This is a genomic window from Paenibacillus terricola (assembly GCF_014779765.1).
GTDB lineage: Bacteria > Bacillota > Bacilli > Paenibacillales > Paenibacillaceae > Paenibacillus_T > Paenibacillus_T terricola.
Genome location: NZ_JACXZA010000003.1, coordinates 403700 through 519042 on the forward strand (window position 1 = coordinate 403700; position 115343 = coordinate 519042).

Sequence of the window (115343 nt, forward strand, 5' to 3'; positions counted from 1 at the left end):
CAAAGATGCGCGCGATTGCGATCTTCTGAAACTCGCCGCCTGATAGAACGACCCCTTCATCGTCAAATTCCTTCGTAAGCATCGTATCGATGCCATGCGGCAGCGCGGCTACTTTATCGTACACTCTGCTCTTCTTGAGCGCTTCGATCACAAGCTGACGATCCACGTCGCTCTCCAATTCACGCATCAACACATTCTCGGCGATCGTCATCGAGAAGATCCGAAAATCCTGAAACACCGTTCCAAACATTGCGCGATAGGACATCAGGTCAAGCTCTTTGATATTGCGACCGTTCAGCGTAATCTCTCCCTCGGTCGGATCGTACAATCGCATCATGAGCTTGATCAACGTCGATTTGCCGGCTCCATTATGACCGACCAGCGCAATCTTCTCATTCTTGTTGAGCTCGATCGTAATATCGCTTAACGTTGCCGATTCCGCTCCATCATAGGTGAATTGCAATTGTCGAAGTGCCAGCTGCTGCAATCGTGGCGGGCTGATCAGGTTTGGTTCAGCATGCTCCGGAATTTCAGACTCATAATGTAGAAAAGATTTCAGATTGTCGATAAAAATGCCGTTCTTGTTAATCTCCACTACGCTATCGGACATTCGGATAAGCGACCATGCTCCGCTGACCATGGCGGTGCCAAGGACGACGAAAGAGCTGATCGAGATCGACTCCTTAACGATAGCCAGATATGCGCCATACAGCAGAACGCCTTGAAAAATGAGTGTAAAGGTTAGGAATATTTTGAAGAAAGAGATGACGCCCGCTCGAACGCGATACTTGTGAATCGTGGATATAACGCCGTCGTATCCCTCTTGATAGGTGCTCCTCAGAACAGAAAAAATCCGAGACAGACGAATCTCCTTGGCATAGTTAGAAAGGTAGATGACTCGGTTTACGTAATCCATTTTTCTCTGGTGGGGCACGGATTCTTCGTTCTGTTTGAATTGCAGACGATTAAGCTTTTTGCCGAAATAGAAATTGCCTACAATCGGGAGCAGCGCGAATAAGACAACCCATGGATCGATGGCATACATGACGGAGAAAATGCTGATCGTTGCGAGGGAGGAGAATATAATTCTCGAGATGCTGTCAAGAACGGCGCTCGTTCGCCGATCGGCCTCTTGAATGGCCTTCGTATATTTGTTATAAAACTCATGATCTTCGAAACATTTCAATTCCACGGTCGAAGCCTTGCGGAATAGAATGAGATACAGCTTCTCATAGATCGTAAGATCGCTGATCGGCTTGAAGCGCTGCACATACCAATGGTCCAGCATGCTTAGAACGAGCAGAATGGCCAGCGTGATTAAAATGAAATAAACGATTTGCTGAAAATCTCTTTCGACCGATATCGATTCGATAATGTACTTCATGAAGTAAACCGCGAAGAACACATTCGAAAACTGCCTGCAAGCTTGCACAGTGAAATCGATGATTACCCGCTGTGGATGGATGCGCCATGCTAGTTGAAGCACGAATAAATTGTTCGCGATATTCACTTTCGCATGATGCATTGCAAGACTAATCTTCCCCAATGTAGTTCCTTCCCCCTCTAGTCTCTAATGTAACTGTGTACAGTAACTTAAATTAGTTGCACCAGTATGTCACACTGTACTACATAACAAAATGGAAAAACAACCCTTCAAATCCTATATTTATTACCCGTCGAATCGTGCCATTTGCATATAAATAAGGTGCCGTCTGGACTGACAGCACCTTAAACGATTGATATTGTTGCTTCTTATTCTAACGAAGCCCCATGCCTGATAGCTGGCAACCTGTCCCGATCACGTAAGAGATCCTTGTTACAGCAAGGAATAACGTTGTCCAGCTTCCATCTCGATAGACCGAATGTCGTTGTCAGCCCCTTGTACGCGACAGATTCCGTTATGCGCAGCTTCGATCACGGCATGCTTCAGCTTGCCATCCTCCCACTCCATATCAACGGTGTACCCTCCGCGGGCACGCAGTCCACGAACATAGCCGGAGCGCCACGCTTCGGGAAGCGCCGGAAGCAGATGAATGATTCCGCCATGGCTTTGAAGCAGCGCTTCCGCAATTCCCGCGGTGCCGCCGAAGTTCCCATCGATCTGGAACGGAGGATGATTATCGAACAGGTTAGGCAAGGTCGAGTGAGCGAGCAGAGCCAGCACATTCTCATGAACTTTGGCGCTATCCTGCAGACGAGCCCAGAAGTTGATGATCCAAGCTCGGCTCCAGCCCGTATGTCCGCCGCCATTAGCTAACCTGCGCTCCAACGTTATTCTCGCGGCAGCGGCGAGCTCTGGCGTTCCCTCTACGCTGAATTGCTCGCCTGGATATAAGCCGAACAGGTGGGAAATATGCCGATGGCCCGGCTCCAGCTCCTCATAGTCTTCCATCCATTCTTGAATCTGTCCATATTGGCCGATAGCCGGCTCCGGAATTCGATTCAATGCTTCATTCAGCTCTAACTGGAATTGCTCATCCATACCCAGCAGGTCTGCGCTCTCGATGCAAGCGGAGAACAGAGCGTGAATAATCTGGAAATCCATGGAGGCGCCTACGCACAATACGCCAGACTCTCCGTTAGGAAGCCTGTACGTGTTCTCCGGCGACACGGAAGGACAAGTGACAAGCTGTCCATTAGGCGCCTCAATCATATAATCCAATAAGAAGGTTGCAGCCTCTCGCATGGTCGGATATGCCTTCTCGAGAAACGCTTTATCGCCGCTGTAAGCATAATGCTCCCATAGATGCAGACACAGCCACGCAGCGCCCATCGGCCAGAACGAGGCCGGCATATACAGATCCTGTGGAGCCGTATCCGCCCAAATATCGGTGTTGTGATGGGCCGTGAATCCCCGGCAGCCATACATGACCTGAGCCGTAACGCGTCCTGGCTCTCGCATGCGCTCAATCAGATCGAACAACGGAAGATGGCATTCGGCTAGATTACAATTCTCGGCCAACCAATAATTCATCTCCGCATTAATATTGATTGTATATTTGCTATCCCATGGCGGGAGGAAACTATCGTTCCATATCCCTTGAAGGTTCGCAGGCAGCGAGCCCGGTCTGCTGCAAGCAATAAGCAGATAACGGCCGTAATGGAAGTAGAGCGATACGAGTCCAGGATCGTCTTCTCCCTGCTGGACACGCTTCAGCCGTTCATCCGTAGGCTGTTCGTCCACCTTGCTCTGCGAGCCGCTTGCTAGATTCAACTCCACCCGATCGAATAGCGTACGGTAATCCGCCACGTGTCGTTCCAGCAGCTCTGCGTAGCTTCTCTGCGCAGCCGCATCCAACTGCTGTTTGCATAATTCCTCGGGATCATCCGAGCGGAACGTCGTTCCTGCCGCAATCAATAGCGTTACCTGGTCAGCCTTGTCCACGATCAGATGCTCGCCGATCGTCTTACAGCTGCCTCCCTCTGCAACGGCTTTCAATATGCCACGGAATTGTCCGCCGCCTTCGCCGCCGCAGACGCCGCGCATGACCAATCCATCCTGTTCCCAACCTTCGATACGCTCCACATAGCGATAATTTCCCCGGTTGAAACGCGCTTTGAACGAGAGGCTGCCAGACCGATCAGCAGTCAAACGAACGACAAGCACTTGGTCCGTATAACTGGACAAATACTCGCGCGTATAGCGAACATCGCCGCTTACATAATGAACCTTGACGACTCCGCGCTCTAGGTCAAGCTCACGGACATATTGCTGAACTTCTTGGCCTTGGTTACTGAAGTATAGGTCCAGATCGCCAAGCGGCAAATAGTGACGCTGCGCCTCTGGCAATCCTTGCAATGCCATTGCCGTTAACTCTTGCGCCTCCGCAAGCTTGCCTGCCATTAGTAATTCACGAATCCGAGGAAGATTCGGCAAGGCATCCGGGTTATTCCGATCCCGCGGCCCACCATACCATACGGAGTCTTCATTCAATTGAATTTTCTCGTGCCCGATTCTTCCGAATACCATACCGCCTAGACGTCCGTTGCCAATCGGAAGCGCCTCGTTCCAATTCGCCGCATGCTGCTTATACCACAGCTTATTTCGTTTATTATCTGCTGATGTATGCGTCATTCACTTCACATCTCCATTCATGAAAAGTAGGTGTGCGGATATTCTCTATTCTCTTCTTAGAAAGAAGTGGGGTTACCGATAACTTGCTTCACATGATGTTGCATTTAATTTCCTTGAACATAGGCGAGGCGCAATTTCAAAAAAGCTTTCACCTCATAGCATTGAAGAAATTGTATCGGTTAAACAAGGAGAAAACCACCCTTTATATTATTGATATATCTCAAATATATTATATATCGCTCGCTGCTAGTCTTACGGGGGAAAAGTATAATCTTGGCTAGTCGGTTCAATAGCCTGACTTTCGCCGATTGACACCTGTTAACCGATTGTTATTCTTCCAATCTATTGAATTTTTATGGAGATATCTTTATCATTGGTACATCTTGAAATATGTACGACAACAATAATTAATAGAAATAGGTGACCAAATGGACATCATTGCTGCCAACCACCTGACGAAGTCCTACCGTCAATATCGCCGTTTCCCCGGCCTGATCGGTTCCGTCAGAAGTTTGTTTACGAGGCAGTTCACGGAAGAAACGGCCGTGAACGATATCTCATTCACGATCGGCGAAGGCGAAGCCGTCGGCTATCTCGGCCCGAACGGAGCTGGCAAGTCTACCATGATCAAAATGATGACCGGCATTCTCGTTCCGACCGCTGGCGACATCCGAGTGCTCGGAGCCGTTCCGCACGAAGCTCGCAAAACGAACGCACGCCAGATCGGCGTTGTCTTCGGCCAGCGAAGCCAACTGTGGTGGGATTTGCCAGTGACGGATTCCTTTGATCTTCACAAGACCATCTATCAGATTCCTGAAACGAAATTCAAGCAAAATCTTCAAATGTGCATGGAGCTGTTATCCATCCATGAGTTCGTCGAGAAGCCCGTCCGCCAGCTCAGTCTTGGCCAACGCATGCGGGTGGAGATCGCCATGGCGCTGCTGCATGAACCTCGAATTTTATTTCTGGACGAGCCAACAATCGGTCTTGATGTCATGGCGAAGGATCAGATTCGTCACTTCTTGCGAATGGTGAATCGCGAGCGCAAGGTTACGATCCTGCTGACGACTCACGACATGAAGGATATCGAGGAGATATGCCCACGGATGATTGTCGTGAACAAAGGAACGCTCGTCTACGACGGCTCCGTGGAGGAGCTTCGGGCAAGGCTTGGGAACGAACGGCGCGTCGTCATCGATTTCCGCGAAGATCCAGGGCCGCTCGATATGCCAGGCATCACGCTGCTCCAGGAGGAGGGTCTTCGGAAGACTTATCTCGTTTCACGGAGCGAATCCACCGTATTCGAGCTTGTGAGCCGTATTGCTGCCCGGTACCCGGTCGAGGACGCATCGATCGAGAGCGCGGACATCGAGTCGGTCATCCGCCGCTTATATCGCCAATTGGCCGATGAGGAATCGATCGGCCGACAAATCGGGTAAAGGCGGTGAACGGATGACACCTTATATCATGTTCATGACCAAGTCGTTCACGAGCCAATTAGCCTATCGCTCCGATGTATGGCTGCGGCTGCTCGGGAATTATTTTGCCATCCTGATTCAAGTCGAGATCTGGCGATCGGTTATTGGGAAGGGCGAATCCTTCGGCGTTACGATCGACCAGATGATTACTTACAGCATCATCAACACGCTGCTCGTCGCGCTTCTCTTGCACGGCGTCAGCGGCAAGGTTGACGGCAGTCTCAAATCCGGCAGTATTGCCGTTGAGCTTATTAAACCGCTCTCTTATCCGCTGTACCTATTATCCGATGCGCTTGGCCAAACGCTTTATAAATTTGTTTTCACTGTCATTCCGTCGTTACTGATTGCTTGGCTGCTATTCGGTATGCTTCCGCCCGCTTCGACGGTTTCTCTGATCGGATTTGTCGCGGCGCTGCTTATTGCTATGCTAATCTCCTTCCTTCTGGGTTATCTCGTATCGCTGCTTGCCTTCTGGTTCATGAGCCACTTCGCGCTTAGCTGGACGCTCGGCGGATTGATTACCATATTCAGCGGTTCGTTCCTGCCGATCTGGTTCTATGCCCCTGGATGGGAATTCGCTGCCAGGATGCTGCCGTTCCAATATCTCGGCTATGTTCCTGCAGCCATTTATTTGGGCAATATGTCGCAAGTTATGTTGTGGCAGACGCTCCTAATAGGGCTAGCCTGGATCATCGCACTGCTGACGATTGTACAGTGGCTGTGGTCGAGAGCGGTTCGTCGGCTCATCGTGCAAGGCGGATAAAAAGATAGTCGGAAAGGCGGACCTCTAGCATGACATTTCAATTGTTCGGACAATTAGTCAGGTTGTTAATGAAGGAGAAGATGCAGTACAGGGGAGACTTTCTTCTCTCCGCCGTAGCTCAGATCATCTCTTATGCAGGCGATTATATCGTTATTTATTTATTCATCAAACGCTTCGACACGCTAGCAGGCTGGAATTGGCCGGAGATCGCCTTGCTCTACAGCATCGGACTGTTCACGTATGCATTGGGTGCCTCCTTCTCCTTCGTCCAGATGAGCCAGCTCGAAGGGCAAGTGAGACAAGGCACCTTCGATACGCTGCTCATTAAGCCTGTCAATCCGTATCTCTATCTCGTTAGCAGAGGCTTCAATCTCGCTTACATTGCGCATATTACGATCTCAGGCTCTGTACTGGTTTGGGCGATGCTTCAATTGAATCTGCATTGGACTTGGATCCAATACATCTACTTGCTTATTGCGATCATCAGCGGCTCGATGATCCATGCGGGTATCATGACAATGATCGGGGCGATGTCGTTCATCTGGGTGAGGAGCAGCTACCTGTTCTCGCTTTTCTTCCAGCTCAAGAACTTCATTTCCTACCCGTTGCCTGTATTCGGCACCGTCGTTCAGCTTCTATTAACGGTGGTTGTCCCTTTGGGATTCGTCAACTTCTATCCTGCAGCCTACTTGCTCGACAACGATACAGCTCTGATGCCTGCTTGGGCCATGTGGCTTGTACCGCTTGCCGGTCCTATTGTCTATGGGCTAGGATATCGTTTCTGGATGTTCGGTGCGAATAAGTACCAGGGGGCCGGAGGATAATATTGTACAGAAAGGCCATCCCCAGTTAAGGATGGCCTTCTGTTATGATGTCCTTTTCTTAAGCTCTTCTACGACTGGGATGACAGGCGTACTAATTTCCGTCGGAAGATAGCAAACGTCGAAGATCAATAATTTGTTCCATTTGTTTCCTGTAATCCATTGTAATCTCCTCAAGATTTTATTTTTATGAGATGCAAGTAACCGTTCTTTACAAAGCAAATGGATCAAGACAAAATAAATGTTGAACGATTTGAAGCACCTTTTTTTTGCAGCCTACTTACAGAATCCATTATTTATTTTATCCGTTATTGTTTGGATTGGTTTTAGGCCTTCTTCACCCGAATTACTTACAGCAAACAATAAAAATTTGGTATCTATATTACGCATTACGAATGAACTTATACCTGCGACATAACCCGAATGTTGATGTATTGTAGGATATAGCCTGTTCACTTCCCAACCATATCCATATCCGATGTCTGAAGTTATTGGTTCATAACATTTAAACATTAGAATCTTATATTTCTCGGATATTAGATTATCACTGTATAATGCTAGATCCCACTTCCGATATTCCTTGGCAGTTGTATAGAAGCTACTGCCTGCGCCTTCATACGTCCTAAACTGCATCAGCTTACTTTTTTCGCCGAGCTCATACCCATATGCACGATTATTAAACTCACTATATTTAATAAAATCAGCCCCGGAGTTTAATAAACCCAAAGGCTCGCATATTTGTTTTGATATATACTCTGAATAAGTATAGCCTGAGCCTACTTCGATCAGGTGCCCCAGAATGGAGTATCCCACATTACTATACTCAGGTATATGGGACTTGCTTTCATTAACATCAACCGTCTTCAAAGCTTCAATTAAGTCAGTGTCATTAGAATCTACATGAATGTCATATGGAAAGTTTACAGGTAATCCACTTGAATGTACTAACAATTGATGAATCGTAATATTCTTGAACAAAGTTTGCGATGGGATGTACTTATAAATTGGATCATTAAGGTCTAATACTCCACCTTCTATTAACCGTAAAATACATAAGGCAGTAAATTGTTTTGCTAATGAGCCTATTCTATAGATAATATCAGTTGAATTCGGCAAAAAAGTCGATTGATCAGCTAGTCCAAATCCCCTTTCATATATTATCTCTTGACCTTTCGCAATTAAGATCGACCCGCAAAACGACTCATTTTCAAGTATCTTGTTGATTATCTCAGGCATCTATTGGACTCCTTACAATTAATTTATGGTTATCTGATACTATTAGGTTTAATCCACTCCTCAGGACGATACCCCCAGTTTACTTGTTCACACACTTTTTCCCATCTTTTCTCCATATCCTGATCATATAGAAATGGAAGGTACCCCATTTTTAAATAGATCTTGATTGCAGTTAAACGATGGTCATTGGTGACTACTCGGATTGATGCATATCCTCCATTGATTAATCGAATGGTCGCTGCTCTCGATGCAATATAACCTAATCCCTGTCCCCTATGTTCTGGTTGTGTGATGACAAAACCAATATCACCGCCAAACGGAAAATAGTGATGCGAGCAATTAGGATTATGTAAAGCTGCCGCTGTGGAAACAATCGATCCATCCCTTGTATCCTCTAGAATGAAAAGTCCGTTAGGAAGAACTCGATCATAGAAATCTTTAAAATGCTCTTCATTTAATCGCCAGCCCTCTGACTCGAGTAATTTCAAGTAAGCATCCTTGTCAGAATCAATATAGTTTCTTAATCGATATCTCTTCGGAACTTCCAGTTCCTCCACTGATCGATTCGGAGTATCTGGAAAAAGTAAAATGAGCGCCTTGTTACTTTGGTTCATCTCGGCCTCCAAATGCTGAGGTTTCAGCTTTTCCATCATTCTCACAAGAGCTTCTGCAACTGAACTCTCTTAATTGTTATCGGATGCTGAATAGTTATCTCATCGATTTCCCTATTGCTCATTACTCTCATTAGCTCCATGAAAATTCTTGCAATCAATACGCTATCCCCTAATGCATGATGTCGCTTTATATCGTAGTCATCTATGTTTAATGTCTTTATCAAAAAGTTTGTTGAGATAATCTCGGATATCTCTGGGAAAAGATATGCAAATAAAACTTTGGTGTCCATGATCTTATTGGAAATAATTCTCAAATGATTTCTGCTGCATTCATTCATCAGCAACGGCCAATCAAATTCATATCCGGCTTGCGTGACTAACACTGCTCCTTCGCTAAAGTTACTGAATTCAGTAAACGCTTCCGTAAATTCTGGCGCCTCATTAACATCCTCATTGGATATTCCAGTCAATCCTTCAATTGCTTTAGGTATTAGTTTGGATGGTTTCACCAATGTCTCATATGTCTTTTCAATTTCACCCGAACGTCCATTAAGTAACACCGCACCAATTTGTATAACGTCATCTTCTTCCTCATTAGGACCTGTCGCCTCTAGATCAAAGACACAATACGTTTGGGCACGAATGTTCTCAAGCATGAATTCGGATATGATATATTCCGTCTCTGAAACCATATCGATCTTCATTGCTATACCATCCCTTATAAATCAGCTGTGTTTTATGAACTGGTCCTAAGTCTCATCTAGTAGCTTCCAAAAAATCTGATGAAGTTGAGGTGTACCCTATATCGGTTTCATAAATTCTTAAAAATACGAATCTTAACCATCCACCTTCAGGGTTAGTGCTATCCACTGTATCGGAAAATTCGTTCGAATTGGTACAGTCTCTTAACATTATTACTCGGTAATTGTTATGACGAGCACCTATGCAGGTATGAAATAAACAAGATTTAAGATGGAATCCTACAGCCATTATTGTATTTATGTTCCACGTTTTTAAATAATAATCAAGCATAGTTCCATTGAACCCGTCTTTATGCGATTTTGGAATTATAGCTTCACCTTCTATCGGTTGTATTAATCTATTAAAAGTGGGGATCAAGGGTTTCCAGCTGTTCTCAAGATGGTCTAGTCCGTGAATTCGAGTCGTAACATCATTGGGCCCACCAATTCCAAAGATAGCATTGTATAAATAAACTACTTTCATGCCTGTCTTCCTTGCAGCTCTAAGAGAAGTATGTATCTGTTTCTCTACAATTTTGTTGTCTGCTCCAGACTCATCACAATCGACTAAAAGAAATGCCGTTGTTTCAGGGTCAATTTGAACATGCAGGTCTGGTTCAGAATTATATTTTCGTACAGGTAGTTGAATGATATCGAATTCACTCCTTTGGATTTCGTTAAGATAATAATTTTCATTAACCGCTTCTTATAGAAGTTTAATAATCTCTCAACAGAAGGTATATTCAAAGAAACGATCTGTTTCGTTCAGCAACCTAACCCCCTCTCAACATAAATAATGCCTCTCGCCGAGTGCTTTCATCTGACGTCCCATTGCCTGCAGGTCAAATCGGACTTGCAATGGGGTTTCACCAATCCAAGCACCAACATGAATATGGGGGTGTCTGGAGTATCCATTGTTGCCGGCCTTGGCGACAACTTGACCAACAGTAATCCTATCGCCTTCTGTAACATGGATATCCATCACATGAGCATAGGTAACCAATACACCATCTTCTCTGGCAAATACAATGGAGCTCGCTCTTCCTGGTATCAATGTCCCGGGCGTATTCGTTATTGGATTTATATATACAGATTTCACAACGCCGTCGAATGGGGCAAGTACATCCGCTCCCCAAGTATACCAATCCTCATTGCGTGTACCTTCGCCGTCGTACATACGCATCCATCCATCTTTGAATCTAGTAATCATGCAATCTCTGCCTAGTGCATCACCAATGTGCGTGTACTGTTCTTCAGGGTGCTCAATCGACTGAAAGATATGATGAAACACAGGATGTATAACTACCTCCGATATATTCATAGCCTCCATCCTTCCTTCATTGCAACAATTGCAATCGATATAGATTCGTTTCATGAACTCGTGAGAATCGTTCCCTTATATTCGCTTTGTCCTCCCCCGTGTAATGCGCGAACACATGGACGGGATATAACTGAGGAATTCGGGACTCAATGGAGCCCTTTAGCTCCTTGCCCCCATCCATATAGACTTGGAGATAGGACTCAACCCACGTAAAGCCCATTCTCAGATACCAGTCCTTCACCCATGGATCGTCGCGCGTCCAAGCCTCAAGATGCTGAGTGCCTAACTTTTGGGCCCTATCAATCGCTTCTACCAACAAAGAATGACCTATTCCTCTCCGTCGATAATCGGGATGTACAGCGATATGCCAGATCATTCCGCCGACTTGCGAGCGATTCGAGCATACACTTCCTGGCGTTGTTTCAAATTCGATATCGATTAACCCCACAATCTCTTCGCCGTCCAGCGCGACCAATTCGATTGAAGGATTGGAATAGCGCTCCTTGTTTTTCAACACATGATCGTAATAAGCCGTATCAAGGAATGCAAGAACTCTGCATCGCAGCCAGCCTGTTTCGTCTTTTTTCTCATACGGTCGAATGTGCATCATCAGACTCCTGACACCCGTAACGCTTCATGCTTTATGCAGGCATGTACGCCTTTGATGCCATTTACGATTTGCGTAATTCTTAGATCAATGACAGCGCTTCCCAGAGCCATTGCATCAACCCGATGAATACCGTATTGCTCCCCAAGCAGATCCAGCATGCCGTCCAGCGCCTGAACGGCAGCCTCATTCAAATCTTCATGAAAGCCAAACGTTATCCACTCGAGCGGCGTTCTCGCCCGGGGCATCGGTATAGACATCTGATCATGGATATAAAAGGTTAAATCCACCAATTCCATCGGACATTCGATCGCCTGACAGCTAACCTCCCCGTCTCCCTGCAAAGCATGACCATCGCCTACGGAGAAGAGCGCTCCTTCAACAGGGATTGGCAGGTATAAAGAGCTGCCTTCGGTCAACTCTTTGCAATCGATGTTTCCCCCGCAGATTCGAGGAGGGAATGTCGAGTGAATGCCAGGCTCATCCGGCGGCATTCCCAATACACCCATAAAAGGTTTCAAATCAACCGAGAACATTCGATCTCCGATTGTCGTTTGCCCGATCATTTCCTGAACATCCAGTTTCCAATCTAATGTGATTTCATTGTATTGCGTTAAATTTAGTTTCTGGTTTTGCCAATTAGGCCATTGACCGGCAGATGTAAATCCGCAGGCTTCCGGAACCAGATTGTTGATTTGAACTTCAAGCGTCATTCCGGGCTTAGCGCCGTGGATATAGATCGGACCGCACAAAGCATGACCCATATCTGTTTCGCGATTTCGTTCCGGGAACTTCATTCTTTTCTTATTGGTTTGACAATAATATCCCCAGCCTCCGTCGAGGGTTTGGAATTGCACGGAATCGCCGGAGTTGATCGTTAAAGCAGGTTCTATCTCTCTTGAAAATGAGCCATGCAGCGTGCTTCTTTCTGCTCTGAGCTTATAGATTTCCATCGGTCCTCCTAAATGACCTGGCTTGAATGCGCATTGTCATCTCTATACTTGTTTCCTGATGCTGCACACCTATATTTAAGACCTTATCACATCAGATACTTACAAATATACCCATGAATATATAGTAAAAATAAATAGATTTAAGCCCTGTAAACCAACAGGAGCCTGAGGCAGGAATATGCCCCAAGCTCACGCTAAATCATTCTCTATCCGCTCAACAGCTTCTTGTATAATCGTAAGACGGGCTGATTCAAATACGACATCTCTTCCCGCAGCAATCTCATACCGTGTTTCATATAGAATCGGTAGGCACGCTCAAATTGGATCTATGAGACATGCTAGTCGGCTTGCCAATGGTTTGCATCATGGCTCCGATCACGCGAAGAAGCACCTCCGCTTGGAAGCCGATTCGGTATCCACCTCTGCCATTCTCGAGGAAGCCGGAATCTATGAGTGCTTGAACGACCTCTTCATTACCATCATCCAATGCATGGGTACGATTTCGGAGGTTATCAACTGCTGCTCTGCCAGAGAAGAAGAAAGGATGCTGTGACATTACAGCCGTCAATGCGCGATCCCAGCCTTCCGGGAACAGGTCGAACGGCATAGTGTCATCTTGAAAACATGCTTGTGTTTCCTTCAGCACATCAATGGATAGGGTGCAGAATAGCTTGCCACTCCACCATAACGTGATTCCTTCGGGTCCGGCATGGACGAAACGTTTTTCATCGGACGTTGGCTCTCCCTCCAACACTGCCTTGGTATGCACCCGTGAAATATCATCGAACATATTAAACAAACGAAAAGCCATGTCAATACTCTCGCTAGGCTCTAGCTTACGTATTCCCGCTTCCAATGACGGGATATAACGGCTGACGCTCTCCTCCGCGTCGGCTCCGAGCAAGTAGTCCGTCGTGCAATCGAGTGCCCGGGCAAGATCCACGAGCAGTGTCGTATCCGGCAGCGAGTCGCCATTTTCCCACTTGGATACCGCTTGACCCGATACGCCTAATTGCTGACCGAGCTGCTCCTGTGTCCATCTTCTACGATGCCGAAGCTCGGCGATTCGCTGACCTAATTCCTTATCCATCCTTCGTCACTCCATTCCTGTATTCATCATAATTGAGCCGGAACCGAGGTTGCCACCAGCTTCGTTGCTCCCGAGTAGATTATATCCACCGATAGGAATTGAAGGTATGGAGGCGTAATTGAGCTGTCCAACTGTCGGTTGTTTTTTTCTATTTCCAGTTGAATCGCGCATCTATTGAATGCACTAGTTGTACCACTGCGACTGCATCGCCCACAGCTGCGCATACTCGCCATTCTTCGCAACAAGCTCATCGTGCGAACCCTGCTCGACAATCCGCCCATCCTGCATAAGCAGGATCCGATCGCAAAAGCGGGCGAGCCCTAGCCGATGCGACACGATGAAAGCCGTCTTGTTCTGCGAAGTCGCTAGAAATTGGCGGAGCACATCCGATTCCGCCTTCGGATCCAGCGCCGAGGTCGGCTCGTCCAGCATGGCGATTGCCGCTTCGCGCATATAGGACCGAGCGATGGCAAGCTTCTGCCACTGACCGCCGGACAGCTCCGTTCCCCCGCTGAACTGCTTGGTCAGCAGCGTATCGTAACCTTGAGGAAGGCCGGCAATGATCTCGTCCGCGCCGCTTCGTACTGCAGCATCTTGAATCAAGCCGCCATGCTGTAATTCCATCACATTGCCAAAGCCAATATTGTCCCGGACCGTAAATGCATAGCGATTGAAATCTTGAAATACGACGGCCATTCGGCGGCGAAGCTCAGCCATATCTATTAGCTGCAAATCTGTATCCCCGAAACGGATTACCCCTTCTGTCGGCTGGTACAGGCCTGCCAGCAGTTTCACCAGCGTCGTCTTGCCCGAGCCATTCTCCCCGATGAGTGCGATCCGTTCACCATCGCAGAACGTACAACATACATCCTGCAGTGCATCGCGGTCAGTCTGCGGGTATCGAAAGGAAACATGCTCCAGCACGAACGAGGCTTGCTCGGACGGTTGTTTCGCAGTGGTGGCGGGCTCTTCCTCCGGACCGAGAAGCATATAGTCGAAGAAATCGCCGATTCGCAGCAGGCTGCCGGATACTCTGCTGAAGCTATCGAATACACTGCGAATGCCTGCGCTTACCCCGCCTAACGCAACGAACATGGCGGCGAATCGCCCCTCGTTCAGCGAGCCGTTCAATACCGCAGCTACGCACCATGCGATGCCGCATGAAACGCCGACTACGCCTAAAGAGTAGAGCAATACATGCTTGACGTTATTGCGAACGGACAACCGAAACTTCGCATCCTCCACCTGCCAGAATAGCCCCTGCCACCGACTGTGCAGCCAATCCGCCAAACCGAAGGTACGCACCTCCTTCGCCGCCTCGCGAGATCGCATGATGCCGGCATAATAGTTGCGCAGCCGAACGTCTGGAATCTGTTCCTTCTCCAGCTGGAACAGCTTTTGCACCTCCAGCCACTTCATAATCGGTGACGGCAGCGCCGTAATCGCAATCGCGAAGAAAAGCCACGGATTCCACCAGAGTACAACCGCCGAGATCGTGAACATGTTGAAAGCCGATCGAACCATGTGAAACAGGTCATAGGAAATATTGAGCATGAATCCCGGCTCCGTTACCGAACGGGCCCTGCCCAGCAGATCATGAAAATCGCTTCGTTCGAACACCTCCAACCGAAGCCGACTCGCTTTGTCCTGCAAATCCTGCAGGAGCGATTCCTCAAGTTCAAGGCGAACCTTCTCTTCTTGCAATGAGAATAAAGGCCATAAGGAATTATTGATTGCCGCCAGCCCCAAAGTGACGGCTAGCCAGAAGAACAAAGCGGATAGCGGATCGGTCTGCTGATAAACTCCGATGGCAAGATTCGCGATACGGCTGACCAGTATGACGTTCATGCCAGTGAGCAGCGAGCCAAGCAATTGAATGACGAATAGTCCTGCTACTCTCCGCATATCGATCCGAAGCATCCAGACGATATATTGCATCAGCAGCCTGTACGACGATTGCTTTCCATTTAATCTCTGTACCATTGTGCCTGCTCCTCCCACATGCGCGAATAGATGCCGCCAGCCGTCAGCAGCTGTTCATGCGAGCCTTCTTCTGCGATGACGCCATCGCTGAGCACAAGTATACGGTCCGCAATGCGTGCCGATCCAAGGCGATGACTCACGATAAATACCGAACGGTCTCGCATAATCGTCATAAAACGGGCATACAGCTCAGCTTCAATCTTCGGATCCATTGCAGCTGTAGGCTCGTCCAGAATGAGAAGCTGCGACCTGCGCATTAATGCCCGGCTTAATGCAATGCGCTGCCATTGACCGCCGGATAGACCGACGCCGCCATCCATTACATGTCCGATCGGCTGCTTCCAGCCCTGCTCCATTCGGCTACGCACCTCATCGGCGCCCCCGATCGCAGCCGCCGCCTCGATCGCGGATAAATCCGCGCCGCCATCATTACCCAAGCTCGCAGGTTGTCCGATTCCGACGCTCTCAGCAAGCGTAAGCTCAAAATTATAATAGTCCTGGAACGCGGCGGTTACATTGTCGCGAAGAGTATTCCGAGTGATATCCGCATAGGGAATCCCATCCGCCGTTATCGTTCCGCCATCTGGCTCATAGAGACCCATTAATAGCTTGACCAGCGTGCTCTTGCCAGCGCCATTAACTCCGACAAGCGCGATATGCTCCCCTGGGCGAATATGAAGCGACACCTCCTTCAGAATCGGATCTCGTTCCGGATAGCGGAAGGACACTCGATCAAGCTTGATGCCTGATCTCATTGGAAGAGGGAAGGCCCGCTTAAGGTTGCGCTTGTGGCTATCGTCATTCATCTGGACAGACGTGCCTGACTGAAGAAACTCTCGTACGAAACCGGCCTCGCCGGCTCCTTGCAGCGCCTCACGAATCCCATACAAAACGCTGTGATAGGCTTCGAAATAGCTATAGGAGGCTTGGAAGACCGCTACGAATAGACCGACGGTCATGCTGCGATCCGCTAATTGATAGGCTGATGCGAACAGGATGACCGCCATTGCTGCCAGGTTGATCCAATCGCTCGGAATTTGCAGGAAAGTAATAGTCCTTCGAACAGCAAGCGAAGCCGTGCGAACATGATGGCGACGCTCGCGCCAGCGACGCTGAAATTCTGTACGCAAGTCAAGCAGCCGCAGCTCCTTCTGCTCCTTGCGGCCCGTCAGCAATCCGCTGACATAGTCCGCTTTGCGCTGCTCCTCCGTCTGAGCGTACGTAACATCCATCCACAGCTTCTCCGACTTGCCTGCCAAGAATAGAGTAGGAATCTGTATAACGATCAACAGCGGAGGGAGCCATGGCGATATGGAAGTGAAAAACAAACTGATCGTAATCAGCTGCACCAGATGCTGCGTCGCCCAGAGAAGATAATGCAGAATCCTGCTGATTTTATTCCCAGGATCATCCGACCGATTAAGCAAATTGGAAGTTTCGCTATCCTCCATCTTAAGCAGCGGCATCTCCGCCGCAAGCTTTAATCGCTCCGTATCCAGAACGTAATTCAACGATTGATTCATTCGAAGCCTGATCGGCTCGCGAACATGATACATCACATCAAAGGTCAATAGGGAGAAAAACAGCATCGCACAAAGCCATGGGATAAGCTTATGCAGCTCGGCAGTTCCCTGACCAACTGCTGCAATTGTGCCGTTGATCAGGTGCTGCGTAATGTACACAAGAGCAGCAGGCGCGCAACCTTCCACGATCGAGATGATCAATAAAGTTACCGCAAGTCCCGGCTTTACCCGAAGGATCTGCCTCATCGCCCATCTGATATGCTTCAGCATCTGTCGCAGATTTAGCAGCATGCTCATGAATTCCATATATCTGCTTGAAATCAAACGGATATCACCTCGTACAGGAAATAGAAATATCAGAGAGTGTAACCTATCCAATAACTGCCAACAACCTGTCAACGCGTATATTAAAACCCCCTCGGTAAGTTGTGTATAACCTTAGCCGCTACCTACCTCTAGTGGATGCTCATTTCGTTTTCTTGCATCGTACGTTATCGCCACAAATAGAAAAAACAACTCGAGAGGAGTTGTTTTCGTCATTTATATGCATTTATGCAATACACTTTATCGCTGTTGATCAAGGCGCAGAACAAAAGGCAAGGATGGGCTGTCTTTAAGCCCACTCCTTGCCTTGCGTCATCGTAATGATAGTCAGTGACTACTCCCTACTCCTTCACGCTTCCGAGCTGCATGCCATGCACGAAATACTTCTGCAGGAACGGATACACGACGAGAATCGGCAAGGATGCAACGATCGTGATGGACGCCCGAATCGACATCGGAGTGACCATGTTGTGAACGGCGCCAGGATTGCTGCTGTTTGCGACGGATGGGTTACTGTTCGAGAGCGATGCAGACGACAGAAGCTTCATAAGCTCGTACTGCAGCGTACTCAAGCTTTGCTTGGAAGATGCGTAGATGAACGTATCGAACCAAGAATTCCACTGCCCAACGGCGACGAACAGCGCCACGGTAGCGAGAACCGGCTGACAGAGCGGCAGAATGATCGAGAAGAATGTCCGGAAATCTCCCGCGCCGTCCACTCTTGCCGATTCGATCAGCCCTTCCGGCAGCGTCTGCATATAGGTTCGAATGACAATCATATTGAAAGCGCTGATCAAACCCGGAATGACATAAACCCAGAAGCTATTCAGAAGATGGAGATCCTTCATCAGGAAATAGCTTGGGATGAGTCCTGCATTGAAATACATCGTCAATACGACGAGGATCGTAACCGGCTTGCGGAATACATACTCCCTGCGGCTGACCGCATAAGACAACATGGAAGTCAGAAATAAGCTGAGCACGGTAGCGATAAGCGTTCTCGCCACCGATACCCAGAAGGCGTGATAGAGCGTTCCGCCCGCGAATACCGCCTTGTAATTCTGAGACGTCCATATGCGAGGCCATAGATAGATGCCTCCGCGAACCGTATCGTTGCCGGCGTTAAACGATACGGCCAGCGTATTCAGAAAAGGATACAGCGTAACGACCGCAAGCGCGATCATGAAGACGGCGTTGAACGTGTTGAAGACAACCGGTTCCAGCCGAAGCGTTCTCGTTCTCATCGGTTTGTCCTCCTCAAATCAATCGATCTTCGCCAAAGCGTTTGGCTATCGTGTTGGCAGCGAATATCAGCGTAATGCTGACAACTGTCTTAAAGATGCCGGCGGCGGTTGCGAGCGAGTAGTTGCCAATCTGCAGGCCGTATTTCAGTACGAAAATGTCAATCGTCTGCGACCAGTCAACGACGACGCCGTTGCCGAGCAGGTACTGCATTTCAAAGCCGCCAGCGTCCATAACCCAACCGAGGTTCATGATCAGCAAAATAATGACGATCGACTTGATTCCCGGTAAGGTGATGTGAAGCATCTTCTTATATCGGTTCGCCCCGTCGATCTCAGCCGCTTCGTAGAGCGAAGGATCAATGGACGTGATAGCCGCCAAGTAAATAATTGCATTCCAGCCCACTTCCTTCCATACGTGGGAAACGCCTACGATTCCCCAGAAGTAGTGCGGTTTACTGAGCCACATGATCGGCTCGTGAATGAACCCAAGCTTCATGAGAACTACGTTAACAATACCGCCGTCTACAGACAGCGCATTCGCAACGATGCCTGTTACGATAATCATCGAAAGAAAGTGCGGAAGGTAGGAGATGGTCTGTATCGAACGTTTGTACAGCTTGTTCTTGATTTCATTAAGCAGTATGGCAAATACGATCGCGGTGACAAAGCCGAGCACCAAATTGATGAGGCTCATACCGATGGTGTTGCGTAACACCAATAGAAACGTATCGTCTTTAAACAAGAATTTGAAATGCTTGAAGCCAACCCATTCCTGCTGGGAGAAAGGTGTCCCGGGCCGCCATTTCTGAAACGCCATCGTCCAACCCCAGATAGGGTAGTAAGCAAATAACACAACATATAACAGTATAGGCAGCGACATCAGCATCAGCTGCTTCTGGCCGCGCATCCGTTTGAATAGGGACGATCTTGGTGCGGCAGTCATCGCAGCCGTCTTGGATGGTATGGCTTTCGGGGCGCTCGCCATCGTTCTCTCCTCCTGTCTCTCTTCCGGCAAGGACATATAACGTCAGTTACGGAAAGCATCGGCCGTTCGTCGATGCTTTCCGCAACGTATCGTTTCCTTCGTTATTTGCTAGTCCAGTTCTGGATACGCCACTGGATTTGTTCATTGATCCGATCTTCGTACGCCTTCACGTTGATCTTGCTGTAAGCATTTTTGTATTCATCCCATGCGGAATCGAATTTGTCCGCTCCGGACATGATCGCCTTCGGCAAATACTTCAGCGTAGCTTCCGTCATTTGCTTACTAGCGACCGATGCGTCAGAGCCGTCGACCAAGTCGATCTGCCATGCCGGATAATAAATCGGGTTCTCCGGTGCCGGGGTGAAGAATTCCGTCCAAGTCTTGTGATGGTAAGCGTCGAGTATCTCTCTATCTTCAGGCTTAAGATTAGCGTAGAATTCCTCCGGCTGGCTGCCAGCGTCCGTCGCGTTGCCGTCGCTGTATGTGCCCTCCATCTTCGGTAAGTAACCCAAGAGTGCCTCTGCTTTGTTGGCAAGCTTCCAGGTCGTATCTTCTTGTTGTTTGCGCTGTTCAGGCGTGCGGGAGAACTTGCCGCTCGCATCCTTCTGGTAGTCGACGCCTTCTTCGCCCCATTGCAATGTCTTCTGCCAGTCTTCGGTCATGATGTCGTTGAGGAACTTGATGATGCGCTCTGGATCCTTCGCGTCCTTACTGATGCCGAAGCCGTTGTTCAGGTTGATGACGCCGCGATCGTAGTAGTGATCCGTGACGCCATCGTAAGTCAGCGGGAAGCCTACGTACGTATCACCGATCTTGTTCTGCGTAATCAGCTCATTCTCACCTTGCTGGAAGTTCCAGTGTTGGTCGAACATGCCGAGTACGCGGCCCGTAGCGATCTTCGCCAAATATTGGTCATAGTTCTGTACGAAGGCCTCTTTGTCCATTAAGCCTTGGTTATAGATTTCGTTGAGCTTCTTATAATAAGTCTTGGACATGTCCTCAGTCGCGAATACCTTGGCAACTCCATTATCCACCACGACGCCGCCGTCGTTAGCGTGACCGCTCAGGTGCTCCGGCGCGTTGGTCAGCGGGAACGTGCGCCAATCATACGCGAGAGACGTGAAGCCGATCGTTGGCTGGCCATCATCCGTCTTCGGATGCTTCGCTTCATAGTCGCTGATGATCTTGAAATAATCTTCCAACGTCTTCGGCGTCGGGTAGCCAGCTTCCTTGAGCACTTTCTTCTGAATCCAGAAGGCTGGGCCTTGATAAACGTTGCTATGTGTCTCTCCCGTGTAGGCGCCATAGTTCGGGAGCCAATAAATATGACCGTCGCTGGAATCCTTCATCCGGTTCCAATACGCAGCGTAATGTTCTTTCAGGTTAGGAGCATACTTCTCGATCAGATCTTCCAACGGAATGACCGCTTTCGCCGTTACAAGCTTCGGATCAGCGGTAATGAGGTCCGGATATTCTCCGCCTGCGATCATAACGCCCAGCTTCTGCTGCAGGTCGCCGACCAGGAACTCCATATTCAGCGTAACGCCAAGATCGTCCTTGATCTTCTTGTAAATCCGATTATCTGCCGTCGGCGCTTGATTCGGCGAACCGATGAATGCCGAAATCGTAATCGGTTTCGAATCGTCGGTTGCAGGAGCAGTTGACGTATCGCTGTTGTTTGAAGAACTGGATGCCTCATTCGTCGTAGTGTCCTTGCTGCCGGAAGAATTGTTATCGCTGCTGCCGCCGCCGCTGCAGCCAGCGAGCGCGAGACTAAGAGCAAGTCCGAGCGATAAAGAACCCCACAGTTTTTTTCTGGTGACAACCCCCATGTATTACTCCTCCTCATAAAATCATTTCGCATTTCTTTCTCCATTATGAGGCGATGTATGCGCTTGCAACATATTCAGAATTAAGCTCTATCCCCCCTAAATTTATGGTGGGTTCAGCAAAAGACAACACGAAATTTCATTGACGGAATTGGACCCTGTAATCAGAAGGCTTCATGCCCAGCCGCTTCTCGAACTGCTTCAGAAAATGCTGATAGCTGCAGTAGCCAAGCACCTCGGCAATTGCGCTTGAGGCGTCGTTCGACTCCTTAAGCAGCTTCTTCGCCTCTTCAATGCGAAGATCATGAACGAATTCGAGAATGCCTTTGCCATATTTGCGCGTGAAAGATTGGCCCAAATAAACAGGATTGATATAGAACCGTTCCGAGATCTCCTTGATCGTGAATGTCGCCTTGAAATGTTGACGTACAAAATCGAACACTTTCGCCAGCGTGCCGACGGCCTGTTTGCCATGCAGTTCGGAAACAGTAGACTGGCATTTCAAGCAGAAAGCGATTAAGGCTGCGGTTGACTCCTGCAAGTTTCCGTTAAGCTCTCCGTGCGCCAATAGACTTGATTGTTTGAGCAGGGAATCGGAGTCGCCGCCCAGCGTTTTGCAAACCGAAGCACATCGCATGACAACTTGCGTTACAAAGATGTTAATCAGCTCCGGAAGCGTCATTCGCTCTTCGAAATTGCGGAATGCTTCCCGAATAGCATAAATAAGGTCGTCCGAGCTGTCGTTCTCCATAGCATCAACAATGGCGTCCACCATCATGAGCACCCCAAGATCGAAGGTCAGTGTTTTCCCTCTAATATCCTCATAATGAACAATTGCAGCGTCGCCGAAAAAGAGAAATCGTTCAGCTTCAACTGCGCTGCCGTAGCACTTGGACAAATCGATCGATCGATCAACGGTACAGCCTACCGCCATTTCAATTCGACCGGAGACTGCCGCCTGCATAGCCGAGAACAGACGCATTGCGAACGATCGGACCACCCTGTCGTCAGGAGTATCCATACCAAAAACGAGACCAAATGAACCTCGAAAACTATCTATCAAATAACAATAGCTTGTCTTCTCGGCCACCTGCATCGCTGCTTCGCGGGCGCCTCCTGCGCTCTCTGCATCCGTTCCTACGTGCACATATGTCCAGTAGGCGGGTTGAATGTTCAAGCGCGCCAGCGTCCGCGCCGCGGCCTGCTTCTCATCCTCCTCATCGCCGAAGAGCAGTGCCGAGAACGATTGCCTGACATTATAACGGTCTGCACTTTCCCGAATGAGTTCACGCCGTTCTCGTTCGCGCAGCTCATTGTGCACCCGTGCCAGCACCTCATCAATCTCAAGTCCGATTATCGGCTTTGTCATAAATTCCTTTACACCTAAACGCATCGCCCGCCTTGCATAATCGAAATCGTCATACCCGCTAGTAATTACAAATAAGGTGGAGTGGTTCCCTAAACGGCGCGTCTCCTCAATCAGTTCGAACCCATCTAATACCGGCATGCGGATATCGGTGACGACCAAGTCAGGCGAAGAATGGCGAATGTGTTCGATCGCTTCTTCGCCATTAAGGCACATCACATCGATCTGGAACCCTCTGCTCTCCCAATCGACTAGCAGCTCAAGCCCTTCGAGAGCGAACGGCTCGTCGTCGGCCAACAGCACTTTGTACATGTTTTTACGCCTCCTTCTTCCATTCTTCCGCCGTCAGTTTCGTAAGCGGAATATGGAAGCCCGCCTCCGTCCCGTTGTCCGGATCGCTGTTAAGTTGAAACCTAACAAGCCCGTCATAGAATAACTCCAATCGACGATACACATTGCGAATGCCAATATGGCCGTCCATTCCCGTATCGGATCGCACATTCTCCATCAACTGCTGCAGTTTACGTCGTTCCATGCCAACGCCGTTATCGACGACGCTTACTACCAAGTCTCTCTCATTCAGCCTTGCCGTCACAACGATCGTACGATCGTCCTTCCTGGACTGCAGTCCGTGTTTGCATGCATTCTCTACAAGCGGTTGAATGCTCATTCTCGGAATGCGCATCGAAAGCGCCTGCGGATCGATGTCAAAGGAATAATTGAACAGATGACCGAAGCGGAATTTCTCGATCTGCAAATACATGGTTGTCAATTCCAGCTCATCCCGAAGAGGGACGAGATCGTCTACCCGACTAAGCAGCTGCCGCATGAGCAGCGACAAGTTCTTTATGATTTCCGTCACGTCGGTATACCCCTTCTTCGTGCAGACGACTAGCAGCGCATTCAACGTATTAAACAGAAAATGGGGATTTACCTGGCTCTGCAGCATGGAGAGCTCCGTGCGCACCCGCTCCAGCTCCAGACTCTTCTGCCGAATCTCCAATTTGTAAACGTCGTTAATGAGCGAGGTAATCTTAGAGATCATGACGTTGAACGTGCGAATCAAACCGCCAATCTCGTCCCTTCCCTCCTTGATGTCGATCAAATCGAACCGCTCGTTCCGAACCTTCTCCATATGTCTGGAAAGCTTCTTCACTCGATAGTGGTAGGAGAGCAGAATGATGAATATGAGCAGAGAAGGAACCATCGTGCTGATAATGGCGAGCCATATAATAGAGTTATGGGCATCATCCAGCAATTCATCGATACGTCTGGTATCCGCGATGCCGACAAGCTTCCATCCTTTCACGTAACTGTAATCCCCGATCGAACGTTCCATCGCGTATCCGGACTGTGAGAATGTGGAAGATAGCAGAGGATTCTGAGCGATCGGCCCATTCGGAACTTCGATTCCGGCGCTTGCGGCAACAACTTGATTCTGGTCGTCAACAAGTTGAAGCTGAAGGCTGTCCAATTCCCGGTTAAGAATGCTGTCCATCTTGTCGATGTTCAAATCCACTTTCAAGTATTTGGCATATTTCGAATAAGCGGCATAACCATTCATTTTGCTCACCACACTAATGCGTTTGCCTGGATAAAGACCGCCAGACTCGTTATAAGCAACTACCAAGATGTTCCCGTTCGATTGATTTAACGGATCGAGCCAAGGTAGATTATTCGAAGTTTTGTTGTATACATGATAGTTCGCGCCGCTTTGAATGGAAGCATTGTCGGTAAAAATGCTGACTTCTACAATGTTCGGGGACATGTAGCGCGTCAATCGATCTCTCAGCAAGTCATTGTACTCGCCATAATAATCAAGCGGCGACGCATATTGGTGATCTAACGCTACGTAAAGGGAATCGTCGCCTGCGAGCGAACGACTTAGCGCAACGCCCTCTTCCAGCATGCCGATCAACTCTCCGGACGCTCGCTCGATCGACTTACGCACATTATCTTCCTCCCGGATCCGAATATCGTCGGAGTTCCGCTGATAGAAGAAGATGTTGATCGTCAGAATCGGAAGAAGTACGCAGAGCAGATAAATTAGAAGAAACTTGTATTTGAGGGGAATATCATTAACGATATGGAGTGCCGTTGGTCGGATTCGCAATTGTGATCACCCTTGCCGCTTGTTTTTGAAAGAGGATGGCAGCTCACCTGTAACAGCTTTAAATTTCTGCGTAAAATATTCGGTATCGTGGTAACCCAGAGTTAAAGCGATATCGGACACCAGCATATCGGTCCGACGAAGCAGCTTGCGCGCTTCTTCGATTCTAAGATGATGGATGTAGTCGTTAAAGCTATACTCGGTCTCCCGCTTGAACTGCTGTCCAAAATAGGCCGGGGTTAGATGGAAGCGGTCCGCCAGCTCTTGAAGCCGAATTTTCTCGCGGAAGTGCTGCTTTAGGTAATCAACCGCCTTCATGATGGCGCTCTCTTTCGTTCGGTCCGGCAATTCCCTCGCGGTCAATCGTTCGGCCGCAAGCATGCACAGTCGCTTCAGAGAGTCTCCAGTCCATGGAACGTTGCCGGCATTATCGACCCCGCTTAACATATGACGGAGCTCGGCCGTCTCCTCTGGACTAGCTCCCGATTCTATGAATCGGCGAAGCAGTTCGCCATGAATATGACGAATGGTCGTCTTTATCCAGTACTTCTCGGCACCCATTCTATCGAACTGATGAAGGAATTCATTCACGGTGCGGTCGATCTTAGCCTGATCGTTCGTTTCGATTGACTGAAGAAGCGCTCCTACGTATGTCATCATCTCATCCATCCGCCATTCACCAGCAGCCTTAGGTTCGTGGTACACATGTATGCCCGCCTGGTGCCTTAATGATTCGCGGTTTCGAATCTCCATCGTCTGTCGATACAAATCTCGAACGCCGGCAAGTTCCCAAGCGCTTCCGCTGCAATAGATCGCCAGCTTGTGAAGCGACCATCCGCAACCGGCGGCTGCATCTTTCAACCGAGCTTCGAGCAGTTTCCCGTCCAGTCCGTCTTCATCGCATACAAGCAAGCCAAATCGGCCCGACACTTCCTCGAATGACCATGCCTGCCCTCCGCCATTGCAGCAGGCTTCGGCGAACTCAGCTAACTGATCCCGAAGCTGGATGCCTCCAACTTCGAACCCATCAATCTCACCAGGATCAGCGAGCGATTCGACCATAACCAAGCGGTAGCAAGCTCTTTCGCTCGTACCGAGTAATCTTGCGGCCGTATCAACTGCAGATGGTCCCTTGTCATGGAATAGACCGACAATGGCAGCCGCAACGGCAGCGGACTGATTCTTGACGTCGGACGCTTCCACTAGTCGCCGTTCCTCCAGAGGACCCGCAAGCTCGAGAAGCATGTTATGAATTTCATCTGTAACGAGAGGCTTCAACAAGTAATGATCCACCTCATAGCGAAGAGCCTGCTGCGCATAACCGAATTCAGAATAACCGCTGACGATTACGGTTTTGGCGTTGTGCTTCAGTTCCTCCTTCATTATGCGAATCAGCTGCAGTCCGTCGATAACTGGCATCCGGATGTCGGTCACGACCAGATCCGGATCACAAGTTCGAATCAATTCGAGCGCATCCTCGCCATTGGCTGATGTGCCGCATAATTGGTATCCGCAGGCTTCCCAATCCACCATCGTCATCCAGCCTTCCAGCATTAACGGCTCGTCATCCACAACCAGGACCTTATACATAAACGTTCACCTCCTCGACTTATCCATTCATTACGATTCTATTCTTAGTTGCTCTCGATAATCGAAAGGGCTCATTCCCTCAAGCGATTTGAATATCCGACTGAAATAGGATTGATCTGAATAACCGACTTCTTTACAAATTTGATAGATTTTCAACTTGGTCTCTTTTAAGAGCCGCTTAGCGTGTTCCATCCGAATACGAGTAAGGTGCTGGGTAAACGATATTCCCGTTTTCGATGTGAACAACGCGCTTAAGTAATTAGGGGTAATACCAAGGGACTCTGCCAGTACGCCAAGAGAGAAGTCCTCGTTCGCATATTCCGTCTCGAGCCGATTCATCGCGAGCCGGATCATCCGATTCACGAACTCAATCGTTCTGCTTCCAGAAGCCGTATCCATTGAATCAGCCGAGAATGCTTTCAGGCTCTGCTCGTACATGGAACCGACTTCACGCACATCCGAGGCTATACCCCCAAACCCTACACAGAGATTCGGGTCCACATTGTTCTGCAGCGACTTCTCCGCTTCCAGCATTTTCTGTTCGACGGGCGGGACCGATACTTGGTTGGAGAACACGACGGCTGTCATCAATAAGTCATCGATGATGACGACCGAGCCCAGGGGGGACAGAACCTCCTCCAACAACGACCTTGCGAACGCCCGATCTTTGTTATCCCAATAAGGAGTGTCACGCCTTGAGAGCGAACAAAGGCTGATCCAACGATAGGATGGGAGCAACGCTTCATACGTATTCGCTGCGTCCGCACCAAGCGTCCCATAGAACAGATCCTGTACTCGCTTTTCCATCATCGTTTGTTCTCTCATCTGAACCGCTCCAAGCATTGTCCTCCTCTCCGCATCATTAAACGTTCTATTCACAAACCCGTTCTCATCGTTAATCAGCATCTCGCTTAGAGCGACGATCAAGCTGAGGGAATTGGCTTGGATTCTGATTCGATGTTGCGACGAAGAGTGCCCCGACGGACGGGACGCTTCTTCTATGAATAAGTCAAGCAGCGGTCTGAGCCTCATCGTCAAGTCGGAACTGCTAGGTTGCAATAGGTCCGTCAAATGATAAAACGGCTCTATCATGAAATGATCGTCAATATTCAAGTGAAGGCAGAAGAAAGTCATGCCGTCTTCCCCTTCTGCTCTGCTGCTATGTGTCCATCCCGGCGGAATAAGCAGCAAGTCTCCCGGACCTTGCGCATATTCCTTGTCTCCAATCCGCATCACTTGGCTGCCTTCCAATACCAAGTTAAGCTCCAATAACGGATGCTCATGTTCCTTATAAGACCAGCCTTGTCGAACCTTGCGCCAATGGATGCCATAGATCTGGCAAGAGAAATGGAGGTTGGACATTGCATGCAGTTCGACGCAGAGGTCGCCTTCGGGATCAAAAGATGCTGCCATATTCATTCTCCTAGTAATGAAGATTTCAGTTAACTTGCACGCGATATGCAAATCGTATTCTTAATGAGAAATACTCCTTCCGTTTCTCATGGCAGAGGTATTATCGGAAAGGAGTATTCGGGTTATTCCAATATAAAAGAAGCTAAACTGGCATTGCCAATGCCCGTAAACGTAAAATACAAGGCATGTATGCCGTCCGGAATGGCGATATCGGCATCATATTCTTTCCATACATTCGTAAAATCAACCTCGATCTTGCCGAGGGTCGGTCCGTTCCAAGACGTCTTGACGTCGAATGTACCACGGCAATATCCGCGCACTTTGATTTTAACTTTCCGAACGTCATTGCAATCGAAGTATTTGAATCCTGCCGTCGCGGAGTCCCGCATGTTGGCGATGTATCCGATCTCCATATCTCCGTCTTTGCCGTCTTGCGTAATCTTAGGGAATCGACCATCCATCCATGCACCGAATGTGCCCGAATACTTGTCTTCCTCATCGCAGAATAGATTGCATGCAATATGCGCCGGATATTCGCCGCGTCCGACAAGCGCTCCTCCGTTCGCGCCGCATGAGGTCATCTCGACTTGCGGTATCGTTCCATCTTCCCGGAATGAAATCGGCTCGATGCAGCCCTGTCGGCTGAAACTCGTCCCATTGGTATGTCTGTGATAGAAAATGTACCATTTTCCGCTAATCTCAACGATGCCGCCATGGTTGTTGCCGCCATAATACATCGGCTTGTTCGCCGGTTTGTACGTATCGATGTGAAGATCGTTATTGCTTACGATGACGCCCTGGTAGACAAATCCTTGCGTCGGATGCTGGCTAGTTGCGTAGCACAGTTCATGCATGACGACCGAGGAATAAATAAGATAGTACGTATCGCCTTTTTTCCTAATGGAAGGCGCCTCGAAAAACTCATGTCCTTCATAACCGCTGCCCTTGCTGTAAGGCTGGCTCGGCATAACGAATACCGGTTCTTCCACTATCGTTAGCATATCGGGTCCGATCACCGTAGCCATGGCGCCTTTTCTAGACTTGTCGCCGATGGCACAGAAGCCGGTGTAGAGGTACGTTCTTTCGCCTTCCGTAAGGACCCCAGGATCGAATTGCGGTTGATCTCCCTCTCTCTCGCCGAGTCGCGTTCCGTCGGCATATCGGACATAGCCGTAGAATTCGTACTTGCCTGCTGGCGTATCGCAGACGGCTACCGACACAATGGAAACTTTATCAAGAACATAGTATAGATAGTATCGTCCATCCGGACCAACTGTCACGTCAGGCGCATATAGACACATGCTGCCGTCAGGATTAAGCGGATCGTCAGTTATATTATAGATGACGCCTTCATATTGCCAATCAGCCAAATCATCGACTGGCGCCGACCAGCATACATAATCGTTCAAGCAAAAGACATGCCCGTTAAACCGATCATGAGAGCCATAAACATAAACTCTATCATTAAATACATGCGGTTCCCCGTCCGGGATGTATTCCCATGAAGGAAGATAAGGATTCAACGCTTGTTTGTCCATCTTGTATATTACAACTCCTTGACGACTTGGTATGCGTTCAATTGTTCTTAAAGATGCGATAGAATTATCATACCGCCGCCATTCCATGAAAGAAAATAAGAGGGATCTATTATTTCTTGAACATAACTACACTTGGTTTATATTCCCTTCGAGTTCTCTATTATTCTCCATTATAGAGAAACCGTCCCCTAGTTTGCCTGGGGACGGTTCAACAGACCACTGCATTGTTATTGAACTTCGATCAATGTAACATTATCAAGGAATACGTCCGACAACTCGGAGCCGGATTGATCATACTTTCCGACGTTAAAGTCGATTCTCGCATTATCCTCCGATGCACTGCTCATCGTAAATGTAAATGTGAAATGCTGCTTATCCGTGTTTAACTGAACATCGCTGCCGAAGTAGCCGTTATACCAAGGATCCGCATCCAGCTTCTTGCCGATGCCGACATTGAGCTTCCGCTCGCCTTCCGCTCTCGCATCGAACGATAGTCGATAGGTCTTCCCTTGCTCCAGCTTTAAGCCATCCTGACTGATCTGGGGATTCCAATTCTGACTTCCCGTCGTATCGATCTGGATTGCCAATTCGCCGCCGCGTTGTGCAACGCTTCCTGTCGAGTAGCCATTCCCTTGATCGCCCCAATAGGCTGTCCAGTGATCGGCATTCGAATCGAACTGGCCATTCTGAATGAGACTACCTACTAAACGGATGTTATCCAGGTAAATGTCGCCGCCCTCATTGTATACCACTCCTGCCACCGTCAGTTGTCCCAAATCGAACTCCAGCTTCGCATTCGTATCCGAAGCGTGATTCATGACGAACGTATACGTATAAGTCTGTGGCGCGCTCGTCAACGAGAACTGCGGATTCGCGCCGTTCAAATAATCGGTAAAGGCATAATTGTTATTCGGGTCGATATTCCCTACACCGATTTGTATCGGTCGATCCACCGTCGATCTAGCCTGGAAGGAAAGCGTATAAGCTACTCCTTGCTGCAAGGCCAGCCCTTCCTGATACACCTGCTGATCCCACGCATTGGGCTCAAGTGCCGGAAGATGGACTTTCATGCTGCCCTGTTCCGCAGAGATCGACAGCTTATCGGATTGGTACGTTGTCCAATTGCTGACATCGTGATCGAATGTTCCGTTCTGAACCACGTTCTGCAATCGCCCGGCCTGTCCCTGACCTTCGAATATCATATAGTCCACGTTCACATGAGGAGCATAAAGCTGCAGCGTCTGAATGCCGGCATTCAATTCGACCTCCTGCTTCATGATTGTGAATGCTCCCCAGTCTCCCGTATTCGGCACGACTAGTTCATACTTATGTTCCGCAGCCGCTTCAGTAATCTCGCCGACCGGCAGGTTGCCTGTATATACGCTTCCCGGCTTCGTCAACAGCGTCAAGGAACCTCCGCCCTCGTAGCCCGAGGCGACGAAATAGGATACGTTATATTTGCCAGGCTGCTTCACATCCACGATGTATTGCATCCAATCGCCCGGGTCAATCCAGCCTACGCTTTTGCCGTCTTCCCCTTTTTGCACGCCGGACATATCCGAGTAGTTCTCCGCTTCGACTCGCGTAACGCCTTGAATCGCGACAGGCGGAGCCATTTCTTTCAGCACGACATTATCCATTGCCAAATGGCCCTGCAAGCCTCCAAGCTCGAACTCGAGCTTGCCATATGGTTCCGTTGCATCGTTCATTGTGAAGATAGCCGAATAGCTGCGCATATCCTTCCCAAGGGTAAACGATTGCTTACCATATACCGATGGCTCTTTCATGCTCATAAGTTTCGCTGTGATTGTGCTGTCAGCATCCGACATGGCATCGAATGACAACACGTACAATTTGTCCTGCGTAAGCTTCATGCGATCTTGGCTAAGCAGCAAGGAGTCCGCTTGCCCAGACGTCTCCGAGTGAATATGCAGAAGGCGATCCTCGATGCTGCTTCCTACAGCATATTGAACATCCTTCGCCCTCGAGCCTTCAATCGTCCAGAACCCTAAACGATCTTTGCCTTGATCGAATGTGCCGTTGTATACGTAGTTACCGCTTGGCAGAACGTCTCGCGCTTCGTTAGGATCGGCTTCCGCCGTCCGAATCAGGCGAACATTGTCCAGCCATACAGGAAGCACGCCGGCCTTGCCCATATTAAACTCTAAACGTCCGTTCGGATCGGTCTCGGTTTTCATCGTGAACGTATACGTGTACGTTTTCTTCTGATCCGAGAGCTGCACGGTCTGATCCGACAGATAGCGGCTGTAATTCCGGTCCGGTCCCGAGATGTCGACCACCATCGCGCGAGCATCCTCCGACCATGCATCGAAGCTTAATTGATAGGTCGAGCCTTTCACGATAGGCAGGTTCGCTTGGACCAGCTGGATGGCATAGGTTTCATTGCCTTCCTTATCGATGCTTGTTTTCAATGCGCCCTGATCGAGGACGGTAGTCCCGCTGCCGCCGAACAGATCCGCAGGCGGCGCGAAAGGCTGGAATACCCATCCATCCTGCAGGCCGGCGTCAAATCCGCCATTCGTTACATAATTGCCATCAGCGCCGGGCTCCCTGATAATCGCGGAGCCGCTGCCGTCGGCAGGGTCGACAGGGTTACGATATTGCCCGCCTTCAAGCTCATACACGCGAACGTAGTCGACCAGCATCTTCTGAGAGAAGACCGTTGTATCATCCGGATTGCCCGGCCAGCCTCCGCCTACAGCAAGGTTAAGCTGCATGAAGAAATCGCGGTCGAATGGCGCGGGATACGTGTAGTTCCCGCCCTCTTGAACATTTTTGGTAAACCAGTCGTTCATTTTGGAATACAGAATGCCATCCACGTAGTATCGGAACTCGCCGGGCTCCCATTCTACCGTGAAGGTATGGAACTTGTCTGCAAAGCTTTCAGCGCCAGGCAGCGTGTAAGTGCCCTGCGAGCTTCCGTGCGGCACCCCATAATGAAGCGTGCCATAGATTTTGTTAGGCTGATGGCCCAGAAGCTCCATAATATCGATCTCGCCGCTTGCCGGCCATCCCGAATAAAGGTTCTCGTCGGATGGCATCATCCAGATCGCCGGCCATATGCCTTGACCCGAAGGCATCTTGGCGCGAATCTCAAACTTGCCGTAGGTCCAATCGCCCTTGTCTTGTGTCGTAAGCTTCGCCGACGTATAGGCATTGCCTCCGTAATTCTCTTTGCGAGCTTCGATTACAAGCTGGCCGTCTTCCAATCTCGCATTGTCTGTACGGTTCGTATAGTTCTGCAGCTCATTGTTGCCATATCCGCCGCCGCCTTGAACAAAGTTCCATTTCGATTGGTCGATTTTGTCGCCATCGAATTCGTCGTTCCACACCATTTTCCAGGCTTCCGAATGAATTTGCGAAGCGGTCAAGACGATTTCCTTGAACCGAACGATTTTCTTGTTACGGTCCACTTCATACACGCCGAGGTATTTGTTCGTTTCAGCGTCAACGCCGGAGAGGTCGCTATTAGGCTCATAAGGGTAAGCAACGGTTCTCCCCTCAACTAATGCTGCTCCCGCAGCCGGCGCGGAGATCGGCTCGTTCGAAATCCTGACTGCCAGCTGATTCCCGGCCGCAACAGCAGCGTTCACTTTCGTAGTGCCATGGATGGAGCCTTCTGCGGCAAGAGGCAGCCATGAGGATTCCCCACCGGTGTTGCTGCCGCTTCCCGCATTCGGGTTCGAGCCTTGCCCTCCCGATGGCTGCGTAGGCGTACTGTTCGCTTCTTCTATTTTGCCGTTGTTCCAGCTATAAACCTTCTTGCTATCGATCGTTATTCCATTGATAACGGCACCTTGATTGAGAACGGTAATTCTCTCAATAACGCCGCCACCTTGGATCGATAGATCCGTCACGCCATTTTCCACGATAATCTGCTGAATCGATGCGCCATCTGCTAATACGATGTCCGCAGATTGTGCGAGCGTAAGCGTTCCAATCTGTCCGGCAACCTCAATTCTCGCCCGTTTGGCGGATTGAAGCTTCAGCTCCTTGACAGTTGAATCGCTATCGATGACGACTCGGATCGATCCTCCCGGACGGTTTATCGTAACCGCTCCGAGATCGGATTCCGAGAGGTGAATGCTGTTTGATCCTCCGCCATTGACGAATGTGCGGCCTTTCACCGTGCTCTTCTCGACGCTTGCCTCTCCGTCTCCGATCCCCGGAGCAAGATACAATTGCCCTGTAACGTTCTTATTGCGTATAACGACGCCTGAAGCATTCACAATCGCGTTGGAAAGCTGCTCCTGAGTATCATACACGCCTGCTTTGTTATAAAGCTGGCCTGCCAGCCTGTCCAACCACTGAACGGCTTCAGCCCTGGTCAAGCTTCTCTCCGGGTGAAACTTTCCGTCCGGATAACCCGCGACATAGCCGGATTCTACAAGCATTGTGACAAACGGCTGTGCATAACCCGGAATGTTCGCCTGATCTTTGAAAGCTTGAAGAACGTCTGTTTTCAACCCAGTGTCTTGATATTGAAACGCCTTGCCCAGAATGACCGCTGCGTCGGCGCGCGTCAACGCATTGTTCGGCTTAAACGTCCCATCCGGGTAACCTGTAATATAACCAGCGGTGCTCGCCGCCGCTATCGATTCCGCATACCAAGCTTCGCCGGACACATCGCGATAATCGGCTGGTTTTCCTTCAGCACGGAACAAACGGTTTAACATGACCGTTATGCCTGCTCTGGTCATCGTTTCATTCGGACGAAACTCGCCGTCCGCATAGCCGGTAATTACACCAAAGCTCGTCCATTTATCAATGACCGATTGTGCCCAATGCCCCTTGGTATCCTTTAATGCCTCTTTGTCGATGCTCGAAACGGAATCGGCATATGAAATCGCGGATCCGTTGGCCATCAGCGTAGTGAATATCAAGCAGACGATGAATAGTTTTTTCATTGCAAACCCATTCTCCTTTTCTCTGTATTGACTAGATTATAGGAATAGGCTGTAAGTTCCGATATAACTACTCCTTAGCTTTTATACGAATTCGTTAACCATTTGCGGTTCATCTCGCAATGTGCATACCTTACCCGCCCCGCGCATGCTACAATGGGAAAGGGGGATTGTCATGAGAAAACATCGAGTCAAAATCATCGTCACTCTTATGTCTGCCGCACTACTTTCACTTGCATTTTCTCTGTTCCATCCAAACTTACTGGGTAATAGTAACGATCCGCAGAGCGATCCGCACGGATCTGAAATCACGACTGTCTTCAGCCTGAGCCCTTCCCTTCAATTCAAGAACGGAGAAAGCATTGAAGACAATGTGCATCTTCGATGGGTGAGGGATCATCTCGGGATTCATATTCGATATTTATGGACAGCTCCTGAAAGCACGTTCACGACTAAACTCAAGCTTCACCTTCTGAATGGAAGGGAAATGCCCGATATTGTCCCTGTTCGAACCGAGATCGTACATGATTTAATCGATTCCGGACAATTCATGGCTGTCGACGATTTATTCGACCAGTACGCCTCTCCAGTATGGAAATCCGCCATGCAAGAGGATCCTTCCGTCTGGTACCCCTACATCCGCAATGGAAAACGCTATGCGATCCCGATTCTTGATTATAATTACAATTCCGATACGATCATGTGGATCAGGGAGGATTGGCTTCGGAATTTAGGACTGGCTATACCTAGAACGCTGCCCGAAATTGAAAGCGTTCTCGACGCATTCACGAATCGGGACCCTGATCAGAACGGCATCAACGACACGTATGGACTGGCTGCCAGTCTGCAGAATTCGTTCAATACATGGATGTCGGATATCAGTTGGGTATTCGGCATGTACGGCATACTTCCTGGCCAGTGGAATGCGACGGAGGGCGACTTCCTTTCTTATGGCTCCGTTCAAGCAAAGGCCAAACAAGGGCTGGAGACGATTCGAAAGTGGAAATCCGCCGGATACATCGCCGATGAAGCGATGTGGCAGGACGAGGAAATGGCGGCTAACTTATTCTCGCAAGGCAAAGCGGGTATTATCGTAGGCCCGCACTGGATGAGCTACTGGCCGCTGGACAGTCTGAAGGCAAACAATCCTGAGGCACGAATAATTGCTATCCCGCTGCCGACCGGCCCAGCGCCCGTCTCTTATTACAGGGCCAATCCGCCTAGCAACGGCGCAATACTGATCAATAAGAACATGGCTAATCCTAAGCTGTTATTTACCTATATGAATTTTCTCTTCGATCATCAAGGCACTGGCGATGGGAATTACGCATATGGGCTTGCAGAAGGGTATGATTATACGGTCGTCAGTGGGAAACCGACGACCGACCGGAGCCTCATTCCCGGTGGATACGTCCATGTATCGGCGTATACGCTCACTTACGACGGTGCCAGAATCCCTTCCGGCTGGGATGCAATGGTCGGCGCAGAAGAGAAGCAAGCGCTGCTCTCTCAATTATCTCGTCGGATGCCCACCGCGTTCAGAGGCCCCCCGACGGCAACCATGAAGGAGAAATGGGAGCAGCTTCTGCAGATGGAGCATGAGACCTATCTTCAGATTGTGTACGGGAAGAAAGATCTTTCATTCTTCGACGAATTCGTTAAACGTTGGTTGGCGAACGGGGGAAGTCAGATTGAGAAGGAAGTTAATGCGTGGTATGCCTCAACGGTTTCAACAGGTAAATAATTTATTACAATAGTTAAATGTTTGCTCTGTTAGCGCTTAGGTTTGTCCCCTAGGATAAATATATACTTATCTTTAGGAGTGGATTAGATGATAGGAAGAAAGTCGCTAACTTGCTTGAGCCTGCTCATGCTGCTTGTTACAGGGTGCTCAGAGAAGGAGTCAGCTTCGAAATCGGCTGCGAACGCCTCCGCAGAAACCTGGGTGCAGCCTTTCAAAGTGGATAATGCTGAACGATGGGAGAAGTCCACCGGGTACTCCAACGGGAATCCATTTGACTGCACATGGTCCGCGGATCATATTCGTTTCCAGCAAGACAGCATGCAGCTGAAGCTAACCGCAGAGGACTCGGGCCAGAAGTTATGCTCGGAATATAAAACGCTCGATACTTACCACTATGGCAAATATGAGGTTCGGATGAAGGCTGCCAAGTCTATAGGCATCGTATCCTCCTTCTTCACTTACACCGGCCCATCCTTCGGCACGGCTTGGGATGAGATCGATATCGAGTTTCTTGGCAAAGATACCAACAAGGTTCAGCTCAACTATTATACAGATGGCGTAGGCGGTCATGAGAAGCTTGTAGACCTTGGGTTCGATGCCTCCGAGGACTTCCACGATTATGCATTCGAATGGCGGGCGGACTCGATCAAATGGTATATCGACGGTCAGCTTGTTCATACGGCGACGGACAATTTGCCCGTTACGCCAGGCAAAATCATGATGAATCTATGGAACGGCACAGGCGTCGACGAATGGCTTGGTCACTATGACGGAGAGTCTCCAATTACCGCAGAGTATCAATGGATGAAATTCACTCCATTCGAAGATGAATCTTCAGCTGCAGCCCAATCATAAGCAAAGGCCGTTTGCGATTGTTATCGCAAACGGCCTTTTTCCGATTCCCGATTATTCAATTGTATTAGCCGCCATTACATCTTGGAGCCAATAAGCGCTTAGTTTCGGTAAACGCTCCTGCGTCTCATAATTGACGTAGACGATGCCGAACCGCTTGGAGTAACCGAAGGACCATTCATAGTTGTCCATGAACGACCAGCAGAAATAACCTGCGGCGTCTCCACCGTTCTCGATAAATTTGCCAACAGCATTAAGATGAAGACGGAAATACTCGACACGCTCATCATCATGGACAGTGCCGCTTATCACTTCATTGTCAGCATAAGCAGCGCCGTTCTCGGTGATGTATATAGGCAGATCCGTGTACTCTGCTTTCAACCGAGTCAACAGAATATACAAACCTTCGGGATATACTTCCCAGTCCATATCGGTATGACTTCCTGTTCCTCTCACGGACTCGCCGCCAAGGAATAAGTCATCCGGGTTATTCCGTACGATGTTGCGCGTGTAATAATTGATGCCGAGGAAATCGCAAGGGATGCTAATAAGCGCCAAGTCGCCCTCATGGATAAAATCAAAGGATACATTCTGTTTCTCGAACACTTCCATCATGTCTTCCGGATATTGACCTTTGAAGACGGGATCGAGAAACCATCGATTCGTAAACCCATCCGCCCTTCCGGCAGCCATACGGTCTTCCTCCGAACCGGTCGCTGGATGCTGATACGTCAAATTCAACGTGATGCCGATCTGGTGCTTATACCCCATCTCACGGTACAGACGGACCGCCTCGCCATGAGACAGCAGGATATGATGCGCCGCGGCTGTTGCTTCGTTCCAATCCGTATGTCCAGGGGCATGCACGCCCAGTCCATAGCTAAGGAAGGATGCGCACCACGGCTCATTGTGCGTGATCCACATCGGAACGTCTTCTCCGAAGTGCTCGAATAACACCGAAGCGAATTCCTTGAAATACTCAACCGTTTGCCGGTTCGTCCATCCGCCTTCTTCATGAATCCACAGCGGCAGATCCCAATGATAAATCGTAACCGCAGGCATGATCTCATACTTCTTAAGCTCTTTGAGCAGGTTAGCGTAGAACTCGATCCCCTTAGGGTTCAATTTCCCCTTCTCGGGGAAAATTCGCGGCCACGCGATGGAGAAACGGTACGCTTTAAAACCTAATTCCGCGATCAGCTTAATATCGTCCTTGTAGCGGTGATAATGGTCGCATGCCACGTCTCCGTTGTGCGCTTCATACACTTTGCCAGGAATAGCTGCGAACTGATCCCAAATGCAAGGCGTTCTGCCATCCTCCGAGCCTGCTCCTTCGATTTGGTAAGCGGCAGTAGCCGTTCCCCATAGGAATGAAGCTGGGAATTTCGTTTTATTCATAAAAGTCCAACCTCTTTCGCATCTCTCTCTTATCTATCTATGCCGGTTTAGCCTTTGACCGCGCCGGCCGTCATCCCGCGGATGAAATATTTCTGCGTTAAGAAGAACGTTACGATGATCGGAACCGTAACGACCGTCGCTGCCGACATGAGCAGATCGTACCGGTTATTGTATTGACCGACAAACAAGCGAATGCCGACCGGGATGGTTTGCACATCCGGCGTTGTCGTCAGTACCCAAGCAAACAATAGCTCGTCCCAAGCGGTTAAGAAGATATAGACGCATGTCGCGATAATGCCTGGCATGGATAAAGGAAGAATGACTTTAACGAATGCTTGGAACCTCGTGCAGCCGTCGATCATTGCCGATTCCTCCAAATCCCGAGGGATAGCTACAAAGAAGCTGCGCATGATCCATATGCTCATAGGCGTATAGAATGCCGTATAAACCAGCACCATTCCCCAATACGTGTCGATCATAGGAATTCCGATCGTTTCCTTGATCGAGAGGAACATCAAATAGATCGGCAGAAGGAACATGATGCCCGGAATCATCTGCGTTGCAATAACCCCCATGCCGAACGTTCCGGAACCTGGGAATTTAAAGCGGGCAAGCGCATATCCCGCCATAACGGCGAATGCGCAGGCCAGAACCATCGTTAACGAACAAATGATCAAGCTGTTCAGGAAGAAATCGGAGAAATTGATATTGTCCCACATATCAATATAATTCACCCAGTGCGGCTTCGGAATAGTGAAGCCCGTGATGCCATCGAGAATCTCGCCGTTGGTATGCAGCGAGATCTTCACCATCCAATAGATTGGAAATACCATGATGGCAACAATGAACCAGGTAATTATATTTAACACATAATAACTTGCTTTTTTCTTCATTCTGGCGCCCATTCGGTAACTCATTCTGCTCTCAACTCCGATCTAAAGATGCGGTACCAAATACCGACGATGACAAGCATGCCGATCATTAGCAAGAATGAGGCAGCCGCACCAGCGCCGAACGACCAGTAACCGAATGTCTGCCGTTGGAGTGCTGTCATCAGCAGGTCGCCCCATTGGCCCGGATATCCGGCACCATTGCCAAACATCATGGCAACGATGTTATACGAATATACGTTGCTAATGAGCTGGAACAGGAGTTGAACAGCGATAATCGGCTTCAGAAGCGGCAAAGTAATGCTCCAGAATTGTCTGACCTTGCCTGCTCCATCGATTCTGGAGGCCTCGTACAGATCTTCAGGAATCGTCTGTAAACCGGAGAGAAACACGATCATAATGAAAGGCCAGCTTCTCCATACCGATGGGATAATGATAGCCCAGATCGTATTAGGACCGATTAACCAATAAGGCTTCTCGTCCATCAAATGCAGAACATCAACCAAAATGTGATTGATGATGCCTTCCTTTTGCCACATAAAGCCCCAAAGAATGCCGACTACATAAGAAGGCACAACCCAAGGAAGCAGCATGGCCGCCCTTGCAAACCCTCGACCGGGGAATTCCCTGTTCAAGAGAATCGCAACGAACAATCCAATCATCATAACTGCAGCTGTAACAACAACGGTATATATTGCCGTATTACGCAGGGCATATCCTAGACCTTGCCTTACCGGATTGTTTTCATTAAATAGAAGATCGGAATAGTTCTTCAGCCCAACGAATGGCGCCTTGAGATATTCGCCTAACGTAAACTGATTCAATTTCAGCAGCGACATCCATATCCCTTGTACAACAGGGATCATATGGACCATCATCATAAACAACAGTGTAGGTAAAATTAATCCGTATGCAAAGCGATGCTCCTTAAAGCTCGCTTTGAGCCGTGTTCCAAAGGTTCGCTTGTGGGGAGTGTTCGTTGATACCGTTCTTGTTTCCAAAGTCATACCCTTCCCTCTAAGAGCAAATTGCTTTCTTCTTCGATTCTATTGCATGCAAGCATTCGGTAATGAAGTATGCTATCGGGCGCGACGCCCGATAGCATACTTGTAGAAAGATTCTATTGATTCAGAATGGCGTTAACTTCCTTAGCGGCAGCATCCAATTGCGCTTGAACGGATGCCTCATTGTACGTACCGCTGACACCGGCTACAACGTCCCAGATATTGCCGAAATATTTGACAAGAGCAGACTCCGTTGGACCCCATTGCGGAATCGAAGGGTACGACTTGCCGTATTTCGTTGCCTCGATGAAGGCAGCAAAGTTAGGATCGGAGCCCAGAGAGTCAATAACCGACTTCTTGCCTGGCAGGTTGCCTGTAATCTTGGAGTAATTCAATTGCGCCTCGTCGGAGGACAAGAACTTAATGACATCCCACGTCTCGTCTTTATGCTTGGAGCCTTTGAAGACGGTCAAGTTGCTGCCGCCAATGAATGTCGATTGTCCTGCAGGGCCTGCCGGAAGCGGAGATACCGCAAAGTTTTTCGCAGCTTCCTTATCGCCCATGCCGCCTTGATCAGCAGGCGTCATCAGGTTTTTCACCATATAAGCGCCCGATACGATAATAGCGGATTTGCCTTCGCTGAAGTCCGACTCGACTTGAGCGGAGTTTTTCTCGAGGGACGTTTTATCGACAAGACCATCATGCGCCAATCCCGTGTAGTACATAACGCCTTTCAAGCCTTCTGGGCTATTAAACGCCGCTGCGGTGTTATCTGCGTTATATACTTCTCCGCCCGCTGCCCAAATCCAAGGGAAAATGTTATGCGCTACATTCCAGTCATTTTTGCCGGACAGACCGAATGCAGACATTTTCTTGCCGTTGATTTCGACGCCGTTCAATTTCTTCAGGCCTTCTTTGAAGCTGTCCCAATCTTTGAACATCGTTGCCGGATCTACGCCCGCCTTAGCGAATGCATCCGTGCGATAGAACATTGCTCTTGCATCTACGAACCAAGGTACGCCGTACACTTCCGGTTTGCCGGCGATCTTCGTCGTATTCCAGCTCGCTGGCAAGTAACCCGCTTCTCCGCCGACTTCTTCAACTTTGGACGTCAGATCTTCGATACCGTTCATTGCAGCGATTGCAGGTACCCACGTCGTTCCTAACTGAAGAAGGTCAGGGCCTTCTCCGCTTGTTGCCGCTGTCGTAATTTTGGTCCATGCCGAACCCCAGTCCAACACCGTAACCTTGATTTTGACGTTAGGGTTCTGATCCAGATAAGGCTTAACCAATTCCATAAAGTCTTTATCCGGCTTAGGGCTGTTCGGCATAATCCATGCCGTCAAAGTAACATCCTCTTTCTTGTCCCCGCTCGTTGCATTATCGGTCGACTTCTCCGTACCCGCCTCTTGAGACTGGTCAGTCTTACCGGATTCCTTATTGGAACTTCCGCATGCTGCCAGGAACACACTCATGAACACCATCATGGAAAGAAGTACTAAAGACAATCTCTTTTTACTCACCTTTGCTCCCCCGATCTTGATTATAAATTTCATCCATTCACAGAAATGTTCCGTAACCGGTTACGAAATAAAAAAGCACACGGCATAACCTGCAGCATTATGCGTATGTTTTTGATATGCTCACCGAATTATGGAATATGTCTTGCGATGTACTTTTATTGTAATCAGTAATCGGTAAGGCCTAAATAACTCAATTTCAACTTTTCTACGATTTTCATAACACTTTCCTATCATATTTCGTAATCGGTTACGAAAATTCATTCAGATCATGTACACTTTGGCGCATGACGAGATCAGGCGGGATAAACAGAATTGGAGGAACCGCGCTCTCATTATCGATAAGCTCCAGCAGAGCCTGCGCGGCAGCTCTCCCCATTTCCATGCGATTTTGTTTAATAGTCGTAATACCCGGTTTGATATAAGACAGCGCCGAGATATCATCATATCCAACAATCGAAATGTCCTTGCCGATGGTGAATCCGTTCTCTTCCAATACATGCTTTGCCCCGATGGCCATGGAATCGCTGGCGCATACAATCGCAGTCGGCATATTGCCGGAAGCGATCAGCTTAGTCACAGCGTCATATCCTCCGGATTCGCTAAAATCAGCCTGCGTAATCCAATTCGGATTGATCGTACAACCCAAAGAACGCATAGCTTGTTGGAATCCCTTGAATCGGTCCTGCCCCGGCTTACTGTTGAAGATGTCTGCGATAAACGCAATCTGCCTATGACCCTTCGCATGCAAATGTTGGACTGCTAGGGTCGAACCGGCCACATTATCAGAAGTAACATAGCCAGCCCGCGGCCCATATAAATCAAGATCGATCGAGATGCAAGGAATCCCGCATTCAACGAGACGATCCAACTGTTTGTCATCTCTAGCAATGCCAAACAGCAATATCCCGTCTACATCTCTTTGTCTTGCGCGCAGCTCATATTGATTTTCGATTTGTACTTCTTTGCTATTGTTCGTGAAAATAAGCAGATCGTAGCCTTCGTCGCCAACGATACGCTGGAAGCTGGAGAGCACATCCTGCAGGAAAGGATGAACAAGTCCTGAATGCAGATGATCATAGATGAACACGCCGATCATTTTGGACTTCTTCATGGCAAGTCCCCTTGCCGTTGCGTTCGGACGATAGCCAAGCTCATCCATAATAGCCAGAATCGCGGCGCGCGTCTTCCTGCTTACATCCGGACGTCCGTTAATAACCCGAGAAACCGTTGCTGAAGAGACCCCTGCTCGCAATGCGATATCATATATTGTAATCATCGTGCTCACTTTCGCCTCACCCTTTAATTTGATCTCGATACTCCTGCGGCGACATTCCGAATTCCTCTCGAAACACTTTGCTGAAATAAGCAGCATTCTTAAACCCGAGATTCTCGGAAATCTCATAGATGCGAATCGATTCTTCCTTAAGCAAATGCGCCGCTTTCTCCATGCGCTGCGCATGAATATAATCGCTTATGCTCTGGCCGGTCTCCGCTTTATAGAGACGGGATAAATATACGGGATGCAGAAACACGGCATCCGCAATCGTCTGCAGAGAAATGGTTCCGATGTTGCGGGCTATAAAATCTTTGACTTTCCCGATCAGCTTATCCTTGGAGCTTCTCTGTTCGACAATGGCATCCATCTTAAATTTATCCAGAACATGATACGCCCACTCCGATAAATGAGCAACGGAGCGTACCGTACGATCAACTAGATGCATGCCTCCCAGCAATTCGCTAAGCAGCCGATTATGCTTGTGTGCATAATGATAGAACGCACCTGTAATGACCATGTAGGCTTCCTGGACATGCTCCTCGGACAGATTCGTTTGCTGCTTTAGGTTATTCAACACTTGCTCCAGCTTCAAGGAGAACGCCTCCCACTGATGACTGTCTAACAAATGATGAAAGGTCGGCGTTTCATATAGAAGCGTTACAGGCTGCATTTCAAGCTCTACATCTGGAATATCGCCTGGTATGAAGCATCCCGTCTCGTTGCCTAGACGGCTTCTTACCTGGTTAACCAGATGCGTATAGAGGGCGTACACATCATTCGGGAATTCCCCGCTCTTGCTGACGAGAACAGACACCACCCGTTTCAGATACAGACCGATATTGCGCTGCAGCTGGAGCGCCAGCGTTTCGAATCGCTTCGCTTCCTCGCCCATCGCTTCTCCGGCGGTGGATTTCCTGCCGCGCGCTGCTATAACGAGATAATTGTTCGTGTCTCTGCAAGACCAGAGGTCGAAGGAAGCCGCGAATATCTCCTGGGCAATGTTCATGATGGCGTACTCGAGCAGGTAGATATCTCGGTCGTTGTATTCCGCGAAGCTTTCCTCCAGACGAATCAGCATCATGTGCATCGAATCTCCGATCTGGAACGGCACTTCATACAACGAGAGCAAGTAGTCCAATGAATCCTTCGGTTGCCGCTGGACAAGAAGCTCGTTCAACAGCTTGTCCTTTAGTACAGGGAGGCTTTCCTTTAACGTATTCACGACCTTGTCATGGGAAATAACATCCTGCCAATCCTGTTTGACTTGCTCCGCTAGTCTTCCTATCACTTGGATGATCTCTTCGTCGCTGGCCGGTTTAAGCAGATAATCGAACACTTTATAAGTCATCGCTTGCTTAGCGTATTGAAACTCAGCGTGTCCGGACAGCAGCACCGACTTCACATGCTTGTGATGCTTGTGAACCTGTTCGATCAATTCGATGCCGGACATACCGGGCATATAGATGTCAGCCAACATAATATCAATGGAGTGCGTCGACAGCAGCCGAAGCGCTTCATTGGCGGAATAGGCCCGATAGACCGTTTCAATATCGATTTGTTCCCAATCTATAGTAAAAGCTAAGGTATCAACAACAGACGATTCATCATCTACAATCAGCAAGCTTAACATGGTTGGTATCACTCCTCTAGTTGTGTAATGCAGACAATCGTAACCCGAAGTCCGCCTAATTCGGATTGTTCAAATTCCAATCCCGAGCCTTCTTTGAATATGTTCTTAACCCGTTGATGCGTATTCCAAGTTCCGCATCCCGATTCATCTGTCAGCGGCAGGTTCATCTTCGCGCACAGCTTCTCCAATCGGACATCGTCCAATCCAACTCCGCCATCCTCGATTCGAAGGACAAACCCCTCGGGAATATAATGGCCCGATATCCGAATAATGCCGCCCTCCTCCTTGGGAGCGAGTCCATGAATAATTGCATTCTCTACGAGAGGCTGGAGCAACAGTCGTGGTATTAGAAGCGAAAGCAGCCCCTCTTCCATCTGAATCTCATATTGAAACCGCTTGGCACGCATGGATTGAATGGTCAAGTAATTTCGAACCAGCTGCAGCTCTTCCGCCAATGTTGCCATCGGATTCTCCAGCCTTGTCGTATAACGATAATATTCGCCCAGGTTAAGCGCCATAGCGACCACTTCTTCCTCGGCGCCCATCTTCGCCATATTCTTAATGTAGAACAAACAGTTATACAGAAAATGCGGATTGATCTGCGACTGCAATTGCTTAAGTTCCGCTTCCTTCGTCCGCAGCTTCTCCTCATACACCGTCTCGATCAGTACTTGGATTCGTTCGGCCATGCCGTTAAACCCCGTGAACACGTCTTCGAATTCATCCTTACGGTTCGCGTTCAATCGCGAGGAATAGTTGCCGATCCGAATATCTCGTATACTTTGAACAAGCTGATTCATCGGAAATTGCACTTGCCGGTATGCAAACAACGCAATCATAATGCCAAGGAACAACAGCGTCACAGTGCCGAGGACAAAGAAATTGCGACTTTCCTGGATCGGCATGACGACCTCTGATAATGGGATATAATCGATCAGATACCAGTCCAAGCTCTCCGTTCGTACAGCGCTTACAAGGATAGGCTGTTTATCGATCTCCGTAATATGGCTGCCTAGCGCTGGCATCCGCTCTGTGCGCAGCAGGTTATAGTACGACGGGTCATCCCCGTTAGCCCCAATGAACCCGATGGAAGGGTGGTACAAGAACGTGGTACGTTTCGAGTCTTGCTCGTAATTGTCCAGCATATTTCGAATATAAGTATCGGCGAATTCGGCTTCGATCAAATATTGCCCTTCTAATCGGACCGTATAGAAATATCCCGAGCTTTGCCCTTCCAGCTTCTTATATCTCCATATGCTTTTCCCTTGCTTCTCCTTGGCCAGCTCTCCGATAGAATCGTCGTAACGAACATCCGCTCTTGTGGAAATGACTTCTTCTCTAGCTCTTGAATAAATGGATATATCGATCGGCCAATTCGTGGAAGCGCTTTGCAGCTTGATCTTTTGAAGGACATTCAATCTCAGCTTATTGGCATCGAATAAATCCTCCATGATCGACGAATTGATATACTGTTTTATCGTCGGGTCCTCTTCCAATTCCAACACATTGACTGCCAATTGATCGACTTGGTTTTCTACCTGCGACATGAAGAAACGCAATTGATTATAATAGGAGGTTTGTATATCCTGTTCAATGACTTGAACGCTCACCCGATGAGAATTTCCATTAAGCGTGATGATGATGACTTGAAACACGACAAGCAGCACGACTAGCTTAATGAACAGGGTAATTTTCAACTTCCATTTGAATATTGTAATCTGCACAAGCTTCACCCTTAGCTTCGTTATACTGCTATCATACTCAATGAACTATGAAATAAAAATAAGCAGACCAAGAATATAGCACCATAACGTAATGGAATTCGAAAGATGTCAATAAATTCGTATAAAAGTTAATTTCGAGTTATCGATCATCCCCCTGTTCACCCTTATCCTTACTTTAAAGCTTGTTCAATCTGGGAGGGTGTTAGCATGCAAGCGAAAGAGTATCACAGGAGAAACCGTCCTGAAGGCAACCGTTTTCGAATAAAATCTATCCATATGAAATTAACCGTCTCCTTGTTGGTGACGGTTGTCCTTATTGTAGGTATTTTATCCACTATAAACTTCTACACCTACAGATCCGCTTATGAAGAGAAGGTTGCCGAATCGTCTTCGCAGACGATAACCATCGCGAGTCGATACGTTGAACAATTGTTAGATGGATATCTAACGATTGCGAATGATCTTCAGCATAATCAAGACCTATTGAATTTATTGTCTCATTATAATGCCGCCCAGCAGGACTCCATGGAGGAGAATATAGCGAATTCAAAGATCATTGAGGTCATGCAAGGATACACCCAGATGGATCCGAATATCCTATCGATCAGCATGCTACCGGCTCAAGAGCATCCCATCATAACGACCTTGCATCAGAATACGCTTAACCCAATATTCATTAACCCGTCTACCGAGAAACGCAATGAGATTTCCGAACTTGAATGGTATAAGAAAATCGCGGAGAAGGACGGACAGCCTGTATGGCTTCCTACGCGACAAGAGCCTTTGATAAGCCTCTATCAAGAGGAGCCGATCTATGCACTAGGCAAACAACTGAATAGCCCTATCAGCAAGAAGCCGCTTGGCACGCTTATTATCGAGCTCTCCTCCAACAATCTATCCAAATCGATTGAAGGCATTGAGATTGGTCCATCAGGTCAAACTGCCATTATCGATAAGAACGGAACGGTCATATACGCGATGATGACTGAGCAGATTGGTACAACGGATACAAATCTCCTGCCTCCTGCTGCTAGTGTCGGCAGCTCGGACCTGACAGAAGGCTCTTTCTCCAATACACGAGAAGGCATGAAGCAATTAAACGTGTTCTCCTTCCTGTCCGGACCTGAGTGGTTTATTATCGGATCTGCACCTACCTCCCAATTGCTGAAGGAGGTTAGCGAGATGCAGCAGTTATCGATCATCGCAGCGCTTGTCCTTGGCGCTATTGGATGCATTCTGATTGGCCTGTTCATACGCAGAAGCATTGGCTTGCCTCTCGCACAGATCGGACGATTAATGACCGAAGGCGAGCGAGGCAATCTCATGGTGCGCTCCAATATGCAAAGGATGGATGAAATCGGAGATCTTGGACGAAGCTTCGACCGAATGATGGAGCATATCAGCTTCCTTGTTCAGCAAACACATACATCGTCGGATGCCCTCCTCCAAACCGCGCAGAGACTTATTGATTCTTCGATAAGAACCTCCAATTCCGCTGACGAAATCGCTCTTACCATGAATGAAATGGCTGTTGGAGCCGATAGACTTGCCGAAGACGCCGAGTATGGACACCAACTGACGATCCAGAATGAAGAACGATTGAGGGCAGTGATCGCTTATAACGAGCAGATGGAATCAACCGCCTCTATCTTGCAGAACGTTAATCGACAAGGTCAAGATTATATGATGATGCTCTATGACCAAACAAGCGATGTCGAGAACGTAACGAAGCAATTAATCCTCGACGTTAATCAATTAAAGAGCGGTGCGGGCAGCATTGTTAAAGTACTGAGGATTCTTGGCGAAATGACGAAGCAAACGAATCTGCTTGCCCTCAATGCTTCCATTGAAGCTAATCGAGCAGGCTCGGCAGGCAAAGGATTCATGGTCATTGCGGAGGAGATTCGAAAGCTGTCCCTTCAGTCCAAGCATTCGCTTGAAGATGTAGAGAGCGTCATTGCATCCATTCAAACGGACACCGAGCATACCGTAGGTTCTCTTAACGGCTTATATCCGTTATTCCAGAAGCAGCTGCATGCGATCGACCATTCCAAAGAAGTTTTTAGTCGACTGCACACCGAAATCGCGACTTTCGTCATTCAATTGAACGATGTTCGACAGTCTGTGTCGCAGCTAACCGTTTCGCAAAGCGATTTATTCAGCGCGATGACATCTGTAAGCGCAGTGTCCGAACAAACCTCCGCCTCATCGAAGCAAGTGGCTTCATTGAGCATACAGCAATCGCAGGTGAGCAATGATTTGAATCTGTTGTCCTCGCAGTTGAATGGTTTGGCTCTTGAACTAAGAGAGTCATTGAATCGCTTTACTTTTAAATCCGAATAGAAAACAAAGACCGAGCCTGCAGAATCAATCTCGATTCTGCAGGCTCGGTCTTTGTTATTTGAAGCTTCGTTCGTTCGATTAGTTGCTCGTATATTTCACCCAGTCATAATACGCATACAGCGGATTGTTCCCGTTGTAGCTTCCGAGCCATGCATCTACCCCGGTTCCGTTCCACAAATTCATCATGATTTTGCCTGGCGTCTGCGGGATATTGGATGTAGCGGTATGCTTCAATACACCGTCCACGTACCATTTGATGTAGCCGGACTGCCAGTCGAATGCATACGTGTGATACCCTTGCGAAGCGTCGAAGCCGAGATTTACAATTTTCTCATGTCCTCCGACACCGTTGGTGTAGTAGTTAAATTGAACCTTCGTCGTATCTTTGCCGAGGAACTCGATGTCGATTTCATCCCACTGCGTTCCGTCGCTTGGGCCTGTGTACGTAAAGAAGGAAGAGACGATGCCCGTATTCTTGGCTGGCTTCATATTAACCTCATACTTGCCGAAACCATACTTATTCGTGGACCGATACTCCGCACAATCAAACTTATTGTAGGATGGGCTTGTGATTTTCAATTCCAGTTGGCCTGAGCTTGTAAAATTCACGTTATTCGCTCTCCAAGTGCAGTTAAACATATTTCCGTTGGAATACCCGTCTGCCTTCTGCCATGTCGCTGAATTGAACCAACTCATCGGCTCATTGAATACCCAAGCTGCTGACGCTGATGAAACAAGAACGATTGCCAATAACAATGATGCGATTGCCGAAATCCCGACTTTTTTACGTAACATAACACCATACCTCCTAATAGTAATTGAAATAGATTACAAGGTTATGCTACCAACTTATAGAAATGAAAGCGATACCAATAATTCAACTTCGATACCAATCAATTATCCTCTTTCTCTGCAAGGCATTGCGGAACGAATGGAATTGGCGTTTATGTTACAACACCTAGAGGTTATACTTGGACAAGACGTTAGAAAGGAATGATTCATGATGAAAACGAGCAAACATTCAGCCGAACACTACATATGGGGCGATAATTGTGACGGATGGCGTTTGGTGAAAAATCCGAATTTGAGCGTGATCCATGAACAAATGCCTCCTCGCACATCGGAAGTAAGACATTACCACGAGAAAGCTCAACAATTCTTCTTCATCCTGTCCGGAACGGCAACGATGGAGTTGAATGGCGAAGCGATTGTCCTAAACGCTCAGGAAGGTGTCGAAATCCCGCCGCTCGTCCCGCATCAGATGTTCAACAACTCCGATGAACCGGTTGAATTTCTTGTCATCTCGCAGCCAGCCAGCACGGGCGATCGAATCGTTGTGGAATAGCATGCATAAGAAAGGGCATCCCAACAATCAAGTTGGGATGCCCTTCATTATGCCTATCAGTATTCCCGCTTGTTCCCCTTCTTCACATACTCCCAGTCGACCTCAACATTCTTGCGTACTCGCTGCAAGAGCTGATGCAGTGTCTCCGCTTCCGCTTCGGATAATCCAGCCAACGCAACCGCGTTCGAATGATCGCCTTCTCGCTTCAGGATAGGGTAAGCTTGCGCACCTTTATCCGTTGTATAGAGCCTTTTAATCTTCTTATTTATTTCATCGTCTCTTTTTTCAATAAACCCTTGCATTTCGAGCTTCTGAATTGCGCGGGCCGCTGTTGTTCGGTCTACCTTTATCATTTCGGCAAGCTTCTCCTGAATAATGCCCGGGTTCTCATAGATGCGTACCAAATATAAATACTGGCCTTTCGTCAGATCGATTTCCTTGAACTCGATATTGCTTATGGAATCCAATGCCCTTGCGATCATGCCAACCTCACGAAGGATTTCCCTCATATTCCCACCTGCCAGCGATATATATTTTTGTTGCACTTGCAACATTTTACCCTATACTAAATGTAGTGCTGTTACTCATTATGACGGTTTTCACGAAGAAATAAAGCCTGGAAGGATTGAAAGCATATGAACTCAACAAGAATTACTTCACCGGAAGCGCTTGAAGCTGCATTCGCAATAAGAAAGAACGTATTCGTCGAGGAACAAGGGGTCCCGCTTGCTGATGAATATGATCAATACGATACGCTGCAGGGACCATGTGAACATGTTCTCGCTTATTACGATGGGAAGCCTGTCGGAACAGGGAGAATGCGTACCGTCGAAGGGATCGGCAAATTAGAGCGAATTTGTTTACTGGAGCCTTATCGTAAGTTTGGTATAGGGAAGAAGATTATCGCATCATTAGAGGAAATTGCAGTCGCGCGAGGACTTCAGAGGGTCAAATTGCACGGACAAACGCAGGCCCAAGGTTTCTACGAGAAGCTTGGCTATCAGGCTGCGTCAGAAATATTTATAGAGGATGGGATCCCTCATGTCTTGATGACGAAGGACCTCGCTGATACAAAATAATGCAGACGCACCGCGCATCAACCTTCGTCCTCTTCATCTGCGGCATTCTCATTCTAACCTTTGGCATTGCACTAACGATACAAGCCGATCTTGGCGTGTCGCCTTTCGATGCTCTGTTAGTCGGCCTATCCTCAAGTGTCGGACTTACGGTCGGAAGTTGGGAAGTGCTCATTGCCATCATCCTGATCGGCTGTAACGCTTGTCTAGCTGGACGGCGGCCAGAAGTACTAGGGCTGGCAACTGCCTTCATTACAGGCATCGGGATCGATGTATGGCTATTCTTATTGAATCATCTGGTCGAGCCTGAATTGATAGTTAATAAATTCATTTGTTTCGGCCTAGGCATGCTCATTATCGGCGCCGGTACATCCATCTACTTGCACGCGAACTTCGCCCCGATTCCTATCGATCGACTTACACTCGTTCTGCGCAAGAAAACAAGGCTTAATTTAGTCGTTGCACGAACCATCATTTATCTCGTATTCTTAATCGCCGCACTACTAGCTAGTGGACCAATCGGAATCGGGACCGTTCTCACCGTTTGTCTTGGGGGCATAATCCTGAACTACTGGATGCCGCTTACGCAGAAGGTGATGCGCACTGACAACATGACACAGAGCAGCTGAAATAATCAGCTGCTCTGCATTTTAACTAACCCAACACTTTATATTCGAAGCTGGAGAACGATGCCGCCCCGCCGATCTCTTTTGTCGAGAACAGGAACAAGCCGATGCGGCAGCCCATGAAATGGTCGAGCTTGTACAGCATTTTATGATTAATGCCCAACTGCTTCCATTCCTCGCCATCCCCATAGTAGAACGTGCAGACATCATTGTTGTTTACAAAATCACCGTGCGCCTTCAGCGTCACCTTATCTCCGCTAACCGGTATGCGAGCATACTCCGTTCCCGGAACGCTGTCCACCAGATTGCCGAAGATCGTTCGGTCTTCGCTGTCTCTCGCCAGCATGACCAGATACGTCTGACCCGCTTCCTTCGTCAGCGCGATCAAGCCATACATGCTGATCAGGAAGCAAATTCCGGCATAGTCGCCATCCTTCAGCTCGCTGCCGTCGAGCGTTACCATTGCTTCGCACGCAGGACCCATGGAGCGCTGCGTCAACGTGTTAACCGCATACGTCAGATTCGGGCTGAGCTGGCCCGATTGAATGCGGTATGACCCGTCCGCCACCGACCAGAGCGAATGATTCGGAATATGATTCCACTGCCAGAAATCCTTCAAACGAACTTTGCCTTCAGCATCCGGCTCATAGCAGAAATCGTCGCTGCCAACTAGCGGCTTATACTCATAGCCTGGACGCGTGCTCGGAATGTCGAGCGATCTCGGCGCTTCCTTCGCAAAGACTGGCCAATCGTTCTCGAACTGGAGCGGAACGAGCACTGGAATACGGCCAACCGCGCCGTGATCCTGGAACAACATCGCATACCAATCGCCATCCGGCGTATCGACGATGCCGCCTTGCGCGACGCCTGCATTGAAGTAACCCATATCATCGTTGAACACTTCGCCGCCTGTCCACTCTCCGTCCAGCGAATCCGCAACATAGCAGGCTTGCGTACGGCGACCGTTAGTCGCTGGTGTGATATGAATAAAGAAGGCGTAGTATTTGCCGTTGATTTTGTACAAATGCGCACCTTCATAACCGAGGTAATACTTGTCCTTCTCCCGCACAATAATGCGGTTCAGGCCATCCTTCTTAGGACCTGATAGGTCTGCCTTCAACTCCGTCAGATGGATATCCGCGTTGCCGTAGATCAGATACACGCGATCGTCGTCGTCGAACAGAAGCGAGCAGTCGTGGTAGAAGCCCTCAATATACTGTCTCTTCCACGGACCTTCAATGTCAGTTGCAGTGTACAGGTACGTCTTATGTGTATCGTTCGCAACGAAGATGACGTAGAACTGCCCCTTATGATAGCGAATCGACGCCGCCCACATGCCTTGGCTGTAGATCGACTTGCCGTTCTCGAGACGCTGGCCCGGCGTATCTTCGAGCACATCATACATGTGAGTCGCAACTTCCCAATTCATAAGATCATATGAGCGCAGAATGACGCCGCCCGGCATCATGTGCATCGTCGTGCTAACCATATAATACGTGTCGTCCACCCGGATCACATCAAGATCGGGATAGTCGGCCCAAATAATCGGATTTGGATGCATAGCAAGTTCTCTCCTTTATGACTTCCATGAAAGTTATATTTCTGCTTGTCACGCGATCAATCGCATCATGCACGTGTTACTTCACAACGACTTCAATCGTGACCGCCGTCAGCGCCGGATTCAAGTCTTTGTCTTCCGTCAGATCAAGCACAGGATATCCGTCTATGTCAAAATGGACGCGGCGCAGTCCCGAGCAGCGCGGCGCTTCAACGCCTGGTCTGCCGTGGTACACGTTCCATAGAACGCCGTCTTCATCCGTCACATAGGAATTATGTCCGGTTCCGAACTCTCCCGGAACGCTTCTCGACGTGAGGAGAGGGTAGTTGCCTTTCGTCCAGCTCCTCGGGTCCAGAAGATCTACATTCGTATCGACTGTCAGCAGCCCGACACAATAAGTCGCATCTACGGCCGCACTAGAAAACGTCAAGAAAAGCTTGTTATCCCGAATAATCGCGAACGGTCCCTCGTCAACAAATGTATGATTATTGGCCCAGCCGTAATCCGGCTTCGACAAAAGTACCGGATCACTAATAAGGCGCCATGGCTCCTTCGGATCAAGCTTCGCAATATAGATCCACGCCCCAATATCGACAGGCAGGAACTGACGCTCGGACCAAGCTGCATAACACTCGCCATTCAACTGAATGACGGTCATATCAAGCGAGATCACCTTGCCTGCCTCGCACAAGTATGAGCCGTCTTGCTTCACGACGCGCATCGGCTCGGACCAATCCGCAGCAACAGTTGGGTTGCCACCCTCGCGCAGCTTCATGACGTGACTCTCTTCATAGAAGAACTCACCTGTCGTTGCCGCATGGAAAATGTATAGGCTGCCTTCGATCGTATGAAGCTCCGGCGCCCACAGAAGTCCTTTGATAGGATTATATGTCTTCGTATCAAGAATAAGCGACTCCTCGGCATGCACGAGACCCGAGATCGAATCCGACACCCTAATGTACAGCGTCTGGTTATGATCCGCATCATTCGTAGCGATGAAGTAGTACTTCCCGTTCCACTTCGCAATGTTAGGATCGGCACGGTGCTCCATCGTTGGGAACGAGTAACGGTCTTGGTGAACGGTCCCCGAAACACGGTATGTACCTGGTACGTTCCAATTCACCTCGGCCGCCTGCCACTTTATTGACTTAGCTGCTGTTGTGCCGTCACTGTACACAGCCGTTGCACGAATAGCATTCAGCTCTTCTGCCGATGCTGCCGTTACTTGCTCCGGCACCTTCATCGCTACATTCGTAGGAACCGTCAGCCGGCATACCAGACGTTGCCCGATCTCTGCCGAGACGCTGATTGCATTGCGCGGAACGATTCCTTCAATGCTCGCAGACACGGAATCGTGTGCAAGCGCTTCCGCTTGTTCCGGAGCCGATGCGCCTGACAGGCTGAACAGATCCGCTAACACATTACGGTAGCTGTTGCCGTTCTCGTCCGTCCAGTGAATGATATACGTACCACTTGTCGCATCGTACAAGCACGCAACATCCTTAACATAGGTATCGCCCTTCAGGTCAATCAGACCAACCTCGTTATATTGCAGCAGATCGGCGGACGTAAACAATAGAACGGAGCCTTTGCTTTGCTCGTCCGGCTGTCCATCATGTTCAGTGCGTATAGCAACAACGCCGAATTTACCATCCGCTAATTGGAATAGGTAAGGACTCTTCAAGCTCTTCGCATTCATCGTACCGTTCTCGTTGTCTGTCGCCTTCGCGAATAAGACGCCGCTGTTATGATTCAGCGCTTCGTAGCGCTCTCCGTCTGCACTGTAAGCAAGATGCATGCTGTACGCGAGCTTGTTCGCGTAGATGATGTCTTCTTGAGGTTCACGTGTATAGCATAGAACATAGTTACGATCGTTTTTCATTTCTGTTATCATAGGGAATAGATCACCTTTTTTTTGATATTTTCTAATACAAATACAAGATGACTTCGCGGATTATCGTATATTTTACATAGAAATTATAGACTAGCGGCATCCGCCTCACAATGATCTATGATGATAGAAAATTGATCTATTCTATGATTGGGGAATGACATATGACCACCATCTATTATGTCGGCTATGGGTCCGATCACTCCGAAGATTTTGTATACGATATACCGGAAGGCCATGATTTCTGGCTGCTCATTACGACGCAAACCCCTGCCGTATTCTGGGTGGAGGGAGAGATTCGGGAGTATCCCGCCAATCACGCCGTCTTATATCCGCCCCATCAGAAAATCTATTACCGCGCCTGCACCGATACGTATGTGAACGATTGGATACGGTTCGATTCCTCCGAGTCCTATGTGACGGAGACGACACTGCCGCTCGGCGTTCCGATTCCGCTGACGGATCCTGAATACTGCCATGAGCTGTTTCATCTGTTGGCGGCCGAGAATTATTTCAACTACGATTATCGAGAACTGTCGATCGATTATTTGCTGCGCGTTTTATTCAACAAACTGCATGAAGCCTACCAGTCGAAGGAGCGAACGCCGCATTATCAAGTGCTGCTTGACCTTCGGAAGTCGATCTATCACAATCCCGGCGCGGAATGGTCGGTTGCCGCAATGGCAGAGCATGTTCATCTCAGTACAGGCTATCTGCAGGCCTTGTACAAATCGACCTTCGGTATTTCTTGCATGGATGATGTCATCCAGAGCCGGATCCGATTGGCCAAGGAGAAGCTTATCTACGGACCGCTCCGTATTGCCGATATTGCTGCACAGTGCGGGTACAAGAATGTTGAGCATTTCACCCGGCAATTCCGACAGATCGCAGGGTGTACGCCGCGGGACTTCCGTAAGAAGGGTGCATCTCATTGATAATAGAAACAGCGGCAGCCTTGGACCACAATAGTCCTAGACTGCCGCTGTTTTATTGAAGTAACGTTCCCCTTAGTGCAATCATCTATTTGGAACGACAGAGAGTTTATGTTTTGTAATATAATGCATTATATTAACCCCAGCATCCTGTAACCATTTTAATGATTTTTCATCATATCCATCCCATTGTTCATCCCAAACAAAATTAAAGTATTTATCTACGTCTACATACATCATGTCTCTTAAATAACCAACAAAGTTAGTATTAACTGTATCAGCAGTAAATTTTAAAGGGTCATCTTTTATTATCTGATCAATATCACCAATCTTTTTAAATCCAAAATCTAATAGTTCGTCAAAGATGTCTCCTTCTGCACCGTTGAAAGTAGCTTCTACTCTTCCAATTGTGATTAATCGAACAAGCTTTATTGATAAATAAGTTTTTAGAGACTCCTCGTCAATATTTTGGTCTAATATCTCAATATCGTTTGACATATCTCCACCTTTACACCTGCCGTTAATTCAATCGTAAAACCATTACACTCATTTCAACACAAATTGTAAGCATCCTGCCCGATAGCTTAATGAAAAAAGCAGTCGATCGTATAGACCAGCTGCCTTCGTGCTTCAATTTAAGCTATCGTTTCCCGTTAGCTTAGTCATATAATGGGCAAGTTATTGTAACGGTTTCCCATCTGGTTTCAAGAATCCACGCATTAGCTTATTGGATAGTGCCAAGGCTTCTTCACGCGTAGATGCAGGGGCAGATAACATCATTCCATTCTCAGAGTTCCATACGGTTTGAGGATCTCCATCTTTAGAATCGGGCTGTTGATCAGACGTTTTAAGAAGTAACGTGACTTGACTGAAGTCTTTGTTTGCGAATATGGAATGTGACTGATATATGTCGGAACCAATAGTAACTCCGCGTTTGTCATAAATAAAATAAGGGTACGATATCAAACCCCAGCCGTTATTGACGAAATGAATTTCCACCGTACGTTGATCCTGAGGCACTGGAATTTGTTCACCTACAATCTGAATCAACCCCTTAAATACACGCTCTCCTTTTAAGCTTGTATGCACCTTGCCATTAATAACAACAGTTGCAGGTTCAACCCCTAATTTCGCCCCTTCAGAACCTAATTGATACTTAACGCCTGCCAGCTCTAAATCAATGGTACGGGGGTACTTTACATAAATGATCCAAGCTACACCAATGATGATCACAATCAAGCTGAACGATACGATCCATCTTTTACAACCAGCCCCAAAAAACCTTTCAAAAAAATCGCGCTTAGGTTGAGCCTCCATTTTTACCATCCAATTTCCTTTAAATCCGTCATAATCAATCCTGTTTATTATGACGTATCTTATAGACTAAAGTTGCGCTAAACTGCCCGTTAGTTGAAAAAACGGCAGCTGATCGTTGGCCGGCTGCCGTCATGTCTGGATTGAGCTATAGTTACCTGTTAGTTGAAAAATTGATTGATTCCCGTCATCCCCGAGTCATTGGCGTAAGCTGAATATTCTTCAATTAACTGCACCCACACTTTATCGTTAACGACGAGGTCCCAATTGACATTTTCGTCACCGTTATGCGTTGATCCGGGCACTATATTCTTGGCAATCACAGACCATTGTTTGCTAATCTCATAGATGCCTTTTATTTTGTCGAATTGCTCCTCATTAAGCGTGATTGTTGACTTCGCTGGTGTGCAATCCCCGAGAACTCCATTTCCGATCAACTGCCTAGACAGAAAAAAATGAATATCCTGAGCTGTGTTTGCTGTTATATTGTTCGTTTGTATGTAATTCACCTTTTTTAAAGATTGTGATGTCTGAAGTAATTCCTGATATTCCGTGCCGATCGATTTAAAATCGTAACATAGAGTGGTCGCTTGACCAGGTAACATTTCTTTCTCGCCACTTTCCATGACTTTATGAAGGGTCTCATCGCTAATCAAAACGGCAGTCAATAAATTTGATAATGATTGAGCAATTTTTGCTGAAATGTAACGCTCATATCTTTGGTTTTCTCTTTGGTTTTCCTTAAACTGAGAATATGTGAAAATCGTTAAAACAACCAACAATACCATGCATATTGAGACAGCAATAAGAAGCCGTTTAATTAACATTCTCTCCCCCACATACCGACTCTGGACTTAAAAATTCAATACGCTTCACAGCATTGTTTCGAACTCATTCCGCTAATCTGCCCGTTCGTTGAACAGCCTGCTAGATTGACAGGCTGCGTTATTCACGTATCGTTTCCCGATAGCTTAATGTTTAAGGGGGCGTTGTCCTTAAGAAATTAATCATAAAATCAAACATTTTGAGAGTCATATCAGGTGATACACCTGGCGAATTTATAATCTGACTTCTAATATTGAGTAAGTTTCCTTCTATCGACTCTGCCTTAAATATTCCCGCAAAGTTGGGTACTATGGAGTTAAGTGCCTGGAAATATTTAATCTGAGGTTCTACAAGCTTGAGGTGTTTTTCGAATCCACTTCTACTTCTTGTTTTATCCGACTCTTTCCGTTTTCTAAGTTCTGATTCATCGTTCCATAAGACGATGTAGCAATGTGGAAAGGATATTTCATTTAAAAAAATCTTTTCACGGAAAAACTCTGCTTCATATTCAAACAATTTTTCGTCAAACCCATAAACCCAATCATACCAAAGCTTAAATACATCCCCATCCAGTAATATAAATTCATGTTCCTTGCTCTTCTCCAACGCGATTTGCCATCTTTTTATTTGACATTCAAGGAACCATTTCACAAGTTCAATACCATTTAAATTTGTTTGTCCGAAAAGGACCTGGGTTTCTTCTACAACATATGCATCATATATCTCAGCGAATGCCTTACAAGTTGTAGACTTGCCGACTGCACTGGTGCCTTCTAGGCAGATGATGGTCATATAAAAATCACCTCTATTGCAATATTATAGGTGGATATTACCACAATCCGATTATACCTCATATCTATTTTAACTACGCAATCCTGCCCGTTAGCTTAACAAATAAAAGGAGCAGTTGCCGCGGCGGCAGACTGCTCCTAGATAATTACTTTATTGATTTCTATGCATTATTAGCTGGAGCTCGAACTTCCCAATCCTACGATTATCTAATTCTACGATTACAAATCCTACAAGAAACCTTCTTCGCTACAGCACTTCCTCCAACTGTCGCCGGCTGTGCGCATCGAGCGCCTGCCAATCCGGAATCTCGCATCGCTTGCCATGCATATCGGTCAGGATGACGCGGCCTCCGCCGGGATATTGAAGATGCTCATGCAGGTTCCTCATGGCCATGCGGGTAGGACCGAGATGGGTTTGCAGCTCCCACAGCCACAGGTCGGATTTGAATTTGACGCTGTCCACGCGCGTCACTCGCGGAAGGAAATAACGGAATTGCAGCTCCTTCGTCAGCTCCTCCGCGCTTTCCTCGTTCAGCTCGTGAATCTCTTTCACGATGCCAAGCTCCTCATCCTTTGCGTTCCTTATCGAGATATAGGAATCGGTATATCGAAACGGAAACGCTCGATAGATGATCAGCTCATCATAGGGCTGGCCATCGACAACGCCCTGCAGCACACCGCCGTTGCCGCGGCTGAAGTAAACATCATCCGGCGACAGCATTCGAATATCATACTTATCCGCCATTAGCCTTCAACCCCCTTAATCTGCGACAGCTCCCGCTGTGCATCGACCAGCTTGCGATACACGCCTGCCTCCTTGGACAGCAGCTCCTCATGCGTGCCGACTTCGACGATTTTGCCGCGATCGAGCACAACGAGCCGATCGGCATTGCGAAGCGTAGACAAGCGATGGGCAATCGCGAATGTCGTCCGCCCTTGCACGAGGCGCGAGATGGCCTCTTGAATCTGACGCTCGGTCTCCGTATCGACGGAAGCCGTCGCTTCGTCGAGAATGAGAATGCGCGGGTCGTGGATAATCGCACGCGCGATCGCGACACGCTGCTTCTCGCCGCCGGACAGCTTATGTCCCCGCTCGCCGACGCGCGTATCGTAGCCATCCGGCAGCCGGACAATGAAGTCGTGCGCGTTGGCGATCTTCGCTGCACGCATAATTTCCTCTGGTGTAGCATCGGACTTGGAGTAAGCGATATTATCCGCGATCGTTCCATCGAACAGGAACGTCTCCTGCAGCACGACGCCGACCTGTCTGCGCAGATCGGATTGGCTAATATCGCGAATCGATACGCCATCGATGCGTACCGTTCCTTCGTCTGAATCGTAGAATCGGCAGATCAGGTTGATGAACGTTGATTTGCCTGCCCCTGAATGACCGACGAGACCGATCATTTCGCCCGCCTTCACCTGCAAATTGACATCCTTCAGAACCGGATGATGTTTCTCATAGCCATACGTTACATGTTCGAAGCTCACATCACCCTTAATGACGCCAAGCGGAACGGGATCATGCGTATCCGGAACTTCTGAAGGCGTATCCATAATTTCGAACACCCGATGCGCGGAAGCCATCGCACTGTTCGCCCAACTGATCATTTGACTGATCCATTGAAGCGGGCCGAACAACATGCCGAGGTAGGCAATCAGCGCCATCAGCTCGCCAAGCTGCATCCGGTCATGAAGCACATTACGGCCGCCGTAATACCAGATCAGGAGCGTCCCTATACCGGCGACAAAGCCGAAGATGGGAAAGACGAACTGCCATAGCCCCTCCATTCGGATATTGTTCCGAACAACGACACCGTTAGCCTCCTCGTAACGTGTCGTTTCCTCGCGTTCTCTGCCGAAAGCCTTGACGACGCGAATGCCTTGCAACGCGTCACCGACAAGCGTGTTCAAACGAAACGTCGAGCGCCATTGCTGATACCAGCGGCGCTCGATCTTCGGCCAGATCGTCATCGAGACGATGACCATGACCGGCACAGGCAGCAGGGCGAACAACGACAGCTTCCAATCCAAGCTAAAGATAATAATAAAGATTGCAACAATGCGCAGCACTTCGCCGCTCAGGTAGGTGACGCCGTCTGTCATGAACTGGCGCATCGCTTCGGCATCGCCGTTAACCCGTCCAATGAATTGCGACGTCTGCCTCCGGTCGAAGTAAGAGAGCGACAGTCGCATGAGCGATTTGTAGATATCTTTGCGCAGATCCCCCATTAACTTCGAACCGACCCATACGCCAATGAGACCGCGAATGGTTTGCATCGCGGATTGCAGCAGCATTGTGACGCCGAGACCAAGAATAAGCAGCAGCAGGGTCGAGCCCATGTCCTTCGTCTGCAGAACATCATCAATGATGACTTTCGTCAGATAAGGCGGGGCCAATTCAACGACGGACGTCATGATGAGAAGCAGCGCCGCGAAGCCCATTTGCATTTTGTACGGCTTCGCATAACGGAGCATACGCGCGGCCAGCTTGCTGCTCTGCATACAGAATGGGCACACCTTGGTGCCGTCCAGGAGCGGATTGCCGCACGACGGACAAGTGCGCGGGATGTCGCGCTCCGATACAACCGGCAATTCCTCTTGCTTCGCAAGGGCACTGATCAACTTGGCTGCGAACGAGAACGTCGAAGTTTGCGCAGCCGTATAACGAGCCACGACTACCGGTCCATCCTGCGTGTCGGCTACCAACATGCCTCCGCCGATCGCTCCTGCCGCCCTTGCATCTTTCACTTTGACAATCGGAAGCCGTACATTAGGCGCCTCCTCTTGTCCCCAGACTGCGACCTCCTGAGCGGTTACGGTCAACCATTGCTCGCCGAAACTTCCGTCTGACAGCAAATCGGTTCTCACGCTGAACAACACTTCATCCTTATCTTTGTTTCGGAGGTTCTGTGGTAATTGATCTTGGTTCACGACTCGCCTAATCCTCCTTACATCAGGACCTTTGAGCACGACATAGGGACTTTGCGCCCCGCGCAAAGTCCCTACGCTCTCAAAGTCACTCTGATTAGTTCTAGTAACCTGCCTGTGGGATTGTTTGACAGTTAACAACGAGTGTAACGCTCAATACCTTCACCAACAACCTGTTTAAATATTGTTTCTATCTATTATTTCTTCGAGCCCCTTCTAATCGTTGAGATATGGAACGGATAACGCATGAACGTCTCATGCCTCTCCAACTGCTCCATGATCGCGCCCCGATCTTCTACATAATGCTCAAGCCTGCTGACAGGCGATTGCTTCAAGTTCGCCATGAACATGAGACTTCCGCCAGGCTTCAGCAGTCGTAGACAAGCATCCAGACACTGCTCGAACTGTCCCGCTTCTTGGATGGTAGAGCCAATTAACGTTACAAGATCATAGGCGCCTTGAGGCAGCTCTGGATCGAAAACGCTCCGGTTCACAACCTCCGACGGATTCGGGTGTCCCTCTCGCTTCTGCCTATAGGCAAACAGCTCGCAGATGCCGGCATCGATATCAACGCTCGTCAGCCGTCCTTTCCCTTTCAACCAATAGCCAATATAATCATCCCAATCGCCGGTGCCGATTCCAACATTGCATACCTGCATCCCCTCCGTAACCGCGAACTCGTTCCTTACATACACGCGGGTCATGCACTCTGCATACAGATTGTCGGGCGACGCATTCCATTCACCTGCTTCAGGTCCCTTAAGCTCCAAATAAAAATTAAGCAGTTTCTCTTCCATTCCCTATCACTCCTATGGCGAACAAAAGGAGCAGGCGCGATTTCACTGCACGCACTGCTCCTATGCCGTCTGTATCTATCTTGTCCTCCTATTATAGGGACTATTGCGGTAATTTGGAAGGGTCAACAATCGCCCAAAATGCTTGTTTCGCATGCAGCTGTCGATCGAACAACAATGGAGCGTCCTTCCGAGTAACAGGGAACGTATCTAGCCAAGTATGTGCGTCTGTAATGCCCCAGAACATAACTCCGCTTATGATGTCCTTATTCGCCTTGAAGGCATCGAACAGCTCGCGGTACTTGTCAGCTTGATTTTTCAGTATATTCGCTGGGATGTCATCCCCATAGTCGGAGCGGTCATTCCATGCGTAAAGGCTCATGTCGAGCTCCGTGACAATGTTATCGAGCCCAAGCTCGGCAAACTTCTTCATGGAGTCGATAATCGCAGAGACGGGCGGCCCAGCAATGCTAATATGCGTTTGATGACCAACGCCATCAATCGGAACCCCTTTGTCCAGCATTGACTTCACGAGATCATACAGACGGTCGCGTTTCGTAACATCGTCCGTACCGTAATCGTTGATATACAGCTTGATGTCCGGACCTCCAGCTGCGCGTGCAGCCCGGAACGCCGTCTCGATGAAGTCAGTTCCCGTGATTTTGTACCAGTCGCTTGCACGCATGCCGTCCGGGTCGCCGGGTTCGATGACTTCATTCACGACATCCCACGACTTAATATCGTTCTTATAACGCGACACAATGGTACGCACATGGTTGTCGAGACGCTTCAACAGCAGCTTCTTGTTCGCTTCCCGCTTCTTCGGGTCGGTCTCGTCCGCCATCGGATTGCCGTCAGCGTCCTTGAAGAACCAAGCCCCGACTTGATTGTGCCAGACAAGCGTATGGAAGCGAAGCTGCATGCCGTTCTCCTTCGCGAATGCAACAAGCTTGTCCGCGTTGGTCCAATTGAAGTTTCCTTCAGAAGGCTCAATCGCGTCAGGCTTCATCGCGTTCTCGGCTACGAGCCAATTAACCTGTTTCTTGAGCAGATCCGCATGCAGACCTGTTGTCTCATTAGGTTCAATTGCTGCGCCTATCGGAAAATAATCCTTGAACACATCCTTGAGCGACGGGATGTCCATCTCGACGGATGGCGCAGGCGGTGGCTCTGCAGATGCTGCAGTCACATCTTTCTCTTCCTTCGCTGCAGCCGTTGCATCTTCAGTCGGCTTCGCAGCATCTGCTGCCGCTGCATCTTTCTTCGATGCATCTTCCGCCTGCTCTGACGCAGCTACCGCTGGCTCGTTCACATCCTTGCTGTGATTGTCCATTCGGTTAAGAAATAATAGAAGCGCTAGAAATACGGAAATAACGATTGCTGCAATGATGATTCCCATCCGTGCAATCGGATTGTTCAATGGAACCCATCCTTTCCCCAACTAAGCATCAATTATTGCGAGAAGCGCCTGCTAGAGGAGGCGTTATAGCCATCCCCAGCAAGGCGCTCCCCGTAATCCAATTTTATCCAACGATGCCTGTGCGTTCAATACTTTCAACGAAGTAACGCTGTACGAACAAGTAAATGATGACAAGCGGCAGAATCGCAAGCAGAATGCCTGTATCCTGCACCATGCTCATATAGAATGGATCCTTGTTTGTTGTTTCGCCGCCTTCCAACATAATCGATAGATTATGCGGAAGCGATGATAATTGCAGCGACATTACTTTGCTGCTCGTCAGATAAGTAGTGGTGAAGAAGCTGTCGTTCCACTGCCATACGAACGAGAAGAGCAGCACGGTCACAATCGCCGGAATCGCATTCGGAAGCATGATCCGCCAGAACGTGGTCCCCACTCCCGCTCCATCGATATAAGCCGCTTCCTCTACTTCCTTCGGAATGCCGCGGAAGAATTGCCGGAAGATGAAGATGTACAAGCCTGCCTTAAGCGAGCTTGCCGTCAGGGACGTCAGAACGAACGGCCAATACGAATCCAACAGGTTGATCGACTTGCCTCCCGTTAGCAGCGGAATAAGCCCTAACAGGTTGAAATCCTTCAAGTTCATATAGATCGGAATGAGTATCGTCGTTGGCGGGACGAGAATCGTCAGCACAACGCCGAAGAACAGCAGTCCGCTTCCTTTGAATTTCAACCGAGCGAAGGCATAGCCGGCGAGCGCGCAGGATGCCGCGGTCAGCAGCGTCGTCATCGTCGACAGCGAGAACGTGTTCAGCAGCGTATGCCAGTAGTCCATGATCGAGATGGCTTTCTTGAAATTATCCCACGAGTAATGCTCGGGAACATAGATGACGATCGGCGAATACAGATCGCTCTTATCTTTAATGGCTGTCGAGATCTTCTGCAGAATCGGGTACAGGATCACGAAGGATAACCCTGTGATGAGCACGAGTCGAACGATCGACCAGAGCCCACGCTTCCACGATTCAATCGACATTAAACGGGCCAATATCAACGCTCTCACGCTCCCTCTAATCTTGGTAGAAGACTCTCTTCGAAATGATATACGTACTGATCGACAAAATAATCATGATGCTAATGAAATACAGCCAAGCCATCGCAGAGCTTAATCCGAAATCAAAGTTATTGAAGCCGGTCGTCTTAATCAGATCGGTCATCTTACTGCTTGAGAACGAATCGATTATCGTATAAATGACGTTGACGAGAATAAGCGGACTGACCATCGGCAGCGTGATTTTCCAGAACGCCTCGTAGCCGGTCGCTCCTTCCATCTTGGACGCCTCGTAGAGCTGAGGAGAGATCGTCTGAATGCCGGCCAGGAAGATTAGAATCTGCACGCCCGATTGACTGACGATCGTGTAGATCCGATCGACCGCTCCTGTCAAATACGACACGATATTCTCGCTTACGCCGGCCTGCAGCATGAAACGTTCCATCTCGATCGTCCCGATGCCGCTGGATGAACCTCCAGAAGCACTTTGCTGTACGATCTCTTGTACCAGGCTGTTCATCTCAAGATTGGCGATAACGCCGGAAGCCAGAATAACCGGCAGGAAGAAGATCGACCTTGCCAGCGCTCGGCCTACGAACTTCTGATTCAGCAATACAGCCAAGAAAAGGCTGAAGATAACGATGAGCGGCACATTGACCACCATGTTCACGATCGAGTCCGTCAACGTGCGATTGAAGCTGGTATTCACGGTTAGCGCATTGATAAAGTTGTCGAAACCGATGAACGTAATCTTCATGCCGTCCGATTTCGCTTCAATGGTGCTCAGACTATACCGTATCGAAGTGATCAAGGGCACAAGGAAGAAGAGTAGAAATCCGAGCAGCCAAGGCAGCACATAGAGAAAACCCCAGAGCGACTTCTGCTGTGCATAAGTCCGTTGCTTCATGTCGAGTTTCATTATGGTTTTCAAGATTGCACACCGCCCGTCATATAGCTCTCCGCTTCCAATTGCTTGCCGTCTACCTGAACTTGCGAGCTGTTATAGTTTACAATGACATATACCCCGTTCGCATATACCGTCTTGTATACGCCCTCGCTCAGCTTCTCGTGCGAGGTAATCGGTTGATTAGCCACGTGCTTGAGCACATCGTTAACCTCATGGTAGATGTCGGCGGCCTTATCCATCCACAGCTTGTAATTCACTGCATACAGGTCATTGTTATCCGTATCCTTGACCTTATAGTTCGGCTCGTAGATCCACTCGAAGAAGACGCCCGAACCATATTCCAGCGACTTCAGAATATACTGCCGCTCATCCGTATAAGAGGTCAGGTTGTACGGTGTGCCCGTGTAATTGATATAGCCGCGAATAACCATCTGATAGAATGGAATTTCCTCATCCTCCAGCTTGAAGCTGCTGTTAGACATCGGTGCGTCCGTAATATCGGACAAGAATGGCAGTGCATAGGCATTGCCGCCCTGTGCCATGATGTTCATTCCGCTCTGGCGAATCGTATTCAAAGCAGAAGTCGAGATGTTCTCCGACTCATCGCGATCAACCTGCTCATGCTTCCGGTAGTCACTGTTCAATTGGCTGCCCAGGTCTCGTAGAGATATTCCACCTGTTTGGTAGCCCTTCATCCCCTTCAAGATGTCGTCCACATAACCGCCAACAACGCGAGGCGAGACGACATAAGACGGCGACTTCGAGCGGTCGCGGCGATTGAGCGCCATATCAAGCGGGTACAGCTCGGCGACCAAGCCGCGCAAGTTTCGGGAAGCGTTCGATTTCTCATCGAAATCCGCCCCTGTGTTAGCCGTCAGTACCGCGATATCCGGGAACAACGTGACGTTATGTGCCTGTGCAAAAGAGATAAGATTCTTCAGCTCTTTGCTGCCGCCAACTGCACCATCAACCTTAATATGATCCGGTACTTTATGGTCGAGGCCGCCATTGAACCATCCCGAATATTTGACCTTAATGTTGGCAATCTCCTTCGATTGCACCTGACTGATCATATCCTGCGCCTGCTTGAAGGTCGTAAGCGACTCAAGCGACGTATAAGGAATGCCGACGAAATGCTTATCCTTAGCAATGCTGCCGACTAGCTGCATGTAGAATGGTACGTCTTCAACCTTGGACTCCGTTTGCTTCGCCGGCAGCCCGTCATGCTTCTCCAAATATTGCTGATAGTACTTCGCCATGGCTGGATAGCTGGCATCGCTTCCATTCAGGAAGGCATACCGCACTGTAAAGTCCGTCTTCAGAGGATCCTCTTGAAAATGCGGCAGCGTACGCTCCTGGTTGTTCGCCGTCAGTGTAACCAGACCTTTATTCGTCAAAGTGAACGAAGGATAAACATAGTTATAGCTGTTCAACTTGCCGCTGATGTCGGCGTTGATTGCAGCAACAGCCGCACCTTCCTCAATTATCCCGAGAAGCGCACCATGATTCTTAATAATGCCGAATACCGGCAGCCGCACAGCCTGTTCGTAGTTCGCGTCCTCGACCGTCTTCGTCGTCAGATCGTCTCCATATACGAGCTGCTGATAGGCCGGATATTGGGTTTTACCATTGTTGAAATGAATGAGAGAGCCTGATCCGTCCGGCACGAACAACGAGCCTTGCTCTTCCTTCCCGCCTGCGCCGAAGAAGCTCAACAGCGAGATCGTCGCGATCGGATAGGCGCTAGGCGCATGGATATCCGCTTGCGGCACTTTCACGACAAGGCTGTCGCCATCCAGCGTATACTCGATGGATGCGAAGAAGATACGCGGAACGACCTTGTCTTGCGTGAAGCCTAGCTCTTGCATATCCTTCTCTAGATCTTGTTCGGTATAGCCGGCATCCTCGAACGCCTTAAAGGCACGATCCAGCTGAAGCCCGTTCAACGCGGAGTCATTGCGATCGTAAGTGCCTTTGTCGGCATTTTCTTTGTACGCGATGCCCAATGCGCGTTTGCCCGTCTTATCCAGCTTATCGGACAGTTCCTTAAAGCGTGCCGCGCTTAACTTGAGGGGCAGATCAGCAGCCGACTTCTTAGCCGTACCGAACTCATAGGTGACCTTAACGCCTTTGTCGATCGATTCATACTTGACCTGCTTGTATGAGACGCTATCGGTGAACGTATTAATCGTGTTCGATTGCCCGAATTTGTTGTAGTACTCGATGTTCATCTGCGCGGACAGAAGAGCTTTATTGACGCCTTGCGCAGCCGAGTCCGAGTCTCTCTCCGCCGGGTTGCTGTACCAAATCTCACCCGATTGCTTATTCAGAACAGCTATCATGCCCGTCTGATCATCGACGAACAAGGCTAACCGATCGTTCTGACTAATCCCCTTCATCCCGGCGACTCGATTGTCACTGAACGTATTGCTAAGCTGAGATCCCGACTTGAATGCAGTAACGTATTGTTCCATCTCGTCATTCTGCGCAGCCGTCTGCGTGCTGGAACATCCTGCAATTACAAGTCCGATCAGTAGTAGCAGGCATAGCAAGCCATTGCGGGTAATGCTCATTTCCCCTCCTCCTCTCTCTATCTCCTCAGTGCAAGCTCTTTATATACCACGTTAACGAACGACACCATTTGCTGCGTCAGGCTGAAGAACAACAAGCAAATAAAAGCTATAAAGCCCATTGCCACAACCGTCAGCAGGATCGTAGCGATCGTCTTGGATGGCGAATACTGGTGAATCGTCATATTCCCAACGAATAATAGGAACAACGACCAGAACACTGCGAAGCTGCTGAAGAAATAATAGAAAGCCGCTTCCTGCAACGAGATGACCTTACTAAGCCAAATCCACGGGAAATTAATGACGATCATTGGCACGAGCGCGAAACAGGTCGAAGTGAAAATGTCGACGAATTTCCCTTCGCCGTCCATCAGTGTCGTCAACGACCAGTTCGCCACGCACCAGAATAGAACCGGAACGACTACATAAGCGATCTCCATCAGCGAGTTCATCTCGTTCGGATTTATAAGATTGACGAGAAAACCGCTATATTCGGAGCTCAGGATGTTCGTAATGATCAGCAGGATCAAAATGACGAACGAAATAATGACGTTATTCCGCTGGGTACGGTCGTATTTCAAATCCCAAAAGCCATTAAAGGGATGCATGATGATATAGAACGGATATTTAATCAACTCACGATTCAATCGAAACACCCCTTATTCTGCGTAGCTTCTTCCTCTTCCACAGCACCCTTGCCACAAATGCAACCACAAGAACGACAATAATTCCCGTCATGATGGTTGGAAAATGCTCTCTGAGCACCTGCTTGCGATACAGCAGGAACGCCTTCGAGTAGTTGCCGCGGTCATAGCTTTCTTCAAAATAATGCATGGCTTCCTTGTACTCGCCTTTGCGAAGCAAGGACTTGCCGATGCCGGAATAGGCGTATTCGAGATTGGCATTCATATTGATCGTCTTGTTATAGAGCTCGAAAGCCTTCTCTTCATCACCGCGATAATAGGCTCGAGTAGCTTCATTCAAGGTGCGCCCGTATTCGGTCGACTTGAATACGGTGATTTCGCCGAATGCTTTGTCCAGAACGAGGAAATCATCGCCGACGCGTTCAATGGCGACAGGCGTTTTGAACTGCCCAAGTTGGTTGCCGATTCCGCCGAACATGTACATGAAGTGACCGTCGCCGTTGTAAGTGAATACCCTGCCCCTTGCACCATCGAGCACGGAGTACATTTCACTGTCCGTCACATCGATATCAATCAACCGACCGGGCCCTTGCTCTGTCGTATACCGAATATCGCCTTTCGGGTTGAAGTAACCCGTTCTTCTAAGAATGTCACTGCCCTGTGCATTCAACTTCTTGATCGTGTCGCCCCAGATGTCGCCGTTCGTCGCATAGATGAACCCTTCATCGTTAATGTCCAGGTTCGTGAACTCCGTTGGGGTGAACATGACCATCTGGCTGCGCTGCGCCCTCGTCGACAGCCGTTTCCACAGCAGCTCCGTAGGGTCGACCTTGACTCTATTCGCACCGATGAACGAGGTGAATTCGCCGTTCTGATTAAACTCCATGAACCCGTCGAATACGCCGATAGACATGACATAGATACGTTGTGCCTGGTCTGCAATAACGCGCACCGGCTGGAACTTGAAGTTCGAGTTAAGCAGATCCGATTGCGGCGGATCGATGACCTTAATCACGGTCAGGTTAGCATCAAGCTCGACTACGCGTTGATTGCCGGTATCCGCTACAATCAGCTGCTTCTGAGGAGACACGAACAGACCTTGCGGATTGTTGAACGTTTCTTTCTTCCCATCGCGCATGAAAGAGTCGATAATGCGAATGAGCTTGAACTGGCTATCGAATACAACGATCCGATTGTTGCCGGAATCAAGCACATAGATTTGGTTGTCTGACGTTACATGCAGATCGCTCGGGTCCTTAAGCGCCCCGACGCCTAGCTCCTTGCCGTTCAATACGGTTGAAGCCTTATAAGCTGCAGGTGCGGCAACGGTTCTTCCCCAGTACGAATAGTTATAGGAAGAAGCGCCGGTATCCGCGTATGCAAGCGTTCCGCCTAAGCTGGCGCCGATCAGGCAGCACAGCGCAGTCAAGAGTAGAACTCTCCATCTGTATTTGCTCTTACGCATCGTCCAATTCCCCCCTCTACTCTTTCATTCCGGAAGTCGCCATCGTCTGAATGACGTTGCTCTGCGAAATGATGAAGAGCGTGATCGGAACGATCATTAAGATGAGCGCGACTGCGGCGCCTACGCCGGCCCGCGCTATGCCTCCGGCAGTGATCTGCCCCAATGCATAGTGCAATGTCTTCAGATTCTCGCTGTAGATGAAGTTACCGCCGTCGGATCCCCATAGCGCCGGGAACTGAAGGATCATGAGCGTCAGCCATGCCGGCTTCACGTTCGGCATTACGATCTGCGCGTAGATCCGATATTCGCTCGCTCCGTCAATCTTAGCGGCTTCAAGCAGCGCATCCGGAATTTGCTCCATGAACTGCTTCATGAGGAACAAGCCAAGCGGGAACGCAAGCGACGGGATAATAATCGACGCATGCGAATTGATCCATCCAAGCCACGACATGACCATGTAGTTCGGGATCGCAGTGACATGGCCCGTAAACATAAGCGACATGACGACGATCGAGAACAGCACTTTGGAGCCTGGGAAGCGGAACTTCGCCAATGGATAGGCCGCTGCAGACGATAAGATGATATGGCCGACTGTACCAACAATCGTAATAAACAACGTATTGACGATATAACGCGACAACGGCACCCACGAGTTGCCCATTAAAGCGACCAGATCGTAGAAGTTATCCGTCGTCGGATTGCGTACGAAGAACCGAGGCGGGAATATGAACAATTCATCCAGCGGCTTGAACGCATTGTTGATCGCATAGATGAGCGGCAGCACCATGAAGGCGCCGAATACCGCTAGGAACAAGAACAGTATGAAGCTGACGGTAAAAGAGCGATTCAGCTTTTTCGGCGCACGCAATGCGCTTAATGTTTTGGTTGCCACCTGGTCACTCCCCTACCCTTCTCAGCAGTTTCTGCGTTAGCATGTTCGTACCTAGCATGATGACGAACAACACGGTTGCGATGGCGGACGCATAACCCATTTCGAAACGAATAGTGCCGTAATCCATCAAGTGCGTAACGATCGTATGACCGGCGTAGTTGACGCTCGGGAAGCCTGCAAGCGCAATCGAGATATCGGCAACCGCGAATGAGCCGGTAATTTGCATGACGGCGCCAAACATGAGCTGCGGACGCATCGATGGCAACGTAATGAACCACAGCTCCTGCCAGCGATTGCGGATGCCATCGATCGCACCTGCTTCGATCAACGATTTGTCGATCGTCTGCAGACCCGCAATGAAGGCCAAGAAGCTCGTGCCGAGGCTGAGCCACAGCTGCACGATCATGATGATCGGCAGAATGTATTTCTCATTCGTCAGCCACTGGATCGGTTCAAGGATGAAGCCCCATTTGATTAAGAAACCATTCAAATAACCATATCGGTCACCTGAGAACACGATAAGCCAGATGAAGAAGACGTTGCCAGAAATCGATGGCGCATAGAACACGAGCGTCATGATAGCTCTGACCTTAGGCGAGAGCTCATTGATGATCCAAGCGAATAAGAAACAGGCGATATAACTAATTGGACCGCTGATGACCGCGAAGAGGAACGTGTTCTTCACAGCGATCATGAATACGTCATCGTTCAGAAACAGCCGCGAGTAGTTCTGCCACCCAATAAACCGAGGAAATTCCAGCATATTGAAATAGAAGAAGCTGAGCGTGATTGAAATTATGACTGGAATAACGGTGAAAGCAAAGAAGATAAGCATGTAAGGACTCATCAGAATGTAATAATGCTTATTCTTGATAAGCTCACGCATCAGATTCCCCAGTTTCGAATGCTTCTTCGGATGGACGAGGTCAGTAGAGACAGCAGGACTGATTGTTTCGGCTTGCATCGCATTCCACCCCCTAACTATTTGTCTAGATTGAATTCTTGGCGCTTGACCGTAATCTCGTCATTAATGTAGAGAATGTAATCGGATAGCGCTTCGCGCGCATTCTCATTCGCATTGACGACCTTACGGAATGCATTATCCAGATGACGGCCTGTGAAGTATCCGCCTGGAACCTGCGGAATGCCTTGTACCCACTGCCACTGCTCTTCCAGATTGCGATAGTCCTTAACCGGCCAAGGCAGCTCCTCGAGCGCCTCGACATTCGCCGTCGGATAGCGCGCCGCTTCACCCATCAGGCCTTCCATTTCACGGCCATAAGCGATTTGGGTTTCCTTGGACGTCCACCATTTCATGAACTCCCAAGCGGCATCCTTGTCCTTCGCATTCTTCAGCATCATGACGCCGGTCGTGTGGCTTGCAACTGCATGGTCCACTGTGCCATCGCCCTGTTCTGTGCCCGGTACAATCGTGAAATCCCACAGCCCTTTGATTTCCGGCGCGAGGACCGTAAGCATGTTATACGTCGTATAGTCGGCGATACCGATCGGCATCTCGCCCGTACGGAATCGGTTCGGGAAATCCGCAATCAGCGGGAATTTGTAGTTCGTATAGAACTGTGTCCATTTCTTGAAGACGTTCATCGCAATATCGGAATCCAGTGCGCTGCTCTTGCCGTTATCCCGATAGAACTCGCCGCCATTCTGATACAGCAGAGCTGAGAACGTCGCGTTCGGTACCATGTTGGCGTTGCCTTGCTCGATCGGCAGCCAGAACTCCATGTTGTGCTTCTGCAGCACGGAGATCATATTATAGATGTCCTGCCACGTCTTAGGCACCTCGAGTCCGAGCTCTTTCAGAATGTCTTTGCGATAGAACAACATTGGGAACGATTGCTGCTCTGGCAAAGCATACGTTCCGCCTCCATAGCGATAAGGCGTTAAACCGCTCTCGCGGAAACGGGAAGCGATCTGATCGTAATCCGGGAACTGCTTCAGGTCTGCTGCCGCATCCCTCATCGCATAGTTGACCGGCACATCTTCGCCGATCTGCATCGCAACGTCCGGCCCTTCGCCGGCAAGCGTCGCCGGAAGCAGAATGTTGGCAGGAACCAGCTTCAGACTGACGGAAATATTCGACTCCGGCGTGAACGTCTCGTCGATCAGGTTCTTAAGCACCTGCGCTTGGTCGCGTCCTGTCGTAATCCATACCGTCGTTGAACGGTTGCCCTTGCCTGTATTGCCGATGCTGTCATAATCCTCCGTATAGGAAGCGACTAAACCGCCTAGTTCATGCTTCACATCCTGGGCGAACGTCGCTTGGGCCCGTGGAAGCTTATAACCAGGTGAAGATATAGCCAAATAATCAAGCGTAATCGGCTGTTCGCGCACGGTGAGAATCCAAGTGCCTAAACCACCTATGTTGACCTTGAAGGAAGCGAGTCGTCCCGGAATCGTCTCCGGCTTCTTCGCCATGTCATCCAACTGCTTAACGAGCGTATAGAGCACTGATACCTTGTCGCTTCGCTCGCCCGTCATTTGCTCTAGATATTCCGCTACGCTCGATATCGTCTTGGATTGTTCTTGGAAGACCTTGATCATGTCTGGAATCCGTTTCTCCAGCTGGTAATCGCGCAGCGTATCCGGCGAATTCGATGTAATCATAATGATTTTGCGATACATCTCGTTCAATTGGAGAACGCTCGACTCGATCGTCTGGAGCAACGGCGCCATTTCGCCAAGCGATACCGTCATCCGAATGCGATGCGTGCCTTTGGTCAAATGGAACAAATACGGCTCGTCTTTGCCATTGCCAAGCACGTCATTGCTCCAATCCATCCCGAAGTCGAAGCGCAGCCGCTTCATTTCCTTGAATGGATATTCGCCATCGATCGTTAGGCTCCGCGTCGCGAATATGCCGCGCAGTTGATCTTGCTTCTCTTTTAATGCAATTTGATATAAACCATCCGCCGGCGCTTCGAATTCCCACTCGATCCACTGACCTGGAAGTTTCCAGTTCAGTCCGCCGATGGTGTTGATTCTTAGCTTAGATACATCGTATGGGATGACTGTCGGGCTCGATCTGTCAGTCAACGGATATAAGGTCGGAGACGACTTGTAGACGGCCTTCTCCGCCTGAATGAGAACATATTGGTTATCGACTGGTTTTAGCCCTTTAGCCTCATATTCGCTCTTCAGTTCTGCATACGTCTTCACGTTAGGATTGCGATACAATTCGATGTAATCGATAGCCATCGGCTCGCGCATTGCTGTCAACTTAAGGTTCTGCACGCCTTTATCGAAGTAGAAAGAGTAAGGCTCGTCATAATAACCGTTGCGGTCCGATACGGATTCGGTCTGCCATATCGGCTTCTCAATTTGTCTTGGACGCAGTTCATTGCCTCTGTCATCCCGCTTAATCTCATCGGACTGATTGCCCCATACACGGTCGAAGGTAATAATATCCGCACCGCTGAATGGAACTTTGTTATTAATTTCAATCTGACGCTCAATCGCCGAGCTCTTGCCCTCCAGCGGCAAATAACGAACTCGAATGTTGTAGAGCCCTGCCTGATCGATCGGCACGTTCCAGCTTATCGATCCTTCTTCCGGTGTTAGGACCGCTTGCGCGCCTTGTTCATCGACGACCTGGAATCCGTCTCCTTCTGCTGTCTTATAGCTCTCGCCCTCAATACGAATGACAGTATCCGGCCGAGCCGCTGCCTGGTGGTTGTTCAAGTACATGTCATAGCTGTCGTCACTCACAGACGTCGTGACAGCCTTGAAATCAGCCATCGCTTGAACGCGTCCGTTGTCGGATGAACTCGAAGGGTAGAACGCCCAAATCGACATTAACAATACGGCGAGAACTAATATGATCGCGACGTAGTTCTTTTTACTTAAGTTCACTCTTCTCCCTCCTGCAGCGAAAGACATAAAATGTACAGTCCCCATTAGAACCTTCTAAATGGGGACTGCTCTTAGCGATATCGATTTACTTTTTGTAAACTTTGTCAATCGCCGATTGGAATACTGGTTTGTACTTCTCGATCACTGTCGATACCGAAGTACCGCTATTAATCTCGCCAACGAAATCATAGAATTTCAGGTCTGGCATGAACGTGTTGTGGTCAAGCACGAGCAGATTCGGTTGCACGACCTTCGCGTTGTTAATATCGTCTTCGTTCGAGAAGTTCGATTCGAGCGTTGATTGACCTGGGTAGTCATATACCGAATCGATGTCGTTAATTTTCTCCCAAATGTACATCAGCTTGTCTGGATCTTTAACGCCTTTCGGAATCGTCAGCGCTTGGAGCAAGCCCTCGAACGAGTGATACGTGGATGCGCTTGGACCTTTAGGGAACGGCACGAAACCGATATCCGCATCCGGCATATCCGTCTTAAGACCGCCGATTTCATACATCGCGCCAGCATACATAAGCGTATTGCCCTGACGGAAGAATTGACCAGGCTCGGTCCAATCTCCACCTTCTGTAGGTCTAGGGATTTTCTCGGTCATAAGCTTCGATTCAAAGTTAAGCGCTTCCAGCGTCTTCGGATCATCAAGGTTTTGCTTGTCATCCTTCGTCAAGCCCGTTTCATTGGACATGAGTGCAAATTCAACCAGGCCGTTGTTCGCCAGACCCCAAGTGTCAAGCTTGCCGTCATTGTTCGTGTCCTTGTTTGCTTCCTTCGCAACTTGGATAAACGTATCCCAGTTCCAGTTGTTGTCATTGACATAATCCTGAAGCGGTTTCAGACCAAGCTCATTCATCAGCTTGCGGTTGTAGAAAATGCCTTGAACAAGGTTGCCTTGATCTTCCGTGAAACCGTAACCGCGGCCATTATACGTATACAGCGAATTCGTCATCGTTTGGTTGAAAACATTCGCATTCTTCGTATACTCATCAATCGGCTGCAGCAAATCTTGTTTGACGAGCGTAGGGACCGTGTACGTTTTGCCCAAGCGTACAATATCGCCGAGCGGCTGGCCGGACAGCAACGATGCCGTTACCTTCTGTTGATACTCGCCATAGTCAATGGAAACGTACTCCATTTTGAAATTGTGTTTCTTCTCTAGCTCTTCCAGGTTCTTCTTTTTCTGAATATTGTCCGGGTTGTCCTCGCCAATTGTCATGTCCCACCAGGATACAACTTTAATCGTGCGACCACCGAGATCGAAATCCATGTCCGGCGTTTTGTACGCCGCATCGTCTGCCGTTGCGTCTGCACCGTCGTCCGTTGCTGCATCGTCGCCTTTTGCATCCGTGTCCGTTGCTTGATCGGTCGTGCTTTGGTTAGCAGAATCTGTTCCTTTGCTACCTTCGTCCTTGGAGCCGCTGCTTCCGCAGGCTGACAGAACCAGCATCATTGCCGCCGTCAGCATCAACAATTTTTTAGGCACTCTTTTGTCCCCCTCGTTTAGTGAGAAATGGAACTTACAAAGAAAGTGTAGCGCTTACAATTGGAAGTCAACAACCCGTCTTAACTTAGGTGTTGTACCTGTCAAAATATAGGGCTATCTTATAAGCTTCTAAATGTGGACTGCTCTTAAGCGATATCTACTTTTTGTAAACTTTGTCGATCGCCGATTGGAACACTGGTTTGTACTTCTCGATTACTGTCGATACCGAAGTACCGCCGTTCAGTTCGCCTGCGAAGTCATAATATTTCAGGTCTGGCATGAACGTATTATGATCAAGCACGGACAGGTTCGATTGAACAAGCTTCGCATTCTCGATATCGTCTTCGTTCGAGAAGTTCGTCTCGAGCGATGATTGGCCTGGGTAGTCGTAAACCGAGTCGATATCGTTCATTTTCTCCCAGATGTACATCAGCTTGTCTGGATCTTTAACGCCTTTCGGAATCGTCAGCGCTTGAAGTGCCGGCTCGTACGAGTGGAACGTCGATGCGCTTGGTCCTTTAGGGAACGGTACGAAGCCGATATCCGAGTCCGGCATATCCGTCTTCAGACCGCCGATTTCATACATTGCGCCTGCATACATCAGCGTATTGCCTTGGCGGAAGAATTGACCTGGCTCCGTCCAGTCGCCACCCTCTGTCGGGCGATTGACTTTGTCCACAATAACCTTCTGTGCGAACGTAAGCGCTTCGATCGTTTTCGGATCGTCGAGGTTTTGTTTATCTTCCTTCGTCAGACTTGCTTCGTTGGACATCAGTGCCTGATCAAGGAGGGAGTTATTCGCAAGTCCCCATGTGTCAAGCTTGCCGTCATTGTTCGTATCTTTATTCGCTTCCTTCGCGACTTGAACGAACGTATCCCAGTTCCAGTTGCCTTCTTTGACGTAATCTTGCATTGGCTTCAAGCCGAGCTCGTTCATCAGCTTACGGTTGTAGAAAATGCCTTGAATGAGCGCGCCTTGATCCTCTGTGAAGCCATAACCGCGGCCATTGTAGGTATACAGCTCATTCGTCATTTTCTGATTGAAAACATTCGCATTCTTCGTGTATTCATCCACCGGCTGCAGCAGGTCTTGTTTCGTTAGCGTAGGTACCGTGTACGTTTTGCCCAAGCGGACGATATCGCCGATCGGTTGACCCGACAGAAGCGATGCCGTTACCTTCTGTTGATATTCGCCGAAATCGATTGGAACGAATTCCATCTTGAAGTTATGCTTCTTCTCCAACTCTTCCAGGTTCTTCTTCTTTTGAATATTGTCCGGGTTGTCTTCGCCAGGCGTCATATCCCACCAGGATACAACCTTAATCGTACGGCCGCCGAGATCGAAATCCATGTCCGGCGTTTTGTACGCTGCATCGTCTGCCGCTGCATCCGCACCGTCGTCGGCTGCCGCATCGTCGCCTGTTGCATCCGTGTTCGTTGCTTGGTCGGTCGTGGTCTGACTAGCAGTATCTGTTCCTTTGGTGTCTGCATCTTTGGAGCCGCTGCTGCCGCATGCTGACAGAACCAGCATCATTGCAGCTGTCAGCATCAACATTTTTTTACTCATTTTTTGTCCCCCCGTATGATAAATAGAACTTACACAGCAAAGTGTAGCGTTTACAATTGAAATGCAACAACCTGTCGCAGCATAGGTGTTGTACCCGTCAAAACGTAGGAATGTCGAGATGGACATCCAAACTTTGCGTGAAAATTTCGATGAGGTAAACATCTGCTAACGAAGCAAAGAAAAGCACGTTGTTTGACCGTACCCCCATTTAACATAATAAAAAAGTAACGATTGATAACGTTTGCAAACGACAATCTTTTTTTCATCGTAATAGGGGGTTATCTTCGTGTATAAGGTGCTGCTAGTCGATGCTGCTCAACAATCCAAGGACACGACGATCGGTTTGCTAGCTTGGAGAGAATTAGGGTTTTCCTTGGACGATTATGTTTCAACACGAACAGAAGCCATGTCCATGTTCGCCAGCCAGCAGTATGCGCTTGTTCTTATTAATATGAACTGCGCACAAGTGGACGGCATTCGTCTCTGCGAGCAAATTAGAGAAACGAGTCGAGTGCCTATCATTCTGCTTGGGGGCGACAATGATTTTCAGCTCGCTCGCAAGGCGATGTGTTATCAAGTCAGCGATTACTTGCCGGATCCCATCTCGCCTGACGAACTGCGTGCAAGTTTGTATCGAGTTCAACGGGAGCTGGAGGAGCTTATCGGCACAGAAATTAAAGCGCTTACAACTACACCTGCAGACATGATGACTCCTATTCCTGTTCCTTCTCCTTCCAATATCATTGATAAAGTAAAGGAATTCGTTGAAGAATCGCTGCATCAGAACATTACGCTTAAGGAAATCTCAAACATATTCCATTTCAACTACTCCTATCTAGGGCAGAAATTTAAGAGCCATGAGAACATGACCTTTAATGAATATTTGCTTCAGCAACGGATGGAGAAAGCGAAATATTTGTTGGAGCATACCGATATGAAAATCTATGAAATCGCAAACGAGGTTGGGTATACGGAGATGGATTGGTTCTATAAGAAATTCAAAGCCTATACGGGCGTAAGCGCCAATGAGTTTCGAAAGATGATCTCGATCACCGCCTGATCGCTTATAATAGAACAAACACTGTGCTAAGAGGTGCATATTCAGTATGAATAAGAGGGCAGCGGACATCGCAGCAAATGAAACTCCCGAGGGGACCCAGATTCTATATGGCGAGTATGGCGAGAAAGGAACGTATTACTCCTGCTCCTATCGGCCGAATGTTGTCTATGCCCAATACGGAGAAGTGGAAAGAAGATTGCAGATCATCGTTCCGCATCGCGCTGGATACAAATTCCCTTTGGTTGTATTTGTTCAAGGCTCCGCATGGAGACCGCAAGATCTGTATGCTGCCATTCCGAACCTTTGTCATATAGCGGCCAAAGGCTACGTTGTCGCAAGCGTCGAGATTCGGCACACGGACCTTGCCCAGTTCCCGGCCCCTGTCGAAGATGTCAAATGTGCGATCCGGTTTATGCGCAAACATGCGGAAGCGTACGGGGTTGATCCGAATCGGGTTGCGGTATGGGGTGATTCATCAGGCGGACATCTTGCATTAATGACGGGGCTTACCATTGGTGAATATGATAACGGCCTCTATAGTGAACAATCAGATGAGGTGAGCGCCGTTGTTGATTACTATGGCGTTTCGGACCTGCTAACGTTGGGCAAGTATAATGACATCCTTGATCATGATGCTGCTGATTCCCCGGAGGGGCTGCTCATCGGTGGGAGTGTGCCGGAACATCTCGAATTGGCGAAGAAAGCAAGTCCGATTCATCAGAATCTGGATAAGAGGCTTCCGCCTTTTCTCATTGTTCATGGAGACAGCGATCAGATCGTGCATGTTAACCAGAGCATTGAGATGTATAAGGCGCTTAGAAACAGCGGGCAGAACGCAACCTTCTATAAAGTAGCTGGGGCGGATCATGGGGCTGGGATATGGAACCCTCAAGTGCTGGATATGACAGAGAGGTTCTTGGCTGCTAATCTGCATCGGCCGAATGTCGATAAGCCTCCTTTTCAACATGAGGTTGAATAGAATGTCATAGACAAGGCAGGTTCTGATTCTATTGAAGTAAGTGAGGTCGGCTGCATGGAGTTGGAGAAGCTGGAGAAAGTGCTAACCATACATGTTCGTATCGAGCGAACGATCGAACTACATCAAGACGATGGCGATTCCGTTGTAATGATCTCATTTACAGGCAATGCGACGGGGGAATTTTTTCAAGGGGAAATTCTTGAAGGCGGAATCGATACGCAGGTGATAGGAAGGTCAGGCGGACGGCACACACTGTCTGCCAGGTACATGCTGCAAGGTAAAGATTATGAAGGTCAGGCCTGCCGCATCTACATCGAGAACAATGGCGATGCGAACAAGCAATGGAACGATGCCCTGTTCCGCACTCGCCCTTCGATTATTACGAATAGCAAGGCATTATCCTCATGGAATAACGATCTATTCTTAGGCGAAGGATTCCCGACGGAATCGGGAGTCGATATTACCATTTATAGATGGGTGCAATAAGAGGTTATTTCCCAATAATCTAATAACAGAAGGGGCTGTCTCACAAGGTCATGTAAATTGATCTTAGGATAGCTCCTGTTTTTTTCTTAGTAAGACTCAGTAAGAAACCGTTCCTTGGTAAAATGGAAGATGCGACCCACCATTTACGGAACGGTTTCTTTGTAAGTTCGATATACCGTGTTACAAAGTCCGGCAAGAGCTTCTTGGCGATCGGAATAGCTTTAGTGAAACCGGTCCGACGCCACCTTCATGCGGATGAAAGAAGACCACATGCGCAATACTAGAAATGGCGATTCGGGGATGTCCCTGAACCGCCATATCTGTTCGTCCTTCACTAAAATGAGCTATCTCATCGATGAAGTTAGCCTACTTTTGGGGCAGCCCTTCCTTATGCGCCCTATGTTCTATTGCGCTGACACATTGATGTTATCGATATTCGGCCCTTCCGTTCCAGTCGTTACAACTCGTAATGTATTCGTCCCGCTGTTCATCGGCACCTGGATCGTCTTCTCCGCCCACGTCGTCCAGCTGCCGGTCGCCGTGAATGCCGCATTGGAGACTACTTTGGTTCCATTCACGTATACATCCAAATTTCTTGTGCCCGAAGCGAGCGCATACCGAAACTTCACATTCTTCGTTCCCGTGACCGCGCAATAGATATTGTTCCATTGCACAGCCGCATCGGTCGCGGCATTAAAGTTGACATAGCCTGTACCGGTATACCCGGTATTCAACGTCTCCACAATAGAATTGGTTAAGGACGTCCCCGTCTCAGCTTCGTACGTGGTCCCGCTTCCACTGCTCCCATTACCTCCCCCATTTCCAGATGCAGAAGTAAAGAATCGGAACCAGTTGACGTCAACATATCCGCCGGAAGCTGCTGTTGTATAGTTGAAGATGCCGAATTTGTCGCCCTGGAAGAAACCAAGGTCAAACGGCATATTCAGTTGACCGCCCAACTGGATGAAGTTCACGTTATCCGTACTGTACAAGAAAGTTGCTTTGTTCACTAGAAGGTCTGCTTTAGCCCTTAAATACACAAGGTTACCGTTCAGAATTGGTCCTGTGGTAACGGTGCCTGATGCGTCCTCCTTCGCATTGATCGTGGCAACTATTCGCTTAACACCTCCGGACTTAGTCACCCCTATCCAACCATAAGGAATATTGAGTAAACTTAATCCTGCATTGTCTCCATCCAGCATATTCGTCGTATCCAACTCGATCGTTCCTTGAGAATCCGGACCTTCCACCCGCTGCGTCAAAGTGTTCGTCGCTCTCCACAGGCTATTGGCATTCTTCGCATGCAGTCTCAAGTAACCTGAACGCTCGCTCAACGACCACTTCGTATTGTCAGGATAATGGTTCCATTGCCACTGTACGCCAAGCGAGGAAGAGGTGAATTCATCGGTATTCGGGATCGTCATAATGGGATAAGTTAACCCGACATTCGGTTTACGGTATGTGATCGGCACACTTCCCATGGGATAACTGATGCCTCCAATTGTCACATTGCGTACCGTAGCAGGATCACCTAGTATCGGCCAATCGTTCTGCCACTGCATCGGGATTAGAATATCTCTACGCCCCAAGCCGTTGCCATCTTGAAAGGCGTAAAACCACCATTCGCCGGTCGGCGTATCAATTGGACCACCTTGGTGTATCTGAGCTCCGCCTGGAAGTGTTGGGCCATCTAACAGTATCCTCATCTCATAAGGACCATAAATGTTCTTGGATCTCAGTAGGTAGGTATAGGATTCTGGTGGTGTAGAGTTGCGGAAAATATAATAGTATCCATTTCGCTTCACTACATGTGTGCCTTCTACCAAGTAGTTGCCGGTTACTCCTTCTATCCGTGTCGTAACCGTGCTGCTTACGACCGACTTGTAATCAGCGCTTAATTTCGAAACCTTCACATCATTAGCCTCAGAAATAATGTATCCGGTCCCGTCGTCATCAATGAATAAGCCTGGATCGTGAAAACCTTGGTTGTACACCGTCTTCGTATAAGGGCCTGCCGGATTCAAGGCTGTGAACATGATAAACTTGCCTTGCGCCTGATAGAAGCCAACATAATAAGTACCGTTGCGATAAGCAATCGTCGGCGCCCAGCTGCCGTGCCCATAATCTTCGAACGTATTGGTTAATGTATACGACTTTCCCGTTCCGTTAAGATCGGCTGTCACATATCCGACAATTTCCCAATTAACCAAATCCTTGGAGTGCATAATCGGCACCGATGGGAACGAAACGAAAGTGGAGCTGACCATGTAGAAATCGCTTCCTACCCGAATGGCACTAATATCGGGGTAATCGGCATTCAGAATCGGGTTCGTAAACGTCCCGTCTCCATTATCCGACTGCCAGGCGAATGCAGGAACGTTAAACGATAATAGCATTCCGAATGCCAATAGGAAGCTGAAAGCCTTAATAATCCTGAGTCTGCCCTTACGTTTACTACCTCTATTATTCACGCTGGATTCTCCTTCTCTGAGTAAATTGCAAACCTGCTTCGGAAGATTAGTTGGTGTATTCCAAATAATCGACGTAGACATCCCATGTGCCGTTATCGGTTGTAACGATTAGCTTGACTTCTACAGGGCCTGTCGCATGCGAGACATTAGACAACGTCTGGACAGTTGGCGTCGTTCCGGTGAAGTAGAAGGAACCGACCGTCGTTCCGTTAATTTGCAGGTCGACCCGCGCTGTCGAGGTGTTGCTGGATGCACCGCGAAGCGAGAATGTGTGGGTGGAGAACGCAAAATATTGATTGTACGAGGCATAATCATTGTTAGCGTAGAACACCCCGCCATTGAAAGGAGAACTTACCTTTCCGCCATATGGACCACCAATCGTCATATCCTCTACTTCTATCCTTGTTCCATTCGAGGTCGATGAATTTTGCGAGAACTGCCAGTAGTCAAAGTTGAACAAGCTGCTGGCGCTCGATCCCGTGAACACAAAGAAAACTTTGTGCACGCCTGTTGCATTGCTTACTGTTGTACTTAGTTCTTGCCAGTTCTGCGTTCCTCCGGTAGAAGGCACATTCAAGGTACCGACGAGCGTACCTGTCGGGCTGTCAAGACGGATTTCGATACTGCCGCCTACGACAGATGCTACATTCGCCTTGAACGACTTCGCTCCGCTCGAGCCGAAATCAGCATTGCCTACGGCGACCCAATCTCCATTGCTAATATTGGTCACGTCCATGTTGTTGAACGGCCCGCCTGTCGCTTGGCTTACCTCCGTCGCAATCCCTGCATTCCAGCCGATCGTCTCCGCTTCCGTTCGATTGTAAGGATTCAGATTGGCAATCTGACTAACACCAACCATGTTTCCTTGCACTTCTTGAATCGTTCCGTCCGCGTTATAGAACAGCTTATTGATATGAGGAGAGCGGTAGCCTTTGCCCGATCCCAGCAGAGCTTGGCTGACGGTTTGGGCGTGATAGACGACATACCACTGATTATTGAAGTTAAACACCGCATGATGGTTATTGCCGCCCGAACCGAAGAACGCACCAGGGTTTTTCAGAAAATGACCCGCATACGTGAATGGTCCCATCGGACTGCTGCTCACCATATAGCCGATTTCACCTGCTGGATAAGCAGCTGGATGCGTACCTGAGAAATTCATGCAATACGAATAGTAGTATTTGCCGTTGTACTTATGAATGCCCGAATCTTCGAACATATAAGGGGCATCAATCATGACAGCGCTTCCGTTAACACTCGTCATATCAGCACCTAGCCTGATGACTCTGGCCGTCTTCGGATTCGCGATGATCGCCGGATCTGAATTATTCGGGATGCCGCCGCCCATGTACAGATAACCTGTACCGTCGTCGTCTACGAGCACTGCCGGATCAAACAGCCAGGTAACGCCGGACATGCCTGGCGTATTGAGCGTTACAAGCGCTTTGCCAAGCGGATCTGACCATGGTCCTATTGGCGTGTCCGATGTGAGTACGCCGATTCCTGATGCGCCATTGCCGAAATAGAGGAAAAACTTATCCTTTCCGTTAATCGTCTTTTTGGCGACCGACGGCGCCCAAGAGAGCGACGCCCACTTGGCAATGCCCGCTCCATTATTTGCATTATTATAGCCTGCTACCGGAATGGAACCATGATCCGTCCAGTTCACCATGTCGGCGGAGGAGATCACATTGATTTTGTTCAAAGCGCTGTAGTCATTGTCTTTGATCGTTCCGTTGCTGTTGTAAACATAAGCATCGCTTGACATGTAGACGTAGACTCGACCGTTATAGGTCAGTGCGAAAGGATCCGCCCCTAATTTGTGATCCATCAATGGATTACTGTTTCCGGGGATTTTCGCAATAGAGCTGTTAGCGGCATACGCAGACGTTAAGGATAAACAGCTTAACAGCAATGTGAGCGATAATAATAAAGAACTCAATTTCTTAAACATAACTTGCCTCCTTGTAAATTAGGTTTTGTTTTGCGCGGTCACACAATCTGAGTGACGGTTGCCTGATTCGTTGCCCTTCCTCCTTTCACGATAGTGAAGTGCGGGACGTTGTCGTCCCATTCCATAATAAAGCGCTTTCTTTGTCCGAAACATAGAATTTTTTGTTCATTTGGTGTAAAATTTTTGAATTTATAACAATTGAATCTAACGAACTATATAAGGAAGCATTCCTTTTCTTACCGCTTCTTTCTCTTTTCTTCTCTTACACCTAGAGGTGGTCATAAAGTGTAAAAAAAGGAGTGTAAGCCGTCAATTTCATTCATTTCTTCCTCAAGCTCATTTCTATAAGATGGATTACAGCACCCGCAAGAAAGGAGGACTAACGGGAAAGACAAGCACTTTTGAAAAGGCTTTCATCGTTATGCAAATGTAATTGACTTTAATTGAGTGGGGGAATTATCTAATGAAGAAATCGATATGGTTATCATCGCTTCTAAGCGCTGCGCTTCTCGTTGGCTTATTGCCTGCAGGAACAAGTCACGCCGCTAACCCACAGTTGATGGTTGATCTTTCCGCTAATACGGGAGCAATCAAACACGGAGCTACAGGCTTTCTTTATGGTCTTAGCGATCCTGGCGTTCCGAGCGACAACATGCTCATACCGCTTCAACCGCAAACGATATCCCAGAAAGCGCCCGACGGTCTGCAGCATCCTAACGGCGATGCCCTAGTCGTGGCCCCACAATTTATCCAAGCGGGCGGACGCCAGATCTTGATCGAGATGCAGGATATTTATCAGAACTGGCCATATGAGAACAACGGATTAGCCGATTATTTGACGAAAGTCGATACGATTGTAGGCAAAGTGCTTGCAGATCCTAACCGCGATGTTTACGCGTTTATTCCATTCAATGAGCCGAACTGGATCTGGTACAATTCATCTGACAAGCTGCAAAATTTCTTTAATGATTGGAAGACGGTTGTCCAACGCATTCGCACGCTTTATCCCGCTGCCAAAATTGCAGGACCTGCCTACGCCTACTATAACGCGAGCGCATACAGCCAGTTCATGACCTTCGCCAAAAACAACAACGTCCTTCCCGATATCATGGTCTGGCATGAGCTGGACAACTCTTTCGTCGCCGACTGGTATACGCACTACAATCATTACCGGAATATCGAGACAAGCCTTGGCATTGCGCCTCGGCCGATCGTCATTAATGAATATGGACGGGCATCGATCGATATCGGCGTCCCCGGCAATCTCATTCAATTCATTTCAAGATTCGAGAACAGCAAGGTAGACGGCAATCTCGCCTATTGGACGACGGCCGGCAGCCTTAATGATCTGGTTACACAGAACAACCGCCCAACCGGCGCGTGGTGGCTCTATAAATGGTACGGTGAAATGACCGGCAATACGGTACAGATTACACCGCCATCGCAGAATGGCTATTTGCAAGGCGTTGCGACGCTTGACAACTCCAAGAAGCAAGCGCGTCTTATTTTCGGCGGATCGCAGAACAGCACGGATGTATTCAGTACGGATGTTGTCGTTAAAGGTTTCAGTTCAGCATCCTACTTCGGCAATGCTGCGCATGTTACCATATGGGGAGTCGATAATACGGGGTCTAACCCTTCCGACGTTCCGTATGTCGTCCAGGAAGGCGACTATGCTATAAGCAACGGTCAAATCTCGGTGACGGTGAACGGCATGAAAGCACTCTCCGCCTATCACATGATCGTTACACCGGATAAGGACTTGTCTACCGTCGGAAGCAGCACTCGATATCAAGCGGAATATGCGAAAATCACAGGCACTGCCGCAATTACGTATGGCTCAACAGGCGGTTATTCCGGCACCTCATTCGTTGAAGGTTATGGCGGCACAAACAATGCAAGCACCAACTTCGTTGTGAACGCAGCGGCGAACGGCTATTATGACGTTACTGTCCGCTATGCTGCGGGACCTTTCAACAGCGCGCCTTCCACACGAGCTCTGCGCATGGATGTAAACGGCAGCACGCTGACTGATCTATCGCTCCCTGCCACAACGAGCTGGGATACGTGGAACAACTCCACCATTCGAGTATTCCTTACGGCCGGCATTAACCGAATTGATCTGAAAGCATTCACGAACGATGAATCGGATGCGGTCAACATTGACTATATTGATGTTATTCCGGCTGCCGGCACAATTACAACTTATCAGGCTGAAGCGTCCGGCAATACTCGTGGAGGCGCAGCCTCCATCTCAAGCAGCGCAAACGCAGCAGGCGGAAGCGTTGTAGGCTGGATCGGCGGAGGAGCGGCGAACTATCTTCAATTCAATTCGGTCACTGTGCCGACATCAGGGCTCTATCGCATGGTCGTCACTTACGCCAACGCAGAAGTAATTGGTACTCACGCTTACAATAACAATATTGTGAACCGTTACGCAGACATCAGTGTCAATGGAGGTTCTGCGAAGCGCCAATACTTCCGTAACACGCTAAGCTGGTCAACTTTCTATACAGCAGTCGTCGATGTCCAATTAAACGCCGGCAGCAATACGATTCGTTTCTCTAACAGCAACGCCTATGCGCCGGATATCGATCAGATCTCTATTGCCGCAGCTCGCAACTAAGGCTATTTAAGTAACGAAAGACAAAAAAGAGCCCAATTACGGCTCTTTTTTGTTAGCATTGTCAATGGCAGTCTGAATTTCCTCCAGCGTCTTCTCCAAGCTCTGTCCCGCCAAATAATGATTCACACCTTCTTGAATCTTAACCTGCAGCGATTCTGTTGATACCGTATGCGGCCAATATAATACAGCGTCCGATCGAGTGACGAACGAAGCGATCTCCTTCGCAATAGGATTCCCCAGTGTGGAGCCCGAGATGGAAGGAACCGCCTGCGCTCCTTCAGCCAGCTTCTCCTGCGTAACTTTACTGCTCATGAACGCAACGAAAGCCTTTGCTTCCTCCGGATGCTTCGTCTTGGCATTAATGACCCGATAGGTGCCTATGTTAATGTTAGGAACCGTCTTCTTCTCACCGGGAACCATCATGAATCCAATCTCAAGATTATGGTCTCTCTCCAGAATGCTTGGTATATCCCAAGTGCCCGTAATAATCATCGCTGCTTTCCCTTTACCGAACAGATCCTTCGACTGTTCGTGCTTCATGCTGCTCCAATTAGAGGGGACGAAACCTCGGTTAATGATTTCCTTATGCTTCGTAATGGCATCTACGAAGATACCGTTGCGAATTGGTATTTCCCCGTTCTCCAGCTTTCTGGTCCATGCCTCGTCCGCCCCATTATTCGACATCATCGATCCCCAGAAGAATTGAGCCGTCGACCAATAGGAATCCGTAGCTACGGGAACGATTCCCGCTTCTTTCAATGTCTCGCATACAGCGATGAAGTCAGTCCATGTTTGCGGAATACGCAATCCAAGCTCGGCAAATATTCGCTTGTTATAGAGAAGACCATCGCTGTGCATGACTTCGGGCACCCCATATACCTTACCGTTAACCGTGACGGGCTGCAGGACATGAGGAACGAATCCGTTTAAGAAATCGGATCCCGTCAAATCCAAGTAGACATTCGAATTGAGCTTGCGAAACTCTTCGAACAGACTCGGCGACCATGTATCGAACACGTCAAGCTGCACGCCGCCGAGCAGTCGGATCTTGATGCCTGCCATATAATTCGCATTCTGTATAAAATCAGGCTCAATCTTAATCGTTGGATGTGTAGCTTCAAACTCTTCAATCGCATCGTAATACACTTTGCTTGCCTGCGCCGTATCCAGCAAATAGCTGGCATAACGCAAGGTTATGATTTCGTCTCCCGGCGGCTTGTCCGCTTCGCTGCTCGGCTTCGAACTTGCACTGCAGGAGGACAGCGATAATGCAATAAGGGCAGCGATTGCAATCGCTGCCGCACACCATGATCGATCTCTCTTCTTCATACCGACGCAGTCCCTCGCCCTCTTAACCTCGTACCTAACATGATACGTGAAAGCGTATTCGCGTACAACCCGGCTTCTTCTATCTATACTTCGCTTAGGTATATCAACATGGAGGCAAAATCGCCCCCGGACGCGGAGAGCTCCCGATTATCAATAACAAGCCCCGCACTCATGAGCTCGTCGCCGTAATGGATGCGAGTCTTGTCGCTGTTCACGCAATAGCGTTTGCCCTCCGCTAGACCCGCCAGTTTCAATCGGCGCCAAGGCCGATTCGCCATATTGAGTGCTTGATAAAAGCCTGCCAGTGCCTCGTCCTGATCCGCCGAAACAACGCACCAAGCCGTCTCCTGGCCTTGGAACGGATCGAGCAGACGATAGAAATCCCCCTGCTGAATCAAGGTTCGGTTACCTTTTACGAAGGCAACCTGCAGCCGTATGATCTCCCGCTCCTCTTCCGTCAGTTCGTTCAAATCCAGCTCATAGCCGAATGCGCCGAAGTAAGCAACATTCGCCCGCGTCTCTAATGGCGTCACCCGCCCTACCTGCTGATTAGGCACCTCGGAAACATGTGCGCCCATGCTGCTAAGAGGATAGACATAAGAGGTGCCGTACTGGATTTTAAGCCGTTCGATCGCATCTGTATTATCGCTTGTCCATGTTTGCGGAGCATAGTAGAGCATGCCGGGGTCGAACCTTGCACCGCCGCTGGAACAGGATTCGAACAGCACATGCGGGAACGTACTCGTAAGCTTGTCATACAACTTGTAGACGCCAAGGATATAACGATGGAATATGGTGCCTTGATCCGCCTTGCTATGGGCAGCCGAGTAACACTCGGTAATATAACGGTTCATATCCCATTTCACATACGAGATTGCCGCCTCCCGCAGAATGGCTGACATTCGGTCAAACAAATAATCGACGACCTCGCTGCGAGACATGTCGAGCACATATTGATTGCGCGATGGCGAAGAAGGGCGGTCTGGCGTTGCAATGATCCAATCGGGATGCGTACGATACAGTTCGCTGTCCTTATTCACCATCTCTGGCTCGAACCAAAGTCCGAAGCGCATCCCCAGCGCTGCAATCCGGTCGGCCAAACCTTTAATTCCACCTGGCAGCTTATCCCGATTGACGAACCAATCGCCAAGACCGGATCGATCATCGTTGCGAGAGCCGAACCATCCATCGTCAAGAACGAACAGTTCGATCCCGAGCGAACTAGCCGTACGCGCGATTGCAAGAATGCTCTCTTCATTGAAATCGAATGAAGTCGCCTCCCAGTTATTGATGAGGATCGGCCGGACTCGATCGCGCCAATAGCCCCGAGCCAACCGCGTCCGGTATAATCGGTGGTACGTCTGGCTCATTCCGTTCAGGCCTTTGCATGAATAGACCATAACCGCCTCTGGCGTTTGGAATGATTCGCCGGGGGCAAGCGTCCATTCGAATTGATCGGGGTGAATCCCGAGCGAGACTCGGGTCATGTGATGGGTGTCAACCTCAACCTGCGCAAGGAAATTGCCGCTATAGACTAGACTGAACCCATAAACTTCGCCGGTGTGCTCGTCCGTATTAAGCCGCTTAAGCGCAATGAACGGATTAAATTCCGCGCTGCTTGCTCCGCGTAAGCTATGAACGCTCTGCACCCCTTGCTCAATCCGGGACGACTTTACATGCCGTTCTCGACTCCAAGCCCCCGCCAGACGCACCATCTCGAAGTCGTAGTCAGGCAGGTCGATCGATGCACTTAAGGCACGGGTCAGTGCTATAATGCCATTCCCCTCATTTAAGAACCTCGCGCATCTTGCAATCGCTGGCAGCGAACTGAAGATCGTGTAGCTCAGCACAAGCCTAACCTTGAGAACAGGGTCCTGCAGGGTGATATCCAATGTAACTGCTTCCTCTATATTCTCGACATACGTTGCTGGCAGGCCATCCGGCTTGCCTTTGCCAAGGTATATCTCGTGCGACTCGTATTGGAAACTCGTTATGCGGCTTCCGTTCTCGGCTCTTATCTCATAGGCCGGATGACGGAAATCGGTCGTGCCGTAGGACGGATATTCCTGCCTCGTATGCTGAAGCGATAGGAAATAATCATCCTCGAATACATAAGCTGCCAGCGAACGCAGCCCGCCTTCCAGCAAGTGTCCGAACGATTCCCGATCCGATAGTCGTTTGCCGTAATACAAATGACCAAGTTGACCGTTGTCTAGAATTTTGATGATATAGCTGATCTCTTCATTAAACAGATGAAACTCTCCGGATTGCTCATGATAAATGATTCCCATATGGCAGCAACCTCCTGTTATTGGTCTACAACAATAATGAGAGGCCGGCCGCAGCCAGCCTCTCCGCATACTAGCCTTGTGTTACAGTTTGCCGCCTGAAGTTGCAATACCCTCGATAAATTGCCTCTGGAATAGGACATATACGATCAGCATTGGCCATATGGCAATGACGGATGCCGCCATAAGCTCTGGATAATTGACCGAATAAGCGCTTTGAATTTTGGCAAGCGCCGACGACAGCGTCGCTGCGCTAGAGCTCGTATTGACAATCATCGGCCACATCATATCTTTGAAGGCGAACAGAGCCGTGAATATGCCAAGCGCTACCATCCCGGAACGGGCCAGCGGCAGCATGACCTTGACGAACACTTGGCCGATGTTATAACCGTCAATCTTGGCAGCTTCCTCAAGCTCTTTGGGCAGACCCATAAAAAACTGGCGAAGCAAAAACGTGCCGAACGCGCTGACAAGACCCGGAAACACAAGCGCGAAGATCGTATTGCGCATGCCCATCGAGTCCACCATCAAATATTGCGGGATGATGAAGATTTGCGTCGGCACCATCATTTGAAACAGAACCAGACCGAACAGCAGATTGCGCCCGGGGAACTTGAGCCGAGCGAATGCATAGGCCGCCATTGCGCTGAATAGCAGCGAGCATAGAATCCGTAACGCTATCATTGCACTCGTATTGAAGTATAGGATCAAGAAGTTGTTCTGTTTGAACACTGCCGAATAATTGCTCCACTTCCACTCCGAAGGCAATAGTACGAACGGATTGAGCGACGTCGATTCCGCTACCGACTTGAACGAAGTGAGCACCATCCATAGAAACGGAATGATCATCAAGCATGCGCCGATCAGCAGAATGACATGAATGGCGAAGGTCGTCAGCTTGCTCCTTGTATGCATGGTAAGTAAACCTCCTGTGCCTACATGTATTTAACCCATTTTTTCTGAGCTCTCATTTGAATGACCGTGATGATCATAATGATGGCTAGCAGCAGCATCACGATCGCCGATCCGTAGCCTTTGTTGGAATACTTGAATGAATTATTGTAGAACAAATAGACAAGCGACACGGTGTTGTCATAGGCGGGATTCTGAATATCGATCATCATGTAAATCACATCGAATACTTGCATCGCCTGAATAATGGACGTGACGAGGACGAAGAACAATGCCGGCGATAGAAGCGGGACCGTCACAACGACAAATTGTCGCAGCTTGCCGGCGCCGTCAATCTCGGAAGCTTCATAATAATCTCTCGGAATCTCTTGAAGGCCTGCAAGCAGCAGCACCATGTTATAGCCGACAACGCTCCATATGCCGATGATAGCGATCGATACTAGCGCTACGTTCGGATCAGTCGTCCAATCGACAGGACCCAGACCCAACTTCGACAGTCCGTAATTGATTAAACCGAACTTGGTGTTATACAGCCATCTCCATACCATCGTGACAGCTGCCGGGGCCGCAATCATCGGAATGAAATAGATTGTTCGATATAGCGATTTGCCCCTCAATTTGCCGTTCATGAGCACGGCGGCTATCAGCGCAATAACGATGCTGGTCGGCACCACCATGACGGCATACAGAAGCGTATTCTTGACGGCATGCCAGACCTGATCGTCGGACAATAGCTTTCTATAGTTATCGAAACCGACAAACAAATTGCCTTTTCCGAAATCTCCGCTTTTAAAGAAGCTCATATACAACGTTTGACCAATCGGGATAATGTTCAAGATGATCAAGCCGACGATCGTTGGCGCGACTAGAAACCATCCCCAATACCATTCGTTCAACATGCTCTTGGATATTCTATTTGCTCTGGCATTCGTCATATTGTTCTCTCCTATCAGCCGTTGTGCATAGGTGAAAGGCGGCAGCCCCCTGAGGGCTGCCGCTGCGGTCTTATGTCCTAATCGAGCTGCCCGACTGCTTATAGCCGATTATTTCTCCGTTGCGAGACTTTCGTTCATGATTTTCGCCGCATTCTTCGCCGCTTCTTCAACCGTTTGCTGACCAGTGAAAGCTGGCTTGAGCGCTTCATACGCTTTGTCTTCCCACACAGCCGTCGTATTGGAATACGGACGGATCACAGCATATTTGACCATATCGACGAATGCTTTGACATGGAAAGTCGTGTTCGAGGAAACCCACTGTTCAGCTGCTCCGTCATAGGCCGAGATTGCGATGCCCAGCTCCGCTTGACGGAATTGGCCTTCCTTGGAGCTTAAGTATTCGACGAACTTCCAAGCTTCTTCCGGATGCTTCGTGTTGTGCGCGATCGCGTTGCCAAGGCCGTTAAAGATCGTCGCTTGCTTCTTCCCTTTCGGAAGCGGCGCTACATCGAAGTTTTTAGCCATATATTCGTTCGCAGTGAAGCCCGACAGATTCCACGAGCCGAAGAAGCCCATCGCAGCCAAGCCGTTCTGCATAGCCTCCGCACGTTCGCTATCGCCATAGACTTCTGGAGACAGGCCTTCGCGGATAAAGTTAATATAGTATTTCAGCGCTTCGATCGTGTTCGGATCATCGTAACCGGACTTCTTGTCCGCCGTAATGATCGTACCGTCATTCTGATAGACGAAGTTATAATAGCCCTCTTGATTGTGGAAAGGCGTCAGAATGCCGTACTTGCCGTTCTTCGTAAGCGCCTTCGCCGCCTTGTACAGATCGTCCCATGTCCAATTCTCGTTCGGGTAAGCCAGCTTCGCCTCATCGAACATCGTTTTGTTGTACCACAGGCCAATCGTGTCGAAATCTTTCGGAATCGCATACTGCTTGCCTTCGAAGTTATAGATCTGCGTCAGGCCCGTCGGGAACTTGTCCATCTCTACCTTCTGGCTGTTCTTGATGCGGTCGCTCAGATCCAGCAGCATGTCGTTGGATGCATAACGATAAATTTCATTGGAGTGCATCCAGAAGACGTCCGGGAGAGAGCCGCCTGTTGCGCCTGCCTCCAGCATCGTCCAGTAGTCGGACCAGCCCGTCACTTCGATTTTCACCTTAATGCCCGGGTTTTCTTTCTCGAACTCATCGACGATCGTTTGCAGCCCTTTCGCCTGGTTGGAATCCCACATCGCGTAAGTCAGGGTCACTTCCTCGCCGCTGGCTTTCGGCTCCGCGGTGTCGCTGTTTCCCTCCGACTTTACCGCAGGAGCTTGATTGGTTTCTTTGTCGGAACTTGAACTTGAACCCGAGCTCCCGCATGCTGACACAACAGCCATCAATACCATCAACACAAGCAGCATCGACAATCCTTTTTTCTTCATGTAATACGTACCCCCTCGATTAAGTTAGGCTTTCTTTTGTGTACAGCCCAATCATATCGAACCCCCTAATGACAATAAATTAACGATCTTTACTCTACAGCTTCCTTTCTTTACTGCTTCCGCTGGATAAAAAAAAAAGTACATAGAGAACTATGCACTTTTTTACTAAATGTATTCTTTTTTATCGATCATTAATATGGAACGGTATTCTTCAGGTGTTTGACCCATTAACTTTTTGAATAATTTACTGAAATAAGCCGTATTAGGATAACCTACACGATCAGCAACCTCATACACCTTCATCTGCTTGTTCTGAAGCAATTGCTTCGCCTTCTCCATTCGAACCTCGGTGAGAAAGCTAACGAAGTTGGAGCCGGTCTCTTGCTTGAACACGCGACTAAGATACGAGGGATTAACGTTAATCTGTCGTGCGACGGATTGCAGCGAAATATCCTCGGCATATTGCTGCCTGATCATCTCGCTAGCTTGTTCAGCATAGCTTCGGCTCTCGTAGAGAACGTCATTTTGAGTTTGGCACTGTTTCAAATATTCGAGTACGATACCGTGCACATCTGCAAGTCTCTCTTCCCGGAGCAGCCGTTCATAGGGGGAATCTCCAGGTCCGAACCAAGGAACGCTAGGATAACAGGATGTAATAAGGGACAGCACTCGAATATACGATTTACGCGATGCGCGTTCCGTTACGCCGCCAGCGTCCAGCCTGTTACGAAGTTTCTCCAGATAAGCCGCTCCATCCCCGCCATCCTCCAGCATACGCCGAAACTGATCCTCTTCTTCGCGGCTTAGGCCGAAGCTATCATCCTCGCGGGGCTTCCAACCCAACGATTGGTAATATACGACCTCGTCCTGCGAAACGAAGAACCGTTCCTTTAATGCTGTATCAGCCTCAAGATACGCGCGGCGAAGCCCTCCGAAACCAGGAACCGTACCGCTCACGCCAATAGAAATCGTTATATGAAGGAAGTCTTTCATTGCAACCGTGAGACTTGTAAACAAATCGTCCAACCTGTCCATTGCGAGCGCTTCACCGACATCGCTATTGCTTTTGTCTGACGGAACATTAAGAACGAGGATGTATTCAGCCGAGCTCTCCACGATCAGTTCCTTGTTCCACTTACGCGGGATAAGTTCCTCCAACATGTTCAAGACGGCATAGCGGAGCAGCTTCTCGTCTTGCTCGACATATTTCAGCTTGATCTCCTCGAACCGGTCGATTCTCAGCTTTACGACAACCATGCGATCCGGGGTTAGCCGGATGTTCAGTGGTTCTCTACTGCGTAGGATATCTTCCTCCTGTCGAAACCCGCTGAACATCTCCTTGAACAGTGTTTCCTTTAGAAACCCGATCCCCTCTTTGTAATGCTTTTGTAGAATACCGTCCGCATTGCCCTGCATTCGTTTCTCGGCGTTCTGCTTCACAATATCGAGCACGTCGAGCAGCTGTTGCTGTTTAATGTCGCTCTTGATCAAATAATCGACTGCTCCCAGCCTGACCGCTTCCTTCGCATACTGGAATTCGTCAAGACAGCTAAGAATGACATACTGGCAGTGCTGCAGCTTGCTTGATGCTTCGCGAATCAATTCAATGCCATCCATAACAGGCATCTTGATATCTGTGATGATGAGCTCCGGCATATACAGCTGGGCGAGTTCCATCGCTTCCTTGCCGTTTGCTGCCTCTCCGACGATATGAAAACCGTAAGATTCCCAATCGATCATAGATTTGAGGCCAATTCTCATTAGGATCTCATCGTCAACAATGATGACGTTCATCATGGCTTTTCCCGTCCTTTGTGTGCTGGAATCGTAATGATGAAAGTGGTGCCGGCTCCCAATTCGCTTCGGAATTGAAGGCCGTACTTTAATCCGAATACGCGCTGAAGCCGGTTATGCACGTTGGATACGCCGATACTCCCGGAGCTGCCTCCGGAATCGGCCATACGTTTTCTTAGCCGTTCAGCCGTTTCAACGTCCATGCCCTTCCCGTTATCGGATATCGTAATTCTAACCTCTTGCTCATTGTGCCTTGCTGTCGATATCGTAACCAAGCCTTTCTCATCCAAGTCCGCGATTCCATGAAAAATACAATTTTCTACGATAGGTTGAATGGTCAGTTTCAGAATCGGGCTGTCGAGCGTCTCTTCCTCGATATCGAAGTGAACAGCGATTTTGTTGAAGTATCTGACCTTCTGGATCGTCAAATAATGTTGTATATTTTCGATCTCATCACGAACCGTTACGAGACGATTCTCCGTCTTGGCCGAATAACGAAGCAGCGAAATGAGTGCCTCCGTCATCTCTACGATTTTGTCTGAGCGCTGCATCGAAGCAATCCATTTGACTGAATTCAACGTGTTATACAGAAAATGAGGATTAATCTGGGCTTGCAGCGCCCTTATTTCTGCCTCAGCCTTCTCCTCTTGCTCCTGATAGATCCGCTCCACCATATCCTTTAGCTCGGATGACATATGTTCGAAACGGATAGCCAGCAGGCCAATTTCATCGTTGGACTTTACAGCGGGTAAATTGTCAAATTTGCCCTGCTCGACTAAAGTCATGTTGTTCATGAGCCGTTTGATCGGCCTAGTAATCAGATTCGAGAAGTACAAAGAGCTAGCAAAAGCAAAAATGACAAGAATAACAACGATTAGCATTAGATTTCGTTTCAGTATATCGCCCTCAACGGCCAGCTCATCAACCGGCATGTACAGATAAGTGGTCCATGCGTGCTGCTCGAACTTGGAACGAATTAGAATATAATCCTTCCCTTTCGAGGTTACGACCTGGCGGTCCGACAAAGTCTCCGGCGATCCCCCAGCGAACGGAAAAACTTCCCGAAACGGTTTATCCATCAAACTGTAGTCGTTATTGAATATAACATTATCGTTCGCATCGACTATCGTAAAGGCCGATTTGCTGCTCGTTCCCAGTCTCTCATTCAATTTATTAATAAAGCCTAGATCGATGCTGACGACCATAATCCCGAGAAGGCTTCCGTTATCTATATCGTATATTTTTCTTGCGTTCAATATGGCCCAGTTCTTATCGCCTTTCGTCTGCTTATCCAGTATCGTAGGAACGTCGATCGTAACGTCATCCGACTCCAGAAACTGACGGAACCATGCTTCATTGGCAGGATAATAGGTATAGTCAATCGGTTTATTGGAACTAATATACAGATCCTTCCCGTGGTTTAGGTTGTACACATAAACGGAGAAGGCCCGATCCTTCATTGTAATATAGTTCATCAGCAGCTGAGTTGCTTGCTCCTCGTTGCTCTTGGAATCATCCCTCAAATAGTTTTGAATAGGATAGTTTTCTTGCGAAATGGCTGAAGCGTAGCTGTTAATGCCATAACTTGAAATAAGCGATATTTGGCGAGTATCGTCGAGAAACTCTTCAATCCGAATATTGGACTGCCGCGATACGTCCATGAGCAGATCGGTATATTTGCGCTCCAACAATTGCTGTGAAGAGAGATAAGAATTAATGAACATCGTGAGGATCGGAACGAGAATAAGCAGTAGAAAAAACACCATCATTTTCGTCTTAATGCGCACAAACCGTACACGCTTCACGAAACGAATCACCGCCGATGTGGAATGAATGAAGAAGAAATGAAGAACTAGATTTCCCGAAACTTTGTCGAATCTAGTGAAGCACGAATGAAAGCGGTCGTCAATATCTTCCTTGTTTCGATACCGATATAGGCGTGACGAATGATCGAGTCGGTTAGTGTTTGGGGTTAGATAAAGAACAAGCGGGGATTGCTTAAGAGGATGCATCAAATAAGTAGAAATGGCGGTTCAAGGTGGTCTTAGCCCCGTCAAGTGGACAGTGAAAAAAGGTGTTTAAGCAGCGATCTTTTCCCGGCACTCCACTGGGGAGAGATCGCTAAGTTTTTTCTGAAATCGTTCATAGTTGTAGTACGTTATGTATTCAGCAATTTGTTTCCGTGCTTCTGCTTCATTGTGGGGTCTCTCTAGGTACAGTTTCTCTGCCTTGAGATGAGAAAAGAATGACTCTATACAAGCGTTATCATATCAGTTACCACGTCTTGAATGACTCCCTGTAAGACCATTCTCCTCTAGAAGGTTGCTGTACCTCTTAGTCGTGTATTGAAAGCCTTGGTCTGAATGCAATACAGACCCTTTTGCTTTTAGCTTCTTCACCGTGTTGAGCACGAGATCCAAGTCATTTCGTGCAGATAATTCCCATGCAACGACCTCGTTGTTGTACAGATCCAAAACGACGGACAAATAGACAAAATCATGCCCAGTCCTTACATAGGTGATGTCTGTCACAAACTTTTCTAGGGCAGCCTCAGCATTGAACTGACGATTGAGTACGTTGGGGAAGACCACGGACGGTTTTCGACCTGCAAAAGGGCGCTTTTTACGGATAACAGAACGGATTCCCAGCTCTCTCATTAGCCGGCGTACCTTCTTGTGGTTTACTTGGAATCCTTCCTTACGCAGTGCAGTACGCATGCGTATGTAACCGAAATACGGCCTTACGCGGTGAATAGCCAAGATATGCTCTTTGATGATTGTATCCTCATCCAGACGGGCTAGACGGGCTTCTGAAGTTACTTTCCACTTGTAATAACCAGCTCTCGATACTTCTGCAATCTTACATAACATAATGATCGGGTAGTTCTGAATCATTTTTTCGATGGTTCTGACCGGGCTTGCTTATCCAACTCCCCTCCCCATGCAGATTCGGATTGAGCTTTTTTAGATATTCAACCTGCGCTTTCAAATATGCATTCTCTTCTTCCACGCTACTGAAATGCTTCTTGATCCAACGTCCTCGGTAATCCTCAAATGATTCTCCAGCTTGAAATTTCCTTACCCACTCAAGCCTTTTCTCACTTTTTCCAATAAGTCGAGCTGCCTCAATGAGCTTTCTCAACGGCCAGATTAACCGTTACATCACTTGCCGCGGCATCGAAATCTAGGTGTATTCCAAATAATCGACGTAGACATCCCATGTGCCATTATCGGTTGTAACGATTAGCTTGACTTCTACAGGTAGAACACCCTTAAGAATGCATTTTGCCCGAAGAAACGCAAATTAAAAAAACTGCCCTCTCTAACGGCCGGAACACCAAGCTCGTTTCGAGAGAAGCAGTTATAGCCATTGCGCTTGCTAATGCTGCGCTTATTCCAGAACCTAGTAGATTCACTGCCGATTAACCGGTCTTCGTATCCTCGGATGGATACAGCACGATACGGCCATCCTCCACCTCGACGCGTACCTTGTTGCTATCCTTGAAGCTGGCCAAATCCAAGTAGCCCGCCGGAATTTGCAGGCGTCCCGCCTTATCCAGCACCGCATATTCGATATGGCTCTCCGACTCCTGCTCCGATTGCTCCGTATCCAGCTGTGATAATTCGTCAGCATAGGATACTCTGCGAATCATCTCCGCGCTCGTCTTGCCGTCCCGAATCTGAACGACACGATCTACCTTGCGAGCCAGCTGCGGATCATGCGTAACGATAACGATCGTAATGCCAATCGAACGGTTCAGCGTCCGAAACAGATCGAGCACCTGGTTGGACGTCTTCGTATCGAGCGAGCCGGTCGGTTCATCAGCCAGCAATAGACGCGGCTCATTGGCAAGCGCGATGGCGATGGCTACCCGCTGCTGCTCGCCGCCGGACAGCTCGCTCAGTCGATTCTTCACCCGATGACTGAGGCCGACAGCATCGAGCAGCTCCAGCGCGCGTGTACGACGCCGCCTGCCGCGGAGCATCATCGGCAGCTCGACATTCTCGAGTGCGGTTAAGTAAGGGATCAGGTTGCGGGCATTGTTCTGCCACACGAACCCGACCGATTCACGCTTGTATTTCACGAGATCCCGCTCTTTGAACGTCAGCAGATCCTTCTCGTCTACGAACAGCTTGCCGGCTGACGGCTTGTCGAGGCCGCCCAGCATATTGAGAAGCGTCGACTTGCCGCTGCCGGAATTGCCGATGATCGCCATCAGCTCTCCTTTCTCAACGGTCAAGTCAAGCCCTTGCAGCGCAACGACTTCCAGATCCGCTGTCTTGTAGATCTTCACAAGCCCTTCGCAATGAATCATAGGCTATTACTCCTCTCCCAACTTCAGCGCTTGTGCAATTCGGATACGCGACATCCGGAAGCCAAGGATGAACAGCCCGATCGTCAACATAATGCCGATAATGCTGTACAAATGCAGGTAATCGCTGAGTTGATACGTAATCGTGAATGGCGGCACCTGGTCGGCTGTCGAGAACGACATCGAGAACAACGGGATGAACAGCTCGCTGATCATACCGCCAATCAGGACGCCGATAATGACGGCTGCGCCTGAGGTTAGCATCTGCTCGCTAATGAGCATGCCGATAATTTGCAGGAACGGGATGCCCATCGCCCGCAATACGCCATATTGAAGCGTTCGGCCCGACAAGGTAAGAACCCAGAACAGCAGGAAGCCGAAGAAGCTGATCAACATCGAGATGACGAAGCCAAGCGTCATGACGCCGTTAATAGCGAGCCGGAACGGGTCATTCTTGGATAACACCAACTGCTGCGATGCATCGCGAAGACTCGTCACCTTCAAATCTTTCAACTCATCATAGATCTGATCGCTGGTTATGCCCGGCTTCAGCTTCAGCCATACCTCATACGGCTCTACAGCAAGTCGATTCTGAATCGCATCGAGATGGCCAACGATTAGGTTCGGCTGCTCGACCTTCGACTTGCCGTCGCTCCGGCCCGGCATCGGATTCCAAGTTGGCCAGTAGTCAATAATCCCATAAACCGTGAACTGCGCCCGATCCAGCGAGTCCCAATAAATGTTGATCGGGTCGCCTGGCTTCAGGTTAGCCTGCTCCGCGATGGAACGCGAGATCAGCACGGCCTTCGGATTCGGCGCAATCAGATTCAGGTAGCTGTTGATGGGGTAATCCAGCAGTCCGTCCTTCATCCAGGCGGTATTCCCGAACTCCTTCGTGTTGATGCCCATCAGCATCGTTGCTCCGTTCTTATCGGTGCTGCTTATGTTGTATCGAGCAACTGCCTTCTTGAATACGCGGGCTGCGGACTCCACCCCTTGCAGGTTCTGGAAAGGCTCGAAAGGAGGCTCCGTATACTGAACCCTTTTATTCGATGTCGCTGCCTCCGTCTGCTGCTGTCCAGTCTGCATCTGCGACGGCGAGAAGACTGGCGCATCGCTCTGCCAGCGAGTCGTCAACGCAAGGTCCGACCCGATCGCATATTGAATTCGGCTCTCCATGTTGTCATTGATCGTCCGCGCGGCATTGGCACTGAACAGTCCAGTGGCTACCGTCATAATAAGAAATACTTTAATCGTTAGATATTGCCCGGACGAACGGCTGATCACAACCAGCGTATTGTACAGCGCGGGCGACCACCACCTTCGCCCCATCCAATAGACGAGCCGAATAAACCATGGATAGACGCGAAGCACAAGCAGCCCTGCACCAAGCGAGAAGATCGCCGGCATGAGGAACAGCATGGGATCGACCTGCAGCGCATCCGAATCAAGCGCCAGCCTCTCCAGATCAGCCTGCCTATTATTAAAGCTGCGAAGCAAATAGATCGCGATGGCAACAAGCGCAATATCAATCCCAGCCTTATGCCAGAACGACAGCTTCGTTAGCCGCGCCATTTGCCGTTTATGATCGACAATGCTTACCCTCGTTGCGCGATATGCGGGGATAAGGATAAGAATAATGGCTCCCGCCACTGCCAGGGCAGCTGTTCGATACGCACCGCTGGTCAAGGTTACGTCTAGCGCGGAACGCTGGACGAATTCCAAGAAGCCGTTCGATGCGCCGAGCAGCTTTGTGAAGCTGACGCCAAGATAAGGTCCTACGGCTAACGCACCTATTCCAAGGATCAAACTTTCCAGCGTATAAGCCGCCATAATCTGCAGTCGGCTTGCCCCCCGGCTGCGAAGCACAGAGATCTCTGTCTTCTGCCGCTCGATAATCAGATTCGCCGTCATGAACAGATAGAAGGCAAGCATCAGCATCACAGGCGAATAAAGCGAAACCATCATAATGTTAAGCTTATCTTCCTTGCCGGCATAAGAGGCTATCGTGTCTCTTGCCGGAATGTTCACTTCTTCGGAACCGAGTCTGCCGCGGAAATAACGTCTAACCTCGGTGTCCGCTTTCACGAATTGCTCAATATGTTTGACATCAAGCTGTTCGTAATTGAATGCAAGCCGCCATTCTACCTCAGACAAGCGCAGCTTGCGGCCAACCGTAAACTCCCGATCGAATACGGATAACGGGATAAGAAGGCCATCCTGATTATCCGTTGTCAAATACGGCAAATAAGGATCCGCCGTTTTATCCGTGTCCATCGTTCCTACAATGATGACGCGAAATTGGGTCCCGTCTCCTTCCATCGATTCCGCAATCAGCTCATCGCCGATCTGTCGCTTGGTTGCAAGCTGGAATTTCTGCGTTGCAAGCGCCTCAATCACACCGTCCGCTCGATCGGTCGGCATGCGGCCATCGATCAGATGGACGCGTTTCTCCAGATCGGACAATGTCTTGAAGCCGCCTATCGTATTAAGAGACTTTATTTCCAGCTCGTTTGCGTCCGCGCCGTAAACCTTCATTTTCTGCGTAAACCGCTGTTGATAGAACGACAGGCCATCCAGCCCCATCTTGGCGGGTATCGTCTTCACGTATCGATCAGCCTTCTGAATGGCAGCCGTCGTCTTCTCTGTCATTTTCTCCGAAGAGATTGTCGTATCTATCCGCACATAACCCGGATACACTTGCTGCTGCGCTTGCACCGACTGAAGCTCTTTCAACAACGTCCTCTCCAGAATGGCCTTGGAGTACAATGGCATCGAGCTGAACAAAGCTACGCATACCGTAAGCCCCAGCCATAAATTCAGCTGCAGCCATTTGTTTTTCGCCATTTTGCGGAGGATCATCGTCCATAAGGCCATACCGTACACCCCGTCCTTGCGCCCGGCTTTACCGGGCCTTCAATGTTGTTTAGGTTAATTGTTGAGGATGACCTGCTGTCCTTCCTCGACCCCTTTCACAATCTCAACATCCGTCGCCGTCATCAAGCCTACCTCGACATCCACCTCTTTGCGGCGTTCGCCGTCTGCTATCTGCACGTAATAACGGTTCATATAAGACCGAATGGCCGAGCGCGGCAATACGATAACATCATGCCGCTTCTGAAGATCAATCGTCATCTCGGCGCTATCCCCGACTTTCGAATCCGCAGGTGCATTGTCAATGCTCATATAGATCGTTACGGCATTGGTTTGCGCTTTGTTCGCGTCTGTCGCAATCGGTACATTGGATGGCGCCTGAACGACTTTCCCCGTATATTCGACCCCGCGATATTTCAATTGGACCGGCATACCCGCCTTTATTTGGGTCAGCTCCTTGCTGTCTGATGCGACATAAGTAAGCTGAAGCTGGGATGGATCGGCTATCGAAACGATGTTCTGATAAGCATTAACGAAATCGCCGGCATTCATCTTCTCCACGAATGTGACGGTTCCCGAGATCGGCGAATAGAGACGCGATTTCGAGATGCGTTTCATCATATCGTCGAGCGACATCTGCTCCCGCTTCAGATCAAGCTTGCGCAGCTGCAAATCCGTATCGTTCGCGCCGGACTTAATCGCCTGACTGAGCAGCAGCTGCATCTTCTCTACATTGAGTTTCTGCAGGCTAATCTGATAATCCAGATCGCCAGTTTCGATCTCTGCTACGAGATCGCCTGCTTTCACCTCTTGCCCTTGCGTGACAGGAATCGCCTTCAGACGGCCGCCCGATTCTTTGAACGCAAGATTCGCTGCCGTTGCCGACACGAAATTCGCCGTGCCGCGGAGTACGGTCTGGATATCCCCTTTGCCCGCCTTTACCACATCAAACTGCTCTTGCGCCGGCTCCACGAGCGGGGGCTGCAGCACCTCTTGCTCGACTGGCAGGAGCGCGCAGCCGGACAGTGCCAGCGACATCATTAATAGTACGGCAGTACGCTTCGCATACTGCTTTCGGTTAGACGAGCGGCGATTCGTTGGTCGTGAAAGATACAATTTGTCCATCCTCCAATGCAATAACATGATCAACAAGCTCCATAATTTCAGGATCGTGCGTTGTAAGAACAACCGTCGTTCCTGTTCGATTTACGAGTTCTCGGAAAACGCGCATAACCTGCAGCCCCATTCGGCTGTCCAGCTCAGCAGTCGGTTCATCCGCAATTAATAGAATTGGTTCGTGCGCGATCGCACGCGCGATGGCAACACGCTGCTGCTCGCCTCCGGACAGCTCGGGAGGGCGATGCTTCATCCGCTCTCGCATACCGACGAGCGTGAGTGCCCGCTCCGCAGCTTCACGATTGCCTTTCACCTTCGTACCTGCGATGCGCAAGCCGAATTCCACATTCTCATAGGCCGACATGAGCGGTATTAGACCGAATGACTGGAACACGAGACCAATCTCCTTGCGTCTCAGCGCATTGCGTTCTGCGACAGACATACTTGTAATTTCCCGACCCTGGAAGAATACCTGACCGTCGGTCGGTTCATCCAATGCACTTAATATATTAAGCAGCGTGGTCTTGCCCGAGCCCGATCGACCCTTGAGCGCTACAATCGATCCAGCTGGAATGCTGAAATGAATATCAGCCAGCGCAGTAACGGCCGCACTGCCTTTACCGAACACTCGCTTAATACCCTTCGCTTGCAGTATCGTCGACTCGGTCTGTGCTGCTGTTTCCAGCGTCTCTTCCTTTACGGACACCGCCGTTACCCCCTTTACTTGATGTGATTGTTCAAAAAGCCGCCCGACTTGTTGAACTCACACTTATTCTAGTTAATGATTGCTTCTTCTGTTAGTTTAGCGCTTACAATTCCCAAGTAATACCTGTTAGTTCTGGTTCAATTACCCGAGAAATAATAGGTTTATGGCTACGAACAATAAAAAAAGCGCCCCTCTCGGAACGCTTAGATCGACAATCGATTACGTTATCGGCCAAATTGCCAGCTATCGAATTGGAACAACTTCTCCTCCGGCTTGCCGCTGAATACGAAATAAACCGAATGAATGCCTGCTGCACCTTGAATTGGGGTCGTCGCTTCTACCCACTTGTCTTCGGCGCCTGTTGAAGGAACGTCTACCGTGCCGACCAGTTGGCCTTCCGGACCATCCAGGCGCACCTCGATCGTGCTGCCTTCCGTCGTGCCCGATACAACAGCCGTGAAGGTAGAAGCGCCCTCGCCGAAGTCGACATTTGCGACCGCCGTCCAATCGCCGTTATCGATATCGCCTACCACCATATTCGAGCCCTCTGCGCCGCCAGTCGGCACGACGTTAATGCCTGCGCTCCATGCTATCGTTTCTGCCCCTGTACGGTCGTACGGATTCAGTGTCTTCACCGCATCTACGCCTTTAAGGTCAGCTGCAATTTCCTGAATGGAACCATCCTCGTTAAACGTAACCTGGTTCAGATGCGTCGAGCGATAGCCTTGCGCCACGCCCATCGCCTTCGACAGCGTCTGCGCATGGTAAGCAATATACCAGCTATTGTTAAACTGGAACATCGCATGATGGTTGTTGCCTCCGACGCCGAAGAAAAAGCCTGGATTCTTCAGAATCGTCCCTTGATACGTCCATGGACCCATCGGGCTGCTGCTCGTCATGTATGCAATTTCGCCAGCCGGCGGACTTCCTTCCGGACGCTCGCCATTATAGAAGTTCGTGCAGTATGTGTAATAATAGGTGTCGCCCACTTTGTTAATGCCTGCATCTTCAAACATGAAAGGCGCCGGAATCACTTGCGCTTCGCCTACTACGCTGGCCATATCGTCGCCAAGCTGCATCACGCGCGCCGTATTCGGCATTGCTTCCTGGCCCTCTTGTATTCCTCCGCCGTAGTAAATATAGGCTTTACCATCGTCATCTACAAGCACAGCAGGATCGAACAGCCATGTGACGCCTTGCGCGCCTGCATCTGATCTCGAGATGAGCGCCTTGCCGATCGGGTCAACCCAAGGACCTGTCGGACTGTCGCTCGTCAGGACGCCAATGCCGCTTGCATTGTTCGCGAAGTAGAGGAAGAACTTATCTTTCCCATCGATCACTTTATGGGCAGCCGCCGGCGCCCATGATTGCGTCGCCCATTTGGCGGCTCCTTCATGTCTCGCTACCACGATTGCGCCATGATCGGTCCAGTTCACCAAATCATCAGAGGAAATAACCGATATCTTGTTAATGTCGCTATACGTGTTGTCCTTTACCTTGCCGGCATCATCATATTGAAGGACGTCATTCGTCGCATAGATATATACGCGGCCATTGAATACAAGCGCATAAGGATCAGCGCCGAATTTGTGCGCAACGAGCGGGTTGCCGTTCGGCGGAGTCTTGCCCACTGCCTCAGTCGGAGGCGCGTAGACGATCTGCGCGGAAGCTCCGCTTGCGTCATACGATTGCGTCGTGTTGTCGGAATGGACGACTTCTACGCTCTGTATCTTCATTTCTTCACTCATCGGTTTGGTCAACTCCTGTAATAATTTGATTGAGATTGTCGCCAGCGTGCGGCTGGCATCGCGATTCACATAAGTAAGGGACGAGCCGTCGCTCGTATGAATGCGAAGCTTTATGCCCTCGGCACTCGTCTCGTACTCAACCTCGGCTGATGGGTTTACATTCGCGTTATTGAGAATAATCCCAGTCACCTCAAAGGAAGGCGGAACTTGAAGCAAAGCCTGCATCTCGCGGATATCCGCATCAACCGGCAGCTCATCCATGACGAGACGAATTTCGTATTCTTTCCCGACATTCCTGCTCACCTTAACCACATCATCCTTCAATTCGACGGAGCCCGCGGAAGAGGCTGCATGCTCTGTCGTCGGTTGCGAACCGCTGTCTGAATCAAACCATAATCGGTAAGTCAGCAGAGCCGCCGTCGCAAGGAATACAATGGATAATGCAAGCTGCAATGTCTTTCTCCTTCTCATTCCATCTCTCATCCCCTCAGCGCTTCTTCACACAGCTTACTGCCTGACAGCTTAAGCAACAACCTGTTGATCGCGTCCTCGTTACCCGTCAAGTTCTAGTTCTCATCGATAAGAAAAAGGCGCCTGATCAGGCACCTTCCAACGATTATTCTCCTTCATGACGGCACTGTCAGCGTATCCCGATACTCCTGCGGCGTCATACCGGTCACCTTCTTGAAGAAGCGCGTGAACGAGTGAGCCGCTTCATAGCCAACCTCGACCGCCACATCCCGTACTTTCATATAGGGATCACGCAGCAATTCCTTTGCCTTCTTCACTCGGCAACGATCGATGAATTCAGATAGATTGATTCCGCTTTCCTGCTTGAAGAAACGGGATAAATACGACGGGTTGAAAAAATGGATTTCCGCAAGACGCACAAGCGATAGATCTTCGCTTAAATGGTCTTCAATATACTGGCAGATTCGATCGGTTATGAGCGTTGTCCTGTCCCGTTCATCCGTCTGTTTGAATTGGAATACAGCATTGGCTGCTCCTTTCAAATAATAGAATCCCTCTTTCATCGAAGCATGCTCATCCAATCGCATCAGCTTGCCGTGCTCGTCTATCCGTCCGTGAAGGCCAAGCCGCCCGATGGAAGTATAGAGCATAAGCGCGATCGTGTAGTACGCTTCAATTGTATACTGAGGATTGCCGCAACACTGCAGTGCAGCAGTGGAGATATCCTCCAACTCCTTCAGGAACTCTGTCGATCTGCCAGCTTCCAGATAGGCAGCCAATACCTCCGCTTTCTGGGCAGTGATGAACCCCTCCTTGCCGGGCATCCCGCTGATCGCTTCAGGACGATCCCTAATGATGATCGCAATGCCGTCCCCGACTTGAAGCTGCTGCAGCTGTCGCAGACGTTCATATTGCTGTGTCACCTCGCTCCAAGGACAGCTGGCCCCGCTAATCGTGAAACCGAGCGTTAAGCCAAGAGATGCTTGGCATGACTCTTGAATAAGCTCAAGCGTTCCCTCCAAATAGGTTACGAGATGTTCATCGTATTTCTCTTCGCTATCTTCTTGCGGTTGAATAAACCAAATCAGATCGCCTTGTTTATCGACGACGCCGATGCTGCGCGTTTTCTCCGACAGGTAGGTATTCGCACGGATCTGAGCCGCGTTCATCAACTCATTCTTCTCCAGATAGGTTCTGCCCTCTGGGTAAGTAATGCGACCTAGAACCATGACAACCTCTTGCGTCGGATCCAGCCCGATGCTTAACTTGCAGAATTCATCAACAACAATATCCATATATACGCCGATTAGATCGCTCTCCTGCAGCAGATGCCGCATATAATCGCCCTGCGCCATAAGCTGAAAAGCCTGCAGCTGTTCACGGGACTGCTCGAGCAGCTGGGTCACCTGATTGCCCTGAACAATTTCATCCAGCACTTCTTTGACCGTGTCAGCCACCTTCGCATAACCTTCTGTCTTCAGCAAATATCGCACATTCGCCAGCTGGATCGCACGGTACGCATATTCGAATTCGCTATGTCCGGTTAAGAAAATGACGCGGCATCTCGGCCAATACTTCAAGATTTCCTCCGATAGCTCGAGGCCGCTCATGCCAGGCATCGCAATATCCGTCATGACGATGTCGATTCGCGTTCGAGACATCCATTCGAGCGCTTCCTTCGCCGAATAAGCTTTATAGACGTCCAGCCTCTCCGGCATGAAGCGATTGAACACCTCAAATAAGCTGTTTGTAATAATTTCCTCATCATCGACGATCAGCAGCCTATACATGCCCTATCTCCTCCTCAAGCTTCATACAGATCGTGACGCGCAGACCATTCTGCTCTGTTCGGGTAAGCTGCAAACCGCTGCCTTCTCCATACGTCAGCATCATTCGGCGGTGGATGTTAATCATGCCTGTCATTTCTTCCGTTTCGCCCGTGCTCGCCAACCGCGCATTCAACATTGCCAGCTTTTCTTCATCCATGCCGCCGCCATTATCCTCGATCACGATGCGCGCCTCGCTCTCTTGCCGCTCGAACGTTACACGCAGGAAGCCTTCTTCCGGCATCTTCTCTAAGCTGTGCTCGTACGCATTCTCGATAATCGGCTGCACGATCAGACGCGGGACACGAATCCTTTCCATCTCAGGCGGGAGCTCGTCAAACTGCACTTTGATCCGTCTGGAGAACCGAAGCTTCTGAATTTCAGTGTACGTGCGGGCATGCTGAATCTCCTCCAATAGCGGCACATTGTCCTGGCCATTACGCGTAATGAAGCGGAAATATTCGCCGAGCATATTCGTGAACAGTTCAATGCGCTCGGTATCCCCTGTCTGGGCCAACGAGTTTAGGATGAAGAAGCTGTTATATAAGAAGTGCGGATTGATTTGCGATTGAAGCTGCTTCAATTCCGCCTTCTGCATCATCATTTTCTGCTTAAAATCTTGGTCGATCAGCGCCTGCAGCTTGTCCAGCATATTATTGAATCGATTGTAAAGGTAACCGAACTCATCTTTCTTCCCATGAGCGATTCGAAGATCCAGCGATCCGCTCTCCATCCGTCGGAATCCTTGTACAAGCAGAAGCAGCGGCCGATGGACGAATCGATAGGTGGTGAAAGCATACACGATGATCGCAATCCCTGTCGTTAATGCAAAGCCCCACGCCCAATAGCTGAATTTATTTAACGGACGTTTTACGGTCTCTTCCGGCAAATACGATACGACGGAAAGCTTCGATTTATCCGAATCCGCACGGTCAAAATGATATCGTTTGCCTTCGATGTCAAGCAGCATGGAACGTTCATGCGAAGCCTCGGCACTTTCCCAATATTCGTTCATTCGACTATAGGCTTTCGTATCGCTGTACAGTGTGAAGCCTGCGTCTTCAGCGACTAGAATCGAGCCGCTCTCCTGATATACGTTCAGCTTCTTCAGCGATTCCCTCAGCTTCTCGCTGTCCAGCTCGATCTGAACGATGAACAGCGGTTCTGCTCCCTTTCTGCCACCGAACCAGGAGGAGCTTATCTCGAGCGTATCGCCCAACGTTTTCAATCGGCTATCGCTCTTATCAAGCATCAGACGGAGGGCATCGTAGCGTTCTTGATCGAAAGGCATGACGCCGCCGCCTACCGACAACGTTTTGCCTATCGTACGGATGTGTATATAAATATCTTTGACGTAAGCGCTGTTGCTCTTGATCGAGGTCAACCGATGCAGCATGTAATCGATGCTCTTCTTCTTGTCGACGCTATCCATAAGCTCCCATGTTACGGCGAGCCGATTAAGGTCGCTTTCCTGCAGCACATCGTATTGCTGTATTTCAAGCCATTCAATCTCCCGATTGAGGTCTTCCAAGTAAGTGGATAGTTGCGCGAGCGTGTTTCTCGATATCTCGTCGCTTGCATTCTTGTAGCTCCAATTGTAAAGATAGACGCCGAGAAGAATAATCGGCAGAATAACGACGAGATACATAATGACCAATCTAACGAATATCGTATGGCGCAATGAATTAACAGGAATCTTAAACAATGAAACGCCTCCGATACGCTAAAATCTGAACACTCCATCTACAAGACTTTCCTGGCGCGCCCGTTCGCGTTTGTTCGTATACCATTGATTCACTTCCATCGTGATCTTCGCTCCTCCCAGCCTGTTCCATTCCTCTACGAATCGATCAAAATCGGTAATGGGCCGGCCGAGAACAATGTTCACGAACGTATCGTTCTTCATATCTTCAAGCAACGACCACTTCTCAAGCATCGTGTCGGTAGGCGGACCAACAAAACTTTCATATAAGAGCTGATTGTTCTTCTTATATCGATCAAGAATGGAGAATGCGCCTGTCGGCCCGTACGTATGCTCCCAACCCCAGCCTGTGATATTGTTATTGTACAGGTAGAGATCAATATTTTTCTGAATCGCCCTCGCTTCGTCCTTAAGTACCGTTTTATCGCCCGTTACTCGAGCTGCCTCAAGTTGATAATAGGCATTCAAGTTTTTCAACGCAGGATACGGCGTTACCGGCGAAATCTGCCACACCGGATACGGGTTGCTATAGTAGGTCTCATACTGAGCGGTCTTTCCCCAGTTCTTCTCCAGATGAAGATTGAACAGCTTCATGATCGCTTCCGGGTGCTCATACCCTTTCCTTACGGCAAGAAACTGGTCGGTAGAGAATCGAAGCGGAACCTTGGCCAGCCCATCTGAATTGGATACGATCGGATAGGCCTGCCAGCGGGCGTTTTTGTTCTTCGAATAGCTTGACTGCGCGGCGAAGGAAGCCCATTGCTCCCCATAGAACATACCGACCTTGCCAGATGCGATCAACTCGTTTGCTTTGTTGCCGTCCTTGAACATGAATTCCGGATCAAGCTGACCATCCTTGTACATTTCTCGAAGCACATTCAGTGCTGATCTTACTTCCGCCTGAACGGCCCCATAAGCCAATTGTCCAGACGGTTTCTCTAACCATATATTCGGATAAGCATCATATCCAGCGACAAAATCGGTCATGCCCATGATCGGGTCCCACAAATATTGGGTTATCGCGAGGCCGAATGTGTCATTCACCCCATTGCGGTCCGGGTCTTTATGTGTAAACGCTTTCGAAATTTCCAACAAATCATCCATCGTATGCGGCGGTTCAAGCCCCAACTGATCCAGCCAATCTGTCCGAATCCAGATAAATTGCGCCCCTTCAATGGAAGAACCGGTCTCCGGTATTCCCATCAGCTTGCCGTCTACCGTCGCCGATTCGAAAGGCGCGCTTCCTTCCTGGCTTAACACTTCCTTCGTGAACGGTGTAGCATAATCGTTATACACGCGCGTCAGATCTTGAATGAGTCCCGCATTGCTCAGCTGTCGGAGTTGCTGCGCATTAACCCTTACCACATCAGGCAAATTGCCTGCTGCCAGCGCAACGCCCAGCTTCTCATTATAGAGATCTCCCTTGGCCGTCCATTCGTATTTGATCCGAATGCCAAGCACCTGCTCGTACAGGCGGGTCCATATATTGTTCTCCAACGTATCGCCCGGCATCTGTTCGAGCAGCCCATCCAGGCTGTCGCCTGTCTGCCGTACGAAGGTCAAGGTGATCGGCGAATCGTATTTGCTTAAGCCCGGTTCATTGTAAATGATTTCTTCATTATTAGTCGTCGGCGGCTGTTCCTCGCTTGTATCCTCACTGCTTGCACAAGTAGCAAGCATGGGTATAAGCAATATCGCGGTAACCATAAGGGTGAACCTGCTCATCTTCAACATCCGCAATGTGGCAACCCCATTTCTGATATGTGTGTATCATTCCTATTATCCTGATGGATACGGCCTAAGACAATAACCATTCGTTGCGTTCGTTACCCGTTGTTTACTTATTATCGATCATATAGCTGAAACAAGTGCATCGGAAAGGCCGGGACTAAGCCAACGGCAAGTCCGGCCTTCTATGCGAACGATTATTTAGAAGCTGCAGCTTCTACTCTCTTCTTCACTTGTTCCGTCGCCCACTTCTCGTAGCCCGCCGTATCCAGCTTATCGAATTCCTTCATGTAACTTTCCCATACCGAATCGAATTTGTCAGGCGAGGAAAGGACCAGTCTCGGGAAGTACTTCTTCGCAAGCTCGTCTTTCTTCGTCTCCCAGATTTGCTCAGGCGAGTTTTGCTCTTTCGCGAAGCCCCATGCTGGGTACCAAGCGCGGTACTCCGGCTCAGCGAACATTTGCGTGTACGTTTGAACACCGTATCGATCGAGAATGGCTGCGTCTTTATCCGTCAAGCTCATCTGGAACACTTCCGGCTGATAGTCTACGCCCTTCGCATTGCCGTTCGCAAGCGTCGAGTGTGCGTCATAGCTTGGCCAGTTCCAGTCGTAATATTTGTAGCCGAACTTCTCGTTGAACGATTCGTCGATCTTGGCGATTTGATCTGCCGTCCGGTAGAAGCGACCTTTATCGTTCACTTCATACGTCTCGCCTCTAATGCCCCAGCTGATCAGCGTCTGGTTCTCTTCTGTCAGCATGTTGTCTAAGTATTGAATAATACGAACAGGATCATCGGCGCTAACCGTAATGCCGATACCGCGGTTCGTCACGACGCCGCCTTGCGGATCGATGTACGCATCCGGCGTATTCTCGTCGAATGTAACCGGCAGCGGGAAGTAGGTATAGCCATCCAACGACGGGTCTTTACGGGCAGCATCCTTCAGCGTGTTCAATGCGTTGCCCACCTGCCATTTGTAGTCGAAGAAGCCCAGCACTTTGTGCGATGTCAGCTTCGCAATGTATTGGTCATAGTTGTCGACGAACGACGCTTTGTCGAACAGCCCATTGGCATTCAAGCTGTTGAGCGTCTGCAGCCAGCGCTTCGTTGCATCGGAGCCTGCATACGTCTTCGCTTCTAGCGTATTTGTGTCGACCGTCACGTTTCCATCATTCGGATAGCCGAGCAGATGCATTGGCGGGTTGGATGTTGCAAAGAAACGCCAGTCGTTCGTCATAGACACCATGCCTGTCAGACCATCGTCTTTATGCTTCTCCGCGTAGTCGGTAATGAGCTGAATATATTGATCCAACGATTTAATCTTTGGATATCCGGCCTCTTCAAGAACGCGGCGCTGTACCCAGAATGCTGCGTCCGGTTCAGGGTCGGGAACGAAATCGCCTACTTGAGCGGAGAGCGGGAGGTAGTACACCTTGCCGTCCTTAGCTCGCATTTGGTCGAGAACAGAACCATAGACACGTTTAATGTTCGGGCCGTATTGGTCGATTAGCTCATCTAATGGAATGAACGCGCCAGCATTCATAACTTCTTCAATCGCCGAATCCGGTATCAGTACATCAGGGTAGTCGTTAGAGGCGATCATCGTGCCGATCTTCGTATTCAAGTCGCCGACCAGAAACTCCAGCTTGAAGTTGACGCCCGTCTGCTCCTCGAGCATTTGGCCGATCGTCGTCTCGTTCGTGTTGCCGTCCTTG

The 115343-nt window shown here is 49.1% G+C and carries 82 protein-coding genes and 1 pseudogene (2 of these 83 running past the window's edge); 14 read left to right on the plus strand and 69 right to left on the minus strand.

Going from position 1 to position 115343, the window contains the following annotated elements; all coding sequences use genetic code 11:
* Both H8B09_RS13945 and H8B09_RS13950 read right to left on the minus strand, forming a co-directional pair.
* Positions 1-1546, minus strand: the 5' portion of a protein-coding gene (locus H8B09_RS13945) for an ABC transporter ATP-binding protein (protein WP_191204127.1). The gene continues 311 nt to the left of window position 1, outside the view; the window shows 1546 of its 1857 coding nt (coding positions 1-1546); the start codon lies at positions 1544-1546; the stop codon falls past the left edge of the window.
* 270 nt (positions 1547-1816) lie between these two features.
* Positions 1817-4075, minus strand: coding sequence for a glycoside hydrolase family 95 protein (locus tag H8B09_RS13950; protein ID WP_191204128.1), 2259 nt, complete (start codon positions 4073-4075; stop codon positions 1817-1819).
* A gap of 428 nt (positions 4076-4503) precedes the next feature.
* Here H8B09_RS13950 and H8B09_RS13955 point away from each other — a divergent pair, with 428 nt between their 5' ends.
* The 3 genes from H8B09_RS13955 to H8B09_RS13965 are packed head-to-tail and all read left to right on the plus strand — an operon-like array spanning position 4504 to position 7140.
* On the plus strand, positions 4504-5514 hold the full coding sequence (locus H8B09_RS13955; protein ID WP_191204129.1) for an ABC transporter ATP-binding protein: 1011 nt from the start codon (positions 4504-4506) through the stop codon (positions 5512-5514).
* Between the two features lie 13 nt (positions 5515-5527).
* Positions 5528-6316 (plus strand): ABC transporter permease, encoded by a 789-nt coding sequence (locus H8B09_RS13960; RefSeq protein WP_191204130.1) that lies wholly within the window; start codon positions 5528-5530, stop codon positions 6314-6316.
* Between the two features lie 29 nt (positions 6317-6345).
* Entirely contained in the window at positions 6346-7140 is a 795-nt protein-coding gene (locus H8B09_RS13965; RefSeq protein WP_191204131.1) for an ABC transporter permease, read from the plus strand.
* A 273-nt stretch (positions 7141-7413) separates the two neighbouring features.
* Here H8B09_RS13965 and H8B09_RS13970 read toward each other — a convergent pair whose 3' ends face one another.
* From H8B09_RS13970 to H8B09_RS14060, 19 genes are all read right to left on the minus strand, one after another.
* Positions 7414-8373, minus strand: coding sequence for a serine hydrolase domain-containing protein (locus tag H8B09_RS13970; RefSeq protein ID WP_191204132.1), 960 nt, complete (start codon positions 8371-8373; stop codon positions 7414-7416).
* A gap of 29 nt (positions 8374-8402) precedes the next feature.
* Positions 8403-9026: a GNAT family N-acetyltransferase gene (locus H8B09_RS13975; protein WP_191204133.1), complete on the minus strand. Its 624-nt coding sequence runs from the start codon at positions 9024-9026 to the stop codon at positions 8403-8405.
* A gap of 2 nt (positions 9027-9028) precedes the next feature.
* On the minus strand, positions 9029-9691 hold the full coding sequence (locus H8B09_RS13980; protein ID WP_191204134.1) for a 3'-5' exonuclease: 663 nt from the start codon (positions 9689-9691) through the stop codon (positions 9029-9031).
* Positions 9692-9743: 52 nt separating this feature from the next.
* On the minus strand, positions 9744-10400 hold the full coding sequence (locus tag H8B09_RS13985; protein ID WP_191204541.1) for an isochorismatase family protein: 657 nt from the start codon (positions 10398-10400) through the stop codon (positions 9744-9746).
* Positions 10401-10511: 111 nt separating this feature from the next.
* Positions 10512-11048: a M23 family metallopeptidase gene (locus H8B09_RS13990; RefSeq protein WP_191204135.1), complete on the minus strand. Its 537-nt coding sequence runs from the start codon at positions 11046-11048 to the stop codon at positions 10512-10514.
* Between the two features lie 16 nt (positions 11049-11064).
* On the minus strand, positions 11065-11661 hold the full coding sequence (locus H8B09_RS13995) for a GNAT family N-acetyltransferase (RefSeq protein WP_191204542.1): 597 nt from the start codon (positions 11659-11661) through the stop codon (positions 11065-11067).
* Positions 11658-12608, minus strand: coding sequence for an acetamidase/formamidase family protein (locus tag H8B09_RS14000; protein ID WP_191204136.1), 951 nt, complete (start codon positions 12606-12608; stop codon positions 11658-11660). Before H8B09_RS14000 ends, H8B09_RS13995 begins: the two co-directional genes overlap by 4 nt.
* Positions 12609-12900: 292 nt before the next feature.
* Entirely contained in the window at positions 12901-13698 is a 798-nt protein-coding gene (locus H8B09_RS14005) for a helix-turn-helix domain-containing protein (RefSeq protein ID WP_191204137.1), read from the minus strand.
* Between the two features lie 183 nt (positions 13699-13881).
* A complete protein-coding gene (locus H8B09_RS14010; protein ID WP_191204138.1) occupies positions 13882-15681 on the minus strand; it encodes an ABC transporter ATP-binding protein in 1800 nt (599 codons plus the stop codon).
* Complete coding sequence (locus H8B09_RS14015) at positions 15666-17501, minus strand: ABC transporter ATP-binding protein (RefSeq protein WP_224753592.1); 1836 nt, start codon at positions 17499-17501, stop codon at positions 15666-15668. Before H8B09_RS14015 ends, H8B09_RS14010 begins: the two co-directional genes overlap by 16 nt.
* Before the next feature lie 368 nt (positions 17502-17869).
* Complete coding sequence (locus tag H8B09_RS14020) at positions 17870-18772, minus strand: carbohydrate ABC transporter permease (RefSeq protein ID WP_191204140.1); 903 nt, start codon at positions 18770-18772, stop codon at positions 17870-17872.
* Positions 18773-18785: 13 nt separating this feature from the next.
* Positions 18786-19715, minus strand: coding sequence for an ABC transporter permease (locus H8B09_RS14025; RefSeq protein ID WP_397376075.1), 930 nt, complete (start codon positions 19713-19715; stop codon positions 18786-18788).
* Positions 19716-19858: 143 nt separating this feature from the next.
* Entirely contained in the window at positions 19859-21589 is a 1731-nt protein-coding gene (locus H8B09_RS14030; protein ID WP_191204142.1) for a type 2 periplasmic-binding domain-containing protein, read from the minus strand.
* A gap of 136 nt (positions 21590-21725) precedes the next feature.
* Entirely contained in the window at positions 21726-23264 is a 1539-nt protein-coding gene (locus tag H8B09_RS14035) for a response regulator transcription factor (RefSeq protein ID WP_191204143.1), read from the minus strand.
* Positions 23265-23268: 4 nt separating this feature from the next.
* Positions 23269-25065, minus strand: a complete 1797-nt coding sequence (locus H8B09_RS14040; RefSeq protein ID WP_191204144.1) for a sensor histidine kinase — start codon at positions 25063-25065, stop codon at positions 23269-23271.
* A 6-nt stretch (positions 25066-25071) separates the two neighbouring features.
* Entirely contained in the window at positions 25072-26652 is a 1581-nt protein-coding gene (locus tag H8B09_RS14045) for a response regulator (RefSeq protein WP_191204145.1), read from the minus strand.
* Between the two features lie 30 nt (positions 26653-26682).
* On the minus strand, positions 26683-28065 hold the full coding sequence (locus H8B09_RS14050) for an AraC family transcriptional regulator (RefSeq protein ID WP_191204146.1): 1383 nt from the start codon (positions 28063-28065) through the stop codon (positions 26683-26685).
* A 122-nt stretch (positions 28066-28187) separates the two neighbouring features.
* Positions 28188-29603: a family 43 glycosylhydrolase gene (locus tag H8B09_RS14055; protein WP_191204147.1), complete on the minus strand. Its 1416-nt coding sequence runs from the start codon at positions 29601-29603 to the stop codon at positions 28188-28190.
* 227 nt (positions 29604-29830) lie between these two features.
* Positions 29831-34531, minus strand: a complete 4701-nt coding sequence (locus H8B09_RS14060) for a carbohydrate binding domain-containing protein (RefSeq protein ID WP_191204148.1) — start codon at positions 34529-34531, stop codon at positions 29831-29833.
* 172 nt (positions 34532-34703) lie between these two features.
* Here H8B09_RS14060 and H8B09_RS14065 point away from each other — a divergent pair, with 172 nt between their 5' ends.
* Both H8B09_RS14065 and bglS (H8B09_RS14070) read left to right on the plus strand, forming a co-directional pair.
* Complete coding sequence (locus H8B09_RS14065; protein ID WP_191204149.1) at positions 34704-36272, plus strand: extracellular solute-binding protein; 1569 nt, start codon at positions 34704-34706, stop codon at positions 36270-36272.
* Positions 36273-36359: 87 nt separating this feature from the next.
* Positions 36360-37127, plus strand: a complete 768-nt coding sequence (gene bglS, locus H8B09_RS14070; protein WP_397376068.1) for a beta-glucanase — start codon at positions 36360-36362, stop codon at positions 37125-37127.
* A gap of 51 nt (positions 37128-37178) precedes the next feature.
* Here bglS (H8B09_RS14070) and H8B09_RS14075 read toward each other — a convergent pair whose 3' ends face one another.
* From H8B09_RS14075 to H8B09_RS31030, 7 genes are all read right to left on the minus strand, one after another.
* Positions 37179-38522 carry a GH1 family beta-glucosidase gene (locus H8B09_RS14075; protein WP_191204150.1) on the minus strand — a complete coding sequence of 448 codons (1344 nt, stop codon included), beginning with the start codon at positions 38520-38522 and terminating at the stop codon, positions 37179-37181.
* A 47-nt stretch (positions 38523-38569) separates the two neighbouring features.
* On the minus strand, positions 38570-39439 hold the full coding sequence (locus tag H8B09_RS14080) for a carbohydrate ABC transporter permease (protein ID WP_224753593.1): 870 nt from the start codon (positions 39437-39439) through the stop codon (positions 38570-38572).
* On the minus strand, positions 39436-40278 hold the full coding sequence (locus tag H8B09_RS14085; protein WP_224753594.1) for a carbohydrate ABC transporter permease: 843 nt from the start codon (positions 40276-40278) through the stop codon (positions 39436-39438). The genes H8B09_RS14080 and H8B09_RS14085 overlap by 4 nt, the downstream gene beginning before the upstream one ends.
* Before the next feature lie 254 nt (positions 40279-40532).
* Positions 40533-41939 (minus strand): sugar ABC transporter substrate-binding protein, encoded by a 1407-nt coding sequence (locus H8B09_RS14090; RefSeq protein ID WP_318152618.1) that lies wholly within the window; start codon positions 41937-41939, stop codon positions 40533-40535.
* Between the two features lie 247 nt (positions 41940-42186).
* A complete protein-coding gene (locus H8B09_RS14095; RefSeq protein WP_191204154.1) occupies positions 42187-43215 on the minus strand; it encodes a LacI family DNA-binding transcriptional regulator in 1029 nt (342 codons plus the stop codon).
* A gap of 16 nt (positions 43216-43231) precedes the next feature.
* Positions 43232-44845, minus strand: coding sequence for a response regulator (locus H8B09_RS14100; RefSeq protein ID WP_191204155.1), 1614 nt, complete (start codon positions 44843-44845; stop codon positions 43232-43234).
* An 8-nt stretch (positions 44846-44853) separates the two neighbouring features.
* Positions 44854-46569: a sensor histidine kinase gene (locus tag H8B09_RS31030; protein WP_318152619.1), complete on the minus strand. Its 1716-nt coding sequence runs from the start codon at positions 46567-46569 to the stop codon at positions 44854-44856.
* A 207-nt stretch (positions 46570-46776) separates the two neighbouring features.
* Between H8B09_RS31030 and H8B09_RS14110 the strand changes: the two genes are divergently transcribed.
* Positions 46777-48912 carry a methyl-accepting chemotaxis protein gene (locus H8B09_RS14110; RefSeq protein ID WP_191204157.1) on the plus strand — a complete coding sequence of 712 codons (2136 nt, stop codon included), beginning with the start codon at positions 46777-46779 and terminating at the stop codon, positions 48910-48912.
* Positions 48913-48990: 78 nt separating this feature from the next.
* On the opposite strand, the gene bglS (H8B09_RS14115) is transcribed toward H8B09_RS14110, so the two are convergent.
* Positions 48991-49707, minus strand: a complete 717-nt coding sequence (gene bglS, locus H8B09_RS14115; protein ID WP_191204158.1) for a beta-glucanase — start codon at positions 49705-49707, stop codon at positions 48991-48993.
* Between the two features lie 208 nt (positions 49708-49915).
* Between bglS (H8B09_RS14115) and H8B09_RS14120 the strand changes: the two genes are divergently transcribed.
* Positions 49916-50257 (plus strand): cupin domain-containing protein, encoded by a 342-nt coding sequence (locus H8B09_RS14120; protein ID WP_191204159.1) that lies wholly within the window; start codon positions 49916-49918, stop codon positions 50255-50257.
* 56 nt (positions 50258-50313) lie between these two features.
* Here the strand turns inward: H8B09_RS14120 and H8B09_RS14125 are convergent, their stop codons facing one another.
* On the minus strand, positions 50314-50766 hold the full coding sequence (locus tag H8B09_RS14125; RefSeq protein ID WP_191204160.1) for a MarR family winged helix-turn-helix transcriptional regulator: 453 nt from the start codon (positions 50764-50766) through the stop codon (positions 50314-50316).
* A gap of 126 nt (positions 50767-50892) precedes the next feature.
* On the opposite strand from H8B09_RS14125, the gene H8B09_RS14130 reads away from it, so the two are divergent.
* Positions 50893-51336 carry a GNAT family N-acetyltransferase gene (locus H8B09_RS14130; protein ID WP_191204161.1) on the plus strand — a complete coding sequence of 148 codons (444 nt, stop codon included), beginning with the start codon at positions 50893-50895 and terminating at the stop codon, positions 51334-51336.
* On the plus strand, positions 51336-51962 hold the full coding sequence (locus H8B09_RS14135) for a YczE/YyaS/YitT family protein (RefSeq protein WP_191204162.1): 627 nt from the start codon (positions 51336-51338) through the stop codon (positions 51960-51962). Before H8B09_RS14130 ends, H8B09_RS14135 begins: the two co-directional genes overlap by 1 nt.
* 25 nt (positions 51963-51987) lie before the next feature.
* On the opposite strand, the gene H8B09_RS14140 is transcribed toward H8B09_RS14135, so the two are convergent.
* Positions 51988-53520: a glycoside hydrolase family 43 protein gene (locus H8B09_RS14140; protein WP_191204163.1), complete on the minus strand. Its 1533-nt coding sequence runs from the start codon at positions 53518-53520 to the stop codon at positions 51988-51990.
* 76 nt (positions 53521-53596) lie between these two features.
* Complete coding sequence (locus H8B09_RS14145; RefSeq protein ID WP_191204164.1) at positions 53597-55411, minus strand: family 43 glycosylhydrolase; 1815 nt, start codon at positions 55409-55411, stop codon at positions 53597-53599.
* Between the two features lie 161 nt (positions 55412-55572).
* Between H8B09_RS14145 and H8B09_RS14150 the strand changes: the two genes are divergently transcribed.
* Positions 55573-56343 (plus strand): helix-turn-helix domain-containing protein, encoded by a 771-nt coding sequence (locus H8B09_RS14150; protein WP_191204165.1) that lies wholly within the window; start codon positions 55573-55575, stop codon positions 56341-56343.
* Between the two features lie 81 nt (positions 56344-56424).
* Here H8B09_RS14150 and H8B09_RS14155 read toward each other — a convergent pair whose 3' ends face one another.
* From H8B09_RS14155 to H8B09_RS14240, 18 genes are all read right to left on the minus strand, one after another.
* A complete protein-coding gene (locus tag H8B09_RS14155) occupies positions 56425-56838 on the minus strand; it encodes a hypothetical protein (protein WP_191204166.1) in 414 nt (137 codons plus the stop codon).
* Positions 56839-57018: 180 nt separating this feature from the next.
* A complete protein-coding gene (locus H8B09_RS14160; RefSeq protein ID WP_191204167.1) occupies positions 57019-57666 on the minus strand; it encodes a hypothetical protein in 648 nt (215 codons plus the stop codon).
* Between the two features lie 149 nt (positions 57667-57815).
* On the minus strand, positions 57816-58481 hold the full coding sequence (locus tag H8B09_RS14165; protein WP_224753595.1) for a hypothetical protein: 666 nt from the start codon (positions 58479-58481) through the stop codon (positions 57816-57818).
* Between the two features lie 151 nt (positions 58482-58632).
* The gene (locus H8B09_RS14170; RefSeq protein ID WP_191204169.1) at positions 58633-59271 is read right to left on the minus strand and encodes a DEAD/DEAH box helicase family protein; all 639 of its coding nucleotides are present in this window, start codon (positions 59269-59271) and stop codon (positions 58633-58635) included.
* Positions 59272-59517: 246 nt separating this feature from the next.
* Positions 59518-60015 (minus strand): DUF1854 domain-containing protein, encoded by a 498-nt coding sequence (locus tag H8B09_RS14175; protein WP_191204170.1) that lies wholly within the window; start codon positions 60013-60015, stop codon positions 59518-59520.
* Entirely contained in the window at positions 60015-62204 is a 2190-nt protein-coding gene (locus H8B09_RS14180; protein ID WP_318152620.1) for an ABC transporter ATP-binding protein, read from the minus strand. The genes H8B09_RS14175 and H8B09_RS14180 overlap by 1 nt, the downstream gene beginning before the upstream one ends.
* Before the next feature lie 194 nt (positions 62205-62398).
* Positions 62399-62998, minus strand: coding sequence for a class I SAM-dependent methyltransferase (locus tag H8B09_RS14185; protein WP_191204171.1), 600 nt, complete (start codon positions 62996-62998; stop codon positions 62399-62401).
* A 100-nt stretch (positions 62999-63098) separates the two neighbouring features.
* Positions 63099-64415 (minus strand): glycoside hydrolase family 10 protein, encoded by a 1317-nt coding sequence (locus H8B09_RS14190; RefSeq protein ID WP_224753596.1) that lies wholly within the window; start codon positions 64413-64415, stop codon positions 63099-63101.
* Between the two features lie 103 nt (positions 64416-64518).
* The gene (locus H8B09_RS14195; protein ID WP_397376076.1) at positions 64519-65451 is read right to left on the minus strand and encodes a carbohydrate ABC transporter permease; all 933 of its coding nucleotides are present in this window, start codon (positions 65449-65451) and stop codon (positions 64519-64521) included.
* A 34-nt stretch (positions 65452-65485) separates the two neighbouring features.
* On the minus strand, positions 65486-66397 hold the full coding sequence (locus H8B09_RS14200; RefSeq protein WP_191204173.1) for a carbohydrate ABC transporter permease: 912 nt from the start codon (positions 66395-66397) through the stop codon (positions 65486-65488).
* Positions 66394-68946 carry a DUF5696 domain-containing protein gene (locus H8B09_RS14205; RefSeq protein WP_191204174.1) on the minus strand — a complete coding sequence of 851 codons (2553 nt, stop codon included), beginning with the start codon at positions 68944-68946 and terminating at the stop codon, positions 66394-66396. Before H8B09_RS14205 ends, H8B09_RS14200 begins: the two co-directional genes overlap by 4 nt.
* A 17-nt stretch (positions 68947-68963) precedes the next feature.
* Positions 68964-69590, minus strand: a complete 627-nt coding sequence (locus H8B09_RS14210) for a Yip1 family protein (RefSeq protein WP_191204175.1) — start codon at positions 69588-69590, stop codon at positions 68964-68966.
* The gene (locus H8B09_RS14215; RefSeq protein WP_191204176.1) at positions 69580-71052 is read right to left on the minus strand and encodes a hypothetical protein; all 1473 of its coding nucleotides are present in this window, start codon (positions 71050-71052) and stop codon (positions 69580-69582) included. The genes H8B09_RS14210 and H8B09_RS14215 overlap by 11 nt, the downstream gene beginning before the upstream one ends.
* Positions 71053-71068: 16 nt before the next feature.
* The gene (locus tag H8B09_RS14220) at positions 71069-71944 is read right to left on the minus strand and encodes a carbohydrate ABC transporter permease (RefSeq protein ID WP_191204177.1); all 876 of its coding nucleotides are present in this window, start codon (positions 71942-71944) and stop codon (positions 71069-71071) included.
* Positions 71945-71948: 4 nt separating this feature from the next.
* Positions 71949-72908, minus strand: a complete 960-nt coding sequence (locus H8B09_RS14225) for a carbohydrate ABC transporter permease (RefSeq protein WP_191204178.1) — start codon at positions 72906-72908, stop codon at positions 71949-71951.
* A 17-nt stretch (positions 72909-72925) separates the two neighbouring features.
* Positions 72926-75757: an extracellular solute-binding protein gene (locus H8B09_RS14230; RefSeq protein ID WP_224753665.1), complete on the minus strand. Its 2832-nt coding sequence runs from the start codon at positions 75755-75757 to the stop codon at positions 72926-72928.
* A 142-nt stretch (positions 75758-75899) separates the two neighbouring features.
* A complete protein-coding gene (locus H8B09_RS14235) occupies positions 75900-77309 on the minus strand; it encodes an ABC transporter substrate-binding protein (RefSeq protein ID WP_397376069.1) in 1410 nt (469 codons plus the stop codon).
* Between the two features lie 157 nt (positions 77310-77466).
* Positions 77467-78876, minus strand: a complete 1410-nt coding sequence (locus H8B09_RS14240; protein WP_191204180.1) for an ABC transporter substrate-binding protein — start codon at positions 78874-78876, stop codon at positions 77467-77469.
* Positions 78877-79162: 286 nt separating this feature from the next.
* Between H8B09_RS14240 and H8B09_RS14245 the strand changes: the two genes are divergently transcribed.
* Genes H8B09_RS14245 through H8B09_RS14255 form a run of 3 tightly spaced genes read left to right on the plus strand, consistent with a single transcriptional unit; the run spans position 79163 to position 81401 of the window.
* Positions 79163-79936: a helix-turn-helix domain-containing protein gene (locus H8B09_RS14245; RefSeq protein ID WP_191204181.1), complete on the plus strand. Its 774-nt coding sequence runs from the start codon at positions 79163-79165 to the stop codon at positions 79934-79936.
* A 46-nt stretch (positions 79937-79982) separates the two neighbouring features.
* Positions 79983-80915 carry an alpha/beta hydrolase gene (locus H8B09_RS14250; RefSeq protein WP_191204182.1) on the plus strand — a complete coding sequence of 311 codons (933 nt, stop codon included), beginning with the start codon at positions 79983-79985 and terminating at the stop codon, positions 80913-80915.
* A gap of 54 nt (positions 80916-80969) precedes the next feature.
* Positions 80970-81401 (plus strand): DUF3237 family protein, encoded by a 432-nt coding sequence (locus H8B09_RS14255; RefSeq protein WP_191204183.1) that lies wholly within the window; start codon positions 80970-80972, stop codon positions 81399-81401.
* Between the two features lie 404 nt (positions 81402-81805).
* Here the strand turns inward: H8B09_RS14255 and H8B09_RS14260 are convergent, their stop codons facing one another.
* Entirely contained in the window at positions 81806-83872 is a 2067-nt protein-coding gene (locus tag H8B09_RS14260; RefSeq protein ID WP_191204184.1) for a family 43 glycosylhydrolase, read from the minus strand.
* A 46-nt stretch (positions 83873-83918) separates the two neighbouring features.
* Positions 83919-85826 (minus strand): carbohydrate-binding protein, encoded by a 1908-nt coding sequence (locus H8B09_RS14265; RefSeq protein ID WP_191204185.1) that lies wholly within the window; start codon positions 85824-85826, stop codon positions 83919-83921.
* 463 nt (positions 85827-86289) lie between these two features.
* Here H8B09_RS14265 and H8B09_RS14270 point away from each other — a divergent pair, with 463 nt between their 5' ends.
* Positions 86290-88452 (plus strand): carbohydrate-binding protein, encoded by a 2163-nt coding sequence (locus H8B09_RS14270; RefSeq protein WP_191204186.1) that lies wholly within the window; start codon positions 86290-86292, stop codon positions 88450-88452.
* Between the two features lie 36 nt (positions 88453-88488).
* Here the strand turns inward: H8B09_RS14270 and H8B09_RS14275 are convergent, their stop codons facing one another.
* The 17 genes and pseudogenes from H8B09_RS14275 to H8B09_RS14365 all read right to left on the minus strand — a co-directional run.
* Positions 88489-89781, minus strand: a complete 1293-nt coding sequence (locus H8B09_RS14275) for an ABC transporter substrate-binding protein (RefSeq protein WP_191204187.1) — start codon at positions 89779-89781, stop codon at positions 88489-88491.
* Positions 89782-89864: 83 nt separating this feature from the next.
* Positions 89865-92072 (minus strand): alpha-galactosidase, encoded by a 2208-nt coding sequence (locus H8B09_RS14280; RefSeq protein ID WP_191204188.1) that lies wholly within the window; start codon positions 92070-92072, stop codon positions 89865-89867.
* An 81-nt stretch (positions 92073-92153) separates the two neighbouring features.
* Positions 92154-92984 carry a carbohydrate ABC transporter permease gene (locus H8B09_RS14285; protein ID WP_191204189.1) on the minus strand — a complete coding sequence of 277 codons (831 nt, stop codon included), beginning with the start codon at positions 92982-92984 and terminating at the stop codon, positions 92154-92156.
* Between the two features lie 20 nt (positions 92985-93004).
* The gene (locus H8B09_RS14290) at positions 93005-93916 is read right to left on the minus strand and encodes a carbohydrate ABC transporter permease (protein ID WP_191204190.1); all 912 of its coding nucleotides are present in this window, start codon (positions 93914-93916) and stop codon (positions 93005-93007) included.
* Between the two features lie 108 nt (positions 93917-94024).
* Positions 94025-95350, minus strand: coding sequence for an ABC transporter substrate-binding protein (locus H8B09_RS14295; RefSeq protein ID WP_191204191.1), 1326 nt, complete (start codon positions 95348-95350; stop codon positions 94025-94027).
* 165 nt (positions 95351-95515) lie between these two features.
* Positions 95516-97147: a helix-turn-helix domain-containing protein gene (locus tag H8B09_RS14300; protein ID WP_191204192.1), complete on the minus strand. Its 1632-nt coding sequence runs from the start codon at positions 97145-97147 to the stop codon at positions 95516-95518.
* Positions 97144-98949 (minus strand): sensor histidine kinase, encoded by a 1806-nt coding sequence (locus H8B09_RS14305; RefSeq protein ID WP_318152621.1) that lies wholly within the window; start codon positions 98947-98949, stop codon positions 97144-97146. The genes H8B09_RS14300 and H8B09_RS14305 overlap by 4 nt, the downstream gene beginning before the upstream one ends.
* 273 nt (positions 98950-99222) lie before the next feature.
* A pseudogene (locus H8B09_RS30500) lies at positions 99223-100234 on the minus strand (IS3 family transposase); the annotation flags it as partial.
* 331 nt (positions 100235-100565) lie between these two features.
* Entirely contained in the window at positions 100566-101459 is an 894-nt protein-coding gene (locus H8B09_RS14325) for an ABC transporter ATP-binding protein (RefSeq protein ID WP_191204195.1), read from the minus strand.
* A 6-nt stretch (positions 101460-101465) separates the two neighbouring features.
* Entirely contained in the window at positions 101466-104333 is a 2868-nt protein-coding gene (locus H8B09_RS14330; RefSeq protein ID WP_191204196.1) for an ABC transporter permease, read from the minus strand.
* A 54-nt stretch (positions 104334-104387) separates the two neighbouring features.
* Positions 104388-105446 carry an efflux RND transporter periplasmic adaptor subunit gene (locus H8B09_RS14335; RefSeq protein ID WP_224753597.1) on the minus strand — a complete coding sequence of 353 codons (1059 nt, stop codon included), beginning with the start codon at positions 105444-105446 and terminating at the stop codon, positions 104388-104390.
* On the minus strand, positions 105409-106152 hold the full coding sequence (locus H8B09_RS14340; RefSeq protein ID WP_318152622.1) for an ABC transporter ATP-binding protein: 744 nt from the start codon (positions 106150-106152) through the stop codon (positions 105409-105411). Before H8B09_RS14340 ends, H8B09_RS14335 begins: the two co-directional genes overlap by 38 nt.
* Before the next feature lie 224 nt (positions 106153-106376).
* Positions 106377-108371 (minus strand): glycoside hydrolase family 43 protein, encoded by a 1995-nt coding sequence (locus tag H8B09_RS14345; protein ID WP_224753598.1) that lies wholly within the window; start codon positions 108369-108371, stop codon positions 106377-106379.
* A 155-nt stretch (positions 108372-108526) separates the two neighbouring features.
* The gene (locus H8B09_RS14350; RefSeq protein WP_191204198.1) at positions 108527-110161 is read right to left on the minus strand and encodes a response regulator transcription factor; all 1635 of its coding nucleotides are present in this window, start codon (positions 110159-110161) and stop codon (positions 108527-108529) included.
* Positions 110154-111902, minus strand: coding sequence for a sensor histidine kinase (locus H8B09_RS14355; protein WP_224753599.1), 1749 nt, complete (start codon positions 111900-111902; stop codon positions 110154-110156). The genes H8B09_RS14350 and H8B09_RS14355 overlap by 8 nt, the downstream gene beginning before the upstream one ends.
* An 18-nt stretch (positions 111903-111920) precedes the next feature.
* Positions 111921-113606, minus strand: a complete 1686-nt coding sequence (locus H8B09_RS14360) for an extracellular solute-binding protein (RefSeq protein WP_191204199.1) — start codon at positions 113604-113606, stop codon at positions 111921-111923.
* A 218-nt stretch (positions 113607-113824) separates the two neighbouring features.
* A protein-coding gene (locus H8B09_RS14365; RefSeq protein ID WP_191204200.1) for a type 2 periplasmic-binding domain-containing protein crosses the window boundary here: on the minus strand, positions 113825-115343 show its 3' portion. Its footprint extends 167 nt past the window's final position; only the last 1519 of its 1686 coding nucleotides appear in the window; its start codon lies off the right edge, out of view; it ends in the stop codon at positions 113825-113827.

Bases quoted from the DNA above. Each gene is read 5' to 3' on its own strand.
- H8B09_RS13950 (WP_191204128.1), bottom strand. From the start codon at position 4,075: ATGACGCATACATCAGCAGATAATAAACGAAATAAGCTGTGGTATAAG.
- H8B09_RS13955 (WP_191204129.1), top strand. From the start codon at position 4,504: ATGGACATCATTGCTGCCAACCACCTGACGAAGTCCTACCGTCAATAT.
- H8B09_RS13960 (WP_191204130.1), top strand. From the start codon at position 5,528: ATGACACCTTATATCATGTTCATGACCAAGTCGTTCACGAGCCAATTA.
- H8B09_RS13965 (WP_191204131.1), top strand. From the start codon at position 6,346: ATGACATTTCAATTGTTCGGACAATTAGTCAGGTTGTTAATGAAGGAG.
- H8B09_RS13970 (WP_191204132.1), bottom strand. From the start codon at position 8,373: ATGCCTGAGATAATCAACAAGATACTTGAAAATGAGTCGTTTTGCGGG.
- H8B09_RS13975 (WP_191204133.1), bottom strand. From the start codon at position 9,026: ATGATGGAAAAGCTGAAACCTCAGCATTTGGAGGCCGAGATGAACCAA.
- H8B09_RS13980 (WP_191204134.1), bottom strand. From the start codon at position 9,691: ATGAAGATCGATATGGTTTCAGAGACGGAATATATCATATCCGAATTC.
- H8B09_RS13990 (WP_191204135.1), bottom strand. From the start codon at position 11,048: ATGAATATATCGGAGGTAGTTATACATCCTGTGTTTCATCATATCTTT.
- H8B09_RS14000 (WP_191204136.1), bottom strand. From the start codon at position 12,608: ATGGAAATCTATAAGCTCAGAGCAGAAAGAAGCACGCTGCATGGCTCA.
- H8B09_RS14005 (WP_191204137.1), bottom strand. From the start codon at position 13,698: ATGGATAAGGAATTAGGTCAGCGAATCGCCGAGCTTCGGCATCGTAGA.
- H8B09_RS14010 (WP_191204138.1), bottom strand. From the start codon at position 15,681: ATGGTACAGAGATTAAATGGAAAGCAATCGTCGTACAGGCTGCTGATG.
- H8B09_RS14015 (WP_224753592.1), bottom strand. From the start codon at position 17,501: ATGAGCATGCTGCTAAATCTGCGACAGATGCTGAAGCATATCAGATGG.
- H8B09_RS14020 (WP_191204140.1), bottom strand. From the start codon at position 18,772: ATGAGAACGAGAACGCTTCGGCTGGAACCGGTTGTCTTCAACACGTTC.
- H8B09_RS14025 (WP_397376075.1), bottom strand. From the start codon at position 19,715: ATGACTGCCGCACCAAGATCGTCCCTATTCAAACGGATGCGCGGCCAG.
- H8B09_RS14030 (WP_191204142.1), bottom strand. From the start codon at position 21,589: ATGGGGGTTGTCACCAGAAAAAAACTGTGGGGTTCTTTATCGCTCGGA.
- H8B09_RS14035 (WP_191204143.1), bottom strand. From the start codon at position 23,264: ATGTACAAAGTGCTGTTGGCCGACGACGAGCCGTTCGCTCTCGAAGGG.
- H8B09_RS14045 (WP_191204145.1), bottom strand. From the start codon at position 26,652: ATGTATAAGGTCCTGGTTGTGGATGACGAGCCGTTAATGCTGGAAGGC.
- H8B09_RS14050 (WP_191204146.1), bottom strand. From the start codon at position 28,065: ATGGCAGCATCTTTTGATCCCGAAGGCGACCTCTGCGTCGAACTGCAT.
- H8B09_RS14055 (WP_191204147.1), bottom strand. From the start codon at position 29,603: ATGGACAAACAAGCGTTGAATCCTTATCTTCCTTCATGGGAATACATC.
- H8B09_RS14060 (WP_191204148.1), bottom strand. From the start codon at position 34,531: ATGAAAAAACTATTCATCGTCTGCTTGATATTCACTACGCTGATGGCC.
- H8B09_RS14065 (WP_191204149.1), top strand. From the start codon at position 34,704: ATGAGAAAACATCGAGTCAAAATCATCGTCACTCTTATGTCTGCCGCA.
- bglS (WP_397376068.1), top strand. From the start codon at position 36,360: ATGATAGGAAGAAAGTCGCTAACTTGCTTGAGCCTGCTCATGCTGCTT.
- H8B09_RS14075 (WP_191204150.1), bottom strand. From the start codon at position 38,522: ATGAATAAAACGAAATTCCCAGCTTCATTCCTATGGGGAACGGCTACT.
- H8B09_RS14080 (WP_224753593.1), bottom strand. From the start codon at position 39,439: ATGAGTTACCGAATGGGCGCCAGAATGAAGAAAAAAGCAAGTTATTAT.
- H8B09_RS14085 (WP_224753594.1), bottom strand. From the start codon at position 40,278: ATGATCCCTGTTGTACAAGGGATATGGATGTCGCTGCTGAAATTGAAT.
- H8B09_RS14095 (WP_191204154.1), bottom strand. From the start codon at position 43,215: ATGATTACAATATATGATATCGCATTGCGAGCAGGGGTCTCTTCAGCA.
- H8B09_RS14100 (WP_191204155.1), bottom strand. From the start codon at position 44,845: ATGTTAAGCTTGCTGATTGTAGATGATGAATCGTCTGTTGTTGATACC.
- H8B09_RS14110 (WP_191204157.1), top strand. From the start codon at position 46,777: ATGCAAGCGAAAGAGTATCACAGGAGAAACCGTCCTGAAGGCAACCGT.
- bglS (WP_191204158.1), bottom strand. From the start codon at position 49,707: ATGTTACGTAAAAAAGTCGGGATTTCGGCAATCGCATCATTGTTATTG.
- H8B09_RS14120 (WP_191204159.1), top strand. From the start codon at position 49,916: ATGAAAACGAGCAAACATTCAGCCGAACACTACATATGGGGCGATAAT.
- H8B09_RS14125 (WP_191204160.1), bottom strand. From the start codon at position 50,766: ATGAGGGAAATCCTTCGTGAGGTTGGCATGATCGCAAGGGCATTGGAT.
- H8B09_RS14130 (WP_191204161.1), top strand. From the start codon at position 50,893: ATGAACTCAACAAGAATTACTTCACCGGAAGCGCTTGAAGCTGCATTC.
- H8B09_RS14135 (WP_191204162.1), top strand. From the start codon at position 51,336: ATGCAGACGCACCGCGCATCAACCTTCGTCCTCTTCATCTGCGGCATT.
- H8B09_RS14140 (WP_191204163.1), bottom strand. From the start codon at position 53,520: ATGCATCCAAATCCGATTATTTGGGCCGACTATCCCGATCTTGATGTG.
- H8B09_RS14145 (WP_191204164.1), bottom strand. From the start codon at position 55,411: ATGATAACAGAAATGAAAAACGATCGTAACTATGTTCTATGCTATACA.
- H8B09_RS14150 (WP_191204165.1), top strand. From the start codon at position 55,573: ATGACCACCATCTATTATGTCGGCTATGGGTCCGATCACTCCGAAGAT.
- H8B09_RS14155 (WP_191204166.1), bottom strand. From the start codon at position 56,838: ATGTCAAACGATATTGAGATATTAGACCAAAATATTGACGAGGAGTCT.
- H8B09_RS14160 (WP_191204167.1), bottom strand. From the start codon at position 57,666: ATGGTAAAAATGGAGGCTCAACCTAAGCGCGATTTTTTTGAAAGGTTT.
- H8B09_RS14165 (WP_224753595.1), bottom strand. From the start codon at position 58,481: ATGTTAATTAAACGGCTTCTTATTGCTGTCTCAATATGCATGGTATTG.
- H8B09_RS14170 (WP_191204169.1), bottom strand. From the start codon at position 59,271: ATGACCATCATCTGCCTAGAAGGCACCAGTGCAGTCGGCAAGTCTACA.
- H8B09_RS14175 (WP_191204170.1), bottom strand. From the start codon at position 60,015: ATGGCGGATAAGTATGATATTCGAATGCTGTCGCCGGATGATGTTTAC.
- H8B09_RS14185 (WP_191204171.1), bottom strand. From the start codon at position 62,998: ATGGAAGAGAAACTGCTTAATTTTTATTTGGAGCTTAAGGGACCTGAA.
- H8B09_RS14195 (WP_397376076.1), bottom strand. From the start codon at position 65,451: ATGTCGATTGAATCGTGGAAGCGTGGGCTCTGGTCGATCGTTCGACTC.
- H8B09_RS14205 (WP_191204174.1), bottom strand. From the start codon at position 68,946: ATGAGCATTACCCGCAATGGCTTGCTATGCCTGCTACTACTGATCGGA.
- H8B09_RS14215 (WP_191204176.1), bottom strand. From the start codon at position 71,052: ATGCGTAAGAGCAAATACAGATGGAGAGTTCTACTCTTGACTGCGCTG.
- H8B09_RS14225 (WP_191204178.1), bottom strand. From the start codon at position 72,908: ATGCAAGCCGAAACAATCAGTCCTGCTGTCTCTACTGACCTCGTCCAT.
- H8B09_RS14230 (WP_224753665.1), bottom strand. From the start codon at position 75,757: ATGTCGATTTGGGCGTTCTACCCTTCGAGTTCATCCGACAACGGACGC.
- H8B09_RS14240 (WP_191204180.1), bottom strand. From the start codon at position 78,876: ATGAGTAAAAAAATGTTGATGCTGACAGCTGCAATGATGCTGGTTCTG.
- H8B09_RS14250 (WP_191204182.1), top strand. From the start codon at position 79,983: ATGAATAAGAGGGCAGCGGACATCGCAGCAAATGAAACTCCCGAGGGG.
- H8B09_RS14255 (WP_191204183.1), top strand. From the start codon at position 80,970: ATGGAGTTGGAGAAGCTGGAGAAAGTGCTAACCATACATGTTCGTATC.
- H8B09_RS14265 (WP_191204185.1), bottom strand. From the start codon at position 85,826: ATGTTTAAGAAATTGAGTTCTTTATTATTATCGCTCACATTGCTGTTA.
- H8B09_RS14270 (WP_191204186.1), top strand. From the start codon at position 86,290: ATGAAGAAATCGATATGGTTATCATCGCTTCTAAGCGCTGCGCTTCTC.
- H8B09_RS14275 (WP_191204187.1), bottom strand. From the start codon at position 89,781: ATGAAGAAGAGAGATCGATCATGGTGTGCGGCAGCGATTGCAATCGCT.
- H8B09_RS14280 (WP_191204188.1), bottom strand. From the start codon at position 92,072: ATGGGAATCATTTATCATGAGCAATCCGGAGAGTTTCATCTGTTTAAT.
- H8B09_RS14285 (WP_191204189.1), bottom strand. From the start codon at position 92,984: ATGCATACAAGGAGCAAGCTGACGACCTTCGCCATTCATGTCATTCTG.
- H8B09_RS14290 (WP_191204190.1), bottom strand. From the start codon at position 93,916: ATGACGAATGCCAGAGCAAATAGAATATCCAAGAGCATGTTGAACGAA.
- H8B09_RS14295 (WP_191204191.1), bottom strand. From the start codon at position 95,350: ATGAAGAAAAAAGGATTGTCGATGCTGCTTGTGTTGATGGTATTGATG.
- H8B09_RS14300 (WP_191204192.1), bottom strand. From the start codon at position 97,147: ATGATGAACGTCATCATTGTTGACGATGAGATCCTAATGAGAATTGGC.
- H8B09_RS14325 (WP_191204195.1), bottom strand. From the start codon at position 101,459: ATGATTCATTGCGAAGGGCTTGTGAAGATCTACAAGACAGCGGATCTG.
- H8B09_RS14330 (WP_191204196.1), bottom strand. From the start codon at position 104,333: ATGGCCTTATGGACGATGATCCTCCGCAAAATGGCGAAAAACAAATGG.
- H8B09_RS14345 (WP_224753598.1), bottom strand. From the start codon at position 108,371: ATGAGAAGGAGAAAGACATTGCAGCTTGCATTATCCATTGTATTCCTT.
- H8B09_RS14350 (WP_191204198.1), bottom strand. From the start codon at position 110,161: ATGTATAGGCTGCTGATCGTCGATGATGAGGAAATTATTACAAACAGC.
- H8B09_RS14360 (WP_191204199.1), bottom strand. From the start codon at position 113,606: ATGGTTACCGCGATATTGCTTATACCCATGCTTGCTACTTGTGCAAGC.